The organism is Pseudomonas sp. NPDC089996 (assembly GCF_044748405.1).
Lineage (GTDB): Bacteria > Pseudomonadota > Gammaproteobacteria > Pseudomonadales > Pseudomonadaceae > Aquipseudomonas.
Genome location: NZ_JBIVGA010000015.1, coordinates 1 through 110,479, shown reverse-complemented (window position 1 = coordinate 110,479; position 110,479 = coordinate 1). Strand labels below are relative to the sequence as shown.

Sequence of the window (110,479 nt, the reverse complement as noted above, 5' to 3'; positions counted from 1 at the left end):
ACTGCCACGCTTGTCGATATCGACGAGTGCAGCGGGGCCGGCGCCTGCCGTGAGCTTCTGCGGCACGATCAGGCGCAGGCCATCATCACGCTGCTCTTCGACCAGAGGGTCACGGGTATCGGCCAGATGCGCCTTGATGCAATCGGCATACTCACGGGGCGTCTTGCCAGACATCACATCCAGGGTTTCATGGGATTGCTCAAGTTCCGACACGCTGACACAGCCGCCCAGCGTCAGGGTCAACGCCGCCACCATCCACTTCATTTGCCGCACCTCGAATGACAAGAGAGCGTAGGACAACAGCCAGGCGTTTTTGCTCCGTGCTTTGGCAGTTTTATCTGCCTGGTGCCATCAGGCGCGGCAGCATCAGCCGACATCGTGGTATCGTTCGCCTTTGCAGAACCATTCCTTGCGGAGCACCCCATGAAATTCGTACACCAGCGCGAGCACCTCAACGAGGACGATATCGTCGTCATCGAGTGCTCCCAGCGCTGCAACATCCGCCTGATGAACGACGCCAACTTCCGCAGCTTCAAGAACGGCGGCCGGCACACCTACCACGGTGGGCAGTTCGTAGACTTCCCGGCCAAGATCACAGTGCCGAGCACCGGGTTCTGGAACATCACCATCGACACCGTGACCACCCGGCCGATCTCGGTTACACGCAAGCCAACCTTGAGCCACAAGATCAAGATCATCCGCCGTTCATCTTCGAAACTCCGGTAAGACCGTCATGACCCAGAACATCAAATACGTCATCAAGTACAAGCTCGACGGCCAGCGCCGCTGGGACTTCGCAGTGATGGCCGACGCCTCTCACGAACAGGCCATGGAAGCACTGCGCAAGATCCACGGCGAAGACGCCGAAAAAGTCAGCGACATCCAGGTGAGCAAAGCGCTGTAAGGGAACAGCAACAAGGAGAAGCGCATGAGCAACTGGCCCGACCGTCGTATCCTCGATCTGCTGGGCATCGAGTTGCCCATACTCCAGGCGCCCATGGCCGGCGCCAGCGGTTCGGCCATGGCCATTGCCGTGGCCAGGGCTGGCGGCCTGGGCGCCCTGCCCTGCGCCATGCTCACGGGCGACCTGCTGCGCGGCGAGATCGAAGCCTTCCGCACCGCCTGCCCCGACCACCCTCTGAACCTCAACTTCTTCTGCCACCAGCCGCCAGCGCCTGACCCTGAGCGCGATACCCACTGGAAGCAAGCGCTGAAACCGTACTACGCCGAGGTCGGCGCCGACTTCGATGCGCCCACGCCTGTTTCCAACCGTGCACCGTTCGACGAACAGAGCTGCGTGCTGGTAGAGCAGTTGCGCCCGCAGGTAGTGAGTTTCCACTTTGGCCTGCCGGAAGCAGCGCTGCTGCGGCGGGTCAAGGCCACCGGCGCCAAAGTGCTGTCCAGCGCGACGACCGTTGAGGAAGCGCTGTGGCTCGAAGCCCACGGCTGCGATGCGATCATCGCCATGGGCTATGAAGCCGGCGGCCATCGCGGCATGTTCCTCAGCGACGACATCACCAGCCAGATCGGCACGCTCGCCCTGGTGCCGCAGGTCGCCGACGCGGTGCGCTTGCCGGTGATCGCCGCCGGCGGTATCGGCGACCACCGCGGCCTGCTGGCGGCCCTGGCCCTGGGCGCCAGCGCCGTGCAGATCGGCACGGCCTACCTGTTCTGCCCGGAAGCCAAGGTCTCCCCTGCCCACCGCCATGCCCTGGACAGCGCAGCGGCCAGCGACACGGCCTTGACCAACCTGTTCACCGGGCGCCCGGCACGAGGCATCAACAACCGCATCATGCGCGAGCTGGGGCCGATGAGCGACCTGGCCCCGCGCTTTCCGCTGGCCGGTGGCGCGCTGATGCCACTGCGGGCGATTGCCGATGCACGGGGCAGCAGCGATTTCAGCAACCTGTGGTCGGGGCAGGCGTTGCGGTTGGGTCGGGCTATGCCGGCTGAGCAGCTGACCCGGGAGATGGCCTCAAAGGCATTGGCGCAGATGGCTCGGTAAGGCTTTAAACTGTTTCTGCTACTTCGCGGGCTCGCCCGCTCCCACAGGGATCGCACAGCTTCTCAAACCTGAGCAGTATCTGTGGGAGCGGGCGTGCCCGCGAAGAGGCCATCGCTGCCACCCATTACTTTCAAGCTATAACCCTCCCTCCTGCCCCTTCCCGACAAATGGCCTGTCGCTATATAGTTCGCACTATAACGATAACCACCTCAAGGAGCTGTCTTCATGCGTATCCGCCCGTACCACTTATGCGCCACTGCCCTGGCCAGCCTGATCACCCTCAACAGCGCCTGGGCCGACGAAGTACAGGTTGCAGTCGCCGCGAACTTCACCGCGCCGATCCAGGCCATCGCCAAAGACTTCGAGAAGGACACCGGCCACAAACTGGTCGCCGCCTATGGCGCCACCGGGCAGTTCTACGCGCAGATCAAGAACGGCGCGCCGTTCGAAGTGTTCCTCGCCGCCGACGACACCACCCCGAAGAAGCTGGAAGAGGAGAAGGAAATCGTCCCCGGCTCACGCTTCACCTACGCCACCGGCACCCTGGCCCTGTGGTCGGCCAAGCCTGGCTACGTGGACGACAAGGGTGAAGTACTGAAGCAGAACCAGTTCCAGCACCTGTCCATCGCCAACCCGAAAGCCGCGCCTTACGGCCTGGCCGCCACCCAGGTGCTGGACAAGCTGAAGCTGACCGACGCCACCAAGGCCAAGATCGTCGAGGGCCAGAACATCACCCAGGCTTACCAGTTCGTCTCCACCGGCAACGCCGAGCTGGGCTTCGTCGCCCTGTCGCAGATCTACAAGGACGGCAAGGTCGAAAGCGGTTCGGCGTGGATCGTCCCCGCCAACCTGCACGAGCCGATCCTGCAGGATGCGGTCATCCTCAACAAGGGCAAGGACAACGCGGCCGCCAAGGCCCTGGTCGATTACCTGAAAGGCCCGAAAGCCGCTGCGGTGATCAAGTCCTACGGTTATCAGATCTGATGCCACTGGACGCCAGTGACCTCGGCGCGGTCTGGCTGACCATCAAACTGGCCAGCCTGACCACGTTGATCCTGCTGATCGTCGGGACGCCCATCGCCTGGTGGCTGGCGCGCACGCGCTCGTGGCTTCGCGGGCCGGTGGGCGCCGTGGTGGCGCTGCCACTGGTGCTGCCGCCAACGGTGATCGGCTTCTACCTGCTGATCGCCCTCGGCCCGCACGGCTGGCTCGGCCAGGCTACCCAGGCGCTGGGCCTGGGTACCGTGGTGTTCAGCTTCACCGGCCTGGTGATTGGCTCGACGGTGTACTCCATGCCGTTCGTGGTGCAGCCGCTGCAAAACGCGTTCGGCGCCATCGGCCAGCGCCCGCTGGAAGTGGCCGCCACCCTGCGCGCCAGCCCCTGGGACACGTTCGTTCACGTGGTACTGCCACTGGCTCGCCCCGGCTTCGTCACCGCCAGCATCCTTGGTTTTGCCCACACCGTGGGCGAATTCGGCGTGGTGCTGATGATCGGTGGCAACATCCCGGACAAGACCCGCGTGGTCTCGGTGCAGATCTTCGATCACGTCGAGGCCATGGAATATTCACAAGCACACTGGCTGGCCGGTTCCATGCTGGTGTTCTCGTTCCTGGTACTGCTCCTGCTTTACGCTGGGCGCCGTAGCAAAGCTGGCTGGAGCTGAAATGAGCGCAGCGATAGTGGCGCGCCTGAAACTGGCGCGCGACGACTTCACCCTGGATGTCGACCTGCAACTGCCCGGGCGTGGCATCAGCGCGCTGTTCGGTCACTCGGGCTCGGGCAAGACTTCGTGCCTGCGTTGCCTGGCCGGCCTGGAACGGGCGGCCAGCGCCTACATCGAAGTCAATGGCGAAGTCTGGGAAGACAGCTCATGTGGCTTTTTCCAGCCGCCGCACCTGCGCCCGGTGGGCTACGTGTTCCAGGAGGCCAGCCTGTTCCCGCATCTGTCGGTGCGCGGCAACCTGGAGTTCGGCTGGAAACGCATCGCAGCAGACGCGCGCAAGGTCAGCCTCGACCAGGCCAGCGAGCTGCTGGGCATCGGCCACCTGCTCGCGCGCAAGCCGGCAACCTTGTCCGGCGGCGAGGCGCAGCGGGTCGGCATTGCCCGCGCCCTGCTCAGCAGCCCGCGCCTGCTATTGATGGACGAGCCCCTGGCCGCCCTCGACGGCCCTCGCAAACGCGAGATCCTGCCGTACCTGGAGCGCCTGCACGACGAACTGGATATCCCGCTGGTCTATGTCAGCCATGCCCAGGACGAAGTGGCGCGGCTGGCCGATCACCTGGTGCTGCTGGAACAGGGCCGGGCAATGGCCAGCGGGCCGATCGGCGAGACCCTGGCCCGCCTCGACCTGTCGCTGGCCCAAGGCGACGACGCCGGGGTGGTCTTCGAGGGCATGGTCGTCGGCCACGATCCGCACTACGACCTGCTCGACCTGCGCCTGCCTGGCAGTGACGCTCCGTTGCTGCGCATCGCCCATCCGGCGCACAGCATGGGCAGCACCTTGCGGGTCAAGGTTCAGGCTCGGGATGTGAGCCTGGCACTGCGCGCCGACAGCACCTCGAGCATTCTCAACCGCCTGCCGGTGCGGGTGTGCGAAATACGCCCGGCGGACAACCCGGCGCATGTGCTGGTGAGCCTGGATGCCGGCGGCAACGCCTTGCTGGCGCGCATCACCCGCTTTTCGGCGGACCAGCTCGGCCTGCACCCGGGCCAGTCGCTGTTCGCGCAGATCAAATCGGTGGCGCTGTTGGGCTGAGCATCATCGAAGCGCCCGTTGTCCATTGATCAGTGACCTGATCGAGGCCTGCGCCGATGCCCGAATGCCCTCTGCCCCCCAGCCTGCACTATGTCGACGACAGCCAGCCGGGCCTGACCCGGCGCCGCTGGCGCGACCGCTTCATCTACCTCGACGCCCAGGGGCAGCGCGTGCGCGACAAAGCGACCCTGGCACGCATCGCTGGGTTGGTGATTCCGCCTGCCTACACCGATGTGTGGATCTGCAGCGACCCGCAGGGCCATCTGCAAGCCACCGGCCGCGATGCCCGCGGCCGCAAGCAGTATCGCTACCATACCCAGTGGCGCGAACTGCGCGACCAGCACAAATACGGGCGCATGCTGGCCTTTGCCCAGGCCCTGCCAAAATTGCGTGCGCAACTGGAAACACACCTGGCCCGCCCAGGGCTGGACCGGGAAAAGGTCATGGCGCTGGTGGTGAGCCTGCTCGACCACACGCTGATCCGCATCGGCAACCAACGCTACCTGCGCGATAACCAGTCCTATGGACTGACCACCCTGCGCAATCGCCACGTTCAGGTGCAGGGCAGCACCGTGCGCTTCCAGTTCCGAGGCAAGCGTGGCGTGCAGCACAATGTGACCCTGCGTGACCGGCGCCTGGCCAGCCTGCTCAAGCGCTGCATGGAGCTGCCAGGGCAGGCGCTGTTCCAGTACCTGGACGAAGATGGCCAGCGCCACAGCATTGGCTCCAGCGAGGTCAACGCATTTCTGCAACAGCTGACCGGCGCCGATTTCACTGCCAAGGACTACCGAACCTGGGCCGGCAGCAGCTTGGCCCTGAGCCTGCTCAGGCCACTGGCCTGGGAGCCGGAGAGCGAAGCCAAGCGCCAGGTCGCGACCATCGTCAAGCAGGTTGCCGCCCGCCTGGGCAACACCCCGGCGGTGTGCAGGCGCTGCTACATCCACCCGGCCGTGCTCGAGCATTATGCCCTCGGGCGCCTGGGCGACTTGCCCGGGCGCCGGGTACGCAAAGGTCTGGATGCCGAGGAGGTGGCCTTGCTGCTGTTTCTTCAGGCCCTGGAAACAACAGACGATGATTGAGCCGAACTATTCAGGCCATGATGCAGAGAAATTTCCCATAAAGGGCGAAGCCCCCTATTCTTGCCAGCGAGCACCTTCGCCGACACGCTTGACAGCATTTACCTCGGCACCTGCGACTAAAGACACGCAACAGATTTTGTCTTTCGGGGAATTACTATCCGCCGAAAGCGTCTTTAATGAGAAGGAAGAGGGACACGCTCCCACCGTTGCGGCCCAATGGCCCGGCGGAATTCGACATCACCAAGGAGAATTACATGCTGATACTCACCCGTAAGGTTGGCGAAAGTATCGTCATCAACGATGACATCAAAGTCACCATTCTGGGCGTAAAAGGGATGCAGGTGAGGATTGGCATCGATGCACCAAAGGATGTTCAGGTGCACCGTGAAGAAATCTTCAAGCGCATCCAGGCCGGCAGCCCGGCTCCGGAAAAGCACGACGACCAACACTGACCTGAGCGACTCGCTTCAAGCCGCACGGACGCGCTTGATCGATGGCCGCCGCAAGCCGCAACCCGAACTTCAGGGGCCGAGCAGCTCGCGCACCTTGGCGATCACGCTGTCCATGTCGAATGGCTTGTCGAAGACCGCGGCAAACAGCTCCGGGCGCCCTTGGCTGGCCTGGGCACCGCTCATGAGGATCACTGGCAGGTCAGGCAGTTCCAGCTCTTCTCGAATCGCCCGCACCAGTTCCTCCCCATTGAGCACCGGCATCATGTAGTCGGTGATTACCAGCTCCACACGCTTTTCCTTCAGTGCCTCCAACGCCTTGCGCCCGTTACTCGCCTTCTCCACCAGGTAGCCTTCGTCCTCCAGGGCAAAAGCGAGGATATCGGCTATCAGGTATTCGTCATCGACGACCAGGATGGTATTCATCGGCAGGCCCGTCAGCCCCCTCCTTGCGGCACCGGCGTCCCGGAAAGCACGCCGCAGGCACCCTCGAACGCCCGACGCAGGCTGATGCCCTGAGGCCCGATCAGCAGTTCGTGCAGCGCAGGGTCGTGGTGGCTGTCGCGCACCTTCAAAATCGACAGCATGCGCCGTAGCTGCGAATCTATCTCCACGAAGCGCATCAGCATGAGGTTGTCGACGATGCTCGACAGGTCCGGCGCCGGGGCGGTGATCTCCGAACCGAAGATATCGCGCATCTCCCAGGTGAGCATCACGCTGACATCCCGCGCCCGCAGCTCACCAGCCAAAGCCCGGAAGAACGCATTGAGCCGCGCCGGGTCGATTGCCAGGCGGCTGAACGCGCCCAGGCTGTCGATCAGTACGCGCTTGCTGCCCTGCTGCTCGACACGCTCGAGCAGACGTGCGCCCACCTGATCCAGCAAGCCCTCGGTGGTAGGTTGCCAACACAACTGCAGCGTGCCCTCGCGCTCCTGAGCAGCGAAATCGAAACCTAGCGATGCGGCCTTCAGGCGCAATCTGCCGGGTGTTTCGTAAAAGCCGAAATGCAGCGCCGGTTGCTCGGCGCTGGCGGCAGCGAGAAAAGCCAGGCCCAGGGAGGTCTTGCCGATACCCGAAGGCCCCATCAACAGGCTGACCGAACCGGTGGCCAGGCCGCCGTCGAACATCGCGTCCAGCGTCGCGACACCGGTGCTGACCCGGGACAGCGTCGCCGTGCCGAACTCGCTGGGGTGGCTGTAGAGCGACTCCAGGCGCGGGTAGACGTGCATGCCCGACGCATCGATCAGGCACTCGTGGCGCCCGGACAATGCCGCACTGCCCCGCGTCTTGCGCAGCTGTACGTGGCGCACTGCGCGGCTGCCTACCAGCTGCTCGCCCAGCTCGATCACGCCATCGACCATGGTATGTTCCGGGCTGCCTTCATCGAGCCGAGCACTGGTCAGCAGCAGCACGGTACAGCCGGCGAAGGCCGCGTGGCCCTGCAGTTCCGAGACGAACTTCTTGGTGTCCAGCGTCGTTTCGGCTCGCACCCTGGCATTGAGCAGGCCGTCGACGATCAGCAGGCTGGCCTGCTGCCTGCCGATTTCCTGGCGCAGCAACCTGACCACCGCATCGAGGCCTTCCTGCTCGAGGGCATCGAAGGCACTGACGAACTGGATCTGGTCGCCAACCAACGCCGGGTCGAAGAATTCCAGCGTCGCCAGGTACTGAAACAACCGCTCATGGGACTCGCTGAGCAAGGTCGCAACCAGCACCTTGCCACCATCACGCACGTGGCCACAGGCCAGTTGGTTGGCCAGGATGGTCTTGCCCGCCCCGGGTGGCCCCTGAATGATGTAGGAAGCGCCCGCGACCAGCCCGCCCTTGAGCAGCGCATCGAGCCCCTCGATCCCCGTTACCAGCCGCTTGAGTGCCTGAACCATGGTGGCTACCTGTGGATGTGCGCCCCTTCCTCGGGCTGATAAGCCGGCGAATCCCCTGCCGCAAGCTGATAAGCCGGCAGATAAAGCCGCATGCATGTGCCTAGGCCGGGCGTGCTGTCGACACTGACGGTGCCATTACTCTGCTTGGCGAAACCGTAGACCTGACTGAGGCCAAGCCCGGTACCTTTGCCAAAGGGCTTGGTGGTGAAGAACGGCTCGAAGATGCGCGGCAATACCAGTGGGTCGATACCTTCGCCGCTGTCGTGCACCTCGAAGCACACGAACGGGCCACGCAGCCCCTCCAGCTCGCCCGCCAGATCGACCGCCTTGACCACCATGCGGATGGTGCCTTTCTCGCCAATCGCATCCCGCGCATTGAACAACAAGTTGAGCAGCACCATCTGCAACTGCCCGGTGTCTACTTCGATCAGCGGCAGATCGGGCTGAAGTTCCTCTCGCAGGACGATTTCCCGCGGCAGCGCATGCTCGAGTAGGCCACGGGTCGATTCCAGCAGCGTGGCCGGGGCGATGAGCGCGACATCGAGCTTGCGGTGACGGGCAAAGCTGAGCAATTGCTGGGTCAGCTCGGTGCCACGCTGGCCGGCATCGAGGATGTGCTCGAGCATGCGCTGTACCCGCACCGGGTCCTGGCTGGCCTGCGCCAGACGCGCCGAATTGATGATGATGGTGAGCAGGTTGTTGAAATCGTGCGCCAGGCCGCCGGTGAGCTGGCCCAGCGCTTCGAGCTTCTGCGCCTGGAACAGCTGGGCACGCACGGCGTCGAGCTGCAGCGCCGATTCGCGCCGGTCGGTGATGTCACGGGTGACCTTGGCCAAGCCGACGATCTGCCCTTGTTCGTCGCGGATCACATCCAGCGCCGCCAGGGCCCAGAACTGCGTGCCGTCCTTGCGCACGCGCCAGCCCTCGTCCTGCGCCACGCCCTGCTCCAGGGCTTGCTTGAGCAGGCGCTCCGGGCGCCCTTCGGTGCAGTCCTGGGGGGTAAAGAACAACGAGAAATGCCGGCCGATGACTTCTTCGGCGCGGTAGCCCTTGATCCGCTGGGCGCCCGCGTTCCACGACACTACGTGGCCAGTAGGGTCGAGCATGTAGATGGCATAATCCACCACCGATTGCACCAGCTGCTCGTAGCGGCTGGCGGGCATGACAGGGTGATCGATGCATTCGGCTGAAACCATGCTAACTCCACAGGCACTGCGGGAGGGACCTGATCTATTCAGCAAGCATACCCATCTGCAACAGCTCGCGCTGCAACAGATTATCTGCTCTCGGGTTCGACCATGACCGGACTGATGCGCCGCGGCATTGCCACTTTCAGCAGCCACAGGCTCACCAACAGGATCAGCCCTCCCCCTGCCAGCGCCATCAGGCGCTGTGGTTGCGGGTGTTCGCCATCGAAACCGAGCATCAACAGGTAGCCAGCCAGGGTAATCAGGCTGAGGTACAGAAATGCGCACAGCAGCAAGACCTGCGCGAACAACAGGCGCCAGAACAGCCGAGGCCGAACGGTGCGCCCGGTAACAGCGGAGGGAGTGGCCTGGGGCATGGCGTCACGCTCATTGGATCCAATGGAGAGGGCAACAGTGGCCTAATGACAGCAGGGTGTCAATTACCCATTCCCTTGACACCTTCATCCTTTGATCATAGGCGCTGCGATTGACTCAACTATAACAATGGGTTATAAAGCGCACTTGATTGTCAGGCCCTTCTATCTGGAAGCGCGCCGGTCTACACGACCCTTTCAAGCGTGCGAGTGTGGTGGAATTGGTATACACAGCAGACTTAAAATCTGTCGGCGTGAGCCTTGCGGGTTCGAGTCCCGCCACTCGCACCAAACTTCGTTGAAAAGGCGCCCTTGCGGCGCCTTTTTGCTGCCCGGCAGCAATCCCCGGCGCAACTGCTAGAGTGGAGCTTGTCTCCAGCTACCGGTATGCCGCCATGCGCTACTCCCTGTTCGACGGTCAACGCGACATCATCCTGCTGATCGCCCGCGTGCTGCTCATGATCCTGTTCGTGGTTTCCGGCTGGGCCAAGCTCACCGGTTTCGAAGGCACGGTCGGCTACATGACCTCACTGGGCGCCCCTGCCCCAATGCTGGCAGCAGCGGTTGCGGTGATCATGGAGTTCATCGTCGGCATCCTGCTGATCCTCGGCTTCTACACTCGCCCGCTGGCCTTCCTGTTCGCCTTGTTCGTACTCGGGACCGCGCTGCTTGGCCACCCATTCTGGAACATGGTCGACCCTGAGCGCGCCGCCAACATGACCCAGTTCCTGAAAAACCTTAGCATCTGCGGCGGCCTGCTGGCGCTGGCGGTCAGCGGCCCAGGGCGCTTCTCGGTCGATGGGCGCTGATTCAGTCGTCCAGGTCGTCGTGCCAGGCTGGGTGATCTCGCTCTTCGTCATCGAGGTCATCCAGCAACTCTTCATCTTCTTCGACTTCGTCCTCGGCGCCCTGGGCATCGGCCTCGGGTTCGAAGTCGTCATGGAGGAATTCGTGATCGAGCAGGTGATCGTGCTCAGGCTCGTGCAGGTCGTCTTCGTCGCGCATGGTGGCTCCTGTAAATCTGGCAGGCCTGTATAGGCGCATCGTCGGTCGTGGTCAATGGATTACGGTTAATGCTGACTTAACCGGCCGGCCTCAGGCTGAAACCTCTCCCTTCAAGACGTTCATTGCCCGCCTGCCTGGCGGGCTTTTTTTACGCTTAACGGGTGTCGACACGTCGCCAACGTGGACTTCACGAAATTATGACATGCGCGGTGGCACTCTGAAGCTGCTCCATACGTTCTTTAGACCCGCCACTGGTTTGGCGGGTTTTTCTTTTTCCGGGCATTGGAAATGTGTACCGAAGGTTGTCGCATCAGCCGCCTGAGTGCAGGCGAACGCGACCCTGATTGCCCGCGAACCCTGAATAAAGCCCGGCCCTGAGCCTAATGCTGTTCACTTAAGTCGATGTCACGCTGCTTGGGGCTGCTTCGCAGCCCATCGCAGGCAAGCCAGCTCCTACAGGACCGCGCACATCTTGAAATCTGCGCTGTACCTGTAGGAGCTGGCTTGCCTGCGATGGGCCGCAGAGCGGCCCCAATTGCTTAAGTGAACAGCATTACGGCCCTGAGTCGGGCTTTTCTTTGGCTGCAATCTCAGACCTGGGCCACATTCTTACCTGTCATCACGCTTTACGTATGGGCAGGCGTTGAAAAACGACCATCAAGGTGTACTGTATATTCATACAGCATCCATTTACTCTCGTTACGCGCCCCAAATCATCCGCCTGTGCATTCAAGAGTGCTCAGCCGGATGCGGAGGAACGCATCACGGTTGGTAAGGCAATCGTGCCAGGCCAATGATTTTATCGTCAGGAGTATTTATGACTGTAAACATCAGCAATCTAACGATCGCTACCCCGGTGGCAGTCTCTTCAACGAACCCCGTCGCCCTTGAGCTCAACGGCGCCAAGGCACTGGCTGAATTCCCGAGCGTAGTGAAAGCGCTCAGCGACGGCTCTGTGCAGTTCTCGGCCCCGACCAAAGGGGCTTCGAGCAAGAGCACCCGCAGAACCCGTTGCGAATGGTCGGAAAGCGATGACTGGATGCTGGACAGCGCGGCAAACCACTGGAATCGCCAGACCATGGCACTGATCAAGGTCAACTCCGCGCAGAAGGTGGTGGTCAGCCAGATGCATGTCAGGGGGGATGATAGCCCGCCGGTGAAAGTGTTCTGGAACAAGGGCAACATCACCATGGGCTTCCGGCAGTCCTACAACCAGACCGACCCGGTGAACAGCACCCTTCTGCCGGGTGTGCCGCTCGGCACGCAGTTCGAGGTGATCATCCACGTCACCTCTGCGGGTGTGGTCAAAGTGACCGCCAGATGCAATGGTGCCTCCAAGTCATCGAGTGAACTGCAGCTCGATGATACCTGGGACACTCGCCTGTTCGAGTTCCATGGCGGTATTTACAACCAGGTCGACTATACCGACGCGACACCGGCCACTGATGGCTCGGTGTGCATCATCAGCGAACTGTCGCTCAGTCATGGCTGAGAGCCCGGCAGAATGAAAAAGCCCCGCAGATTTTCATCTGCGGGGCTTTCGGAATGGTGGCTTGATGCCCTTTGGCAGGCCACGCCATTCACGCGGCGGCGGACGAGTAGCGCAGTGATGAGTTGCCGGGCAATCACCGCTCAGCGAGTCGCTGGTCTTGCCGATAAACAACGAAACCCATGATCGTCAGCTAAAGTTTTGATGAGGCATTGAATCGTGAGATAGCGATCATGATAAAACAAGAAGCAGATGAGGTGGTTGAGCGGATCAGGGACGATCTCAAGCGACATGGCGTACTGATCGGCTACGACCCAGAATTTACTACTCCTGAATTCGGGTGCGACCTTGATTATCAGGTTGCTCAGGTCCGAGAGGATCCACAAAACCGAGTTGTGGGTATCGTCATACATGACGAAGGCTTGTGGGCTCAGCTTACGCAAGGGGCCGTGTACCGCTGCATCATCAGTGAATGTGGCGGTAAGCTATTCGGGTTGCCGATCACCATAGAACCTAGAGATGATGAGTCCTACACCATCCAGTACAAACCCTAGGCATCAGCAGGGTAACGGCTAAATACGCGGGGAACTGCATGCCAAACGTTTCGGAACTCATGGCATTTTTCGACCCATAAAGAAAAACCCCGCAGACGTTAATCTGCGGGGCTTTCGAATGGTGGAGGCCGAGGTCGGAATCGAACCGGCGTAGACGGATTTGCAATCCGGAGCATAACCACTTTGCTACTCGGCCTCAAAGTTCGGATCTAGCAGCTTAACGCTTCGCTATCTCCTTGAAACACCGCACCTTTTTCAAAGTTTGCTGCGTTTCGATGGGCGCCATTATGTCTGCATTCCTTCAACCTTGCAACCCCCTGAACAGAAAAAAATTTCAGCGGGTTCAAGGTGTTAGCGCAAGCGGCCGAGTTTACTCCACAACCCCACCACCGCGTTCTCCACCGTGCCGCTGGCGGCCATGCCGATCCGCTCCTGCAGGCTCTTGCGCTCGGCGTAGTGCAGGTGGAACAGGTTGGCGGTGCGGGCGCGGTCACTGAGGTACTCGTCACTGGTCTGCAGTTCATCGACAAGCTTGCGGTTCAGTGCGGCAACGCCGAGCCAGACTTCACCAGTGGCCACCTCATCGATGTGCAGCTGCGGGCGGTAGCGCGACACGAAATCCTTGAACAGCTGGTGGGTGATGTCCAGGTCTTCCTGAAACTTCTCACGACCCTTCTCGGTATTCTCGCCAAATACCGTCAGGGTACGCTTGTACTCGCCAGCTGTGAGCACTTCGAAATCGATGTCGTGCTTCTTAAGCAGGCGGTTGACGTTGGGCAGCTGCGCCACCACGCCGATCGAACCCAATACGGCGAACGGCGCACTGACAATCTTCTCGCCGATGCAGGCCATCATGTAGCCGCCGCTGGCCGCGACCTTGTCGATGCAAACGGTGAGGGGGATGCCCGCCTGGCGGATGCGCGCCAGTTGCGAGGCCGCCAGGCCGTAGCTGTGCACCAGGCCGCCGCCGCTTTCCAGGCGCAGCACCACTTCGTCGCGCGGGGTGGCGAGGGTCAGCAGTGCGGTGATCTCGTTACGCAGGCTTTCGGTAGCGGAGGCCTTGATGTCACCATCGAAGTCGAGCACGAACACTCTGCCCTTCTCGTCTTCCTTGGACTTCTTCTGCTTTTTGTCCGCCTTGGCCTGCTGCTTGCGCAGGGACTTGAGCTGGGCCTTGTCGAGCAGGCCGCTTTCAAGGCGCTCGCGCAGCTCTTTATAGAATTCGTTGAGGCGGGTGACCTGCAACTGCCCTCCGGCCTTGCGCCGCCCCTTGCCACGCAAACCAGCGATGGCAGACAACACCACCAGGATGGCAATTACCAGGGTGGCGGTTTTGGCGAGAAAGCTTGCGTACTCGGCAAGAAACTCCACGTTGACTCCTTATGAACCTGCGCCAGAGCGGCGCGAAACTGATGCAAGCATACCGTTGCGACCGTGCCCTCGCCAGCCGAGGTAAACGCTGGCAACACAGTTCAAACAACCTTTTCAAACGCTTGTATGTTTTTTCGTTGACAGCCTGTGTGGCGCATCCTAACCTCGCAGCAACCTTCAACGCCGGATACCGCAGTGGGCAATCTCTACCTGATCCGACATGGCCAGGCTTCCTTCGGTGCGGACGACTATGACGTCCTCTCGCCCGTCGGTGTGCGCCAGAGCCAGGCGCTCGGTGAACACTTCGCCCAGCTCGGCCTGCGCCTGGACCGCTGCATAGCCGGTGATCTGCGGCGCCAGCAGGACACTGCCCGGCACGCGTTGCAGGCATTGAGCGCTGTTGGTTGCGCGGTGCCGGCCATTGAGACCGACCTGGCATTCAATGAGTTCGATGCCGATGGTGTGATTCGCGCCTTGCTCCCCGGCCTGCTGGCCGATGAGCCGCACGCCCGGGATGTCCTGCGCAATGGCGCACAAAACCGCAGCGAGTTCCAGCGCCTGTTCGCCCTGATGGTGCAACGCTGGCACGCAGGCGAACATGCCGATGACGGCCTGGAAACCTGGCAGGCGTTCACCGCTCGGGTCGAATCCGGCCTGCAACGCCTGCTCGATACAGCCGGCAGTGGCGACAACATCGCCGTGTTCACCTCCGGTGGCACCATTGCCGCCCTGCTCCATCTGGTTACCCGAATCACGCCCGACCAGGCCTTCGCCCTGAACTGGCAGATCATCAACACGTCGCTCAGCCAGCTGAAGTTTCGCGGCCGCGACGTGGCACTGGCCTCCTTCAACAGCCAAACGCATGTACAGCTGTTGAGGGCGCCGGAGCTCATCACCTACCGTTGAGCCCGGCCCTTTGTGTCCTTGCGGACGCGACTATCACTTAACAAGGAAAACACCATGAGCGATGTAGCTAAAGCCGTCGAGGCGATGCAAGCAAAATTCAACCCAGCGGCTGCTGCTGGCCTGGACCTGGTGTTCGGCTTCAACATCACCGACGAAGACAAGCAGTACGCGCTGATCGTCAAGGATGGCACCTGCGACATCCAGGAAGGTGAAAACCCGGATGCCAACTGCACGCTGGTCATGGACAGCGAAACCCTGAAGGGTATCGTCAGCGGTGAAACCGACGGCATGCAGGCCTTCATGGGCGGCAAGCTGCGCGTCGAAGGCGACATGATGCTGTCGATGAAACTCAGCGAGCTGTTCCCTTCCTGAGTGACGGGCACAACCTGCGATGAGAAAACCGAAGCCTGACCGGCTTCGGTTTTTTTTTGCCCTGCATTCGGTGCAGTGATCCATCAGCAACACCCACGCCTATATGGCCCCTGGCACGCTTGTTCCACAGCCACCAGGCCATTAGATTAGCCAATAGTCCTTGCGCCAGATAATAAGGAAAACGCATGACGCTCACCGACCAGTCCACCCAGGTACGCCCCGGCGAAGAACTCGACGCGGCCGTCATCGATCCTTACCTGAAGGGCCATATCGCTGGCCTCGACGGCACGCCGAGCATCAGCCAATTCCCGGGCGGCGCGTCCAACCTCACTTACCTGGTCAGCTACCCGGGCCGTGAATTCGTACTGCGCCGCCCGCCATTCGGTCAGAAGGCCAAATCGGCCCACGACATGGGCCGCGAATACCGCATCCTCAACCAGCTCAACCGAGGCTTCCCGTACTGCCCCAAGGCATACGCCCACTGCACCGACGAGTCGCTGATCGGCGGCGAATTCTATGTGATGGAGCGGGTCAAGGGCGTGATTCTGCGTTCGGACATCCCGCACGAACTGGGTCTGGATGCCGGCCGCACCGAGGCACTGTGCAAAAGCTTCATCGACCGCCTGGTCGAACTGCATCAGGTGGATTACAGCGCCTGCGGCCTGGCGGACCTGGGCAAGCCAGAAGGTTACGTGCAGCGTCAGATCGAGGGCTGGACCAGCCGCTACGAAAAAGCCCTGACACCAGATGCGCCACGCTGGGAGCCCGTGATCACCTGGCTGCGCGAGAAGATGCCCGCCGACCACCCGCGCCCAGGCATCGTGCACAACGACTACCGCTTCGACAATGTGATCCTCGACGCCGACAACCCTATGCGCATCATCGGCGTGCTCGACTGGGAGATGGCCACCCTCGGCGACCCGCTGATGGACCTGGGCAACAGCCTGGCCTACTGGATCGAGGCCAGCGACCCGGCGCCGGTGCAACTGATGCGCCGCCAGCCAAGCAATGCTCCGGGCATGCTCACCCGTCGCCAGTTCGTCGACTACTACGCCGAGCGCGCCGGCATCCGCCTGGACAACTTCGATTACTACTATTGCTACGGCCTGTTCCGCCTGGCCGGCATCGTCCAGCAGATCTACTACCGCTACTACCACGGCCAGACCCAGGACAAACGCTTCGCCCAGTTCATTCAGATGAACCGGCTGCTGGAGCAGATGAGCCTGCAGGTCATCGGCAAGTCCACGCTCTGACGCCAGACAATAAGGAAATCAGCATGTCCAAGACCCCACTGTTCGACCTCGACGGCAAGATCGCTTTCGTCTCCGGCGCCAGCCGTGGCATCGGCGAGGCCATTGCCCATCTGCTGGCCCAGCAGGGTGCCCACGTGATCGTCTCCAGCCGCAAGCTGGAGGGCTGCCAGCAAGTGGCCGACGCTATCATCGCGGCGGGCGGCAAGGCCACGCCGGTCGCCTGCCATATCGGTGAGCTGGAGCAGATCCAGCAGGTGTTCGCCGGCATCCGTGAACAATTCGGGCGCCTGGATATCCTGGTCAACAACGCGGCGACCAACCCGCAGTTCTGCAACGTGCTCGACACCGACCCGAATGCCTTCCAGAAGACCGTCGACGTGAACATCCGCGGCTACTTCTTCATGTCGGTGGAAGCCGGCAAGCTGATGCGTGAAAACGGTGGCGGCAGCATCATCAACGTGGCCTCGATCAACGGCGTTTCACCGGGCCTGTTCCAGGGCATCTATTCGGTGACCAAGGCGGCGGTGATCAACATGACCAAGGTGTTCGCCAAGGAATGCGCGCAGTTCGGCATTCGTTGCAACGCCCTGCTGCCAGGCCTGACCGACACCAAGTTCGCTTCGGCGCTGGTGAAGAACGAGGCCATTCTCAATACCGCGCTGCAGCAGATCCCGCTCAAACGCGTGGCCGACCCCAAGGAGATGGCCGGTGCGGTGCTGTACCTGGCCAGCGATGCTTCCAGCTACACCACTGGCACCGCGCTGAATGTCGACGGGGGCTACCTCTCCTGACACACATGCTTTGTGGGGCGGTGCGGCGATCCGACTTGCCCCGCGAACACCGGCAAAGCCGGTGCCATCCACCGCGTCGCCTGCTTCGCGGCTAAAGCCGCTCCCACAGGGTATGGCGGCGCCCTTGTAGACTGTTCCCACAAGAGGTACTACAGGCAGGTCGCCGCCGCCGCCCGGCGCTGCAGGGCCATGCTGTCATTCTTCTGCGCGTAGTAGTCCACCCGCGTCCCGCCCGCCTGCGGATACACATCCACGAACGACTCCGCCTCGCGTGTATAGACCGTCAACCCGCCTTGCTTGCGTGGCTCCAGGTAGCCACCGGCATCGTCGCCGAACACATCCTCTTTCTGCCAGCTGAACTGGATGCACTGGGCCACCAGCTCGGGCGCCTTGCTCGAGTCGAGCTGGGCCGTGGGCTTGCCAGCGCGCGCCGCATCCATGGTCGCGCTCGCGCAACCGACCAACACCAGCGCCGCAGCCATCGGCAGAATTGCTCGCATGTTCCATCCTCGGGGCAAAAAAGAAAGCGACTCTAGCACTGCAAATGAATTGTCCCAAGCAGGCTGCTGTCGCAATAAAGGTATGCCAACCAAGGAGATCGTGATGAAAACCCGACGTCTGTTACCTGCGCTGTTGTTTGCCGCACTGCCAATGGTGGTCCTGGCTGCCCCGTCAGCCGAAGAGAGCATTACCGCGCCGGAAACACACAACCGTGAACTCAAGGTCGGCGACAAGGCCCCGGACCAATACAAACGTGACGATCAGACCATTGCAGACTGGAAAGCCAAAGGCCTGCCCGCTCCGGAAAAAGAGAGCCACTGGGTACGCATGGGCGAGCATTACGTCCTGATTCAAATCACCAACGGTGTGGTACTGGCCATCCACCCGGCATCCTGAGGCGGCCATCGCAACACCCTGACCTCGCTTGACTGCAGCCGTGCCAGCTTGCCACTCATCGCTCGCACGGCATTTTTTTGCGCGCCACGGAAACCAAATGGATCGATCCCAGTCTCAGTAAGTGCCCCGTAAACCTATGCGGATCAAGGACCTATAACGTAATGACCCGCCTTGCAAGCTTTTCGCTGATCGCTGCCTTCCTGCTCTTGTCGGGCTGCTATCACCACCACCACCGTGATGACGGCGGCTGGCGCGATGACGATCGCGGCCACCACCATCGGCACGACCGCGACCATGACGACGACCGCCAATGGCGCGGTGACCGCTACAACCGCTGAAGCGTCTCCCCTACCCTGACCCGCCGCCCAACCGTGCGGCGCCTTAACCTGATGATTCCTCTGAGGTTCCAATCATGCGTCTGACTCTGCCTTCCATTGCCCTGGGCCTGCTGCTGTGCCAGGGCGCTTTCGCCGGTGACGGTACCGCCGCCATTGGCGGTGGCCTGGGCGGTGTGCTGGGCAACGTTGTCGGCCAGCAACTGGGCGGGCGCACCGGCGCTGCCCTCGGCGCCGGTGTCGGCGGCGCGGCCGGCAGTGCGGTAGCGGCGAAGAAAGGCAACCGCACCGAAGCCGCCATTGGCGGTGGCCTGGGCTCGGCCGGCGGCTCGCTGCTGGGCGGCGCGGTAGGCGGCAAGACCGGTTCCACCGTGGGCGCCGGCCTGGGCGGCGCGGCCGGTGGTGCCCTGGGCAACCACCTGGGCGACAACAACGGCAGCAAGAAGCACCGCCGTCACCGTCATCACTGAGTGATGACCACGAAAAGGGCCGCATTCTGCGGCCCTTTTCATTTGCGGCACATCAACACCACCTTCAGCGCAAGCTGCCACACTGACTGCTACCGTCTTTCGTGCCCCCTTGAGTGAAGGAACACCCCCGCCCCATGAACCAGGAACTGCTCTGGGTCCTCGGCCTGTTGGCTGTCGTCGTCATCCTCTTCGTCATCAATCGCCCGCGCATGGACGTGGTCGCCCTGCTGGTGATACTTGCCCTGCCGCTGTCAGGCATCCTTACCGTGGAACAGGCCCTGGCCGGTTTCAGCGACCCCAACGTGGTACTGATCGCCGCCTTGTTCGTGATCGGCGAGGGACTGGTGCGCACCGGCATTGCCTACCGCATCGGTGAATGGATGAGCGAACGGGCCGGGAACAGCGAGGCCCGCCTGCTGGTTTTGCTGATGGTGTCGGTGGCCGGACTGGGCTCGGTGATGAGCTCGACCGGTGTGGTGGCGATCTTCATCCCGGTGGTGCTGAGCATCGCCGCGCGCCTGAAACTGTCGCCTAGCCGGTTGCTGATGCCGCTGAGCTTCGCCGGCCTGATCAGCGGCATGCTCAGCCTGGTGGCCACCCCGCCCAACGTGGTGGTGCACAGTGAGTTGGTGCGCCATGGCCTGCCCGGCTTCAGCTTTTTCAGTTTCACCCCGTTCGGCCTGGTGGTGCTGGTACTGGGCGTCGGCTACATGTTGCTGACCCGCCACTGGCTCAACGGCGAGGTGCGCAAGGACGGCCGCGCGGAAAGCCGCCGCACGCTGCTTGATCTGGTGCTCGACTACAAGCTCAACGGCCGCGAACGGCGCCTGCGCATCCGCCCACGCTCGCCACTGATCGGCCATACCCTGGGCGAACTGGAGTTGCGCACAAAGCACGGTGCCAACGTGATCGGCATCGAGCGCCAGCACAAGTTCACCACTCGGGTGATCACCGCCGACTCGAACACTGTGCTGCACCAGGGCGATGTACTGCTGCTCGACCTGTTCGCCAACCGCGACGACCTGCGCACCTTGTGCCAGACCATGCAGCTGGAGCCGCTGCACTTCAAGGCGGCCTACTTCATCGACCAGTCCCAGGAACTGGGCATGGCAGAAGTGTCGCTACCGCCTGGCTCGCAGCTGATCGGCAAGAGCATTCTTGAACTGGCCTTCCGCACCCGCTACGACCTCAACGTGGTGGGCTTGCGCCGCGATCAGGCGGCCATCCAGGAGCAACTGGTGGAAGAGAAATTGCGCCTGGGCGATACGCTACTGGTGGTCGGCCCCTGGAAGGCCGTACGCCAGCTGCAGGGCCAGCCAAAGGACTTTCTGGTGTTGAGCCTGCCGGCCGAGATCGACCAGGTCGCGCCAGCCCGCGCCCGCGCACCGCACGCCCTGATCAGCCTGACGGTGATGGTCGGGCTGATGGTCAGCGGCGCGGTGCCCAATGTCATCGCCGCGCTGATCGGCTGCCTGCTGATGGGCGCCGGGCGCTGCATCGACATGAACAGCGCCTACCGGGCCATTCACTGGCAAAGCCTGGTACTGATCGTCGGCATGCTGCCGTTCGCCCAGGCGCTACAGAAAACCGGCGGCATCGACCTGGCCGTGGGCGGGCTGGTGAGCCTGCTTGGCGGTGCCGGGCCGCAGGTCATGCTGGCCTGCCTGTTCATGGTCACGGCAGTTATCGGTCTGTTCATTTCCAACACCGCCACCGCCGTGCTGATGGCGCCGGTGGCGATCAGCACGGCAACGCAACTGGGCATGTCGCCCTATCCGTTCGCCATGACCGTGGCCCTTGCGGCATCGGCGGCATTCATGACGCCTGTGTCTTCACCCGTCAACACCCTGGTGCTCGGGCCGGGCCAGTACCGCTTCGGCGACTTCGTCAAGATTGGCGTGCCCTTCACCTTGCTGGTGATGCTGGTGACCGTGCTGATGGTGCCCTGGTTCTTCGGTCTGTAGGCAACTTGGCGGGGATTGGAGGCCATCAAACATTATCCTGCACGAATACGGCAGATTGACATCAAGCACCTGGTGCCAACACACTGACGCGTCAATACCCCAGGTGCTTGAAGCCGTTGTCCTGGATTTCGTTCCCGCTTGTCGGTCGAGCCTATGGTTTTTCCAGCACAATCGCGCGTGTTGCCCTATATCGCCCTTTGCGGCCTTACCTTCGCCCTGACCCTCGGCGGGATCCTGGCCAGGCCGATCGAATCGCTGTCGCTGTTCTGGCCGGTCAATGCAGTGCTGGCGGGGGTGCTGTTGCGTTACCCACGCCAGGCCAACGTCGTGGGCTTTGCAGTGGTGTGGCTGGCGATGGTCGCGGCCGACCTGGCCTGCGGTAGCGCCTGGGCGCCAGCCCTGTGGTTCAACCTGTGCAACCTTGGCGTGGTGGTGACGGTGTGGTGGCTGCTGTCGCGCCTGCCCCGCCTGCACCGACGCATGCGCACTCCACATGGCGTGCTGAGCATGTTCGGCGCCTGCGCGGCAGGTGCCGTGGTTGCCGCCAGCATGGCCTGCGTGATGGCTGCACCGTGGTTCCAGGAGTCGCTGCAGGCCACCTGGCTGGCCTGGTTCAGCGAACAGTTCTCGACCAGCGTGCTGGTGCTGCCGATCCTGCTCACCGCGCCTTCGGCCCGCGCCCTGGTGCGCAGCAGTGCCCAGCCCATCCGCCTGTCTCCCTTGTTGGTGCTGCTGGCCTCACTGGCCTTCAGCATTGCCTTCGGCGGGCCAGGGGCCATCGCCTTTCCGATTGCCGCACTGTTGTGGTGTGCCTGGACGTACTCGCCGTTCCTGGTGTCGTTGCTGACACTTACCGCCGGCAGCACGCTGATCGTGGCGGTGGCGCAGAACCTCATGCATTTCAGCGTGCCGCAGAGCGAACCCGGGGTCACCACGCTGATGTCGGCACGGCTGGGTATCGCCATGCTGGTGCTCGGGCCGCTGGTGGTGGCTTGTGTCAGCCAGGCCAATCGCAGCCTGCTGGTGCGCCTGGCGCACCAGGCCACCGTCGACCACCTCACCGGCCTGCTCAGCCGCAGCGCCTTCAACCGCCGCGCCAATGCCCTGCTCGACAGCCGCCAGCAGCATGCCAAGGGGCTGCCGCTGACCCTGATGATGCTCGACATCGACCATTTCAAGTCGATCAACGATTGCCATGGCCACGCCGTGGGTGACCAGGTACTGCGCCATTTCGCCCGCACCCTGCAGGATCAGCTGCACGACGAAGAACTGCTGGCTCGCCTGGGTGGCGAGGAGTTCGTCGTGGTGCTCCCAGGGCTGGCGCCGGAGCGGGCCAAGTTCACCGCCGAACGCCTGCGCCGCGCCGTGCAGGACCTGCATTTGGCCCAGGGCGATGCACGCCTGCAGATCACTGTGAGCATCGGCCTGGCTGGCTGCGCCGCGGACGAAACCGCCCCCAGCCTGGACGAACTGCTGGCACGCGCCGATAAGGCGCTGTACCGGGCCAAGGCGTATGGTCGCAATCGCGTGGAGCAGGCCGAGCCGCAGCGCCAAGTGATCTGAATCAGGCCAGCAGGTCCCAGGACAGCTTGGCGATCAGCACGCACAACAGCATCAGGAACAGCCCACGCACGAACCCCGCGCCCTTGCGCACCGCCAGCCAGGTCCCGGTCAGGGCGCCCAGGATGTTGCACGCGGCCATTGGCAAGGCGATGGCGTACAGCACATTGCCCGATGGCACGAAGAACACCAGGGCCGCCAGGTTGGTGGCAATGTTCACCACCTTCGCCGACGCCGAGGCATGCAGAAAATCGAGGGCGAAGAAGCGGATGAACAGGAAGATCAGGAAGCTGCCGGTGCCCGGGCCGAACAAGCCGTCGTAGAAGCCGATGGCGCCCCCGATCAGCACCGCCAGGCACTGCTCCCGGCGGCCGATCCTGGCCGGTTTGTGCAAGGTGCCGAAGTCTTTCTTGCAGAACGTGTAGATCGCCATCAGCACGATCAGCACCAGCACCGCCGGGCGCATGACGCTGGGCGGCACCAGCGAAACCGTGGCCGCCCCCGCGAACGACATGACGAAGGCGCTGAGCGCGGCCGGCACGATCAGCCCCCAGTCCAGGGTCACCCGGCGAATGAACGAGCGGGCGGCAAAGGCCGTGCCGCACACCGAAGCCAGCTTGTTGCTGCCCAGCAGCGCCGCTGGCTGCGCAGTGGGCAGCACGTTGAAGAGCGCCGGGATCTGAATCAGCCCGCCACCACCGACGGCGGCATCGATCAGGCCGGCAGCGAAGGCGAACAGGGAAAGTACGGCGATATCCATCATGACGCGGTTCCAGGCAGTGAAAACAGACTGCAAGGCTAATCAAAGCGGTGCGCTTGTGTTGAAATGCCATATTGCGAAAACTGCAATGAGGAATATTCATGGCATTGGACATGCTGCGCGAAATCCAGGCCTTCGTCAGTGTTGCGCACAAGCGCAGCTTTGTCGCCGCCGCACGCGCCCTGGGCCGCTCACCCAGCGCGGTGACACGTGCGGTGCAGACCCTGGAAGACAACAGCGGGTGCAAGCTGCTCAACCGCAATGCCAACGCCGTGACCCTCACCGAAGCCGGTGAGCGCCTGCTCCCCCACGCCGAACGCTTGCTGGATGTGCAACGCGACGCCGCCGATGAACTGGCCGCGCTCACCGGCAGCGCGCAAGGCTGGGTGCGCTTTGCCGCGCCGCAGCTGCTGGGCGAGCATGTCTTGCCGGGCGTGCTGGCCAGCTTCAGTCAGCGCCACCCGCAAGTGACCCTCGACGTGCAGTACAGCGACGCCGCCCTCGACCCGTTGCACGGCAAGTTCGATTTCGTGGTGCGGGGCGCCTTTCCACAGTCGAGCGAACTGATTGGTTATCCGCTGTGGCGCTACCACCGCCACCTCTATGCCAGCCCGACCTACATCGCCCGCGCAGGCCTGCCCGAGCGGCCCGAGCAGCTCGACAGGCACGCGCTGATCCTGCACACCGCCCCACGCATCCTCAAGGCCTGGCACTTCTGCCGTGACGGCCAGATCACCAGCCTGCGGCCGCACCCGCGCTTGCGCCTGGGCTCTGGCGATGCGGTGTACCACAGCACCCTGGCCGGTGCCGGTATCGCACGCCTGGCCGACTGGGTGGCAGAAGCACAGGTCAAGGCTGGGCGCCTGGTACGGGTGTGCGCGGATTACCGGCTGACTTCAAGCACCGGCCAGGACCCGCAGATGCATGCGGTGTACCCCTCCGGCGAGCTGCCTGCCCGGGTACGCGAGTTGCTGCTGGCCTTGCGCCAGGCTGGCAAAGCCGCCTCTGAACAGGCGGGTTAAGCCCTGTTCAAATTCTGCTCAATCTAACAGAGACCGCAAATTGCCTGGCTTGCAGAACTTTATCCACAGACCTACCCACGTTTTTTGTGGACAGATTTCCCCGAGCAATGAACGACTTATCGTACGTTCAGCAGCGCGATATTCGCCGCCTTGACCAGCTCGATCCACTCCTGCGCGCTGATCACACCGGACTGTTCAAGGGACTCGGCGCAGCGCAGCGCTTGATCGTATTCAGCCTCTTCGAGGGTGCCTTCGGTGAGAAAACGGCTACGCCACTCCAGCATGGCTGAAGTGCCCTTCTTGCATTCCATCTATGTACTGACTCCCAAGGCAAAGTCCGGGCTCGCTGTATACGACCCATTATGACGCAGCGGGAGACTACACGAGGCTTTTGAACTTGAGAACGACTTGCACCTACCGCTAGTCCAGCGGTAGCGCTGAGGAACACTGCCAAGGCCTGGCAGGCATCTGGCCCATCCAGTGAGGTAGACGGGCCGAAAGGCGCAAGGTGGATCAGCTTGGCGGAATGGTGCCGAGCAGGCCGATCAGAATGGTCAACAGCAAAAAGCCACCCAGAAACAGTGCGAGCTTGCCCATCGGAACCTCTTCAGTGTGATAGCAGGGACGAAGAGTATTGTCGGCTTCCGGCTGATACGGTTTACAGATGCAGGTTCGTGAAAAAAAAGCGGATCAGATACAGCGCTTCGCGGACAGAAAACGCACGTAGCAGACAGAACGCGCAGGCATTCGCGCTGCGCTGCAAACTGTAACATTCAGTTTCATGTTGCCCACAGACAGTAGCCAGCTCAACGCATCCGATCGAGGCTATTTCCGTGTTGCAACGTCTGTTCTGTTCCGTGTCCCTGCTCACCCTCGCCATTTCCGCCGCCCATGCCGCCGACGCGCTCGACACGCCGCGCCTGGCCGGCATGGACAACTTCCGCGACATCGCCGGCACCACCAGCGCTTATACCACCGCCCATGATGGCGTGATGCGCGCCGGGGTGTTCTACCGCTCCAATGCCCTGACCCCGACGGCGGCCGACCTCGCCATCCTCAACGGCCTGGGCATCAGCGATGTCTACGACCTGCGCACACCCAGCGAAATCGCCAGCACGCCCGACACCCTGCCGGCTGGCGCCAACTACACCAACATCGACATCATCGGCAGCACCACCTCTGGCTCGAACGTCACCAACATCTCGTTCAGCAGCGCCGCCCAGGCGCGGGCGATGATGCAGGAAACCAACCGCGCCTTCGTCAGCGATGCCGGCATGCGCGGGCAGTTCAGCGTGTTGTTCAACGAACTGGCCAGCGCCGAGGGGGCCGCGCTGTTCCACTGCACCGCCGGCAAGGACCGCACCGGCTGGACCGCGGCCGTACTGCTGAGCATCGCCGGGGTCGACGACGCCACCATCATGAGCAACTACCTGGCCACCAACGACTACACCGCCGCCCGCGTGGCCGCGACGCTGGCCGCCATGCCAGCGAGCATGGCAGCGGTCTACGCGCCGCTGCTCGGTGTCGAGGCCAGCTACCTGCAAGCAGGCCTGGATGAAGTCAGCGCTGCATACGGCAGCATGGACAATTACCTGAAACAGGGCCTGGGGCTGTCGCAGGAAACGATCTACGTGCTGCGCGGCAAGATGGTGCGCTACGGCACGCTGCCCGGCGAAGCCGGCCTGCTGGGCAACGCCGCCGGCGGGGCACAACTGCTGCGCCAGCTGCAGGACACCTCGCTGTCGGGCAGCTATACCGCTTACAACTACTACCTGCAGTCGGCCATCGACGCTGGCGCGCTGGGTGGCGTCGAGTCGACCGTTGGCGGCCAGGTGCATGCCGACGCCGCCAGCTTCCTGCTGCGCCAGGGCGAGATGATCGACCGTGCGGCTGCGCCCTTTGCCGATGGCAGCGACCTCAAGGTCGGCCAGTCACGCCTGTGGAGCACCGCGCTGGCGGGCTACCTGGGCACCGATGGTTCTGCCCACGCCGCCAGCAGCAACGAGCACAGCCAGGGCCTGATGGTCGGCATGACCCAACGCTTCTCCGAACTGCTCAGCGCCCATGCCGGTTTTGGCTACAGCAATGGCAACGTGGGGGGTGCCGGCGGCGAGGCGGACACCGACCTGGCCTTCCTCAGCCTGGGCGCGCGTTTTGCGCCCAACGGCCTCGAACAAGGCCTGTTCATCGATGCCGATGTCAGCGCCGGCTGGCTCGACTACTCGAGCAAGCGCGAACTGGGGGGCGGCCTGGGCACGGCCAAGGGCGACAGCCACGGCACACTGGCCGGCGGCAGCCTGGCGCTGGGCTATCGCTTGCCGACCGCTGCCATGGTGCTGGAGCCGAGCCTGGGGCTGCGGATCAGCCGCGTGGACCTCGACGGCTTCACCGAAAAAGGCAGCGAGCTGGCCTTGCAGGTAGATGACCTGAAAGAAACCCGACGCGCCGCCGTGGCCAACCTGAAGGCATCGTTCGCACCGGTCGCCATGGGCAGCTGGCAGCTGGTGCCTGGGGTCGAAGTGGGCTACGAGCATGCGCTGGGCGATCACCAGGTCGACAGCGAAGGCCACTTGCTGGGGCTGGATGTCGAGCAGCGTGCAGCATTCGACAACCGCGACCAGTTCGTCGGGGGGGTGAACCTGATGGCCAACCTCGGGGCGCTGAGCGTGGGGGCCGAGGTGGCCGCCATGGGCGGTGGGGACAGCCACGGTGTCAGTGGCAGCCTCAAGGCCAGCTACGCGTTCTAATGCCTGAAGGGGGCCACTGCGTGGCCCCCAGCTACCGGCGCCGAATCAAAGCCGGGCTGACACCAAAGGCCTGCTGGAAGTACTGCGCAAACCGCCCCGCATTGCTGAAGCCATGGCGCAAGGCAACCTCTGCCACCGACCCGCCCTCCCCGCGCGCCAGCACTTCACGCGCCTGCTCCAGCCGCACCTGGCGCTGATAGCCGACGATCGAAGTGCCGGCAAAGCGCCGGAAGCCATCCTGCAACGCCCGCAGGCTGACATTGGCCAACCCCGCCAGATCGCTGCCACTGACCTGCCTGGCCGGATGCTCGCGCAGATAAGCCATGGCCAGTTTCACATGCCGTGGCGCAATCGCTGGCACCGGGCTGCGCAATGCCTCGCTGTAATTATGCGGCCAGGTCTCGAGCAGCGCGTCGACCAGCATCTCCTGCAAGCGCACGGGCATCAGCAGGCCGGTGTTGATCAGCTGGTCGAACTCGGTACCGGTGGCCAGTTCGAGCAACGCGCGGATCCCCTGGAACGACGAATTGCTCAGGTCCACCCGCGACGCAAAGCGAATCGGTGCGGGCAATGGCTGTTCAAGCAAGGTCGAAAGGCGCTCGGTAAAAGCCCCACGGCGGATCGACATGCCGCACTGGGCATGGCCCTCGGTAATGCGCACCGAGCGGATGTCGAGCTTGTCCACCGCCAGACCGACCTGGGCGCCGCCGATCGACTCGCCGCAGTGGTCGAAGATGATCTTGCCGGCGGTGGGCAGCACAAAGGTGATTTCGTCCTGCGGCGCTGGCAGGACGATGGTGAAGTCGCCCTGGTACTGCATGCGCCGCACACTCATGCCGTCGAAGCGGCCGTAGACGCCACCGATGGCGATGCCATCGCCCAGTGGCGGCATGTCGGCATACAGGTTGCCGTACAACTGCGTGAACAATGCCGCGAACTCGTCGCTGCGCATATCGCTGGAACGCAGCATGAACTGCTTGCGGGTCGTGCCGGGGTTCACCGTGTCGCACACCTTGTGCCACCAAAGGGACCGGCACACTATCAGCACTGCATGACAGCCTTGTTACGCCATGTTTCAGGCGATCGTCAGCCTACCGACTTCAGCTGCGGACGGCCCTCTAGCCGCTCCAGCATAGTGTCGCAGTACCAGTCATCGAACTGGCAAACACCATTCTCGGCATTTTCCGAGAACGGGCCGGGCTCGTAACTCGGCGAGGAAACGCCCGCGTGGGTGCCTTCGACCAGACGCCGATCCTGATCATTGGTGGCCAGCCAGACCTTGGTCAGGCGGTCGAGATCGTAATCGACCCCTTCCACTGCCGATTCAGGCACCAGCCATTTGGTGGTCACCAGCGTCTCGCCTGGCCCGATGGGCAGCACGCGGAAGCTCAATGCGTGGTCGCCCAGAAAGTGGTTCCAGGTCGAGGGGTAGTTGAAGTACAGCAGCGCGCCGATGTCCGCCTCGCCACTCTTGTCCAGCCGGCCTGCAACGGCCGGTTTGCCATCCATGGTGTAGCTGACCGCACCAGCAGACAGCGGAATACGGGTCATGCGGAACCGCCCCAGCGGGTCCATGTTCAGCCGGCTTGGCATGCCTGCGGCTTCGCAGCGGTCCCAGTGCGCCACCAGCTCCGGATCGTCATCCCCACCCACGCCGGCAACTGACAGGTTCTCGACAAAGGAGTTGAGCAACTCCGGGTGGGTACCGTCGCAGTGGTAGCATTCGCGATTGTTTTCGAAGACCAGCTTCCAGTTGCCCTTTTCGATCAGGTTCGATTCGAAGGCAACTTTGCAGTTCTCCAGGAAGTGCGGCGCGATGAAGGGGCTGACGGCGGCGCGGAAGCCGGAGAAATCCGGGGCCTTTTGCGCGACGCAGACATAGATGTAGGTATGCACCACTTCGACATGCACCGGCTTCAGCCCGTAGTTGGACTTATCGAACTCGGCACCCATGTTGCCGGCATAGATCAGGTTGCCATCGAGCTCGAACGTCCACTTGTGGTACGGGCACACCAGCTTGGCGACCTTGCCGCTGGCGTGTTCGCACACTTTGGCGCCGCGATGCCGACAGGCGTTGTGAAAGGCGCGGACCTCACCGTCCTTGCCGCGCACGACGGCCACCGGGTAATCGCCGATCTGCAGGGTGAAATACTGCCCAGCTTTGGGAATCTCGAAGGTGTGCCCGGCAAACACCCAATCCTTGTGCCAGATGTGCTCCAGATCCTGCCGATAGACCTCAGGATCGAGATAGAGCTCACGCGGCAGCACATGGCGAGGTTTGCGCTGCTTGATCAGGCCAATCACGGATTCGTTGCTGTTCATTATTATCCTCCGGACACCAAAGCCCGTTGTCGACGACGGCAAATAACCGAAACTTCAATCACTGCCTCGTATATTACGCCGCACTAAAAAACTTGCACCGGCACAAAAATTACCTGACGCATAACTTTAATTCATGCGAGAAAACATCGGCTTTCAGGCTGGACAAGCGGCCACCCACGACCTTATGTTACGCAGCCATAACAAGAGGTTATCGAGACAAGCCTGGAAAAGTCGTTAGACCAGCGCGCCACGCTGCCCCACTATTCATGTGAACACTGATAGCAACTTTGCTCATCAATAAAATAACGACATTCAATGCGCTGCTCATGTATCGATACTGGGCTACCGGGTGCCGCCATGAAAACAATTACAAGAACTTTCAGCCGAACCTTCGCCGACCGCAATCTGGGTTTCATCTCCCATGAGCGGGTCGAGCGAAAAACCTCCCGGGTAGGTTTTCTGCTGCTCGAAAACTTCTCGTTACCGTGCTTCACCCAGGCACTGGATGTGCTGGTCACTGCGAACCTGCTGGCGCCGGGCGCGGTGCGCGTGCACACGTTCAGCCATGACCACCGCGAGGTCATGAGCGACCTGGGCATCCCGATCAGGCCCGACACACCGTTGACCGACATCCGCCTGGCCGACCTCGATCTCATGGTCATCTGTGGCGGCCTGCGTGCCGCCAGGACGGCACCTGCCTGGTTGTCGAGCTTGCTGAAGAAGATCGCCAGGCTGCCGATTGCGCTGGGCGGGCTGTGGAACGGCGCATGGTACCTGGGCACCGCCGGCCTGCTGGATGGCTACCGCTGCGCGATCCACGCCGAGCAGCGCACGGCCCTGGCCGAACGGGCTCCGCATGCCAACGTGACCCATGAACCCCTGGTGTTCGACCGCAACCGGATGACGTGCGCCACACCCAACGGCGCCTTCGAGATGATGATTCGCTGGCTCGCCTACGGCGCCGGTGCCCAGCTTGCCGATGCGGTGCTGGATACCCTGGATGCCGACCAGAGCAAGCACCGCAGTGTGCAGAAGCCGCAACACCCCAAGGTGAGCAAGGCCCTGCGGGAAGTCATCGGGTTGATGGAGGCGAATATCGAAGAGCCGCTGAGCCCGGATCAGCTTGCCCAGGTCGTCGGCCTGTCGATACGGCAGATCCAGCGGCTGTTCAAAGACCAGTTGAACACCACACCGCAAAAATACTACTTCCAACTCAGAATCACCGAAGCACGCCGCTTGATACAAAACTCCCACGCCTCGATCTTCGATGTTTCGCTGGCGTGCGGCTTCGTCTCCTGCACGCATTTCAGCCGGTCCTACAGCGCTTTTTTCGGGCACCCGCCTTCAAAAGAAATCCGATATGAAACCTGACCTAAACAAACAAGAACAATAACGCCCCTCGCTCACTGATCTTTATGAGCCCGTTCCCATTCGAAATTCATTTTTCGCGGAGTCGCGCTGCCAAATTTCAAAGCCTTGTATCAGGAGACAACAATGACACGCCCCACGCTTTCAATAGAAGATGTACCGCTCAACAACTTCCATCGCCTACTCACGCTGCGCTCGGGGGGTGGTTCGTTTGTCGATGGCTACGTGCTCAGCATCATCGGCGTGGCCCTGGCACATATCAGCACCTCGCTTTCCCTGAGCACCTTCTGGGAGGGCCTGATTGCGGCATCGGCCTTGATCGGGATTTTCTTCGGCGGCTTCCTCGGCGGCTGGCTGACCGACCGCCTGGGGCGCAAGCGCTTGTTCTTCGTTGGCCCGACCCTCTTCATTCTCGCCTCGCTCGCTCAGTTCTGGGCAGAGTCAGCTGAAGCGATCTTTGTACTGCGCCTGATCATCGGCATTGCCGTCGGTATCGAGTACCCGGTCGCCACGTCGCTGCTGGTGGAGTTCATGCCCAGGAAGTACCGCGGCCCGCGCCTGGCGATGTTGACGATCCTCTGGTTCGCCGGCGCAGCGGCGGCCTACATCGTCGGCGAACTGCTGCTGCGAAGCGGCGGCGACGACGCCTGGCGTTGGGTACTGGCCAGCTCGGCCACCATTGGCGCGGCCTTGTTCCTGGTGCGTATCGGCACCCCGGAATCGCCACGCTGGCTGCTGAGCAAAGGCCGTGATGCCGAGGCAGAACAGATTATCAAGCAGGTTTACGGCAAGGATTTCTCCCTGAACAACCTGCCGGAAGAGAGCCCGAACTATAAGGTCAACGTGTGGAGCCTGATCTACTCGGGCTACGCCAAGCGCATGCTGTTCATCATCGTGTTCTGGACCTGCTGCATCATCCCGCTGTTTGCCGTCTATGCCTTCGCGCCAAAAGTCCTGGCGGCGATGAACGTAAAAGGCGACAGCGCCTCCATCGGCTCGGTGCTGATCACCTTGTTCTTCGTGCTGGGCTGCATCATCGCCACCCGCCTTATAAACACCCTGGGTCGTCGCAACCTGCTGCTGTACAGTTTCAGCGTGTCGGGCCTGGCGTTGCTGTGCCTCGGGGCATTCAACAATGGCGCAGGCATCTGGGTGTTGCTGTTCTTCGCCATCTACGCGCTGTTCATCGGCGGTGCGCAGGTGCTGACACTGGTCTACCCGAACGAAATCTTCCCGACCGAGATCCGCGCATTCGCGGTGGGTGTGGGCACTTCGATCTCGCGGATTGGCGCAGCGGTGGGCACCTACCTGGTACCGATCGCGCTGGACACCCTCGGCATCGCCCAGACGATGTATGTGGCCGCAGGCATCACTTTCTTCGGCTTGGTGCTGTCGTGGCTACTGGCGCCGGAGACCCGTTCACTGAACCTGCAACAGGCTGCGGCGCTGAGCTGAGTGCGCTTACCGGGTTCTTCTGAGCTTTTCTGCCTTCAAGCGCCGATACAGGGCCATCACGGGCCGCAACAGGGCAAGCCGGTCGAAAATGGAAAGGGCATGCAGGTCGGTGCGCGAAGGCCTTTGGTAACCCAGGTTCCAGGTGAAATAGTAGGCCTGGATGCTCTTGTCACTGCGGATCAATGTATTGAGGGCCGCATCATAGTGCATCGGCCCGCCGTCCGGGTGCCCGGGCGGGCGTTGCAGAATCTGCGCCAGGAAATCGCGCAGCTTGCCCACGCTCTTGCCATTGACTGCGTAGAAGTGCGACAGGTGGATGGGGCGCTCGACCAACGCCCAGCCAGGCGAATCCGAATTGCCTTCGAAGCAATGCCCCAGGTAGACGATGTCCCAGTCCATACCTTTAAGGGACTCGATGGCCTGTTTGCCGAACGGGCCAATGCGCCGGGAAAACTGTATGTCGTCTTCCATGATGAGGATGTTGTCCACCTTCTGGCGCACGGCCTCTTCCAGTATCTGCATGTGGCTCATGAAGCAGCCCCGGGCACCGATACTGGGGAAGCCTTCCTGGTCGGTGGGCGTCACCGCAGGGAAGAAACCGATTTTTTCGTCATCGATGCGGAAACCGTTGCGGGCGAACTCGGCCACGGTTTCCTCGCGGCGGTCCGTTCTGGACGGGATATTGATGATTCGGGTCCGATCAAAAAAGTCGATCACATTCATGCGTCAGGTCCTTGGTACTGCTGATCAGAACGACCGGGTCTGCACGCGCACAGCGTGCTCAGGCGAACAGATGGCTGATGAACTGGCCGCACAGGGCGCCGAACACCATGACAGGCAGCACCACCAGCTCGCGCTTGATACTCAGCATATCCAGCTGGTGGCTCACCTTGAAGATCAGGAACAGCGTGAAGAAGGTGTGCAGGGCCACCCCCCAGAGCGCATAGGTCACCCCGCCGATGGCCAGCAGCAACGGCATCAGGGTGAACAGCGCCACCACCCGGATGATGTTGTCCATGGCCATGTACTTGGTCAGCCCCAGGGCCATCCATATCTGATGCGTCAGGCCGTAGCGCAAGGTGAACAGCGACAACGACAGGATCGCCATCATCTGCCCGGCGTCCTGATAGCGGGCGTCATACAGCCAATGGATGATCAGCGGGCTGGCGGTGAACAGGAAGCCGCAGGTGAACAGGGTCAGCACATCGAAAATCAACCGGAAGCGGTAATACAGCTGGCGCAGTCGCGCCATGTCACCGCTCCTGGCCGCCTCGCTGAAGGCCGGCAAGGCCACGGCCCCGGCCAGCCGCTGCAGGCTGAGCTGGAAGGCCGCCAGAATACCAATGGCGATCGAATACACCCCCAGCTGCGCCACCGTCATGCTGCCGCCGAACCAGATCCTGTCACCCTGCATGGCCAGTACCCCGACCGCGGACGACAGGAATACCCAACGGCCGTAGTTGACGATTTCCTTCAGCGCTGCCGGGTCCCATTGCGGGCGGTCTTTGTGCCCGGGGAAGATCATGTGGCTGAGCACAGTGGTGACCAGGGTGGAGACCAGCCCTGCGGCCACCAGTGCCCAGATGGAACGGGTGAGGTAGCCGATCACCAGCATCACTACCAGGCCGGCGATTTGTGACACCAGTTCGACCAGGACCACTTTCTTCTGCTGGAAGGTGCGGATGGCCACATCGATCTTGGTCGACTGGAAGGCGAAGATGATCGCGAAAAAGCCAGTGACCGCCAGTATCCCGGGCAGCTGAGGGTCCGCGTAGGTGGAGTGCGCCGGCCACATGTCGAAGTGCTGGGAAACCCATGAGGCCAGCGCCACCAGCTGCATCACAACGAACAGCCCAAGGCCGCGAATGATCTGCAAGGACCAGACGGTATTGAGGAACAGTGGCTCGTCGCCGCGTGGGCTTTGAATGATGTTCTGCCGAAGGCCCACATCGGACAGCAGCAGCAGCAGCACCGACACCGTGGTGGCGATGGCCATGAGGCCGAACATCTCAGGCAGCAGCAAGCGGGTGATGATCAGGTTGCCGCCCAATCGAATGACCTGGGAGGCCACGATAGAGCCGATATTCAACGCCCCGGCCAACAACACGCGCTTGCGAAGACTTTGCGAGGACGACAGATCGATCGTAGACATGGCACCCACAGTCCCTGTTTTTAAGACGTTACTATAGTCTCAATCTGCCATGTTGCTATCGCATCGGTGCGCATGCCCACACGGCTGCGCAGTCAGCCTCGCCATCGCGGCAATCATCAGAATCGGCGCCGGGACCAGAACGCTCAATCGTTGCCCTGCCTCACAGCCCCCGTGGAATCCAGGTCTTCTGCCCAGCGCACTGAACGCCGATTTGCAGATTCTTTTCGTCCAGATAGGGCTGGCCTTGACTGTCGATCAAGTAGAACACTTCATGCAGATACTGCTCGCCAGCTGCATCCTTGTAGCAGCGAAATGCGGTGTTGGCGGGGAAGACCTTGCGAATTTCCGTGAAATCAGTCGCATGACCAATCATCCGCTCGAAGGCGGCCCGATCCTCGATGACCACTACTTTTCTGAATTTTACGAAGTCTTCGAAATAGACCTGCATCGTCTTGCCAGAGCACGTCCCATGCTTCTTCCACTCGTGTGCGAACAGTCCACGTGGATCATGGGTTACCCACTTCCGCAGTTCTTCGTTGGTAAGTATGTCGTCGATATCGCCTTCTTTGATCTCGCAAGCCTTTCCCTCGCAGTAGCGCGAAGTGGTACAAAATTGAGGGTGGCGATTGGTGCGGTTACCAATACTTTCGCTGTACGGCCAGATACCGTGAGTGAGAAAACGCTGAGGGGGCTTTTCACATCCTGCGGTAGCGGGCCTCATCTTGCAAAAAGTGGGCTGCCAGGTGACGGCGTAAACCTGGAAAAGCGCTGGCGGAGCATCGGCATAGGCTTCCTCGTTTGCATCCAATGCAGCAGCGTGGTCAGTCCATGCCATCGTCAATAGAAGCGAGATAGTCATCAGCAGGCGCATAAAATCAATCCTTTGAAAAACAGTACCGCTTTAGCGGCGGGATGTGCAGTCAAGCAGCTACCTGAGCATTGCGTCCACTGGCAAAAATGACTGGCGTCAAGTTGCCAGCAATGGTTCTGCGCAGGGCAGTTCAGACGACCGTCGGTAGCCGCTGCACTACCATGTCGGCCCCTTCGATGGCATCGGCGTTGTCGGCGAACGTACCAAGGCAATTCGACTATTACTCTTGGGGCATCCCGTCACCGCACCTGGCCGAAAACGGTCTCGATACGCACCAGGCCCCAGGCCAGCTCGTCGTGGGTGATGCAAAGCGGCGTTGCCCGCCTTGGTGCATGTCAGAAGGCAGGTGGGGCGGCCCTTGACGCTTGATGGCAAGCTTCAACGCCTGAGACATGTCCAACCGGGCGACGGAACGAATCGGCCCAATACGGGTTTCGCGATCAGCCCCAGCAACCATGGGCAGCGCGCTCTGGCGCAACAAGCTTTTGATCTGCTTCGGTGTGAGACCTGGGTTTATGGAAACCATCGCTGCCACCACGCTGGTCACAAGCGCCGCAGCATACGAGGTGCCACAGCCACCACCACGGCCGGTCCGCGGCAGGGTAGATCGAGGCGGACTGGGGCACGCGGCCGCGCTGATGTCGATGCGCTCGCCCACGTTCGAACTGCGCCGTGGCATTGCAAAGCGTGGATCAGCCACGTCCGTATGGTTTCGGCTACGTTGATGTGCACCCACTACAAAAAGTTGATCAAACACCAACGATGCCGGCAGGTGGTCGTCGGTAGTCGAAGTGTTGTTTCCGGCCGAATTAACGACGACGACATTCGGATGCCTGCGTTCCAGCCAATGAAAAAAACGTTCCAGCAATAGCCCGTAGCCGTCCATGGCCACGGCCGAGCGCACATTCACATCAACAGGTTCGCCTTTTAGATTCAGCGCACCCATCCGGTGTACGCCCCAGCTCCAATTGAGCACGCGTACCCCGTCTTCCACCAGGTTCACCGAGGCGGCAATACGAGCCGTTACACCTGCAGCGGCACCGCGATCGACAATGATGTCGAAGCGCCCGCCTGCCGCGCCCAAACGGCTGAGCAGTGCCAGATTGCCGTTCCGATAAATGCGCGCAGCGAGGATCCCCGACACGACTGAACCATGCGCATTAGGGGCACAGTTGTGGCGAGCGTAGAGGCAGGCCCCGACACCGTCACAGGGTCGGGCGAACATCGAAAAGTCGATCGAGTCGAAATTCACGCCCTTCTCGATCACCCCGACTTTGACAGTGCCTGGGGTATGACTGCGGCCGCGCCCTTGAAGGTACTGCTCATAAACGTCCACCGCCGGATGAACGTTGTTGGCGACCCACCCTTCATGGTCAGCTGGTTCGATCTCTCGATCAGGATCTTCCAACGCCTCCAGGTTATCGTCCTCCACCACGACACCCATGACGGTGCTGTCAGTCTGCAGCCTGCTCACGATTGCATTGCGCTGCGCCAATGACCTTGCTTGCAGGCGAAACTGGAAGACGTTCAAGGCAGGGATTGCACCGACGATTTCAAGGTCGTGATGGCGAGCGATACGCCGCGCCTGCTCAAGCCCGTCACTGTCTTCAGGCAGGATCAGGCTGACCAGGTCAACGGCAGTCACGACACGATCCGCAACTTTCACCCAATGCTCTTTGGCCGATGCACGTACCGAACTGCCCTGCGTGGTAAACCAGACCGAATTGCTGGTCCGGCCCGCCTCCCGTAGCCAGACCGGACCACTGGGGCTGCCCTTGCTCAAGCTGAAGCACAGGCTGCGAGCGTTTCGTTCGACGCGATGGGCAGGAAGGTCACGCCCGTTGACGACCACGGTCGGCGGCAACTGACCCATGCCCTGCACCTGCATGCATTGTTGATGCACATCCTGTTGATACCCGTGCCCCTTCGGCGCCAGGCTATCAATCCGTAGCGCCCCGCGTACCTCGGCGCTGCTCAACACTGTCGCCGCCAGGACCAGCACGCGCAAACCCCATCGGCTCATGCCCGCCACTTCCATGCTCACTGGCATCAGGCCCAAGGCGTTTCTGTCGACCCGTACTTGCTTCCCCCACTTACTTTGCGCCGAAGGTGACGACGCTATAGGCAAATTCGTGCGTTTGACGCTGACTGTTCGTCTTCGGATCTTTCACCTGGAGCCGGTCGTCGTCATGCACAATCAACACATGACTCTCGTCGAGCACCTCTACCCCCTCTGGTTTGTGGATGAAGGCGAGCGTGGAGCCGTCTTTGAGTCTGATTGCCCGAGGCTTGCCGGGCTTATCACCCTCAAACGGCAAGACCCACAAGAATCCGCCAAGCCTATCGCCACGCTCGTAACTCGTGACGGCATAAAGGCGGTCGTTGTTGTAGCGATCGAACTCGAGCCCGGAAAGCCCCAACGCCGGATAAGCCCCTGCCTCCATCCCCAACGCTTCGACCAACTGGTCAGGCGTCAGGCTCAAGAGGGTCTCGAATTGATCCCCAAGCTCAGCACCCTGCTCACTGATGGAAAGGGAAATCGAGAGCAACAGGAACGAAAAACCCGCTGATTTGCTATCTGATCCATGCTTACGAATACCTACCAGCAAACGGTCGCCGGGCGCCGTAGAAACGGCCTCGATCTGGTAGTACGGCGACCCCACGGCATCGCTGATCTTTGCCCGCAATTCTCGCGAGCTTGTGACCTGTCCACGCGTTGATGCCGAGATGATCCTGGCTTTTTCTGGTTCACCCTCTGGCCAGTAGAGCAGCGTGTTGAGGGCATCTGCCGAAGGGTTCTGCGCCGTGCCTGCCTTGTTGAACGCAGTGATGGCGATGACATACTTCCCGTCCAGTGTGCGGGTAAGCCCTTCAAACTTGTCTGCCGAACGCAGCACCTCGCCTTCCAGATAGGTGGGCGTACCGACGATGCGGTGCTCATTGAGCGCCACTGTAAAAATCGCCGGATCCCCAGGTTCAGGCATCTGCTTGTCATTCGCCAGTATCAGACTTGCGCCGGTAAGCGCCACCCCCGACACTTCGCAGTTGACCCCCTTGCCGGCGTCGTAACAGGGGGCCAGATACGTCTGCATAGTGTCAGCAGGTACATCAATGGTTGCTGCGCCAAGGGCCTGCAGATAAAACATCAGGCCCGTGAATGCGAGCGAATGGGTAAGTGTGCTCACAGGTGCCACTCCTTGTGTACGGCGTTCCGTCTGTAGGAACAACGTACATAGAACTGGCACCATGGAATACTGGCAATTCTGATAGGTATTGAGCTTCGAATTGGAGATCACATCGCCCGCCATGCAGGCGATCGGGTCAGTCAGCGCGGCGCGCTGACATCGGTCTGCCCGGTCGCCAGCAACGCACCTCGGACAAGACCACTGCTCAGGCTGCGTTCGGCGAAATCACGCACGTATGCTGCCAGGACACGGAAACGAAAAAAGGCCCCTAAGGGCCTTTTTTCTTGCCCTACCGAAATATTTCGATAAGGCCAATTTGGAGCGGGAAACGAGACTCGAACTCGCGACCCCGACCTTGGCAAGGTCGTGCTCTACCAACTGAGCTATTCCCGCGTCGTGATGGGTGCCATTCTAGCGATATCTGAAACGGCGTCAACCCCTTGATTCAAAAAAGTTTATTTTTGTTCCGAGCCTTCGCGCAGATGCGGCCAGGCGGCCAGCAGGTAGTGCACCATCGACCACAGGGTCAGGGCTGCCGCCACCAGCAGCAGGCCGTAGCCCAGCACCACCCAGAACGTCACCAACGGTGGGTTGGCCAGCAGGATCACCAGCGCCAGCATCTGCGCCGCCGTCTTCCACTTGCCCAGGTTGGACACCGCCACGTGCGCCCTCGCCCCCAATTCGGCCATCCACTCGCGCAGCGCCGACACGACGATTTCGCGGCCGATGATCACCGCAGCCGGCAGGGTCAGCCAGAAGTTGGCGTGTACCTGCACCAGCAACACCAGGGCCACGGCCACCATCAGCTTGTCGGCCACAGGGTCGAGGAAAGCGCCAAACGGGGTGCTCTGCTGCAGCCGACGCGCCAGGTAACCGTCCAGCCAGTCGGTGGCGGCGGCAACCGCGAACACACTGCTGGCAGCCATATAGCTCCAGTGATAGGGCATATAGAACAGCAGGATGAAGATCGGGATGAGCAGGACGCGTAGAACGGTGAGCAGGTTTGGAATATTCATCGGTACGACTGGCTGCGGGTTGAGCCCGGCATTCTACTCGCTATGCAGGCTGGCATAAATCGACTCGGCAAGCTTTTTACTGATACCGGGGGCTTTGGCGATCTCGTCGATGCTGGCGCGGTTGAGCTCCTGCAGGCCGCCGAAGTGTTTCAGCAGGTCACGGCGGCGCTTGGGCCCTACCCCGGCGACGTCTTCCAGGCTCGATGTACGGCGGGCCTTGCCGCGTCGGGCACGATGACCGGTGATGGCAAAGCGGTGGGCCTCGTCGCGAATTTGCTGAATCAGGTGCAGCGCCGGGTTGTCGCCCTTGAGGGTGAACTCGTGGGCCACGTCGTTGAGGTACAGGGTCTCGAAGCCGGCCTTGCGGGTCACGCCCTTGGCCACGCCGAGCAGGGTGAGGTCGGTAAAGGCCAGTTCCTGCATCACTTCGCGGGCCATGTTCAGCTGGCCCTTGCCGCCGTCCACCAGCAGTACGTCGGGCAACTTGCCCTCGCCGTCCTTGATCCGCCCGTAACGGCGGGTCAGTGCCTGGTGCATGGCGGCGTAGTCATCGCCGGCGGTCACGCCTTCGATGTTGAAGCGGCGATAATCCGACTTGATCGGGCCTTCCGGGCCGAACACCACGCAGCTGGCCACCGTGGCTTCGCCGCTGGAATGGCTGATGTCATAGCATTCCAGACGCTGCGGCACTTCATCCAGGCCGAGCACTTCGGCCAGTGCTTCGAAGCGCGCGGCCATGTGCTGGCGGTTGGCCAGGCGGGCATTGAGTGCCTGTTCGGCGTTGGTTACCGCCAGCTGCTGCCAGCGTGCGCGGGTGCCGCGCACGCGGTGGCTGATGGTCAGCTCGCGGCCGCGCAGGCTCTGCACGGCTTCGGTGATGGCCTCGAAATCTTCGTGTACCACGTTGACGATCAGCTCGCCGGGCAATTCGCGTTCGGCATTGCCCAGGTAGTACTGCGACAGGAACGCGGCCATGACTTCGGCCACCTCTTCCTCGATGCCCACCTGCGGGAAGAAGTTCTTGCTGCCCAGCACCCGGCCGCCGCGCACGCTGATCAGGTGCACGCAAGCGCCGCCCGGGTTGACGAAGGCGGCCACCACATCGACGTCACCAGAGCCGCCTTCGATGTACTGCTGGTCCTGGACCCGACGCAGCAGGGCAATCTGGTCGCGCAGCTCGGCGGCCTTCTCGAAGTTCAGGGCCATGGCGGCCTTTTCCATTTCCTCGTTGAGCTCGTTGCCCAGTTGCTGGCTGCGGCCCTCGAGGAACATCACCGAATGGCGCACGTCCTCGGCATATTCTTCAGCCGTGACCAGATCAGTGCAGGGGCCTTTGCAGCGCTTGATCTGGTACTGCAGGCACGGACGGGTGCGGTTGGCGAAGTAGCTGTCTTCGCACTGGCGCACGGAAAAGGCCTTTTGCAGCAGGCTGAGGCTCTCGCGAATGGCGCCGGCACTGGGGTATGGCCCGAAATAGCGGCCCTTGGCTTTCTTCGCCCCACGGTGAATGCCCAAGCGGGGGAATTCGCCGTCCGACAGGAATACGTACGGGTACGACTTATCGTCGCGCAGCAGAATGTTGTAGGGCGGACGCCACTGCTTGATCAGGTTCTGCTCGAGCAGCAGCGCCTCGGTCTCGTTGGCCGTGATGGTGGTTTCGACCTGGGCGATGCGCCCCACCAGCGCAGCGGTTTTCGGCGCCAGGCCGGTCTTGCGGAAATAACTGGCCAGGCGCTTCTTGAGGTTCTTGGCCTTGCCCACATAGAGCAGCCGCGCCTCGGCGTCGAACATCCGGTATACGCCCGGGCGACCACTGCAGGTCGCCAGGAATGCGCTGGCATCAAAGACTTGTGACATGAGGGTTTACAGGCTTGCGTCAACCATACCGTGGCGAACGGCCAGCAAGGTCAGTTCGACATCGCTGGTGACCGAGAGTTTTTCGAAGATCCGATAGCGGTAAGTATTGACGGTCTTGGGCGACAGGCACAACTTATCGGAGATGATCTGCACCTTCTGGCAGCCAACGATCATCAGGGCAATCTGGATTTCCCGCTCCGACAGCGCATCGAACGGCGAGCCCTGGGGCTGGAACGACTTCAGTGCCAACTGTTGCGCGATCTGCGGGCTGATGTAGCGCTGGCCGGCAAAGGCCAGGCGAATGGCCTGGACCATTTCGTCCAGCCCTGCACCCTTGGTCAGGTAACCGGCGGCGCCGGCTTGCATCAGGCGGGTGGGGAACGGGTCTTCTTCACACACGGTTACAGCCACCACCTTGATGTCGGGGTGGCTGCGCAGCAGCTTGCGGGTGGCTTCCAGTCCGCCGATACCCGGCATTTTCACATCCATCAGTACGACGTCCGGCTTCAGCTCCCGCGCCAGCTTCAGCGCCGACTCGCCCGAATCCGCCTCACCCACCACCTGCAGGCCGTCGATATCGGCCAGCATGCGAGTAATACCGGTTCGAACCAGATCGTGATCGTCGACCACTAGGACCCTAATCAAGCACACACCTCGTCAACAGGGCGATTGGATCCCGCCACCTTAACAAAATTTTTCATGGCGGACCTAGCGTAAAACTTCCGTCAGAAACGCCTGACGCTCATGACGCGGCTGACGCGACAACTCACCACCGCTCCCCTCACCCGCCAAACGCCCCAGCAGATGCCGCAATGCCGCCTTGTCGGTCGATGGTAATCGCCGAAACACGCCCAACAGAGCGGTTTCTTCCGCCGTCAGGCTTTCCAGCGGTGCCGGTGTGCGGTCACCGCTGAGCACATACAGCGCATCCACTCCGCGGGTCGCCAGCGCCGCCAGGTAGTCTGCCCGTGGCGTGCGCTCACCACTTTCGTACTTGCCCTGGGCGTTAGGTTCGACGCCACCGATGTCACCGAATACCCGCTGGGTCATGCCCAGACGTTCACGTTCTTCCCGCAGGCGTGGACCGAGTCCGTTCATAGGCTGTTTCTCCTTGTTGCTTAGTGCCGCTCACGGTCCTGTAAGCGGTTGCAGACTGTGCGGTCACTATGCCCATCGCTGGCTTGGGTCGCAAGCCAGTATTGCGCCACTACCCTAGGGGTTTGGCTTGGGATTTGTGGCGCCGGTGAGATCGAGCGCTGCGCGGGCGGCGCTCGATCTCACCGGCGCTGAAGATGCCAAGACAGACCAATGGCAGCCTTTTGACGTCATTTAACTGCCAAACAAACCATAATCATTTTTTTGACGCCCAACTAACAACAACTTTAACTCATTGATTTTTAACAGTTTTTAAACTTTCACAGTAGCAATGTAAGTTATTTTCCAACAAGCGAATAACAACCCTTGCAATAAAAATAAAAACGCCTTTAGGCTGTAATAAGACCACTAAGAAACAGCCTGCAACGCCACTTCCGAGCGCGGCTTACTTCTGCGCGTCTGCCATTTCGACAACTTAATGAACGATGTATCTCGGCCGGCTTTGCCGTGCCCCAGGGAGAGGGACGTATGAACATCAGTATCTTTGGACTTGGCTATGTTGGCGCGGTCTGCGCGGGCTGCCTGTCGGCCCGCGGCCACCATGTGCTGGGGGTGGACATTTCCCCGGCGAAAATCGAACTGATCAACCAGGGCAAGTCGCCGATCGTCGAACCGGGCCTGGAACAGCTGCTGCAAGAAGGCGTCAGCAAGGGCCGGCTGCGCGGCACCACCGACGTACAGGCCGCGATCCTCGCCAGCGACCTGTCACTGCTGTGCGTCGGCACCCCCAGCAAGAAGAACGGCGACCTGGACCTTGTGTACATGGAAGCGGTCTGCCAGCAAATCGGCACCGCCCTGCGCGACAAGGGCAGCCGCCACACCGTGGTGGTGCGCAGCACGGTGCTGCCAGGCACGGTGAAGAACGTGGTGGTGCCGATCCTTGAGCAGTACTCGGGCAAACAGGCCGGCGTCGACTTCGGCGTGGCGGTCAACCCGGAATTCCTGCGCGAAAGCACGGCGATTCAGGACTACGATTTCCCGGCAATGACCGTGATCGGCGAACTGGACAGCCAGTCGGGCGACCTGCTCGCGTCGCTGTACAGCGAGCTCGACGCGCCGGTGATCCGCAAGACCATCGAAGTCGCCGAGATGATCAAGTACACCTGCAACGTCTGGCACGCGACCAAGGTCACCTTCGCCAACGAGATCGGCAACATCGCCAAGGCCGCCGGCGTCGATGGCCGCGAGGTGATGGATGTGGTCTGCCAGGACCACAAGCTCAACCTGTCGCGCTACTACCTGCGCCCGGGCTTCGCCTTCGGCGGCTCGTGCCTGCCCAAGGACGTTCGCGCCCTCACCTACCGCGCCTCCAGCCTGGACGTGAACGCGCCGCTGCTCGACTCGCTGATGGCCAGCAACGCCTCGCAGGTGCAAAACGCCTTCGACCTCATCGAGCGCGAGGGCAAGCGCAAGATCGCCCTGCTGGGCCTGGCCTTCAAGGCCGGCACCGACGACCTGCGTGAAAGCCCGCTGGTGGAACTGGCCGAGCGCCTGATCGGCAAGGGCTATCAGCTGCACATCTTCGACGAGAACGTCGAGTACGCCCGGGTACATGGGGCCAACAAGGAATACATCGAAGCGAAGATCCCGCATGTTTCGTCGCTGCTGCACAGCGACCTGCAGCAGGTGATCGATGACGCCGAGGTGATCATCCTGGGCAACAACGACCCGCGCTTTGCCAGCGCCCTGCAAACCGGCCATGACAAACAGGTGATCGACCTGGTCGGCTTCATGCCCGGCCTTAGCGACAACCGCAGCCAAGGCATCTGCTGGTAAGCGACCCGGCACCCACCGCGCTCCACCCGCACCACCCAGTCGCCACGACCCGCGCTGGGTGGCGTGGCGCGCGTGCACCGCTAAAACAGGAGTCAAGGCGACATGGATCGACAGCAACCGCCCTTCGTGGCACCCGGCTACCTGCGCGCAGCCGCCAGCTTCTTCGGCTGGGCATGCCTCGCCGGGCTGATCGCGCTGGCGTCGGAGATGGTCGCACCGCAGTACCTGGACCCGAACCATCACCTGTTCATCTTCATCATCGGCACCCTGGGCATGTGGCGCTATGGCAACGCCTGCGTGCATTACCTGCGCGGCATGTACTTCCTGCACTGGAAGTTCCCGCGCCTGCGCCGGCAGGTCGAACGCCTGGGCGATGCCGCGCTGCCGTCGCACATGTTCATGGTGGTGACCAGCTTCCGAATCCCCACCATGACCACCTTCAAGGTCTACCAGTCGGTGTTCCAGGAAGTGCAACGGCTGAAGGTGCCGTGCACGGTGATCGCCTCGATCGTCGAGAAAGGCGACGAGACCTTCATCAAGGACATCATGCGCAACGAGGTCAGGGACCGCGACGACATCAAGCTGGTGATCGTCCGTGCCCGCGGCACTGGCAAGCGCGACGGCCTGGCCCATGCCTTCCGCGCGCTGTCACGGCAGATGCCGCTCAGCGATGCCGTGGTCGGCGTGGTCGACGGCGACACCATGATGCTGCCCGGCTGTGTCGAGCGTGCGGTCAAGCTGTTCGCCGTGCTGCCGGACGTGGGCGGCCTGACCACCAACGAGTTCTGCGAAGTCGAAGGCAGCCGCTGGATGCGCCAGTGGCACTCGATGCGCTTCGTCCAGCGCCATATCAACATGTGCTCGATGGCCCTGTCGCATCGTGTGCTGACCCTGACCGGACGGCTGTCGTTCTTCCGCGCCGAGGTGATGATCGACCCGGACTTCATCCGCGACGTCGAAGCCGATTTCCTCGAACACTGGCGCCTGGGCCGCTTCCAGTTCCTCACCGGTGACGACAAGTCGAGCTGGCTGAGCCTGATGCGCGCCGGCTGGAACACCTACTACGTGCCCGACAGCCACACCTTGACCGTGGAGCACCCACCCAGCGACAGCTTCTGGATCGCTACCCGCCAGCTGATGTTCCGCTGGTATGGCAACTCGCTGCGGCAGAACTTCCGCGCCACCGCCCTGCTCGGTCGCGCCCGCCTGGGGCTGTTCACCCTGTACGTACTGCTCGACCAGCGCGTGTCGATGTGGACCTGCCTGATGGGCCTGACCGCCTCGGTGGTGGCCGGCCTGGTGTTCGGCATCCAGTACCTGCTGGTGTACCTGTTCTGGGTGCTGATCTCGCGCAGCCTGGTGACCGTGCTGTTCGTTTTCGCCGGCCACCCGGTCAGCCCGATGTACCCCTTCGTTCTTTATTACAACCAGATCGTCGGTTCGCTGATGAAGGTCTACGCGATGTTCCACATGGACCAGCAAAGCTGGACGCGGCAGAAGACCACCCTGGCCACTGGCAGCGTCGACTTCGACGCCAGCCTCAACCGCTGGTCCTCGAAGGCGATGCTGTGCTCGTCGATCGCCATCTTCTTTGGGGTCATCACCGTTCTTTTAGAACTCACGCAACGTTAAGGAAAGGCGCCTGCACATGAGTACCACGAACATTCCCGCGGCCCCGGGCAAGACAGCGGCCAACATCGTCCACGAAGCGGTCGACGAGCGCCAGTACGTGCGCACACGGATGAACGCGCGGGTGCGCCTCTCCACTGCCGGCCAGGCGCCATTCGAAGTGGCCTTGCAGGATATTTCCCTGGGTGGCCTGGGCCTGGCACATGACGCGCCGCTCAAAGTCGGAACGCTCTACGACGCCTCGATTCGCCTGCGCCTGAACCAGGTCGACCTGAACATCGACAGCAAGATCCGCATCGTCTCCCAGCGCGGCAGCGAAGTGGGCGCGCAGTTCATCGAGCTGGATGCGCAGAAGCGCGACATCCTGCGCTACCTGATCAGTGCCTACATGTCTGGCGAAATTGCCGACATCAACGGCCTGTTCAATGTCATGCAGCGCGAGAACTACATCAAAGAGCGCAAGCACAAGTACGCCAGCCCGCGCGGCGCAGGCGCACGGCTGAAGGCACTGACCGGCACCTTGCTGTACACCGCCGCCGGCGTCGCCGCGCTGGCCTTCGTCGGCTACAAGGGCTACCTGCTGTTCTTCCGCATCCCGGCGCTGCAGGCTCAGGTGGCGACCAACGCCCAGGTCATCAGCATGCCCGACAACGGCTATGTGAAATACCTGCTGCCCGCCGGCGCCACCGAAGTGCAGGCCGGCCAGCCGCTGGCCAGCATCTCGACGCAGCTGGCCACCAGCTTCACCAGCCCGGCCGACATGAAGGCGGTCGCCGACCTGTCGCCTGGCGACCTGCAGACCCTGCTTGGCCGCGCCACCATCGAGACGGTGATCAACAGCCCGTGCGACTGCCAGGTCTTCTACCCAAGCCAGCGCCTGGATGGCTACGGCTATAAAGAAGCCCCGCTGATGCATCTGCTGCCCAAAGACCAGGGCCTGTTTGTGCGCGCCAACGTGCCGTTCGACAAGCTCGCCGATGTCGACCGGGTGAAGTCGGTGGACATGCAGGTGTTCGGCCTCGACCAGCACTACAGCGGCAAGGTGGTCGATGCACGTGTCGACGAGGTCAACCGCAACCTGGCGCTGACCATCCAGCCAGACAGCCCGCTGCCGGCCGATGCCTACCAGAAAGCGGTGGCGGTCGACCTGTTCCTGGGCCTGCCGTTCGGCGCAGCGCGCTAAGCGGCCAAGGACGATGACGCCATGACCGTGAACATGCCCCCCCGCCTGCTGCTGGCTGGCCTGGCGCTGGCCTGTGCCAGCACAGCCAGTGCCGGGCAGAGCCTGGAGCAGATCCGCTACGCGCTGTACAAGGACCCGTCGGCCGAGGTTACCACCGACCTGCGCGCGCTGGCCGAGCGTGGCGACCTGGCCAGTACGCTGCTGCTCGGCGATGTGCTGGCCGGGCGCGAAGACGCCGGCCGCGCGGAGGTGGTGGCGCTGTACCAGCAGGCCTTTGCCGACGGCCATGGCATGGTCCCGGCACTGGCTTCGCTGGCACGCCTGATCGACCGCACACCTAGCCTGCGCGAGGCGCAGCGCCCCTGGATGGCGCAGGCACTGACGCGTTACCCGGCCAACCTCGACCCACGCAACACCAGCACCACGCTGGAGGTGTTCCTGACCTACCCGGAGCTGGTCGACACCGCTCAGGCCGCCCAGCTGCTGGCCCTGTACGAGCAAGCCTGCCTGCTTAACTGTCGCCCCGAGCTGTACCACGCCGTGCTCGCCGAGCGCCAGGGCGACCGCGCCAGCGCCGAGCGCTGGTACCGCCAGGCGGTGCGCGTGGACGTTCGTGCCCTCGACCGCTACTACGCCTTCCTCGGCGAGCAGCAGGACCGCCTGTTCCCGCCCTTCGCCGACCAGCTCGAGCCTGAACGCGAGCAGTTGCCAGTGGAGATCATCCACCGCATCGCCGCGCTGCTCGACAGCATCACCAGCGTGCAGCGCGCCGACCAGGAAGCCGACCGCTACGAGAACCAGGCCAGCACACCCGGTGCTGAAAAGCTGCCACCGACCCCGGAACAACTGGCCCGCGAGAAGGCCCAGAGCGACGCCCTGAACCTGGCCACGGCACGGGTCCAACGCTGGCGCGATGTGGCCGTGGCGCGAGGCTTCGTGCCGGCCATGGTGTCCAAGGCCAACTACATGATCTCCAACCCGACCGAGCACAACGCCGAGGAAACCCAGGCGCTGATCGACCAGGTGCGCGAGCGCGAACCGACCCGGGCCAAGGCCCTGCAGGCGCAGTTCTACATGGTCAACAACTGGCTGACACTCGACCCGGACAAGGCCCGCGCGCTGATCGAGGAACTGCGCGCCAGCGGCTACCCCGGTGCCGGCCTGCTGCTGGGCGAGTACTACAGCAAAGGTGTCGAAGACCAGCCTGACCAGGAAAAGGCCCTGGCACTGTTCAAGGCCGAAGCCGACAAGGGCAACACCGCCGCCTGGTACCGCATGGCCACCCTGCACGCCTATGGCCGCGCCCTGTGCCACGACCGGGTCAAGGCCTACACCTACGCCCGCGTCGCCCTCGACCTGGGTGAACGCAGCGCGCGCAGCCTGGTCAGGCGCCTGGAAAAGACCCTGCCAAAGGATGACATCGAGCGCGCCCTGGCCGCTCGCAACGGGCTGTTCAAGGAGGCCACCCTGTGAAAGCGCATCACCCCCTGTTCGGCGCCCTGCTGGCCCTGGCACCGTTGCCAGCGGCCTTCGCCGCAGAAGAAATCACCGGCCCCGAAGCCGACAGCAACGAACCGGTGCGCGTCGCCGCCCTGGATGGCAGCGAACCGGTAATCACCTCGGAAGTGTTCAACAAGCTCACCGTGCAGACCGGCTACGGCCCCGAGGATTCCCAGGTCGGCAGCGACCGCGAGATGTTCTACAGCCTGCGCTACGAGCCCTCGTTCGCCTGGTACTCGCCGGAAAAACGCTGGGCCAGATGGATGGTCTACGGCCGCCTGTGGCTGAACTACGACTCCAGCCAGTCGAGCAACCTGACCAACGAAGCCAGCAACAGCAACGAACGCGAGCAACCCGAAGGCTGGTACGCCGAACTGCGCGAGCTGTACGTCAAGCGCAACCTGATCGGAGATGACCCGCGCTTCTCCGCCTCGTTCGGCCGCCAGCGTTTCTATGACGACTACGGCATCTGGTGGGACGACAGCCTCGAGTCGCTGCGTTTCAACTACCAGGACACCTTCAGCGAGGCGTTCTTCGCCGTCGGCCAGAAGTTCCACAACTACAACACCGACGTCAACCGCCTGGCCGACAGCGAAGAGCGCACCACCTACCTGATGGGCCAGTACGCCTACCGCTGGAGCCAGAACAACCAGGTCGGTGTGCGCCTGATGCACGAGAACGACCACAGCGGCCACGATGCCGACGACCGCTACGACTTCAAGGGCATGCGCTACGGGCTGTTCTTCAAGGGCGACAACCTCGCCTACCCGGTGCTCAGCGACTACCACCTGGAACTGGCGGCGCTGGACGGCAAGATGGACAACACCGACGGCAACGGCGTCACCACCACCGGCCACAACAGCAAAGGCTGGGCGGTGCTGGGCGAAGTCGGCAAGCGCTTCGACAGCCTGGCATGGACCCCTCGGGTGGCGCTGCGTGGCGGCCTGACCGACAAGCCCGGTGATGAGAACGATGGCTTCCGCCTGAACGCCATCCAGTCCGACCGCATCACCCGCACCGGCTCGTACAGCACCCGCCTGACCAGCTCGTTCGTCGCCCTCGACCTGCGCAACCTGAGCTACTACGGCTTTGCCGTGGAGACCCGCCCCACCCCGCGCAGCGCGCTGGACCTGCGAGTGACCCAGCTCGAGCTGCGCGACGCCGACGGCACCCTGCCGATCCGCATGAACGGCGACCAGCGTGCCGAGCGCAACCGCGCCATTACCCAAGGCAGCAACGGCAACGGGCGCAATGTCGGGCAGATGATCGACCTTAACTACTACTGGAAGATGTTTCCGGTGGCTATCGATGGCAAGCACCTGGACGTCAACGCGCTGGTCAGCGCCAGTTACCTCAATGCCGGCAGTGCATTGGAAACCGGCGATGACTACCAGCTGAGCGTCGGCGTGGTGATCAGTTACTAAGGAAGGGCCGTGCCATGATCTTCGCCTCCAATGTGTTCCTGTTCCTCTACCTGCCGCTGTTCCTGGCAGTGTATTTCCTGGCCAAGGCGCAGTGGCGCTCCACGGTGATCGTGGCCGCCAGCTACATCTTCTACGCGTGGTGGCGGCCGGACTTCCTGCTGCTGTTCGTCGGCATCACCTACTGGAACTACTGGTTCGGCCTGCGCATCAAGGCACGCCTGGATGCCGGCGACAAGCGCCGGGCCCTGCGCCTGCTGTGGATCGGCGTGGCCGGCAACCTGTCGACCCTGGGCTACTTCAAATACGCCAACTTCGGCGCCGAGGTGCTGGCCATGCTGCTGGCGCCGCTGGGCATCAACACCTGGACGCTGGAGAACATCTTCCTGCCGCTGGGCATTTCGTTCTACGTGTTCCACGCCCTGAGCTACATCGTCGACATCTACCGCAAGGACGCCACGCCAACGCGCAACTTCATCGACTTCGCCGCCTTCGTCGCGCTGTTCCCGCACCTGGTCGCCGGTCCGATCCTGCGCTACAGCCAACTGGCGCCGCAGCTGCGCGAACGCACTCACTCGCTGGAGCTGTTCTCGCTGGGTGTGTGCCGCTTCATGCTCGGTTTCATCATGAAGGTGCTGATCGCCGACCGCCTGGCGCCGATCAACGTGCTGTTCGTCAGCGAAGGCACGCTGCAGTTCAGCGATGCCTGGTTCGGCCTGGTGATCTCGACCCTGCAGCTGTACTTCGACTTTGCCGGCTACAGCCACATGGCCCTGGGCCTGGCGCTGATGATGGGCTTCCGCTTTCCGGAGAACTTCAACCAGCCCTATGTGGCGCAGAGCATCACCGAGTTCTGGGCGCGCTGGCACATGACCCTGGCGCATTTCCTGCGCGACTACGTTTACATGCCCCTGGTGCGCAAGCGCGTGGCCGGGGCCATGCCGGCACTGATCTGGACCATGCTGCTGTCAGGCCTGTGGCACGGCGCAAGCTTCGCCTTCATCTGCTGGGGCCTGTTCTTCGGCGTGGGCATGGTGCTGGAACGCAAGTTCAACCTGGCGACCAAGGTCGGTGCGCCCTACAAGCTGGGCCGGCACGTTCGCACCTTCCTGCTGATCGTGCTGAGCATGCCGCTGTTCTTCACCATGGACCTGCGCCACAGCATCGATATCTACAAGGCGCTGTTCGGCTTCAACGGCTTCGGCTCGCTGGAGCTGTACGTGCTCGGCGCCTCGAAGATGGCCATGGCCTTCGCCCTGGTGGCGCTGGCCTGGCTGTTGCTGGCCGGGGTCAACAACCTGCGCTTCTACGCCGGCAACAAGGACGGCTATTTCATGCGCCATGTCGGTGCGCTGCACAGCGTGCTGCTGTGGGGCGGCTTCCTGCTGGCGCTGAGCAGCCTGGCAGCCAATTCGTTCTCACCCTTCCTGTATTTCCAGTTCTAGGAGCGTGCCATGTACCCGGTGATGAATTCGGCCAGCAAGGTCAATGGCATTCTGTTCGTGGTGGTGCTGGCAGCGATGTTCGTCTATTCGCTGCCACCGGTGTTCAGTTTTGCCCGCACCTCCACCGACACCTGGAACCTGTTCGTCGACGGCAAGCTGCTGCGCAAGTTCGAGCAGGCTTACGACAAGCGCTTCTTCCTGCGTGACCCGTCGGTGCAGCTGTGGGCCGATGCCCAGTTCCACCTGTTCGACGAAGGCACCAAGGGTGTGGTGCTGGGCAAGGATGGCTGGCTCTACACCAACCAGGAATACCGCGTGCCCAACGACCTCGAGGCCAACGTGGCGAGCCAGCTGGCGCAGATCGCCAAGGTCCGCGCGCAACTGGCCGAGCATGGCAAGCAGCTGGTGATCCTGCCGCTGCCGATGAAGCTCGATGTGTATGCAGCGCATGCCCAACATGCGTTCGACCCACGGGTGACCAGCCTCTACGACCACTTCGTGGGCGAGCTGCAAAACCGCCAGCTGGACGTTGTGCCGCTGCGTGGCGCGTTCCTCGCCAACCTCAACGGCCCGCAGCTGTTCCTCAAGTCCGACACCCACTGGAGCCCGGAAGGTGCAAGGCTGTCGGCCTACGAGCTGGCACGCCAGCGCCCGCAACTGCTGGGTGACCAGGTGTACGTGTCGCACAAGGCCGGAGAGAAAAGCGTCAAGGGCGACCTGATGAACTACATCCAGTTCGACCATGCGCGCCTGGCGCCGCAGTTCGGCCCCAACCCGATTTCCCTGTACGAGACCCTGAAGGCCGAGCAAGGCGCCGACGACCTGTTCGCCGAGGAAAACCAAAGCCTGCTGCTGGTCGGCACCAGCTACAGCAAGATCGACGACTGGAACTTCGTCGGGTTCCTCAAGGAGGCGCTCAACCGCGACCTGCTGAGCATCGCCGTGGAGGCGCGTGGCCCGTTCGAGGCGATGAACCAGTTCCTCGCCAGCGACCAGCTGGCCAACACGCAGATCGACACCGTGGTCTGGGAATTCCCCCTGCGCACCCTGCTCGCGCACCGCCCCGGCTCGCTCAGCCGCAGCGCTGCGCCCCAGCATTTCTGACGATTCAAGGAGAGCCTGATGAAGCTTACCCAACTGTTCACCGCCATCACCCTGACCGCTGCAAGCCATGCCGCCCTGGCCGCCGAAGGCAACGCCGACCTCTACGATGCCGTGGCCCCGGCCGATTCGGCCTTCGTCCGGGTACTGAACCTGTCCAACGGCAACATCGACGTGACCCTCAGCGGCAAGGTCAACCCGCAGCGGGTCGCCGCCGGCCAGCTCAGCGGCTACCGCTTCACCCCTGCCGGCGCGCACAAGATCGCCGTCGGCGGCCAGTCGATCGAGCCGCAGCTCAAGGCCAATGCCGCCAGCACCGTGGTCTACGACGGCAAGCAGTTGAAGCTGATCAGCGACAAGTACGTCAACGAGCCGAAGAAGGCGCAGATCGCCTTCTACAACCTGACCGCCAACCAGGCCACGCTGAAGACCTCCGATGGCAAGCATGACGTTGTCGAGGCCATTGGCAACGGCGAGACCGGCACGCGCATGGTCAACGAAATCAAGATCGACTTCGCCGCCTACCAGCAGGACACCAAGGTCGCCAGCTTCGACGAGCAGTTCCTCAAGAAGGGCCGCTCGTACAGCTACGTGCTGCTGCCGGGCAACCGCAGCATGACCCTGGCCAACAGCATCGACCCGACCGAGTGATCATTGCCCTGCAAGGATGATTGGCACATGAAGACCCTTGTACCTTTTGGCCTGAGCGCTGCCCTGGCCTTGCTCAGCCTGCCCGGCCAAGCTGCCCAGGCGACCAGCCCGGGCTGCGAAAACCTGCAGTGCATGGTTTGCCCGGCCTTGAGCGACCCGCAACGCTATGCCGAAGGGCGCATGAAACTGATGCGCGAGATCGTGCCTGGCAAGGACCGCTGGCTGTTCCGCTCGGCCGTCGACCTGACCAACGACTTCGGCATCCCCGCGCCGATGCGCCCGGAGTTCGCCCGCCTGATGCAGGCCTTCGAACGCCAGGGCATTCATGTGGCCATGGCGATTCAGCCGACCCGTGGGCTGATGCACCGCGACAAGCTGTTCGCCGACCAGCTGCATGGTTTCGACTATGCCCGAGCCAGCAACAGCCTCGCGGCCTACCTCGGCCAGCTGCGCCAGGGCGGCGCGGTGGTGGCGCCGATGATGCAGCTGGTGCAGCAGCCGCCCAAGGGTGAGTTCTTCTTCCGCCGCGATCACCACTGGACACCGACCGGCGCCGAGGCCACGGCAAAACTGATGGCCGAAGAAATCCGCCGCCAGCCGTTCTATGCCGGGCTGACCAAGAAACAATACCGTACCGAGCCGGGCGTGATGGTGCCCAAAGACGGCACCATGAACCTGGCGATGAGCAGCATCTGCGGCAACAACTACGGTTTCCAGTACGTGCGCGGCTACCAGACCATCCCGGTGGCCGCGGGGGCCGACGCGCTGTTCGACGAGGCACCGGACCCGGAGGTGATCCTGGTCGGCGACAGTAACGCCGCAGCCCGTGAGGATGAGAGCAAGCAGTTCAACTTCGATGGCTACCTGAAGCAGTACCTGAACACCGACATTCTCAACTACGCCCTGCCCGGGGTGGGTGAAGACGGCTCGTTGCTGGAGTACCTGCTGTCGAGCGACTACAAGCCCAAGGCGCCACCCAAGCTGATCGTCTGGGAGCTGCCGGCCAACTACCGGCTCGACTCGCCATTGATGTATCGCCAGCTGGTGCCGGCGGTTCAAGGTGGCTGTGCGGCGAACCACGAACTGCTCGGCGCCAAACTGCAGCGCCCGGCCTTGAAGGTGGGTGAGCGCATCGAGCTGCTGAGCAATGCCGGCAGTGGCCGTCAGGCGCTGTCGAAGGGGTTCCTCGACATTCGCCTGAGCGACAAGAACGTCAAGGACTTCTACATCATCGTCTATTACGACAACGGTGCGCGGGACAAGGTGTGGTTCCGCCGCGAGGCGGCGGTGACCGGTGGCCAGTATTACCTGGAGCTGAGCAAGGCGCCGGAGTTTGCCGGGGCCAACCTGCTGTCGGTGTTCATGGAGCCGACCAAGGCCGGGACCGCAGCGACCGATGTGGAGACCCGGTTATGTCTTTGAAGAATGCATTGCCAAGCCTGGGGCTGCTTTGCAGCCCTTTCGCGACACAAGGCCGCTCCTACAAAGGATCGCGATCGTCTGTAGGAGCGGCCTTGCGTCGCGAAAGGGGCGCAACGCGCCCCCAGAATGCTGCACTGCTGCTCGCCATTGCGCTGTTGATCCCCCAGGCCCAGGCAGCGCAATCCATCTGGCCCGCCCACGGCACCCCGCAGTCGGCCATGATCGCCGACTACCGCACCCTGGCCTGCACCAAGCAACCACCCGCGCCCTACACCGGCAGCCTGCGCCTGCAAAGCAAATACGATCAGCGCGATGCCAGCAAGTCGACCCTGCGCAGCAGCCCCGATGCCGACAGCGAACGCATCGGCAAGCAGGTCAAGCAGTTCGTCGGTGGCCTGATCTACGCCAGCAAACGCTTCCAGGGCGCCAAAAAGCCCCAGGACGCCAATATGGCCCTGGCCTGCCAGGATCAGTGGTTGCAACACTGGGCCGAAGCCGGCGCCCTGCTCAACCCGGATGCCAGCGGCACCGGCATGGCCGCGCGCAAATGGGCATTGGCCGCCATGGCCGGTGCCGTGCTGCTGACCCAGTCGGCCAGCGACGGCAAGCTGCAACTGAATGAAACGCAGCGCAGCTGGTTCACCCGCCTCGGCGAACAGGTGATCCGTGAATACGACCCACGGCGCAGTGCCAGCGGCGTGTACTTCAACAACCACGATTACTGGGCGGCCTGGGCCGTGGCCGCCACCGGCATGCTGGTCGAGCGCGACGACTTCATCCGCTGGGCCGACGGCAACCTGCGCCGCGGCCTCGCCCAGGCCGTGCGCGCCAACAACGGCAACTATGCGTACCTGCCGCTGGAAGTGGCGCGCAGCAAGCTGGCGGCCAACTACAGCCAGTACGCCCTGGTGCCGCTGGTGCTGCTGGCCGAGTCGGCGCGTGCCAATGGCCTGCCGTGGAGCAGCGATGACCAGCAGACCCTCGACCTGCTGGCCAACTTCGCCGCCCGCACGGTGCTCGACCCGGGCGACCTGCCCGAACTGAAGGGCCAGTCCCAGGCGGACGTGGCGCCGTACAAGATGGCCTGGCTGATCCCGTTCCTGCAGCGCAACCCCGGCCATGCGCTGGCGCGCCAGTTGTACGACAGCGAAGACGGCGAGGTGGACAACTACAGCCAGCTCGGCGGCCCAATCAAAGCCTTCTACCCCCCACTGCCCGGATCAAGGAGCTGACCCATGGCCGCCCTCGCCCGCTTTTCCCTCTCGTGCCTGGCCGCCTTGTGCCTGGCAGGCGCTGCCCAGGCCGCCAGCCAGTCGTTGCCGCTCAACCAGACCGTGGACACCCTGCCTCGCGAGCAACGCCAGCTCAAGGTCGAGCAATTGCGCCAGCAAGTGCGCCAGGCCGTAGCCTTTCAGCAGGCCGAACGGCAACGCCCGGCCGGCCGCGCCAGCGTCAGCCTGCAGCCGATGTTCTCCGCCCAAGCCGGCAGCTGGCCGTTCGAGCCGTTCGTCAACAACGGCCTGTTCCGCGCCATCGCCGGCTACCAGGCGCACCACCCGCAGGTGGTGTTGCTGCGCGGCGGCAGCATCACCCTGGCGCAGTTGCACGACGCCCTGAACGACCCGCGCATCCTCAAACGCTACAAGGATGGCTACCTGCTCAGCTACCCGCTGATGATCGGCAGCGACGCCGGGCTGGCACTCGAAGGTACCAGCCTGTACCTGTCGAGCTTCTCCGGTACGGCGCTGATCAACCAGGGCTGGCTCGGGCTGAACCAGTCCAGCCTGGAGAGCATGGCCGGGGACAAACCCGGCAGCACCGACCGCGCCTGGCGGCCATTCGTGGTGGCCTGGGCGGGCAGCCATACTCAGGTAATCGGTTCGACGCTCAAGCGGCTTGGCTACAACGCCAACCTCTCCCGTGGCCTGACCACCGCCTTGAGCACCCAGCAGGCGGCCAACACGCGCCCAGCCACGGTGATCATCCGCGACAGCCAGTTCAGCGAGATGTCCAGCGCGGTGGAGCTGCAGCACAGCCAGGCGACCATTACCGGCAGCCAGTTCGAGCAGTCGCAGCAGTACGCCATCGATGTGCAGAACAGCCAGGTCATGCTGCTGGGCAACCAGCTGCGCGGCATCGACAACAACAGCGGCGTGCGCCTGCGTGGTCAGACCCGCGCCTTGGTCGAAGGCAACCTGATCCTCGGCGCGGCCAAGGCCGCCATCGAAGTCAGCGAGCAACAGGGTGCGGTACTGATGGCCGGCAACCGCATCGGCGACAACCGTGGCAATGGCATCCAGCTGCGTAACCTGGCACCCACTGCAGCGGCGCCGCTGGTGATCGACGACAACCTGCTGGCCAGCAGCCAGGGCAGCGCGGTAGATGCCAGCGAGGTGGGCGCCGTGGCGCTGCTAGACAACCGCATCGGCAATACCGCGGAATATGCCATCAGCCTGCGCAATGCCACGCCCCTTGCCGGGCCACTGGTGCTCAGCGGCAATCGCCTGGGCCAGGTCGGCAAGGCACTGGTGCGGGTGGAGGGCGTGCGGGATGTGGTGCTGGGGGGCAACAGCTTCGATGGCAAGCCGTTGTTGCAGAATCTGTTGATCGGGGATTTGTTGCCCTTGCAAGGGCAGCTGCTCGACGCCACGGTTCGCCAGGGTGAGACGGTGCGGGTGACGCAGCAGTGAACCCGCATCTGCTGTGACTGTGCTGGCCTCTTCGCGGGCATGCCCGCTCCCACAGGATCACCTCAGGTCTGAATGTTGTGAGATACCTGTGGGAGCGGGCATGCCCGCGAAGAGGCCAGCACAGGTCATCCGATAACCCGCTGCATCCTCACGAAGCAATCATCCTCGCCCATTTCGACAAACCCATGGCGCAGGTACAACTGCCGCGCCGGGTTGCTCTTGAACACCATCAGTCTCAACAACGGCAAACGCCGCTGCGCCGCCCATTCGGCGAGGGTCTCCAGCACCTGCCCGCCCACCCCGCGCCCCCGCTGTTCCGGCACCAGGTGCAATTCGCGAATGAACAGTGCCTGCCGGTCCTGGCTGAGGCTGCAGAAACCCAGCACGGTCTCACCTTCCATCACCAGCCACTGCTCGCGCCAGCCCCAGGCTTCGTCGAACGCTTCCTCGATCCACAACAGGTCGAACTCGCGGTAATAGGGCAGCATCGCCCGCCGCGTCAGGTCGCGGGCAAAGGTGCAGTCGGCATCGCTCGCGGCGATCAGCTCAACGGGCATAGCACACCGGCGAGCTGCCCGGGCCGCGCCGCTCCAGTTCGTCTTCCAGCCACGCCGCCAGTACCTGGGCATTGTTGTGCTCGGTGTCCTTGCCGGCGTACAGCAGGGTCAAGTTGCCTTTGGCGGCAAGATCAAGCAGCGAGTACCAGTGTTCAGGGTGCGCCGCCAGTTCCTCGTGATAACGCCGGGTGAACTCGGCGAAATCCACCTCGCCCTGGTGAAACGCTTTGCGCAAATCATTGGAGGGCGCCACCTCGCGCAGCCATTGTCCGTGCAATTGGTCCTTGCGTTTGTTGCGCGGCCACAGGCGGTCGACCAGCACCCGCTGGCCATCGTCCTTCTCGTGCGCGTCGTAGACACGCTTGCAGCGAATCATGGGGTTCTCCTGCCTTTACCGTCTGTCTTGAGACTAGGTAATTCATTGACCGAGGTCACGTCCACACAAGGAATAGTTTCTATGCTCAGTGCCACTCTCGCCGCCCCCAATCGGAGCCCCCATGGCAACCCCGTCCCTGGCCAGCCAGCCAGCACTGGCCCATAGCGACGCCCGCCCGCAGCTTTCGCACAGACCCGGGCGCGCCACTTTGGTGTTGTTCTTCAGCCTGCTGCTGGCCGGCATTGCCTACACCGCCTGGAGCCTCAAGCAGGACATGGCTGCCAGCGGCACGGTGATCACCACCGTCACGCCGTTTCTGCTGCTGGGCCTGGCCCTGCTGATTGCCTTGGGCTTCGAATTCGTCAACGGCTTCCATGACACCGCCAACGCAGTGGCCACGGTGATCTACACCCACTCGCTGCCTGCACCGGTGGCAGTGGTGTGGTCCGGGCTGTGCAATTTCCTGGGCGTACTGCTGTCCAGCGGCGCGGTGGCGTTCGGCATCATCGCCCTGCTGCCAGCGGAGCTGATTCTGCAGGTCGGTTCCTCGGCTGGATTCGCCATGGTCTTCGCCCTGCTGCTGGCGGCCATCATCTGGAACCTCGGCACCTGGTGGCTGGGGTTGCCGGCGTCTTCTTCACACACGCTGATCGGCTCGATCATCGGCGTCGGCGTGGCCAACGCGCTGATGCACGGGCGCGAGGGTACCAGCGGGGTCGATTGGGCTCAGGCCAGCAAGGTTGGCTATGCCCTGCTGTTCTCGCCGTTGATCGGCTTTGCCTGCGCAGCCCTGCTACTGCTGGCGCTGCGCGCGCTGGTCAAGCGCAAGGCGCTGTACCAGGCGCCGGAAGGCCGCACGCCGCCGCCGTGGTGGATCCGCGGGGTGCTGATCCTGACGTGCACCGGCGTGTCATTCGCCCACGGTTCCAACGACGGGCAGAAAGGCATGGGGCTGATCATGCTGATCCTGGTGGGTACTTTGCCGATGGCCTATGCCTTGAACAAGACCATGCCCAGCGCGCAGGCGCTGCAGTTCTCCGCCGTTGCCGAAGTGACCCGCCAGGCGTTGCTGCGCACCGATCCCGGGCCGGCCCCGGCCGATCCACGCCAGGCGTTGACCGCATTCATCGCCGAACCCAAGGCCAGCGCGCAACTGGTGCCGGCACTGGCCGCGCTCACCGGCATGATCGGTGACCAGGTCAAAGGCTACGGTTCGCTGAAGCGCGTACCAGCCGAAGCCATGGCCAACGTGCGCAACGACATGTACCTGACCAGCGAAACTGTCCGCCTGATCGAGAAGAAGCAGCTGGTGGCGTTCGATGCCGATACCCATCGCCATGTGCAGCTGTTCAAGACCCAGCTGGACGACGCCACCCGCTACATCCCGCTGTGGGTCAAGGTGGCCGTGGCCATCGCCTTGGGCCTGGGCACCATGGTTGGCTGGAGGCGTATCGTGGTGACGGTGGGCGAGAAGATCGGCAAGACCCACCTGAGCTATGCCCAGGGGGCTTCGGCCGAAGTCGTTGCCATGTGCACCATCGGTGCGGCGGACATGTTCGGGCTGCCGGTGTCGACCACCCACGTGCTGAGCTCGGGGGTGGCCGGTACCATGGTCGCCAACGGCTCGGGGATTCAGAAACGCACGCTGATCAACCTGCTGATGGCCTGGGTGCTGACCCTGCCGGCGGCGATGCTGTTGGCCGGGAGCTTGTACTGGCTGCTGAACCAGATTTTCTGAACTGGATTGAACGCTTTTTTGTGGGAGCGGCCTTGCGTCGCGAAAGGGCTGCGAAGCAGCCCCCAGCGATATGTAATGCGGCATAAATCCTGGGGCCGCTTCGCGCCCCTTTCGCGACGCAAGGCCGCTCCCACAAAGCCCGCTCCTACAGGCGCCGGTGCAAGCTGATCAGGCAGGGATCTTCAGACCACGCTGCACCGCTGGCCGCTCAAGGAACTTGGCCAGCACCCGCTGCACTTCCTTGAACTCATCGAAGCCCACCAGCTCGCGGGCGTTGTAGCGCTCCACCAGGTTGCGCACCCACGGGAAGATGGCGATGTCGGCGATGCTGTATTCATCGGCCATCCACTCACGCCCTTTCAGGTGCCGGTCCAGCACACCCAGCAGACGCTTCGACTCGTTGACGTAACGGTCACGCGGGCGCTTGTCTTCATATTCCTTGCCAGCAAAGAAATGGAAGAAACCAACCTGGCCGAACATCGGCCCGATGCCGCCCATCTGGAACATCAGCCACTGCAGGGTCTGGTAACGCTGGGCCGGGTCGTGGCTCAGCAACTGCCCGCTCTTTTCCGCCAGGTACTGCAGGATCGCACCCGACTCGAACAGCGCCAGCGGCTGGCCGCCCGGGCCGTTGGGGTCGAGGATCGCCGGAATCTTGTTGTTGGCGCTGAGCGAGATGAACTCGGGGCTCAGCTGGTCATCGTTGTCGAAGCTGACCTTGTGCGGCTCGTAGGCCAGGCCAATCTCCTCCAGCATGATCGATACCTTGACGCCATTGGGCGTGGGCAGCGAGTAAAGCTGCAGGCGCTCGGGATGCTTCGCGGGCCATTTACGGGTGATGGGGAAAGCGCTCAGATCGGTCATGGTCAACCTTGGCCTTGGGAATGGACTTGTCACTCTAGAGACATCCCGTGCGGCTGACCATCACCTGCCGCTGATCAGCTGGCCTGACCGTGCGCCTTGAGCTTGAGCTTCTCGGTGTCCACCCGCACGAACACCGAGTCGGCACTGACCGTCAACACATCGCCAGCCCAGACTTCGCAGATGACCCGGGTCTTGCGCCCGATCTCACCTTCCACGCGCGCCTTGAGCAGCAGCTCAACGCCCATTGGCGTAGGTTTGAGGTAGTTCAGACCGAGGCTGCCGGTGACACAATCAATGCGCGGGAGGCTACCCGCTTCGCGGCCTTCGGCGCGGTAGTGGTAAGCCATGGCGGCCCAGTTGGAGTGACAGTCGACCAGCATGGCCAGCAGGCCGCCATAGACCAGGCCGGGCCAGCCGATGAAGGTTGCATCTGGCGTATGCCGGCACACCACGTGGATGCCGTCGGCATCCCAGTGACTCTGCAGGTGCAGGCCGGAAGGGTGGGCGCTACCGCAGCCGTAGCAGGTGCCTTCAGGGGCGGCGAGGGCTTGCAGGGAAGGTGTCGGGTCGTTCATACGCTACCTGCGCTTGTTGGAATGGGGGCGCGAAACGCCCCTCATTAAAGCAGAAACCTCAAGCCGGCTGGGCAACTACCTTGCCGCGCTTCTGGGCCAGCGCCACCAGCAGGATGAAAAAGGTCACGCCGGCAGTCATCAGCGTCTCGTAGCGGTAGGCATCGCTGAACAGCATGTAGCCCAGGACCATGACGATCGTGCCGATCACCAGCCAGGTCAGCCACGGAAACAGCCACATCTTCAGTTCCAGCGGGCGCCCTTCCCGTTCGGCACGGGCGCGCATGCGCAGTTGCGACACGGCGATCACCAGGTACACCAGCAAGGCAATGGCGCCGGTGGTAGACAGCAGGAAGCCGAAGACCTTGCCCGGCAGCACATAGTTGACGAAGCAACCGACGAAACCGGCCAGGGTCGAGAGGATCACCGCCACGGTCGGCACGCCGGCACCGGAAATGCGCCTGGTCATGCTCAGCGCCTGGCCACGGGCGCCCAGTGAATAGAGCATCCGCGATGCCGTGTAGAGGCCGGAGTTCATGCAGCTGGTCACGGCCACAAGCACCACCAGGTCGACCAGCAACTTGGCCCCCGGCACGTTCAGCACTTCCAGCACGCGCTGGAACGAGCCCACCGCTTTGAGGCTCGGGTCGTTCCAGGCCACCAGCGACACCACCAGGAAGATCGACGCCAGGTAGAAGATCGCGATGCGGTACACCACCAGGTTGGTGGCGCGGCGGATCTTGTCTTTCGGGTTGGCGGTTTCGTCGGCGGCAATGGTGACGATCTCGGCGCCGAAGAACGAGAAGATGGTGATCAGCACGCCACCGAGCACGGTGCCGAAACCGTTGGGCATGAACCCGCCGTTGTCCCACAGGCGGCTGATGCCGGATACCTCGGCCAGCGGCCAGAAGCCGAACACGGCCAGGCTGCAGACCCCGATGAAGGCGATGATCGCGACCACCTTGACCAGCGCGAACCAGTACTCGAACGCACCGAAGTTCTTCACGCTGACCAGGTTGCTGCCCGACAGCACAACCATGATCAGGAAGGCGAACAGCCAGGACGGCACCGCCGGGAACCAGGCATGCAGGATGTCTGCACCGGCGATGGCCTCGACCGGGATGATCAGCACCCAGAACCACCAGTACAGCCAGCCGATGGTGAAGCCCGCCCACGGGCCGATGGCCTCGGAGGCGTAGGTGGAGAACGAACCGCTGTTGGGGTTGGCGATAGCCATTTCGCCAAGCATGCGCATCACCAGCAATACCAAAAGGCCGGTCATGGCGTAGGAGATGAGAATCGCCGGGCCTGCAGTGGCAATGGCATTGGAAGACCCGATGAACAGGCCGGCACCGATGATGCCGGCAATGGAAATCATCGACACCTGACGCGAGGTCAGGCCGTGCTGCAAGGAACGCTGTTTGTTGTTGTGTAGCGAAGCCATGGAGAACCCTCGAATGGGTCGGCCGGCGTACGGCTCTGTATCCGTCGACGGCTGAAGAATTGGAGCAGAATTCTTGTAGGTCGTAGTGCTCGTTGTTGTTGTTTTATGTCGCCGGTCGCGCACTTTCCTCCACTTCGCCGTACCGGTCGTCATCGTTGTTCGAGGTCAGTATTCATCTACAGGGCGAGGTCAACAAACGACCTTTTAGAAGCACATGATTCCAGTACGGAATGAACTCGAGCCTTATTTCTCGATATTCGTACTGAGGCGGGATTGAATATTGTCTTGAACCGCCCTATCACCAGCCATAAGACCGATTATGAACAGCATAAAATCCGCTAGGTCATGAATCCAGGGAATGACTGCAATCAAATAATTCGTTTGCGAAATAATACGACGGCGCGCTTGGATATTAAGAAACTTGAACAAGGTCGACGCGTCCATGAAGCTGGAAAGTATCAGTCAATCCATTGCCATCGTTCATCCGATCACACTTTCCCATGGCCGCAATGCCGAAGTCTGGGATACCGACGGCAAACGCTACATCGACTTTGTCGGCGGTATCGGGGTGCTCAACCTGGGCCACTGCAACCCGGCCGTGGTCGAGGCGATCCAGGCCCAGGCCAGCCGCCTGACCCACTACGCGTTCAACGCCGCCCCTCATGGCCCGTATCTGGAGCTGATGGAGCGCCTGCGCCAGTTCGTCCCGGTCAGCTACCCGCTGGCCGGCATGCTCACCAACAGTGGCGCGGAGGCAGCGGAAAACGCCCTGAAAGTCGCCCGCGGCGCCACCGGCAAACGCGCCATCATCGCCTTCGATGGTGGCTTCCACGGCCGCACTCTGGCCACCCTGAACCTCAACGGCAAGGTCGCGCCCTACAAGCAGCGGGTCGGCGAACTGCCGGGGCCGGTGTACCACCTGCCCTACCCCAGCGCCGACACTGGCGTTACCTGCGAGCAGGCGCTCAAGGCCATGGACCGCCTGTTCAGCGTCGAACTGGCAGTGGAGGACGTGGCGGCATTCATCTTCGAACCCGTACAAGGCGAAGGCGGCTTCCTCGCACTGGACCCTGCGTTCGCCCAGGCGCTGCGGCGCTTCTGCGACGTACGCGCAATCCTGATCATCATCGACGAGATCCAGTCCGGCTTTGGCCGCACCGGCCAACGCTTCGCCTTCCCGCGCTTGGGGATAGAACCGGACTTGCTGTTGCTGGCAAAAAGCATCGCCGGCGGCATGCCGCTGGGTGCATTGGTCGGGCGTCAAGACTTGATGGCAGCGCTGCCCAAGGGCGGCCTGGGCGGCACCTACTCGGGCAACCCGATCGCCTGTGCGGCGGCACTGGCGAGCCTGGCACAGATGACCGACGAGAACGTCGCCACCTGGGGTGAGCGCCAGGAACAAGCGATCGTTGGCCGCCACGCCCGCTGGAAGGCTGCCGGCCTGAGCCCGTACATCGGCCGCCTGACCGGCACCGGTGCCATGCGCGGCATCGAATTCATCAATGCCGATGGCAGCCCGGCGCCCGCCCAGCTGGCCAAGGTGATGGACGCAGCGCGCGCCAGGGGGTTGCTGCTGATGCCCAGCGGCAAGGCGCGGCACATCATTCGTCTGCTGGCACCGCTGACCATCGAGGCCAAGGTACTCGAGGAAGGGCTGGATATCCTCGAGCAGTGCCTGGCCGAGCTGAGCTGAGCCTTACAGGCCCAGTTCTTCAGGGGTGAGCATGTCGGACTCGAAGGCGATCCAGCCGCCTTCGAGCTCGGCGTGGCCGTTGACGATCGGGCCGTAGTAGGTCAGGCCGTTCTCGAGGGTCACGCAGATGTGCGTGGCGGTTTTTTCGGGGGCCGCGAGCGTACCGACGAAATGCACCTTCTTCAGGGTTTCGGTCACCGCTTCCAGACCGACGCGCATGCCCGGGTTTTCCGAGGCTTCGGTGTCACCGCCACGGTCTTCGGCGCTGATGGTCACGGTGGCGGTGTAAGGGTACTGGGTGCTCAAGCGGGGTTACCTCAAAGGGTGTCAGGGTGTATGGGCGCGTAGAGTACGGCAGGCGGTCTCTGTTGTCTCTAGTGGCCTCTTCGCGGGACAAGCCCGCCCCTGCAACAGCGCAGAGGCCGGGCCTGCAAAAGATGCCCCGATCTGTTAGGGTGCCCGCCGATGCACGCCACACCACACGAGGACACCTGAGTGAGCGCCGAAGAACCCCTGATCGCCGACCTGTTCGAGGTCGACAAACGCCTGACCCTCAAGCCCGTCGTGGACTTCAACAGCTACCTGCGCAATGCCTTTGGCGAAGGCTCGTGCCGCTGCTACCGTTGCGCCGAAGGCAGCGACGAAGGCGCCTACAGCCACGCCCACAACTTCAGCTTCGAAGGCCGCCCGTGGCACCGCCGCTTTGCCAGCACCGCCGGCAGCGACGTCGCTCAGGTGCTGAAAAAGGCCTGGCTGTCATACACCAAGGCCGACCTGAGCCTGATCGGCGCGCTGGACCTGGCCACCCTCAAGACCTTCACCGAAGCCGCCCTGCACGAGCGCCTGCTGGCCCTGCTGCCAGCCTGCGGCCTGGCCCGTGAAGTCGACGGCCAGTGGATGCTGCAAGCCCAGGCTGACTGACGGCCCGGCGGCACGGCAGGATTCTGTCCGTCTGCTAACGTGGGGGAATCCGCCCATCCGCAGGTAGTCCGCCATGGCCCGTACAACGCCCATCGAGCTGTACCGCAATATCGGTATCGTCGCCCACGTGGACGCCGGCAAGACCACGACCACCGAACGCATCCTGTTCTACACCGGGGTCAACCACAAGATGGGCGAGGTGCACGATGGCGCCGCGACCATGGACTGGATGGCCCAGGAGCAGGAGCGCGGCATCACCATCACCTCGGCGGCGACCACGGCCTTCTGGCAGGGCTCGACCAAGCAGTTCGCCGACAAGTACCGCTTCAACATCATCGACACCCCCGGCCACGTCGACTTCACCATCGAGGTGGAGCGCTCGCTGCGCGTGCTCGATGGCGCGGTGGTGGTGTTCAGCGGCGCCGACGGCGTCGAGCCGCAATCGGAGACGGTCTGGCGCCAGGCCAACAAGTACCACGTGCCGCGCCTGGCCTACATCAACAAGATGGACCGCCAGGGTGCCGACTTTCTGCGAGTGGTGAAACAGATCGACCAGCGCCTGGGCCACCACCCGGTGCCGATCCAGCTGGCCATCGGCAGCGAGGAGAACTTCATCGGCCAGATCGACCTGGTGAAGATGAAGGCCATTTACTGGAACGACGCCGACAACGGCACCAGCTATCGCGAAGAAGACATCCCTGCCGAACTGCAGGCACTGGCCGACGAATGGCGCGCGCACATGATCGAGGCCGCCGCCGAAGCCAATGATGAGCTGACCATGAAGTTTCTCGACGGCGAGGAGCTGAGCGTCGATGAAATCAAGGCTGCCTTGCGCCAGCGCACCATCGCCAATGAAATCGTCCCGACCATTCTCGGCTCGTCGTTCAAGAACAAGGGCGTACCGCTGATGCTCGACGCGGTGATCGACTACTTGCCCGCGCCCTCGGAAATCCCGGCGATCAAGGGCACCGACCCGGATGACGAAGAAAAGCACCTGGAGCGTCACGCCGACGACAAGGAGCCGTTCTCTGCCCTGGCCTTCAAGATCGCCACCGACCCCTTCGTCGGCACCCTGACCTTCGCCCGGGTGTATTCCGGCGTGCTCAGCTCAGGCAACGCCGTGCTCAATTCGGTGAAGGGCAAGAAGGAACGCATCGGCCGCATGGTGCAGATGCATGCCAACCAGCGCGCCGAGATCAAGGATGTGTGCGCCGGTGACATCGCTGCGCTGATCGGCATGAAGGACGTCACCACTGGCGACACCCTGTGCGACATGGACAAGCCGATCATTCTGGAACGCATGGACTTCCCCGACCCGGTGATCTCGGTGGCGGTGGAGCCCAAGACCAAGGGCGACCAGGAGAAGATGGGCATCGCCCTGGGCAAGCTGGCCCAGGAAGACCCGTCGTTCCGCGTGCGCACCGATGAAGAAACCGGCCAGACGATCATCTCCGGCATGGGTGAGTTGCACCTGGACATTCTCGTCGACCGCATGAAACGCGAGTTCAACGTCGAGGCCAACATCGGCAAGCCGCAAGTGGCCTACCGTGAGAAGATCCGCAACACCTGCGAGATCGAGGGCCGCTTCGTTCGCCAGTCCGGCGGGCGCGGCCAATACGGCCACTGCTGGATCCGCTTCGCCCCTGGCGATGAAGGCAAGGAAGGCCTGGAATTCATCAACGAGATCGTCGGCGGCGTGGTGCCGCGCGAATACATCCCGGCGATCCAGAAGGGTATCGAGGAGCAGATGAAGAACGGCGTGCTGGCCGGCTACCCGCTGATCAACCTGAAGGCGGCAGTGTTCGACGGCTCCTACCATGACGTCGACTCCAACGAGATGGCCTACAAGATCGCGGCGTCCATGGCCACCAAGCAGCTGTCGCAGAAAGGCGGCGCGGTGTTGCTGGAGCCGGTGATGAAGGTCGAGGTGGTGACACCCGAGGAGTATCAGGGCGATATCCTCGGCGACTTGAGCCGACGTCGCGGGATGATCCAGGATGGCGACGAGACACCCGCTGGCAAGGTGATCCGCGCCGAAGTACCGCTAGGTGAGATGTTCGGCTATGCCACTTCGATGCGCTCGATGACCCAGGGGCGGGCCAGCTTCTCGATGGAGTTCACCCGCTATGCCGAGGCACCGGCGAGCATTGCCGATGCCATCGTCAAGAAGAACCGCGGAGAAGCCTGAGTTCGGTGCGCCCCCTGTGGGAGCGGCCTTGCGTCGCGAAAGGGCCGCAAAGCGGCCCCGGCAATTCATGCATCAACGCCTGAATCCTGGGGCTGCGCTGCAGCCCTTTCGCGACGCAAGGCCGCTCCCACAAAGACCGTACCTGCGGCCGAGGCTTCAGTGCTGCTCGCCAGCCCGCTTCAGCAGCTTCTTGCAGCGCTCCGACAAGTGCACCACGCGCAGATGCTTGCCCGCCTTGGCATAACGCTCGCGCAGGGTCTTCAATGCCGCAATCGCCGAATAATCGACAAAGCTCAAGTGCTGGCAATCCAGCGTGACCTTGGCGGGATCATTAGCCGGGTCGAACTGGTTCAGGAACGGCGTGGTCGAGGCGAAGAAGAGCGTGCCATGCACCTGGTAATGCTTACCCCCTTCCCCGTCTTCGTGGCTGTCTGCATAAAGCTCACGGGCATGCTGCCAGGCAAAATTCACCGCCGCGATGACGATCCCGAACAACACCGCCGTGGCCAGGTCGGTGAACACTGTCACCACCGTCACTGCGATGATCGCCAGCACATCGCTCACCGGCACCTTGTGCAGCACCCGCAGCGATGCCCAGGCAAAGGTCTGCTGGGCCACCACGAACATCACCCCGACCAGCGCCGCCAGCGGGATGCGCTCGATCAGCGGCGACAGGAACAGTACGAACAGCAGGATCATCACCCCGGCTACCACGCCCGACAACCGGCCACGGCCGTTGGAACTGAGGTTGATCACGGTCTGGCCGATCATCGCGCAGCCACCCATGCCACCGCACAGGCCGGAGATCATGTTGGCTGCGCCCAGGGCCACGCATTCGCGGTCCGGGTAGCCGCGGCTCTCGGTAATTTCATCGGTAAGGTTTAGCGTCAGCAGGGTTTCCAACAGGCCGACCATGGCCATCAGTACCGCATAGGGGGCGATGATCTTCAGGGTTTCCAGGCTCCACGGCACCTGCGGCAGGGCCAGCTGCGGCAAGCCACCGGCAATGTGCGCCATGTCGCCAAGGGTGCGGGTCGGCAGGTCGAGCAGGTACACCAGCACGCCAACTCCGAGGATTGCCACCAGCGCCGGCGGTACCGCGCGGGTTAATTTCGGCAGCGCGTAGACCACCAGCATGGTCAACGCCACAAGGCCGATCATCAGGTAAAGCGGTGCACCGCTGAGCCAGTGCTCCCCGTCCTTGAAATGCTCGAGCTGAGCCATGGCGATGACGATCGCCAGGCCGTTGACGAAACCGAGCATCACCGGGTACGGCACCAGCCGCACCAGCTTGCCCAGGCGTAGCAGGCCGAACAGGATCATCACCACCCCGCCCAGCAGCACCGTGGCCAGCAGGTATTGCACACCGTGCTGCACCACAAGGGCGACGATCACCACCGCCATCGAGCCTGCGGCACCGGAGATCATCCCCGGGCGGCCGCCGAACAGCGCTGTCAGGGTGCAGATGATGAAGGCGCCATACAGGCCCATCAATGGGTTGAGGTGAGCCACCAGGGCGAAGGCAATGCATTCGGGCACCAAGGCGAACGAGGTAGTCAGGCCGGCGAGCAGGTCGGCGCGTAGTCGGGCGGGTTTCATGGGCATCCTGTGGTGCGGTCCAGGCGGACGGTACGGAAAAACAAGGGCGCGATGTTACGGAATTTGTCTGACAGCGGCCACCGCAAGGCGTGTCATCGGCCTGTGCGGGTCAGCCACTGCGCCATGGATGCGTCCTCCAGGGCGTATTCGCCCCGGTTGGCCTTCCACACCAGCTCCTTGTCGCGCAGGGCATCCAGGGCCTTCTGCACGTTGGGCGTGCTGGCATTGGCTTCAGCCCGGGCCTGCTCCAGCTTGCGTGCGACATCGATCAAGGTCTGCTCGGTGAACGGCGAGAACGGCTGCCGGCCCTGTGCGCGTTCGGCCATGACTTCAAGCACCGCCTGTTGCAAGGGTGAAAGCTCATTCCAGGCACTTTCGTAGTCACTCCACACCCCTGCCTGGTGATTGAGCGCTCCGGTGCGCAACAACTCACCCAGGTTGGCCGCCTCGCCCAATCCCACACTGACCTCGGCCAACAATTTGTTGAGCATTTCCGGCCGCCGCCCCACCAACTCGAAAGCGTATTCCAAGTCCTCGGCCTTGAACTGGTTGCTGTCCGCCAGGCGGCGGTTCCACAGTTCGGTAATGAAGCCGACATACTCGCGCCCCAGCAACGGGAACGGGGTAATGCTGGCACCGAAGAATGGCTGCTTGCTCTTGAGCACCAGGTTGGCGAGCTTGTCGCGGCTGGACCCGGTGAACACCAGGCGCAGACCGTCCGGGCGGTCTCCACGATTGAGATGGTCGCGTGCCGCCTTGAGGGCGAACATGGCATTGAGGCCATCTTCACTGTTGAGCGCGTGCTGCGCTTCATCGATGATCAACACCACCATCTGCCCTGACACCTGGTGCAGCACCGCAAGCGCCTGGGCCAAGGTGGTACCGGCTGGCAGTTGTGGGCGGGTGAAGTCCCAGCTGAGGGTACGCAGCAGGTTGATCTTGTCGATGCCCGCTTTCTTCGCGGCCTTGGCCAGCGCACTTTCGAAACCGCCCAGCGCGGTGCCGATCGCACCGCTGATCAGGTCGGCCGGGGCAGCATCGCGGTCCGACCACAGGTCGACATACACCGGCAGCCAGCCACGCTGCACGCACTCAGGGATGAAGTCGTTGTTGAGGAAGGTACTTTTGCCGGTACGCCGAGGTGCAGCCAGGAACATACCCGAGCTGTAATCGACCAGCGACTCACCGGCCAAGTCCTTGGCCAGGGTTTTGGCCAACTGATCGCGACGCAGCAGCGGACGAGAGGGTGACATGCCATTATCCTCAATTATCTTTCCAACTATAATTTATAGCCTACAAGATAAAAGAAGATAAAACACCCTCCTCCCGTCCCTGGCAGACCTGCAGGCGGCCAGCTGTGATCCAGGCCCGGCAAACTCCTGACAAATTTGCCATCATGTTGATTCCACCTGCGGAGATCATGGACATGCCGCTACGCCCCCTCCTCACTGCCCTGCTGCTGGCAGCTAGCCTCACGGCCCAGGCCGCCACCGAGGTGGTGCCCCTGCAGCATCGCAGCAGCGCCGAACTGCTGCCCGCCGCCCAGGCCTTCATCGGCCGCGACGGCACGGTCAGCGCCTTCGAGAACAAACTGATCGTCAACGCCAGCCCCGAACGCGTCGACGACCTGCGCGCCCTGCTGCAACAGCTGGACACCGCGCCCAAACGCCTGCTGATCAGCGTCGACAACAACGACAGTAATTACCAGGACAACCGTGGCAACGGCCAGGTCATCCGCTACGGCACCAGCAACCGCGACGGCGGCATGCAGCAAATCCAGGCCAGTGAAGGCCAGCCCGCGTTGATCCAGATCGGCCAGAGCATCCCGATCACCAGCACCAGCACCGACGGCTACGGGCGCATCCAGAGCAACACCGAATACCGAAATGTAACCCAGGGCTTCTACGTCACACCGAGCCTGAGTGGCGACACGGTTCGTCTGCAAATAAGCACCAATAATGACCGAATGAGCCATGAACGTGCCGATGTAGTGAAAGTGCAAAGTACCGACACGACAATCAGCGGAAGGCTCGGCGAGTGGATCACCCTGGCCGGTTACAACCAGCAGAGCCAAGCCGAGCGCAACCCGTCAAGCCGTACCTACAGCACGCAACGGGGTGAAAACATGACTTTGCGCGTAAAAGTCGACGTTCTGGACTGATCCCAGACAATTCAAGGCCTCGACCAAAGGCCTTGAAACTGACCACCAAGTCGCACTAGACCAAAGATGTAGTAAGACGAAAAAAGCACTACAAAACCGTTGACAGGGTCTTTTTCCCAAGGGCATGATGGCCTCGCTCCCGCTAATCAGGGGCCCTGGCAAGGGCCTTCGAGGCGTACTCCTCCCACCCCTGGAGGCACCTCGTGTCTATACGGCCCACAAGGCGGTTCGACGGGATTGCGACTGCAACGAAGAAGTTGTCCCGAGGGACGGAAGCGCATCACCGCAGTACTGGCAATCGCGTCGCACCGCAGCAAGGCAACCACGAGCCGACCTGCCGGAGCACACCTGCGCCTGGCCTGCACCTCCTTCCCCTTCGAGCCTTCGCGTTCGCCGCCGCACTCCCCCGGACAGGACAGCCGCCAGGTCCCTGATCTGCCCCGAGCATCAGCACAATCAACCCAAGATCGATGCGACGAGGTTTATTTCCATGGCACTGACACGCGAACAGCAAATTGCAGCCCTCGAGAAAGACTGGGCCGAGAACCCGCGCTGGAAAGGCGTGAGCCGTACCTACACCGCCGCCGATGTCGTTCGCCTGCGTGGCTCCGTGCAACCTGAGCACACCTTTGCCCGCCAGGGTGCGGAAAAACTGTGGAAGCTGGTCACCGAAGGTGCCCACCCGTCCTTCCGCCCAGATAAAGATTTCGTCAACTGCATGGGCGCCCTGACCGGTGGCCAGGCAGTGCAGCAGGTCAAGGCCGGCATCCAGGCCATCTACCTGTCTGGCTGGCAGGTTGCCGCCGACAACAACTCGGCCGAGTCCATGTACCCTGACCAGTCGCTGTACCCGGTCGACTCGGTACCGACCGTGGTCAAGCGCATCAACAACGCCTTCCGCCGCGCCGACCAGATCCAGTGGAAAGCCGGCAAGAACCCAGGTGATGACGGCTACATCGACTACTTCGCGCCAATCGTGGCCGACGCCGAAGCCGGTTTCGGCGGCGTACTGAACGCCTACGAGCTGATGAAGAACATGATCGAAGCGGGCGCCGCCGGCGTGCACTTCGAAGACCAGCTGGCCTCGGTGAAAAAATGCGGCCACATGGGTGGCAAGGTACTGGTACCGACCCAGGAAGCCGTGCAGAAGCTGGTGGCCGCGCGCCTGGCTGCCGACGTATCGGGTGTGCCGACCATCATCCTGGCCCGTACCGACGCCAACGCTGCCGACCTGCTGACCAGCGACTGCGACCCGTACGACCAGCCGTTCGTGATCGGCGAGCGTACCCGTGAAGGCTTCTACAAGGTGCGTGCCGGCCTCGACCAGGCCATCGCCCGCGGCCTGGCCTACGCCCCGTACGCCGACCTGATCTGGTGCGAGACCGCCAAGCCGGACCTGGACGAAGCCCGCCGCTTCGCCGAAGCCATCAAGAAGGAGTACCCGGACCAGCTGCTGTCGTACAACTGCTCGCCTTCCTTCAACTGGAAGAAGAACCTGGACGACGCGACCATCGCCAAGTTCCAGCGCGAGCTGTCGGCCATGGGCTACAAGCACCAGTTCATCACCTTGGCCGGCATCCACAACATGTGGCACGGCATGTTCAACCTGGCGCACGACTACGCCCGCAACGACATGACCGCCTACGTGAAGCTGCAGGAGCAGGAATTCGCCGACGCCAGCAAGGGTTACACCTTCGTGGCGCACCAGCAGGAAGTCGGTACCGGCTACTTCGACGACATGACCACCGTTATTCAGGGTGGGGCTTCGTCGGTGACTGCGCTGACCGGTTCGACCGAGGAAGAGCAGTTCCACTGATAGTGGGTTGCTGACCGAGGCCCGGGGCTTGCAAAAGCCTCGGGCCTTTCTTTTTGGGCTACAGAGGACTTGTAGGAGCGGCCTTGTGTCGCGAAAGGGCTGCACGGCAGCCCCAGGATCTTGAGCAATGGCATCAATTGCTGGGGCTGCTATGCAGCCCTTTCGCGACACAAGGCCGCTCCTACAAGGATTGCAACGGACCTGAGAACGCAAACCCCAGGATCAGGGCTATGCTTGTGGCAGCCCAGCAGCAAGGACCGCCCATGCCCCGTCCAAGCCACCTGATGATGCTCGCCCTGGCCGCCGGCGCCCTCTATCTATATACACTGGCCAGCGACAACGCCCTGCTCGGCTTGCTGGCCAAGCCCATTCCAGTGTTGGCATTGATTGCCTGGCTATACACCGCGCCCGTCACACCCTATCGTCGCTGGATCACCATCGGCCTGGCGTTCTCGGTACTGGGCGACATCCTCCTGGCCATCCCCGTCGACCTGTTCGTGTTCGGCCTGGCCGCCTTCCTCTGCGCCCACCTGGCCTACCTGCGCGCCTATTGCGGCAAGACCCTGCGCCCCGCCCTGCCCGCGCTGCTGTTGAGCGCCATCACCGGCATCACCCTGTTCAGCGTGCTGGCCAGCCACGGCCTTGGCCCGCTGCTGGCCCCGGTCGCGGTCTACGCGCTGGCCATCAGCGCCATGCTCTGGCGCTCGCTGGCCTGCGGCGGTGTTGCCGCATTGGGCGCCTGTCTGTTCGTATTCTCCGACAGCCTGATCGGCATCGACCGCTTCGCCAGGCCGTTCGCTGCCGCGCCATACCTGATCATCCTCGCCTACTGGCTTGGCCAGTGGGCAATCGCTTCGTCGGCTCGTCATGGCTCAACCGATAAAGTATTGACCCAGAGCGGTACTCGCGGTGTCGGAACCTGCTAGAACACGAGTCTTTCGCATTTGCAAGCAGGGGAGATTTGCAGATGAACTTATCAAGGTGCAGAACAGCCAAATTAGAACGCACCAGGCCAAATGATATTAATTATCATTACGATAGTTGTAATTCGTTACCAGTCGCAAGAAACATAATTAACAAAACCGCACGCAATCCCCTAATTCCAAGGGTTTCAGCCAGTTAGACGCGGATTTTGTTCTAAATGCTACGAATAAATTTGCAATGGAAATTGTACTTGCGCCGGGTTTACCCATAAAATCAGCGCGATTGATTCAGCTGCGACATTTGGTCACTGCACCTGCGACACCACGTCGCCGCTCTACTTATTTCAGACTGCAGAGCTGGGTCTCTGTATAAGGATTTCTAGCATGTCCGATTCGGCAGGACTCATCGCCCACAACTGGGGCTTTGCCATCTTCCTTCTGGGTGTCGTCGGCCTGTGTGCCTTCATGCTCGGCCTCTCCAGCCTGCTCGGTAGCAAGGCTTGGGGCCGCGCCAAGAACGAACCCTTCGAATCCGGCATGCTGCCCGTCGGCAGCGCCCGCCTGCGCCTGTCCGCCAAATTCTATCTGGTCGCGATGCTGTTCGTGATCTTCGATATCGAAGCCCTCTTCCTGTATGCATGGTCTGTGTCTGTCCGCGAAAGCGGCTGGACCGGATTCGTCGAAGCACTCGTTTTCATAGCAATTCTGTTGGCAGGTCTTGTCTACCTATGGCGCGTCGGAGCTCTTGACTGGGCACCCGAAGGTCGCCGCAAGCGGCAAGCGAAGCTGAAACAATGAGGCTTTGGCAATGCAATACAATCTCACCAGAATCGATCCGGATGCGCCCAACGAGCAATACCCGGTAGGTGATCGGGAAACCGTCACCGACCAACTGCTCGAAGACCAGGTCCACAAGAACATCTACATGGGGAAACTCGAAGATGTGCTGCGTGGCGCGGTCAACTGGGGTCGCAAGAACTCCCTCTGGCCGTACAACTTCGGCCTGTCCTGCTGCTACGTGGAAATGACCACGGCCTTCACGGCACCCCACGACATCGCCCGCTTCGGCGCCGAAGTCATCCGGGCCTCGCCGCGTCAGGCCGACTTCATGGTCATCGCCGGTACCTGCTTCGTCAAGATGGCGCCGATCATCCAGCGCCTGTACGAGCAGATGCTCGAGCCGAAGTGGGTCATCTCCATGGGTTCGTGCGCCAACTCCGGTGGCATGTACGACATCTACTCGGTCGTTCAGGGGGTCGACAAGTTCCTCCCCGTGGACGTCTACGTGCCTGGCTGCCCGCCGCGCCCCGAGGCATTCCTGCAAGGCTTGATGCTGCTGCAGGAGTCGATCGGCCAAGAACGACGCCCGCTTTCCTGGGTGGTTGGTGATCAAGGCATCTACCGTGCCGAGATGCCAGCCCAGAAAGACCTGCGTCGTGAACAGCGCATTGCGGTAACCAACCTGCGCAGCCCCGACGAAGTCTGATCCAGCGACCTGCCGCCCGCTCCCCAAGGAGCCGGCGGCCTGGCTTCATTCTTAACGCTGACCCAAAGCGACCGAGACCATGACAGCGGACAACGCTATTTTCATTCCGCCCTACAAGGCAGACGACCAGGATGTGGTCGTCGAACTGCACAACCGTTTTGGCGCCGACGCATTCGTCGCCCAGGAAACCCGCACCGGCATGCCCGTGCTGTGGGTCAAGCGCGCCCAGCTCAAGGAAGTGCTCAGCTTCCTGCGCGGCGTGGCCAAGCCGTACAGCATGTTGTACGACCTGCACGGCGTCGACGAGCGCCTGCGCACCCAGCGCCGTGGCCTGCCAGCCGCCGACTTCAGTGTGTTCTACCACCTGCTGTCGGTCGAGCGTAACAGCGATGTGATGATCAAGGTGTCGCTCAGCGAAGGCGACCTGAACCTGCCGACCGTGACCGGTATCTGGCCGAACGCCAACTGGTACGAGCGCGAAGTCTGGGACATGTTCGGCATCGACTTTGCCGGCCACCCGCACCTGAGCCGCATCATGATGCCGCCGACCTGGGAAGGTCACCCACTGCGCAAGGACTACCCGGCCCGTGCCACCGAGTTCGACCCCTACAGCCTGACCCTGGCCAAGCAGCAGCTTGAAGAGGAGTCGGCGCGCTTCAACCCGGAAGCCTGGGGCATGAAGCGCCAGGGCGCCAACGAGGACTACATGTTCCTCAACCTCGGCCCGAACCACCCTTCGGCCCACGGTGCCTTCCGTATCGTGTTGCAGCTGGACGGTGAAGAGATCGTCGACTGCGTACCGGACATCGGCTACCACCACCGTGGCGCCGAAAAAATGGCCGAGCGCCAGTCCTGGCACAGTTTCATCCCCTACACCGACCGTATCGACTACCTCGGCGGGGTGATGAACAACCTGCCGTACGTGCTCGCGGTCGAGAAGCTGGCCGGCATCCAGGTGCCGCAGAAGGTCGACGTGATTCGCATCATGCTGGCCGAGTTCTTCCGCATCACCAGCCACCTGCTGTTCCTGGGCACCTACATCCAGGACGTCGGCGCCATGACCCCGGTGTTCTTCACCTTCACCGACCGCCAGCGCGCCTACACCGTGATCGAAGCGATCACCGGTTTCCGCCTGCACCCGGCCTGGTACCGTATCGGTGGCGTCGCCCACGATCTGCCGCGCGGCTGGGACAAGCTGGTCAAGGACTTCGTCGAATGGCTGCCCAAGCGCCTCGACGAGTACACCAAGGCTGCCCTGCAGAACAGCATCCTCAAGGGCCGTACCATTGGCGTTGCCGCGTACAACACCAAGGAAGCGCTGGAATGGGGTACCACCGGTGCCGGCCTGCGTTCCACCGGTTGCGACTTCGACCTGCGTAAAGCGCGCCCATACTCCGGCTACGAGAACTTCGAGTTCGAAGTACCGCTGGCCCACAACGGCGATGCCTATGATCGCTGCATGGTCCGTGTCGAGGAGATGCGCCAGAGTATCCGCATCATCGACCAGTGCCTGCGCAACATGCCGGAAGGCCCGTACAAGGCGGACCACCCGCTGACCACGCCGCCGCCCAAAGAGCGCACCCTGCAGCACATCGAGACCCTGATCACGCACTTCCTGCAAGTCTCGTGGGGCCCGGTCATGCCGGCCAACGAGTCGTTCCAGATGATCGAGGCGACCAAGGGCATCAACAGTTACTACCTGACGAGCGATGGCGGCACCATGAGCTACCGCACTCGGATCCGTACCCCGAGCTACCCGCACCTGCAGCAGATCCCTTCGGTGATCAAAGGCAGCATGGTCGCCGACCTCATTGCGTACCTGGGCAGTATCGACTTCGTTATGGCTGACGTGGACCGCTAAGCATGAACAGCACGCTTATCCAGACAGACCGTTTCGCCCTGAGCGAAACCGAGCGCTCGGCCATCGAGCACGAAATGCACCACTACGAGGACCCGCGCGCGGCGTCCATCGAAGCCCTGAAGATCGTCCAGAAGGAACGTGGCTGGGTGCCGGACGGCGCCATCCATGCGATCGGCGACGTGCTGGGCATCCCGGCCAGCGACGTCGAAGGTGTCGCCACCTTCTACAGCCAGATCTTCCGTCAGCCGGTTGGCCGCCACATCATCCGCGTGTGCGACAGCATGGTCTGCTACATCGGCGGCCACGAGTCCGTGGTCAGCCAGATCCAGACCGAGCTGGGCATTGGCCTGGGCCAGACCACCGCCGACGGGCGCTTCACCCTGCTGCCGGTGTGCTGCCTGGGCAACTGCGACAAGGCCCCGGCGCTGATGATCGACGACGACACCTTCGGTGACGTGCAGCCGGCTGGCGTTTCCAAACTGCTGGAGGGTTACGTATGACCATTACTTCCTTCGGCCCGGCCAACCGCATCGCGCGCTCGGCCGAAACCCACCCGCTGACCTGGCGCCTGCGTGATGACGGCGAGCCGGTCTGGCTGGCCGAGTACGAGTCGAAGAACGGCTATGCCGCCGCGCGCAAGGCGCTGGCCGACATGTCCGCCGACGACATCGTGCAGAGCGTCAAGGATTCCGGCCTCAAGGGCCGTGGTGGCGCAGGTTTCCCCACTGGCGTGAAGTGGGGCCTGATGCCCAAAGACGAATCCATGAACATCCGCTACCTGCTGTGCAACGCGGACGAAATGGAGCCGAACACCTGGAAGGACCGCATGCTGATGGAGCAACAGCCCCATCTGCTGGTCGAGGGCATGCTGATCAGCGCCCGCGCCCTGAAGGCCTACCGTGGTTACATCTTCCTGCGTGGCGAATACACCACTGCAGCGAAGAACCTCAACCGCGCCATCGATGAAGCCAAGGCCGCAGGCCTGCTGGGCAAGAACATCCTGGGCAGCGGTTTCGACTTCGAGCTGTTCGTGCACACCGGTGCCGGGCGCTACATCTGCGGTGAAGAAACCGCGTTGATCAACTCGCTGGAAGGCCGCCGCGCCAACCCGCGCTCCAAGCCGCCCTTCCCTGCCGCCGTTGGCGTGTGGGGCAAGCCGACATGCGTGAACAACGTCGAAACCCTGTGCAACGTCCCGGCCATCGTCGCCAACGGCAACGACTGGTACAAGTCGCTGGCCCGTGAAGGCAGCGAAGACCACGGCACCAAGCTGATGGGCTTCTCCGGCAAGGTGAAGAACCCGGGCCTGTGGGAGCTGCCGTTCGGCGTTACCGCCCGCGAGCTGTTCGAAGACTACGCCGGTGGCATGCGCGACGGCTTCAAGCTCAAGTGCTGGCAGCCAGGCGGCGCCGGTACCGGCTTTTTGCTGCCCGAGCACCTCGACGCGCAGATGTACGCCGGTGGCATCGCCAAGGTCGGCACCCGTATGGGTACGGGCCTTGCCATGGCGGTCGACGACAGCGTCAACATGGTCTCGCTGCTGCGCAACATGGAAGAATTCTTTGCCCGCGAGTCGTGCGGCTGGTGCACCCCATGCCGTGACGGCCTGCCGTGGAGCGTGAAGATGCTGCGCGCGCTGGAGAACGGCCAGGGCCGCGCCGAAGACATCGAGACGCTGCTGGGGCTGGTCAACTTCCTCGGCCCAGGCCGTACCTTCTGTGCTCACGCACCGGGTGCCGTCGAGCCGCTGGGCAGTGCCATCAAATACTTCCGGTCCGAGTTCGAGGCCGGGGTTGCGCCAGCATCCGCTGGTGACGCCCTGCGCCCAAACCTGGCCAAACCGATCGTGGTCGGCGCATAACAAGATGATTAGGCGGGTGGTCCGTGCCACTCGCCAGTTTGCCGGCAGGCCCGAGTGATCGTGGCGTGTCGCAAGCTCACCGATTTCCATTAGCCACGCCCGCTCACGCGGGCCAACGAAGAACTTTGAACAATGGCCACTATCCACGTAGACGGCAAAGCGCTCGAAGTCAACGGTGCAGACAACCTGTTACAGGCGTGTCTGTCGCTCGGCCTCGACATCCCTTATTTCTGCTGGCACCCGGCGCTTGGTAGCGTCGGCGCCTGCCGGCAGTGTGCGGTCAAGCAGTACACCGACGAGAACGACACCCGCGGTCGTATCGTCATGTCCTGCATGACCCCTGCCTCCGACGGCACCTGGATCTCCATCGAGGATGAAGAGTCCAAGGCGTTTCGCGCCAGCGTCGTCGAATGGCTGATGACCAACCACCCGCACGACTGCCCGGTGTGCGAGGAAGGCGGTCACTGCCACCTGCAGGACATGACGGTAATGACCGGCCACAACGAGCGCCGTTACCGTTTCACCAAGCGTACCCACCAGAACCAGGACCTCGGCCCGTTCATCGCCCATGAGATGAACCGCTGCATCGCCTGCTACCGCTGCGTGCGCTACTACAAGGACTACGCCGGTGGTACCGACCTGGGCGTGTATGGCGCCCACGACAACGTGTACTTCGGCCGCGTCGAAGACGGCGTGCTGGAGAGCGAGTTCTCCGGCAACCTGACCGAGGTCTGCCCGACCGGCGTGTTCACCGACAAGACCCACTCCGAGCGCTACAACCGCAAGTGGGACATGCAGTTCGCCCCGAGCATCTGCCACGGCTGCTCCAGCGGCTGCAACATCAGCCCGGGCGAGCGCTACGGCGAACTGCGCCGGGTCGAGAACCGCTTCAACGGCTCGGTAAACCAGTACTTCCTGTGCGACCGCGGCCGCTTCGGCTACGGCTACGTCAACCGCAAGGACCGCCCACGCCAGCCACACCTGGCCGACGGCACCAAGCTGAGCCTGGACGCCGCACTGGACAAGGCCGCCGACCTGCTGCGCGGCCGCACCATCGTCGGCATCGGCTCGCCATGTGCCAGCCTCGAGAGCAACTACGGCCTGCGTGAGCTGGTCGGCGCCGACTACTTCTACTCCGGTATGGAAGCGGGCGAACTGGCCCGCGTGCGCCTGGCCCTCGACGTGCTGAACAACAGCCCGCTGCCGGTGCCGACCCTGCGCGACATCGAAGACCACGACGCCGTGTTCGTGCTCGGTGAAGACCTGACCCAGACCGCAGCCCGCGTTGCCCTGGCCGTGCGCCAGTCCACCAAGGGCAAGGCCGAGGCAATGGCCGAAGCCATGAAGGTTCAACCGTGGCTCGACGCTGCGGTGAAGAACATCGGCCAGCATGCGCTGTACCCGCTGTTCATCGCCTCGCTGGCTGAAACCAAGCTGGACGACGTTGCCGAAGAATGTGTGCACGCCGCCCCCGCTGACCTCGCCCGCATCGGTTTCGCCGTGGCCCACGCCATCGACCCGAGCGCACCGGCAGTCGCCGGCCTGGACGACGAAGCCAAGGCCCTGGCCCAGCGTATCGCCGACGCCCTTGTCGCGGCCAAGCGCCCGCTGGTGGTTGCTGGTACTTCGCTGGCAGACCCGGCACTGATCGAAGCCGCCGCCAACATCGCCAAGGCCCTGAAGCTGCGCGAGAAGAACGGCTCGCTGAGCCTGGTGGTGCCTGAGGCCAACAGCCTCGGCATGGCCATGATGGGTGGCGAATCCGTGGATGCCGCGCTGGACGCGGTCATCAGCGGCAAGGCCGACGCCATCGTCGTGCTGGAAAACGACCTTTACGCCCGTGTATCGGCCGCCAAGGTCGATGCTGCCCTGGCAGCTGCCAAGGTGGTGATCGTCGCCGACCACTCGAAAACCCCGACCGTCGACCGTGCCCACCTGGTGCTGCCGGCAGCCTCGTTCGCCGAAGGTGACGGTACCCTGGTCAGCCAGGAAGGCCGTGCCCAGCGCTTCTTCCAGGTGTTCGACCCGCAGTACCTGGACAGCAGCATCCTGGTTCACGAAGGTTGGCGCTGGATGCACGCCCTGCGTGCCACCCTGCTCAACAAACCGGTCGACTGGACCCAGCTGGACCACGTCACCAGCGCCTGCGCCGAAGCCGCCCCACAACTGGCCGGCATCGTCAACGCTGCGCCAAGCGCCGCGTTCCGCATCAAGGGCATGAAGCTGGCCCGTGAGCCGCTGCGCTACTCCGGCCGTACCGCCATGCGCGCCAACATCAGTGTGCACGAGCCGCGTACCCCGCAGGACAAGGACACCGCGTTCGCCTTCTCCATGGAAGGCTACTCGGGCTCGGCCGAACCGCGCCAGCAAGTGCCGTTCGCCTGGTCGCCGGGCTGGAACTCGCCGCAAGCCTGGAACAAGTTCCAGGACGAGGTCGGTGGCCACCTGCGTGCCGGTGACCCTGGCGTGCGCCTGATCGAATCGCAAGGCGATCGCCTGAACTGGTTCAACGCCATCCCGGGCGCGTTCAACCCGGCCCGTGGCACCTGGACGGCGGTGCCGTTCTTCCACCTGTTCGGCAGCGAAGAAAGCTCCTCGCGCGCCGCCCCGGTGCAGGAGCGCATCCCGGCCGCCTACGTCGGCCTGGCCAAGTCCGAAGCCGACCGCCTGGGTGTCAACGACGGCGCCCTGCTGAGCCTGAACGTGGCCGGTGTGGCCCTGCGCCTGCCGCTGCGCATCAATGAAGAGCTGGGCGCCGGCCTGGTTGCGTTGCCCAAAGGCCTGGCCGGCATCCCGCCTGCCATCTTCGGTGCACCCGTCGAAGGTCTGCAGGAGGCAGCACAATGAGCTGGTTCACCCCCGAAGTGATCGATGTGATCATCCAGGTCGTCAAGGCGATCGTGGTGCTGCTGGCCGTGGTGGTCTGCGGCGCCCTGCTCAGCTTCGTCGAGCGGCGCCTGCTGGGCTGGTGGCAGGACCGTTACGGCCCAAACCGCGTCGGCCCGTTCGGCATGTTCCAGATCGCTGCCGACATGCTGAAGATGTTCTTCAAGGAAGACTGGAACCCGCCCTTCGTCGATCGCATGATCTTCACCCTGGCGCCAGTCGTGGCCATGAGCGCCCTGCTGATCGGCTTCTCGATCATCCCGATCTCACCGGGCTGGGGCGTCGCCGACCTGAACATCGGCCTGCTGTTCTTCTTCGCCATGGCCGGGCTGTCGGTCTACGCGGTGCTGTTCGCCGGCTGGTCGTCGAACAACAAGTACGCCCTGCTGGGCAGCTTGCGTGCCTCGGCACAGACCGTGTCGTACGAGGTGTTCCTGGGCCTGGCGCTGATGGGCGTGGTGGTGCAGGTGGGTTCGTTCAACATGCGTGACATCGTTGAATACCAGGCGCAGAACCTGTGGTTCATCATTCCGCAGTTCTTCGGCTTCTGCACCTTCTTCATCGCTGGCGTCGCCGTGACCCACCGTCACCCGTTCGACCAGCCGGAAGCGGAACAGGAACTGGCCGACGGCTACCACATCGAGTATGCCGGCATGAAATGGGGCATGTTCTTCGTCGGTGAGTACATCGGCATCATCCTCATCTCGGCGCTGCTGGTAACCCTGTTCTTCGGCGGCTGGCACGGCCCGTTCGGCATCCTGCCGCAACTGCCGTTCCTGTGGTTCGCCCTGAAGACCGCGTTCTTCATCATGCTGTTCATCCTGCTGCGCGCCTCGATCCCGCGCCCACGCTATGACCAGGTGATGGACTTCAGCTGGAAGTTCTGCCTGCCGCTGACCCTGATCAATTTGCTGGTGACCGCTGCGATCGTGCTCTACAACACGCCAGCCGTCGCGGCCCAGTGAGGATTTGACCCATGTTCAAGTATATCGGCGACATCGTTAAGGGCACCGGCACCCAGCTGCGCAGCCTGGCAATGGTGTTCTCCCACGGGTTCCGCAAGCGCGACACCCTGCAGTACCCCGAAGAACCCGTGTACCTGCCGCCGCGCTATCGCGGCCGCATCGTCCTCACCCGCGACCCCGATGGCGAGGAGCGCTGCGTAGCGTGCAACCTCTGCGCGGTGGCCTGCCCGGTCGGCTGCATCTCGCTGCAGAAGGCCGAGACCGAGGACGGCCGCTGGTACCCGGAGTTCTTCCGCATCAACTTCTCGCGCTGCATCTTCTGCGGCCTGTGCGAGGAAGCGTGCCCGACCACCGCGATCCAGCTGACTCCGGATTTCGAAATGGCCGAGTTCAAGCGTCAGGACCTGGTGTACGAGAAGGAAGATCTGCTGATCTCCGGCCCCGGCAAGAACCCTGACTACAACTTCTACCGTGTTGCGGGTATGGCGATCGCTGGCAAGCCTAAGGGCTCTGCACAGAACGAAGCCGAGCCGATCAACGTGAAGAGCTTGCTCCCATAAGGACAGAAAGATGGAATTCGCTTTCTACTTCGCATCCGGGATCGCCGTGGTCTCCACCCTTCGGGTGGTGACCGGCACCAACCCCGTGCACGCCTTGCTTTACCTGATCATCTCGCTGATTTCCGTCGCGATGATCTTCTTCGCCCTGGGTGCGCCGTTCGCCGGCGCCCTGGAAGTGATCGCCTACGCCGGCGCCATCATGGTGCTGTTCGTGTTCGTGGTGATGATGCTCAACCTCGGGCCGGCTTCGGTCGCCCAGGAACGAGGCTGGCTCAAGCCCGGCATCTGGGCCGGGCCGGTGATCCTGGCTGCCCTGCTGCTGCTGGAACTGCTGTATGTGCTGTTCGTCGCCCCGAGCGGCGCGGCCATCAGCGGTACCACTGTCAGCGCGAAAGAAGTGGGTATCAGCCTGTTCGGCCCGTACCTGCTGGTGGTCGAACTGGCGTCGATGCTGCTGCTGGCTGCAGCCGTCACCGCCTTCCACCTGGGCCGCAACGAGGCGAAGGAGTAAATCATGGGTGCTATCCCTCTCGAGCACGGTCTGGCAGTCGCCGGCATCCTGTTCTGCTTAGGTCTGGTTGGCCTGATGGTCCGCCGCAACATCCTCTTCGTGCTCATGAGCCTGGAAGTCATGATGAACGCCTCTGCCCTGGCGTTCATCGTCGCCGGTGCCCGTTGGGTCCAGCCCGACGGCCAGGTGATGTTCATTCTGGTGATCAGCCTGGCAGCCGCCGAGGCCAGCATTGGCCTGGCGATCCTGCTGCAGCTGTATCGCCGCTTCCACACTCTCGACATCGATGCTGCCAGTGAGATGCGCGGATGAACCTTATCTTCCTGACTTTCGTCTTCCCCCTCATCGGCTTCCTGCTGCTGTCGTTCTCGCGCGGGCGGTTCTCGGAGAACCTGTCCGCGCTGATCGGCGTCGGTTCGGTCGGCCTTTCGGCCGCCGTGGCCGCCTACGTCATCTGGCAATTCAACGTCGCCCCGCCCGAGGGCGGCGCGTACAGCCAGCTGCTGTGGCAGTGGATGTCGGTGGATGGCTTTGCACCCAACTTCACCCTGTATGTCGACGGCTTGTCCGTCACCATGCTCGGCGTGGTCACCGGTGTCGGCTTCCTGATCCACCTGTTTGCGTCCTGGTACATGCGTGGCGAAGCCGGTTACTCGCGCTTCTTCTCGTACACCAACCTGTTCATCGCCAGCATGCTGTTCCTGATCCTTGGCGATAACCTGCTGTTCATCTACTTCGGCTGGGAAGGCGTGGGCCTGTGCTCGTACCTGCTGATCGGTTTCTACTACAGCAACCGCAACAACGGTAACGCGGCACTCAAGGCATTCATCGTCACCCGCATCGGCGACGTGTTCATGGCCATCGGCCTGTTCATCCTGTTCGCCCAGCTGGGTACCCTGAACGTGCAGGAGCTGCTGGTGCTGGCGCCGCAGAAGTTCCAGGCGGGCGACACCTGGATGGTGCTGGCTACCCTGATGCTGCTGGGCGGTGCTGTCGGTAAATCGGCCCAGCTGCCACTGCAGACCTGGCTGGCCGACGCGATGGCGGGCCCGACCCCGGTTTCGGCACTGATCCACGCCGCAACCATGGTGACCGCGGGCGTGTACCTGATCGCCCGTACCAACGGCCTGTTCCTGCTGGCGCCGGACATCCTGCACCTGGTGGGCGTCGTCGGTGGCGTGACCCTGGTACTGGCCGGCTTCGCCGCGCTGGTGCAGACCGACATCAAGCGTATCCTCGCCTACTCGACCATGAGCCAGATCGGCTACATGTTCTTGGCCCTGGGCGTCGGTGCCTGGGATGCGGCGATCTTCCACCTGATGACCCACGCCTTCTTCAAGGCGCTGCTGTTCCTTGCCTCCGGTGCGGTAATCGTTGCCTGCCACCACGAGCAGAACATCTTCAAGATGGGCGGCCTGTGGAAGAAACTGCCGCTGGCCTACGCCAGCTTCGTGGTCGGTGGTGCTGCCCTGGCGGCCCTGCCGATCGTGACCGTGGGCTTCTACTCCAAGGACGAGATCCTCTGGGAAGCCTTCGCCAGCGGCAACACCGGCCTGCTGTACGCAGGTCTCGTCGGTGCGTTCATGACCTCGCTGTACACCTTCCGTCTGATCTTCATCGCCTTCCACGGCGAAGCCAAGACCGAAGCCCACGCGGGCCACGGCATCAGCCACTGGTTGCCGCTGGGCGTGCTTATCGTGCTGTCGACCTTCGTCGGCGCCTGGATCACCCCGCCACTGGCCGGTGTGCTGCCAGAAAGCGCCGGCCATGCCGGTGGCGAAGCCAAGCACGCGCTGGAGATCACCTCCGGTGCCATCGCCATCGCCGGTATCCTGCTGTCGGCCCTGCTGTTCCTGGGCAAGCGCAGCTTCGTCAGCGCGGTCGCCAACAGCGGTATCGGTCGCGTCCTGTCAGCCTGGTGGTTCGCCGCCTGGGGCTTCGACTGGATCTACGACAAGCTGTTCGTCAAACCTTACCTGCTGATCTGCCACATCCTGCGCAAGGACCCGGTGGACCGCAGCATCGGCCTGATTCCTCGCATGGCTCGCGGCGGCAACGTCGCCATGAGCAAGACCGAGACCGGCCAGCTGCGCTGGTACACCGCCTCGATCGCCGTCGGCGCCGTGCTGGTGCTGGGCGCCGTGGTAGTGGCTGCGGTATGACTATGAAGAACCTTGCGACTTTGCCAAAGGAAACCAACCCGTCATGATTTTGCCTTGGCTGATCCTGATTCCTTTCATCGGCGGCCTTCTGTGCTGGCTGGGTGAGCGCTTCGGCGCGACCCTGCCGCGCTGGATCGCATTGCTGACTATGTCTCTTCTGCTGGGCATCGGCCTGTGGCTGTGGGCCCACGGCGACTACACCCTGGCCCCCGCTCCGGGCGGCGAGCCTGCCTGGGCCCTGGAATACAAAGTCCAGTGGATCCAGCGCTTCGGCATCAGCATCCACCTGGCCCTCGATGGCCTGTCGCTGCTGATGATCCTGCTCACCGGCCTGCTCGGTGTGCTGTCGGTACTGTGCTCCTGGAAAGAGATCCAGCGCCACGTCGGCTTCTTCCACCTCAACCTGATGTGGATCCTTGGCGGCGTGGTCGGTGTGTTCCTGGCCCTGGACCTGTTCCTGTTCTTCTTCTTCTGGGAAATGATGCTGGTGCCGATGTACTTCCTCATCGCGCTCTGGGGTCACAGCTCGGCAGACGGCAAGAAGACCCGGATCTACGCAGCGACCAAGTTCTTCATCTTCACCCAGGCCAGCGGCCTGATCATGCTGGTGGCGATCCTTGGCCTGGTGCTGGTCAATTACACCAATACCGGCGTGATCACCTTCAACTACAGCGACCTGCTCAAGGCCGAACTGCCGGCCGGTACCGAGTACCTGCTGATGCTGGGCTTCTTCATCGCCTTTGCGGTGAAGCTGCCGGTGGTGCCGTTCCACTCCTGGCTGCCTGACGCTCACGCCCAGGCGCCGACCGCAGGTTCCGTGGACCTGGCCGGTATCTTGCTGAAGACCGCTGCCTACGGCCTGCTGCGCTTCGCCCTGCCGCTGTTCCCGAACGCCTCGGCCGAGTTTGCGCCGATCGCCATGACCCTGGGCCTGATCGGTATCTTCTACGGTGCCTTCCTGGCCTTCGCGCAAACCGACATCAAGCGCCTGATCGCCTTCTCCAGCGTGTCGCACATGGGCTTCGTGCTGATCGGTATCTACTCCGGCAGCCAGCAGGCCCTGCAAGGCGCGGTGATCCAGATGCTGGCCCACGGCCTGTCGGCTGCCGCGCTGTTCATCCTGTCCGGCCAGCTGTACGAGCGCCTGCACACCCGTGACATGCGTCAAATGGGTGGCCTGTGGCACCGCATCGCCTACCTGCCAGCCATCAGTCTGTTCTTCGCCGCCGCCTCGCTGGGCCTGCCAGGTACCGGCAACTTCGTCGGCGAGTTCCTGATCCTGATCGGCAGCTTCGTGCATGTACCGTGGATCACCGTGATCGCCACCACCGGCCTGGTGTTCGGTTCGGTGTACTCGCTGATCATGATCCACCGCGCCTACTTCGGCCCGGCCAAGGCCGACACCGTGCTGGCCGGCATGGACGGTCGCGAGCTGATCATGGTCCTCGGCCTTGCCGGGCTGCTGATCCTGCTGGGCGTGTATCCACAGCCGTTCCTCGACACCTCTGCCGCCACCATGAGTGGTGTGCAGCAGTGGCTCGGTTCCGCTTTCACTCAACTCGCTTCGGCCCGGTAAGAGCGCTATGGAATTCACCACTCAACACTTCATCGCATTGGCGCCGATGCTGATCACCACCATCACCACGGTGGTGGTGATGCTGGCGATCGCCTGGAAGCGCAACCACTCGCAGACCTTCCTGCTATCCACCGTGGGCCTGAACCTGGCCTTGCTGTCGATCTTGCCGGCATTGAAGGTAGCGCCACTGGCGGTCACCTCGCTGGTCACCATCGACAAGTTCGCCTGCCTGTACATGGCGATCATCCTGGTCGCCACGCTGGCCTGCGTCACCCTCGCCCACGCCTACCTCGGTGAAGGCTCCAAGGGCTTCCCGGGCAACCGTGAAGAACTGTACCTGCTGCTGCTGATGTCTGCCCTCGGTGGCCTGGTGCTGGTCAGCGCCAACCACCTGGCTGGCCTTTTCATCGGCCTGGAGCTGCTGTCGGTGCCGGTCTACGGCCTGGTGGCGTATGCCTTCTTCAACAAGCGCTCGCTGGAAGCCGGCATCAAGTACATGGTGCTGTCGGCTGCAGGCTCGGCCTTCCTGCTGTTCGGCATGGCCCTGCTCTACGCCGACGCCGGCAGCCTGACCTTCGACCAGCTGGGCAAGGCCCTGGCCGCCACCAGCATGCCTAGCCTGCTGGCCCAGCTGGGCCTGGGCATGATGCTGGTCGGCCTGGCCTTCAAGCTGTCGCTGGTACCGTTCCACCTGTGGACCCCGGACGTGTATGAAGGTGCTCCGGCGCCGGTCGCCGCGTTCCTGGCCACCGCCAGCAAGGTTGCGGTGTTCGCCGTGGTCGTGCGCCTGTTCATGCTCTCCCCTGCCGCCAGCAGTGGCGTGCTGAGCACTGTCCTGGCAGTGATCGCTGTGGCGTCGATTCTGATCGGCAACCTGCTGGCGCTGACCCAGAGCAATCTCAAGCGCCTGCTCGGTTACTCGTCCATCGCCCACTTTGGCTATCTGCTCATTGCCCTGATCGCCAGCAAGGGCCTGGCCCTGGAAGCCATGGGCGTGTACCTGGTCACCTATGTGATCACCAGCCTCGGTGCCTTTGGCGTCATCACCCTGATGTCCTCGCCTTATGGTGGCCGTGACGCCGACGCGCTGTACGAGTACCGTGGCCTGTTCTGGCGCCGTCCGTACCTGACCGCGGTACTGACCGTGATGATGCTGTCGCTGGCGGGCATTCCGCTGACCGCCGGCTTCATCGGCAAGTTCTACATCATTGCCACCGGCGTCGAGTCGCAGCTGTGGTGGCTGGTCGGTGCACTTGTGATCGGTAGCGCCATCGGCGTGTACTACTACCTGCGCGTCATGGTTACCCTGTATCTGGTCGAGCCAAACCTGCGTCGCCACGACGCCCCGCTGAAGTGGGAACAGCGCACCGGTGGCGTAATGCTGCTGGCCATCGCGATCCTGGCCTTCGTCCTGGGTGTGTACCCGCAGCCGCTGCTGGACATGGTCCAGCACGCTGGCCTGCAACTGCTTGGCTGACCGCAGCTGAAAACAAACACCCCGCCGATGCGGGGTGTTTTTTTATCTGCGCCTGGTGGCCGTTTCAGCTGCCTTTTCCAACTTTGGGCCACCGGGTGAGCGTTCATCACGTGCCAAGGTGGCAGACTTGCGCAGCTCCTTGCTGGCCGATGGCAAGTGCACGTGCGGGTTAGGCATGCCACTGGGTGAAAGCTCGTGAGTCATTTCGAACTCTGCCCTCACCGACCAGCCGCAGGCCTCGTTGACGCATTGCAAATAGGCAACGCGCAGAAAAATATGCCGACCTTCACTGGTACGAATTCGCATACGGCTGTTGCAGTGTGGGCAGACCAGCTTGTAAGTACTCACACAACACACCCGCAAGTACTGCCTGAACAAACAAGCTGTAAGGAAAATCCACCACTCACTCGAGTTTTGGCTACGGTCAAAGAAAGGTTTTTCATCAAATTACTTCTCATGCCAAGATATCTCCTCAAATCGAAAAGCAAATACTCATAACGAGTATTTTAAGCCCAGGGAATGTTGCTAAACCAGCCATGGATATTGATATGAGTAGCCACTCGTTTGCATCGGTGCTAGCCCGCCTAAAGCTTCTGACCCTCTCAAAATCAGATGTCCAGCTGGCCAAGGCGCTAGACGTCAGCCCGCAAACCTTGAGCAGCTGGAAAGCACGGGACAGTATTCCATACTCATTATGCGTTGATATTGCTCAGCGACACGGCTGCTTGCTGGATTGGCTCCTTCTGGGCGAGCGCGATGACTGCAAGGCTGTAGCAATTCAGAACAGCTGGGAGAGCGACATGCTCATACGGCTGCGCGGGCTTTCCCACGCAGACCGCCAGTCAGTGCTCTTGCACATCGAGGACAAACAACGTATCCGTGAGCTGGAGCATCAGCTACAGGAACTGGCCAAGCGCATGCCTTGCGCTTGATCGGCCTAGCCTCGGCGGCGCCAGCGCTGGAGCAGCTCGCGCACGTCGACAGAATCCAGCCAGACCAGTACTTTCAAGGTGATTGGAATGACCACCACCGCAGCGGCAAAAGCAGCCATCCCCCGGGACAACATGGGCGCCAGCGAGTGCAACAGCGGCTCGAACAGGTAGCCGACGCCCAAGGTCAGGAAGACCAGCAACACCTGTTTGCGAACTGACAGGCGCTTGCGCGAAACGATGATGAAACGGTCGCGGGCGGCGCTCACCAGCAATGCGCCCAGTAGCGCACCGAACAGGGCCCTGCCCTCGGTATCCAGCAATTCGTAGAAAGCCGCGATAGCCGCTTCCATCAGATAGGGCTCATCCATGTGCGGCCTCCCCCCGCGCAGCAGGCACGGTCAGCAGGTTGCGCCTTACTGCAGCAGCGATGAAGTACCGATAGCAGACCGATAGTGCCTTCCCACTGGCATGCCCGGCCACATCTTCAAGGCGCCGGTATCCGCGGCTACGCAGCGCGCTGCGCCAGCCAGCGAATTCCCTGGCAGCATCGATTGCAGCGCAGCGCACGGCCAATGCCAGGCGAGCCTCGCTTACCTGCTCGTCCAACTGCAAGTGTTCGCGCAATTGGCACAACTCGATGCGCGGCCAGAATGGATCATGACAATCGGGAAACCGTGACGTCTTCAACAACGTCTCGCTCCATGGCTGCGGGTTCAGGTGTTCTGCTCGCATATCATCCCTCACTGCTCGGCCAGCATGCCGTAGCGGATGGCCTTGATGACAGCCGCCACACGCGTGGCAACATCGAACTTGCGCAGCAGATTGGCCACGTGAAAATTCACCGTCGACTCTTTGCACTGCAGAATCTGGCCGATCTCCCATGAGGTCTTGCCGTAGGCGCACCACAGCAGCACTTGCTGCTCACGCGGCGTCAGGTGAATCGGCGCATCCGCATGGTTTTCAGGTGTCTGTCGCAGGTTGGTTTCCATTACTGAGTTCCCCAAGTAGTCGCCAGATACGGCGGCGCAGAGTGCTGCCGCCTATGGGTCCACCTTACGGACGCCGACCCAGCCCGTTCCAGCGATGCAACTTGTAAAGAACCGTCTTACACATCCGTCCAACACCTACCACAGAGGAAAATCCCTTGTCGCCGTGCTTCGTCCGGCTTTTCGCGCGTCACAACGCCGTTGTCCTTCCGCCTATCGCCTGGAGTTGTACGATGCGTCCCGTTCTACCCTTCTCGTCTTACCTTGGCCTGCTGGCCATCTTCGCCGTCAGCCAGCAGACCACGGCTGCACCTGCCGTCGAACTGGGCCAGGTGCTGATCAGCGACGAGGAGCAAAGCGAACTGGACGAGGCCCGCGAACGCCTGCGGACGGTGCCGGGTGCCACCAACCTGGTGGACATGCAACGGGCCGGGCAAGGCCGTGTTGCCAGCAACCAGGATGTGCTGGCCTACCAGCCCGGCGTGTTCGCCCAGTCGGCAGGCAACGATGGCATCAAATTGTCGATCCGAGGCTCTGGCATCAACCGGGCGCCCGGAGCACATGGCTCAGGTGTGTACACGATGTTCGACGGGCTGCCGCTGACCGGCCCGGGTGGTACGCCATACGAACTGTTCGAACCGCTGTGGCTGAACCGTGCCGAAGTGCTGCGCGGTGCCAATGGTTTCGACCAGGGCTCGCTGGCTCTGGGGGGGGCTATCAACTATGTGACTTACACCGGCTACGACGCCGCGCCGCTGCAGGTGCGCTATGAAGTCGGCAGCCGCGGCTACCAGCACCGGCACATCAGCTCGGGGCAGGTGCTGGGCAACTTCGACTACTACGTGGCCTTGACCGATTCGGAATACGACGGCTACCAGGAGCACAGCAGCGGCAGCGCGAAAGGCATTGCAGCCAACGTCGGCTACCGCTTCAACCCGAACCTGGAAACGCGCTTCTACCTGCGCTACCGGGAAACCGAAAACGAACTGGCCGGGCGCCTGACCAAGGACCAGATCAAGCACGACCCACGTGCCGCCAACCCTGGCTACCTGTCGCGCAACGACAGCCGCCCGCAACCGGGCAGCACCTGGGTCGGCAACAAGACCACGTTCTACCTCGACGACGATTCGCGCCTGGAGGCCGGGCTGGTCTATCACGACTACCCGATGGACCTGCGCGAGGGTGCCATGCGCCTGAAGGTGGCCTACAGCGATGTCAGCGGCACGCTGAACTACTTCCGCCGCGACACCGTGTTCGGCCTCGAGAGCAAGACCACCGTCGGCTGGCGCACCACCAAGCACCTGCCCAACAGTGGCGCTTCGCAGTTCTCGCGGGTCAACGACGTGGTCGGCGCCAAGACACGCGACTTCACCTACCAGGGTTCGGACACCGTGCTGCATGTGGGCAACGACCTGGAACTGGTCCCTGACCTGTGGTTGACCACGGGCCTGGCGATGATCTATACCCGCCGGGAAAGCGATGTCACTTACCCGGCCAGTGGCGGCAAAGTCAGCCAGCATGACTGGGACTATGCGCCACGCGTTGGCCTGCGCTACGACATCCGCCCTGACCTGCAGGTCTACGGCAACCTCAGCCGCTCGGTGGAGCCACCGCATCCGTGGTCGCTGGTCTGGAGTGCGCCGGTGAACAACCAGCCCATGAAGATGCAGAACCAGACCGCTACCACGCTGGAGCTGGGCGCCCGTGGCGATTCGGCGCTAGGGCACTGGGACCTGGCCTGGTACTACTCGCAGGTGCGTCACGAGCTGCTGAATGTGGAAGTGGTACAAGGCCTGCCGTTCAAGGAGTTCAATGCCAGCCCCACCGTGCACCAGGGCGTCGAGGCCGGGCTGGACAGCATCCTCTGGGAGCAACCCGGCACAGGCAAGCTGAGCCTGCGTCAGGCGTACACCTTCAGCGACTTCCACTACCGCGACGATGACACGTTCGGCGACAACCGCCTGCCCGGCATCCCCATGCACTACTACCAGGGCGAACTGCGCTACGACTGGCCGAGCGGGTTCTACGCCGGGCTCAACACGCAGATGGCCTCGAAGGTGCAGGTCGACTACGCCAATAGTTATCACGCCGATGCCTATGCCCTGCTGGGTGCGCGCCTGGGCTGGAACTCACCGAAGCAGGACTGGCAGACCTGGCTGGACCTGCGCAATCTGACCAACAAGCGCTACGCGGCGACCGTAACCCCGGGCTATGACGATGCCGGCCAAGACGTTGCCCGCTCGACACCGGGCGAAAGCTTTGGCGTATACGCCGGGGTTTCGTACAGCTTCCGCTGACCCGACGCCTCAGGACGGTAACTGCACCTGGGGTTTGGTCGCGGCGAAAATCGCCCAGCTGGACAGGAACAACGCTGCGATCAACGGCCCGATGACAAAGCCATTGAGCCCGAATACCGCCAGCCCGCCCAGGGTGGACACCAGGATCAGGTAATCGGGCATCCGCGTGTCCTTGCCCACCAGGATCGGCCGCAGCACATTATCCACCAGGCCGATCACCAGTACCCCGAACGCCGTCAGGATCACCCCCGGCAGAATCGCCCCGGTGAGCAGGAAGTACGCCGCCACCGGCGCCCAGACGATTCCCGCCCCCACGGCCGGCAACAACGACAGAAATGCCATCAGCACGCCCCACACCAGTGCGCTGGGGATATCCAGCACCCAGAAGATGAAACCACCGAGCGCGCCCTGGGTAATGGCCACCAGTACATTGCCCTTGACCGTGGCCCGCACCACCCGGTTGAACTTCAATTGCAGGCGGCGCTTCTGGTGCTCCGGCAGCGGCACCGCAAGGCGTACCCGACGCGCCACGTCGGCGCCTTCGCGCAGGAAGAAGAACAGCAGGTACATCATGATGCCGAAGCTCACCAGGAACTCGAAGGTGCCCTGGCCGAAGCTGAACGCTTGGCTCGCCAGCACCTGGCTGCCTTGAGTAGCCCATTTGCTGATCTTGTCGCGCAGCCCGTCAAGGTTGCCAATGCCCATGCTGTCCAGCCCATGCTGGGCAAAGGCCGGGAGCATGTCCTTGCCACGTTCCACGTAGCCTGCGATGTCCAGCTGCCCGCTCTCGATACGCTGGTACAAAGTGGCTCCTTCCTGCACCAACAGGGCACTGATGATGATCACCGGCAGCACTGCCACCAGCAGGCACACCAGCAAGGTGGTGACTGCCGCCAGGTTGCGGCGGCGGCCGAAGCGGATCAGCAGGTGACGCTGCAACGGCGCGAACAGGATGCCGAGAATCACCGCCCAGAAGATGGCACCGTAATACGGCAGCAAGATCCACACGAAGGCGATGGTCACCAGCGCCAGGAGTACTGCCAGGGCTTTGTTCTGTAGGGCGTCTTGGTTCATGGCAGCTCCTCGGTTGTCATGGATATTAGTGCACACCACCTGCGCAAAAGTGCCACCCTGGCCTTGATTCAAATCAATACCACCGCCCCGGTCAGCCGTTAGCATCCGCGCCTTTGCCCCGGTGCACCCATGAACCTACCGACCAAGCCCGAACTGCTTGCCCCCGCCGGCAGCCTGAAGACCCTGCGCTATGCCTTCGCCTACGGTGCCGATGCGGTGTACGCCGGCCAGCCGCGCTACAGCCTGCGGGTGCGCAACAACGAATTCGACCACGCCAACCTCGCGCTGGGTATCAGCGAGGCGCATGCCCTGGGCAAACGCTTGTACGTGGTGGTCAACATCGCGCCGCACAACGCCAAGTTGAAGACCTTCCTCAAGGACCTGGCGCCGGTGATCGACATGGCGCCCGATGCGCTGATCATGTCCGACCCCGGCCTGATCATGCTGGTGCGCCAGCATTTTCCGCAGATGCCGGTGCACTTGTCGGTGCAGGCCAATACGGTGAACTGGGCCAGCGTGCAGTTCTGGCAACAGCTGGGCCTGAGCCGGGTGATCCTGTCGCGTGAGCTGTCGCTGGAGGAGATCGAGGACATCCGCCGGCACGTGCCGGACATGGAACTGGAAGTATTCGTACACGGCGCACTGTGCATGGCCTACTCCGGCCGCTGCTTGCTGTCCGGTTACCTGAACCGGCGCGATGCCAACCAGGGCAGTTGCACCAATGCCTGCCGCTGGAAATACGAAGCTACCCCCGCCACGCAGGACAGCACCGGCGACATCGTGCGCGAGGTCGAGCCGACCCTGGGCCTGGGCGCACCCACCGAGCAGGTATTCCTGTTGCAGGAGAGCAATCGCCCGGGCAGCGAGATGCCGGCCTTCGAAGACGAGCATGGCACCTACATCATGAACGCCAAGGACCTGCGTGCCATCCAGCATGTCGAGCGCCTGGCGGCCATGGGCGTGCACTCGCTGAAGATCGAGGGCCGCACCAAGAGTCACTTCTATTGCGCCCGGGCCGTGCAGTCCTACCGCAAGGCCATCGACGACGCCGCAGCCGGGCGGCCGTTCGACATGAGCCTGATGGACAACCTCGAATCGCTGGCGCAACGCGGCTACACCGAAGGCTTCCTGCGCCGTCACGTGCACGACGAATACCAGAACTACCTGCGTGGCAACTCGCAGTCCGAGCGCCAGCAGTTCGTCGGTGAACTGACCGGCGCGCGCGTCGATGGCCTGGCCGAGGTCAAGGTGAAGAACCGCTTCGCGTTGGGTGACCATCTGGAACTGATGACCCCGCGTGGCAACTACCACTTCGACCTGCACCGCCTGTTCGACCGCCAACAGCACGCCATCGAGGTGGCGCCCGGCGACGGCCATGTGGTGTACCTGCCAATTCCCGAGCAGGTTGCCCTCGAGTACGGCCTGTTGATGCGCGACCTGGGCAACGATGAACAGGCGCCTGACAAGGCTGTAATCTGCGCCTCAGCCAGCTGACAGGCGCAACCGGCGAGGATCATGGTTCCCCCGCATGAGGCCACGCCATGTTGCGCACCCCTACCCGCCGCACCTTCGTCAAAGGCCTGAGCGCCGCCACCACCCTGGCCGGCTTGGGCTTGTGGCGCCCGCTGGCCCAGGCCAGCGAAGGCCGCGAGCTGGCCGGCCAGCACTTCGAGCTGTTCATCGGCCAGACCCCGATCAACATCACCGGCCGGACACGCACCGCGCTGACCATCAACGACAGCCTGCCCGGCCCGCTGCTGCGCTGGCGCGAAGGCGACACCGTGACCCTGCGCGTGCGCAACCGCCTCGATCAGAGCACCTCGATTCATTGGCACGGCATCCTCCTGCCAGCCAACATGGACGGCGTACCGGGCCTGAGCTTCGCCGGCATCGCGCCGGGTGGGGATTACCTGTACCGGTTCACCCTGCGCCAGAGTGGCACCTACTGGTACCACAGCCATTCCGGCCTGCAGGAGCAGGCCGGGGTGTATGGCGCAATCGTCGTCGAACCGCGCGAGCCCGAACCGCATGACTACCAGCGCGACCATGTGCTGCTGTTCAGCGACTGGTCCGACCAGGCACCCGAGACGTTGCTGGCAACCCTGAAGAAGCAGTCCGACGCCTTCAACTACCACAAGCGCACGCTCGGCGACTTCGTCACCGATGTCGCCGACAAGGGCTGGGGCAACACCGTCGACGAGCGTCTGGCCTGGGCGCGCATGCGCATGAGCCCGACCGACCTTGCCGACATCAGCGCCGCCAGTTACACCTACCTGCTCAACGGCCAGCCCCCTGACGGCAACTTCACCTGCCTGTTCCAGCCTGGCGAAACCGTACGCCTGCGCCTGATCAATGCCTCGGCCATGACTTACTTCGACTTCCGCATTCCGGGCCTCAAAATGACCGTCATCGCCGCCGACGGCCTGCCGGTGGCGCCGGTAACCGTGGACGAGCTGCGCATCGCGGTGGCTGAAACCTACGACGTGCTGGTGACCGTCGGCGACCTGCCCGCCTACACCCTGTTCGCCCAGAGCATGGACCGCAGCGGCTACGCCCGCGGCACCCTGGCCCGTGCCAAGGGCCTGCAGGCCGCGGTGCCGGAGCCTGACCCGCGACCGGTGCTGAGCATGGACGACATGGGCCACGGCAACATGGCTGCAATGGGCCACAGCAACATGACCAGCATGGGCCACGCCAGCATGGGCAGCGTGCAAGGCCACCCTGCCAGCGAAGCCGGTAACCCGCTGGTGGACATGCAGACCATGGCCCCCCGCGCCAACCTCGCCGACCCTGGCATCGGCCTGCGTGACAACGGCCGCCGCGTGCTGACCTATGCCGATCTGCGCAGCCCCTACCCCGACCCGGACGGTCGCGAGCCTTCACGGGATATCGAGCTGCACCTGACCGGGCACATGGAGCGGTTCGCCTGGTCGTTCGACGGGGTCAAGTTCAGCGATGCCGCGCCACTGCGCCTGACTTACGGCGAGCGGGTACGCATCACCCTGGTCAACGACACCATGATGACCCACCCCATCCACCTGCATGGCATGTGGAGCGACCTGGAGGACGAACACGGGCGCTTCCAGGTGCGCAAGCACACGGTCGACATCCCCCCCGGCAGCCGCCGCAGCTACCGGGTCAGCGCCGATGCCCTGGGCAGATGGGCTTACCACTGCCACCTGCTCTACCACATGGAGACCGGCATGTTCCGCGAGGTACGGGTCGATGAATGAGATCAACAGCCGCCGCCTGGTCATGGGCGTCGCCCTGGTCGCGCTGCTGGCCAGCGAACGGGCGATGGCCACCTTCGCGCCCCTGCCTGGCCATCAGGTGCATGATCGCGCAGTCAATTGGGCGGTAATCGTCGATCAACTGGAACACCAGACATTCGAAAGCAGCAGCGCCCTCAAGTGGAACACCACGGCCTGGGTCGGTGGCGACATCGATCGCCTGTGGCTGCGCACCGAGGGGGAACGGGAACAAGGCAAGACCCACAAGGCAGAGCTGCAGGCACTGTGGGGCCATGCAATCAGCCCGTGGTGGGAGCTGGTCGGCGGCCTGCGCCAGGACTTCAAGCCGGCCAGCGGGCAGACCTGGGCCGCCTTCGGCCTCCAGGGTACCCCGCTTTATGGTCTGGAGCTGGAAGCCACTGCCTATGCCGGCGAGCGACAACAGAGCGCGCTGCGCCTGGAGGCCGCTTACGCTATCCTGCTGACCAACCGCTGGATCCTCGAGCCGAACCTGGAAGCCAACTTCTATGGCCGCAACGATGCCGGCCACGAACAGGGCGCGGGGCTTGCCGACAGCGAAGTCGGCCTGCGCCTGCGCTACGAAATCAGCCGAGGCTTCGCGCCCTATGTGGGGGTAAGCTTCGAGCGCCTGCATGGCAGCCGCGCCAGCCAGGCTCGTGAGGACGGCGAAGACCTCGGCCAGACCCGTCTGGTGGCAGGCATCCGCCTGCGTTTCTAAGGAGTGGTTCGACCATGCTGCGTAAACACCTGATCACCTTCGGCCTGCTGGCCATCACCGGCCTGGCCCAGGCTGGCGAAACCATCGATGTCTACCGCGACCCCAACTGTGGCTGCTGCAAGGCCTGGATCAGCCACTTGCGCGACAACGGCTTCACCGTCAACGACCATGTCGAGCCGAACATGAGCGCCGTCAAGCAGCGCCTGGGCGTGGCGCCGCGCCTGGCGTCTTGCCACACCGGGGTGATCGACGGCAAGTTCGTCGAAGGCCACGTGCCCGCCGAGCAGGTGCGCCTGCTGGCCAAACGCGAGGATCTCAAGGGCCTGGCCGTACCGGGCATGCCGATGGGCTCGCCCGGCATGGAAATGGGTGACCACAAGGATGCCTACCAGGTCATCGGCGTGACCCAGGATGGCCAGGATACCGTGGTTGCCCGCTACTGATGCTCAGCGTCTGGGCGCTGTTCTTCAGCGCCTTCGGTGCCGCCACCTTGCTGCCACTGCAATCGGAGGCGGTGCTGGTCGGCCTGCTGTTGCGCCAGCCCGATGCCTGGTTGACCCTGCTGCTGGTCGCCACCCTGGGCAATGTGCTCGGTTCGGTGGTCAACTGGCTGCTCGGCCGGGCCATCGAGCACCTGCGCGACAAGCGCTGGTTCCCGTTCAGCGCCAGCCAGCTGGAGCGTGCACAGCAGCGTTACCAGCGTTGGGGGCAGTGGTCGCTGCTGCTGAGCTGGATGCCGGTGATCGGCGATCCGCTGACCCTGATTGCCGGCATCATGCGTGAGCCGTTCTGGAGGTTTTTGCTGCTGGTGACACTGGCAAAGGGCGGCCGTTATGTCGTGGTGGCAATGATCACTTTGGGCGGGTTTCATGCCTGGTAACACCTTTAACGTTTAAGGTGGTCCACTGACTGCTACAGTCGCCAATTCCTACATGGTCCTACACGGAGTGCCCCCATGCTGCGCGCAACTGCCCTGGCCCTGGCCTGCCTCGTCGGCGTCCCGGCCATCGCCGCCGAATCGCCTACCTACGGCAAACAGCTCGAAGGCTTCAGCTACCCACACCCACTCAAGCATTTCGACTTCCAGTCACAGGGCCAGCACCTGCAGATGGGCTACATGGATGTGCCGGCCCAAGGCCAGGCCAATGGCCGCAGCGTGGTGTTGATGCATGGCAAGAACTTCTGTGCTGCCACGTTGGAGACCACCATCGACGCCTTGAGCCAGGCGGGCTACCGGGTGATTGCCCCCGACCAGATCGGCTTCTGCACCTCGAGCAAGCCGGCCCAGTACCAGTACAGTTTCCAGCAACTGGCGGTGAACACCCATGCCCTGCTCGAACAGCTGGGCGTCAAACAAGCCATCGTACTCGGCCACTCCACCGGGGGCATGCTCGCCACCCGCTATGCGCTGATGTACCCGCTGCAGGTCGAACGCCTGGCGATGGTCAACCCCATCGGCCTGGAGGACTGGAAAGCCCTCGGCGTGCCCTACCGCACGGTTGACCAGTGGTACGCCCGCGAGCTCAAGCTCGATGCCGAGGTCGTGCGCGAGTACGAGCGCAAGACCTATTACGCCGGGCGCTGGAAACCCGAGTACGAGCGCTGGGTGCAGATGCTGGTGGGGCTGAACAAGGGGCCGGGACATGAAGCGGTGGCGTGGAACTCGGCGCTGATCTACGACATGATCTTCACCCAGCCGGTGTATCACGAGTTCAAGGACCTGAAGATGCCGACCCTGCTGCTGATTGGCGACCAGGACACCACGGCGATCGGCAGCGACATCGCCCCGCCTGAAGTGAAGGCGAAGCTGGGCAAGTACCAGGAACTGGGGCCGCAGGTCGCCAAGCTGATACCTCAGAGCGAGCTGGTGACCTTCGAAGGCATGGGGCATGCCCCGCAGATAGAGGAGCCACGGCGCTTTAACCGGGAACTGGTGGAGTGGCTCGGCCGCTAACCCTTCCAGACCTGCGGTTCGCTCCAGCCGAGTTCGGCGAAGTCCAGCGCCCGCAGGTCGGCTTCCTCCTCACAGAAAAACTCATCCAGCTGCGGCGGCCGCACCGTTGTGTCACTGAGCATCGCATGCACCTGCCCACGGTGATGGATCTGGTGCTCGAACAGATGCGCCAGCAGGCGCAGCCGCTGTTCGCGCTGGATTCGTTGCGGCCGCACGATGCTCACGTACCGCGCCAGTTGAGCGTCCTGCAGCAGGCTGCAATAGGCGATCAACCGGTGGTCGGCCTGGGCCTGCTCGGCATGCAGGTCGGTACAGGTGGCAAACGGTTGCTCCGGTTCGAAGAAGCGCTCGCCATCCGGGTCAGGCGCTTCACCGCGCTGGTCGCACTCGAGCATGTCGAGGTAGAACCAGTCCACGGTCAAGAGGTGGTTGAGCGTGGCCTTGATCGACGGGAAGAAGTTGCAACGGGGGGCGACGAACTCGTCGTGGCTCAGTTGCAGGCAGGCCTTGTACAGACGGTGGTTGGCCCAGCCATTGTTGTAGGCCTGGGTCAGCAGATGATGCGACAGCGGCTCCATGGTTCGGCTCCTTCAGGCGAAGCGTTGCAGCTGCATCTCCCGTAGCCGGCTCAGGGTCCGTTGGTACGGGAACGCCAGATACCCTTGAGTGTAGAGGGCGTCGAGCGGAACCTCTGCCTCCAGGTAGAGTGCCACCCGGCGGTCGTAGCATTCGTCGACCAGGGCGATGAAACGGCGCACGGCGTCGTCCTTGGGGGACAGCATCGGTAGCTCGCGATCACCTGCCGCGACACGCGCCGCGCCATCCTCGGTGCCACGGGCAATGCGCCCGGCCTGCTGCTCACCGCCCAGCGCCGGGATGCCCTCGACCAGAATGGCCGGAAAGCGATCGCACAAGGCCATGAACTCCATGGCGGCCAGGGGCCGTTCGCACAGTTCGGTGAAGTGGCACCAGACGGCCTGGGAGCTGCTGCGGATCACCCTGATTTGCCGCGAGCCGATCTGCAGGGGTGCGTTGCTGCCGGGGTCATCCGGGCTGAGTTGCTGGAAAACCGCTTCAAGCGCGCCGCCTCTGCTCCCCGCTTCGGCCACCCAGTATCGCTGGCGCTGTACACCCGGATGCAGGCGATGGTCCTGCTCGCCTGCTACCGAAAGCACCTGCATATGCCGCTCGATGGCGCTGATGGCCGGCAGGAAGCGCTCGCGATTGAACCCATCGCGGTACAGCTGCTGCGGCGGCTGGTTGGAGGTGGCGACCACCACCACGCCGTGATCGAACAGCACCTGGAACAGGCGACCGAGGATGATCGCATCGCCGATGTCGCTGACGAAGAGTTCGTCGAAGCACAATACCCAGATCTGCCCGGCGAGCTCGCGGGCCAGTGCCTTCAAGGGGTCGGCAGTGCCGTTGAGCTGGAACAGCCGCTGGTGGACCCAGGCCATGAAATGGTGGAAGTGCTGGCGCCGGGACGGGACGCTGAGGCAGCACTGGAACAGGTCCATTAGCCAGGTCTTGCCGCGGCCGACAGGGCCCCAGAGGTACAAGCCCTGGGGGGTCTGGCCATTCTGCAAGGCTTCGAAACAGGTTTGCAGGGCCGTGACAGCCCTGGCTTGAGCCGGGTCTTCGGCAAAGCCATGCTCTGAAAGTGCCGTGCGATAGCGATTTTGCGGATCGAGTTGCATGACTGCCGGCTTGGCTGTGAGAACTGTATTGTAGGAGCTGGCCCTTTCGCGGGTAAACCCGCTCCCACAGGTATTACACCAGGTTTGAGAATAGTGCTGTCCCTGTGGGAGCGGGTTTACCCGCGAAAGGGCCAGCACAGTAAACAACTTGTTTCAGCCCTCGCTCAGGCCAACTTTCAGCAGCGCCCCATCCTTGGCATCGGTCAGCACATACAGGTAGCCATCCGGCCCCACCCGCACGTCACGGATGCGTGCCTTCAGGTCACCCAGCAGGCGCTCTTCATGGACGATCTTGTCGCCATCGAGCTCCAGGCGAATCAGCTCCTGTGCCACCAGCGCGCCGATGAAAAGGTTGTGGTCCCAGGCCTTGAAGGTCGGGCTGTCATAGAAGGCCATGCCGCTGATACCGGGCGACTTCTCCCAGACATGGTGCGGGTCGACCATACCGTCGACATGCTTGCCCTTGGCCTCGGGGATCGGCAGCAGCGAGTAATTGATACCGTGCGTGGCGATCGGCCAGCCATAATTCTTGCCCGGCTGCGGGATGTTGATCTCGTCACCACCCCGCGGGCCGTGCTCATGAGTCCAAAGCTTGCCGGTCCAGGGGTTGAGCGCCGCGCCCTGCTGGTTACGGTGGCCGAACGACCATATTTCCGGGCGCACGCCCTGCTTGCCGACGAAAGGGTTGTCCTTCGGAACTTCACCATCGGGGAGGATCCGCACGACCTTGCCCTGCAGTTTATCGAGGTCTTGGGCGGTTGGGCGCTGGTTGTTCTCGCCCAGGGCGATGAACAGAAAACCTTCCCGGTCGAACACCAGCCGCGAACCAAAGTGATTACCCACGGAGAGCTTGGGCTGCTGACGGAAGATCACGTTGAAGTTTTCCAGCCGGGCGCGGTCTTCGGACAGCTGCCCACGGCCCACCGCCGTGCCAGCCTTGCCATCACTGCCCTCTTCGGCATACGACAGGTACACCGTGCGGTCCTTGCTGAACGCCGGCGACAGCACCACGTCGAGCAGGCCACCCTGGCCTTCGGCCCAGACCTTGGGCACACCGCTGATCGGCGGACCGACCTTACCCTCGGCGCTGATCACGCGCAAATTACCGGCGCGCTCGGTGACCAGCATGTCCTTGCCACCCGGCAGGAATGCCAGTGCCCAAGGGTTGCGCAGGCCGTCGGTCACGGTGCTGACGGTGATCTCCCCTTCCTCGCTGGGAAACTGCTGTTCGGGGGCAGCGTGAGCCAGCACAGGCAACAACGCGGCGGCGGTCAAGGTCATCAGCCAGTTCGCTCGGGTCATGCAAGATTCCTTTCGTAGGGGTTCAGGGCGCACGCTGGCTGTCACGCGGTGACCGCGTCGGTTCCAGATTCGGGGTCTGTTGTTGACGACGCAGGTTGTCACCATTGCCGATGCCGCGGTTGTCCAGGCTTGGTGTGCGGTAGATGGGCTGGGTGGACGGGCCGCGAACGGGCGGTGTGGCCGGCATGCTGCCTTGGCGGCTGTTGGGGTTGGCGCGCTGGATCGGGCTGTTGTAGGGGTTGTTGTTGCTGGCGGCGAGCTGCAGTGGCTGCATGGGCCCTGCCTGCACCGGCAGGCATAGCAGCAGGCCGATGGCCAGGCTCGGCAATGTAAGATTCATGCTTCACCTCCTGAACGAAAAAGCGCGCCTTGAGCGTTTTGATAGCCTAAGGCGCGAAGGGTTCGCGGCAAAAGTGTGAATGCGATTCCTTATGTTTCAGTATGCGGCCTGTGGCATTGCCCATCAGGCCCGCCGATCATCGGGCACTAGCGTCCTTTGGCGTCGACCTTGTGCCGCGCTGCATACAGGCACAGCATCTCCATGGCCAGGGTGGCCCCGGCCAGTGCTGTGATATCGGCGTGGTCGTAGGCTGGCGCCACCTCGACCAGGTCCATGCCCACCAGGTTGATGCCGCGCAGGCCGCCGAGGATCTCCAGCGCCTGCACCGTGCTCAGGCCGCCACAAACCGGGGTACCGGTGCCAGGTGCGTAGGCCGGGTCAAGGCAGTCGATGTCGAACGTCAGGTACACAGGCCGGTCACCGACCCGCTGACGGATCGCTGCGATGATCGCCTCGGTGCCCTGGCGATGCACCTGCCGGGCATCGAGAATGGCGAAGCCCTGGCTGTCGTCATTGGTAGTGCGCAGGCCGACCTGCACCGAGCAGGACGGATCGACCAGCCCTTCACGTGCGGCATGCCAGAACATCGTGCCATGGTCGATGCGCCCCTCCTCGTCCGGCCAGGTGTCGCTGTGCGCATCGAAATGGATCAGCGCCAGCGGGCCATGGCGCCGGGCATGAGCCTTGAGCAGCGGGTAGCTGATGAAATGGTCGCCGCCCAGGGTGAGCATGGCGCAACCGGCTTCAAGAATGTGCTCGGCGTGGGCCTCGATGCTATCCGGTACCGACTGGGGCGTGCCGCTGTCGAAGGCGCAGTCGCCATAATCGATCACGGCCAGGTGGTCGAACGGGTCGAACGCCCAGGGCCAGTGCCGTGCCCAGGCCTGCTGTACCGAGGCGGCGCGAATCGCCCGCGGCCCGAAGCGTGCGCCAGGGCGGTTGCTGGTGGCGGTGTCGAACGGCACACCGCTGACCACCACATCCACCCCTCGCAGGTCGCGGCTGTAACGCCGACGAGAGAAGCTTGTGATCCCGGCATAAGTACTTTCCGCTGCGGTACCGTACAGACTATCGCGGGTCATGGCCTGGTCGTTGTTCTGGGCTTGTTCCACGGTTGGGCTCCTTCAGGGTTATCGGTCACTGGCGGCTGCGGAAGGCCGCCCACAGTCGGTTGCGCTGGCGCAGGTCGGACAGCGCCATGCTGCGGTCGGCATACAAACGCTCACGCACGTCGGCAGGTGGGTAGATATCCGGGTCGTTGCGCACAGCGTCATCCACCAGCGGCGTCGCTGCCTGGTTGGCATTGGCGAAGAACAGCGTATTGGTCAGCGCAGCCACCGACTCTGGCTTGAGCATGAAGGCGATGAAGGCGCGGGCGGCTTCCGGGTGTGGGGCGTCCTTGGGGATGACCAGGTTGTCCTGCCACACCAGCGTGCCTTCACGGGGGATGCGGTAGATCAGTTCGAACGGCTTGCCGGCGCGGCGCGCCTGGTCGGCAGCCATGGCAGCATCGCCGTTGTACGTCAGCGCCAGGCACACGCTGCCATTGGCCAGGTCGTTGATCTGCCTGCCATTGGCGACGTAGCTGATCGACGGTTGTAGCTGGTTCAGCAGGTTCTGCGCCGCCGCCAGGTCGGCCTTGTCCTGGCTGTAGGGGTCCTTGCCGAGGTAGTTTAGGGCGACGCCGATCACTTCCTGAGGCGAGTCCGGCATGGCGATGCCGCACTCCTTGAGGCGGCTGGCGTACTCCGGTTTGAACAGCAGGTCGAGGCTGTCCAGCGGCACATCGCCCAGGCGCTGACGCACCGCCTCGACATTCACCCCAAGGCCCAGGGTTCCCCAGGTGTAGGGGACCGCGTAACGGTTGCCTGGGTCGGCCTCGGCCAGCTTGGCCAGCAAGTCCCTGTCGAGGTTGGCGTAGCCGGGCATGCCTTGCGCATCGAGCGGCTGCAAGGCATTGGCCTTCAGCGCCCGGGCCAGTACGGTGCTGGACGGCACGACCACGTCGTAGCCGCTGCGGCCGGTGAGCAGCTTGGTTTCGAGGACTTCGGTGGTGTCGAAGGTGTCGTAGCGCACCTTGTAGCCGGTTTCCTTTTCGAAGCGCTGGAGGGTTTCCGGGGCGACATAGTCGGCCCAGCTGTAGAGATTGACGACCCTTTCTTCGGCCTGCAGCGGCAGGGCCAGGATCAGGGACAACAGGCACAGCGATCGACGCATGACGGGCACCTCGGCAAATGGGTGGATGCCGCCAGCATGCCAGCCGGGTAACATTGCAAGAATGGCAAGTTTGAAAAGCTGACATTCATCTGGAGCAATGTGATGTTCGGACAACTGCACGACCCCGACCTGCACCTGCTGCGGCTGTTCGTGACTGTAGTCGAGGCCGGCGGCTTCAGTGCCGCGCAAGGCATACTGGGGTTGAGCCAGCCCACCATCAGCCAGCGCATGGCGCAGCTGGAAACGCGCCTGGGCTACCGCCTGTGCAGCCGCGGTAAAGGTGGTTTTCGCCTGACCGACAAGGGCGAGCTGATGCTGGAGGCGGCGCGCGGGCTGTTTCTGAACATCGAGCAGTTCCGCCAGCAGGCCAACGGCGTGGCCGGCCGCCTGCTGGGGACGGTGCGGGTGGGCATGGCGGAAAACCAGGACGCGGCCGTGAGCCTGCGCCTGGCGATGGCCATTTCACGTTTTCGCGAACGCGAGGAATCGGTGCAGCTGGAGTTGATCAGCGCTCCTCCGGCGGAACTGGAGCGGCTGTTGCTGGAGCAACGGCTGGATGTTGCCATCAGCTATTTTTCCGGCAACCAGGCGGCATTCGACTATCGGCCGTTGTTCGAGGAGCGGCAGCGTTTGTACTGCGGCAAGGGGCATGCGCTGTTCGATGCGGCCGAGATGACGCATGAGCAGTTGCTGGAGGCGGACCAGGTACGCCACCCCTACCGCTTTCTCAAAGGCGGCGAGCCATTCCAGAGCCGACGCAGCATGGCAGTGGCGGAGCAGATCGAGAGCGTGCTGACGTTCATTCTGTCAGGGCGGCATATTGGTTATCTGCCCTGTCACTGTGCGGCGAGTTGGGAGGATCAGGGGATGTTGCGGGCGCTGGATCTGGGTTTGGATTTCGTAGTGCCTTTCACCCTGGCCCGGCATCGGGCACAGGTGCCAGGGGAAGCGCAGGCGGCATTTGTCGAGGATTTGCTGGCTGCGTTCTCCTGACATGGGGAGGAGTTAGCGGACGGTAATGAGAAACAGTATCTTTCATCAGGCCCGACACTTTCACCGCTGCCGTGCATTTGCCACACTGCAGGCTCCTCTTCCCCGGCAAGGACCTTTCCCATGGTTGCCCGCATGCGCCACTCCCTTCGCCTGCTGCTGGTGCTGATATTGGCCGGCGGGCTCAACGCCTGTGCGCTGTTCCAGGCCCGCGACCCGCTCAACATCAGTGTGATCGGCATCGAGCCGCTGCAGGGGCAGGAGCTGGAAATGCGCATGGCGGTGAAAATGAGAGTGCAGAACCCCAACGAATCGGCCATCGACTACAACGGCGTCGCGTTGAACCTGGAGGTCAACGGCCAGCCGCTGGCGGCTGGCGTGAGTGACCAGCAAGGGCACATCGGCCGCTACGACGAAGCCGTGATCGTGGTACCGGTGAGCATCACGGCGTTCGCCTTCCTGCGTCAGGCTTATGGGCTGGGCCAGTTCGATTCGCTGCAAGGAATGCCTTACAAACTGCGTGGCAAGCTGGCCGGAGGGCTGCTGGGCACGGTGCGCTTCACCGACGAGGGCAAGCTGGACCTGCCCAAAGGTGGCAATGTGAACTGGTGAAGCATGACGGGTTCGAGAGTCAGCGATTGGCGCTGGCTGCCGCCATCATCTTGTTGACTTCGCTGCGCACCATATTGCCGTACTCGGGCGGCGACAGGCCCTCCAGCTCGGCGCGCACCCACTCCGCCCATTTGCCTTTGCGCCGTGATTTTTCAGAGATCAGCCGCGCAGCTTCGCCCTTGGCCTTGCCCAGGTTGTTCTGCCACATCTCGAACAGTCGGGCCTTTTCTGCCTCGATCTGCGCCCGTTCCTCGAAGCTCATGTTGGCCAGATTGAAACTCATGAGGGTACCTGCCTGTTGAAAATGGCCGCTATCTTACACCTTGGCGTCGCATCATCGGCAAAGCGGTCGCAACTTTCCCGGCGCGCTGGCATCCATTATTCAAACCACCCCATCGACGAGGACGTGTTCATGGCCCGAAAAACCGCTGCACTGGCCGACAGTGATCAGATCAAAGACCAGGTGTTCAGTGAACTGCAGTCATTGATCGAAGAATCGGAAAAGCTGCTCAACGAGAGCGCCGCACTGGTTGGCGAAGAAGCCGAGACGTTGCGTGCACAGGTCAGCCTGAAACTGCGTCAGGCACGCGAGGCCGCCGGCCAGGTGCGCGCCAAGGCGCAACCCGTGGTCGAAGCTACCCAGGACTATATCGGTGGGCATCCATGGCAAACAGTGGCAGTGTCTGCAGGCTTTGGCCTGGTGATCGGCCTGCTGTTGGGCCGCCGCTACTGAACTTCAGACAGCCTGAGCCATCGGGATGCCGCTGTGGAAACGCAGTTCCTGATCAGGTGACTGGATAAGCTCGGCTTCAGCTTCACGCACCAAGGTGACGCGGCTGGCGATGTCCGCCTCGTCACCATACTGGTGAGCCAGTTTCAGGTAGCCCTGATAGTGGCGTGCTTCGCTTTTCAGCAAACCATGGTAGAAGGTGCCGAGCTCTTCATCGAGGTGTGGCACCAAGGCAGCAAATCGCTCGCAACTACGGGCTTCGATAAATGCCCCAACCACCAGCGTGTCCACCAGCTTCACCGGTTCATGGGCCCGCACCATACGCCGCAGACCTGACGCATAACGCCCCGCCGACACTGGCCGCAGCGGGACGCCGCGGCGCTTCATCAGCCGTAGTACCTGCTCGTGGTGAACCAGTTCCTCACGGGCCAGGCGCGACATCATGTTGATCAGGTCCAGGTGGGTGTTGTACTTGGCGATCAGGCTCAGGGCGGTGCTGGCTGCCTTGAACTCGCAGTTCTTGTGGTCGATCAGCAGGGTTTCCTGGTCGGCGAGTGCCGCTTCGATCCAGGCATCTGGGGTCGGGCAGCCGAGAAAGGCATCGATTTCGGGGATCAGCGACATAAACGAACAACCACACAGGACAGGCAAGACGGGCGATTATACCGACGGCGACGGGCAGCACCAGTGACTATGCTTGATGTACGTCAAACGGTAATGCGAGAGGCGCCGACTATAGTCAGGCATTACTCGCCACCTTTGAAGGGAGTTCATGCCATGCAAGCTGTCCGCAGCATCCTCGTCGTCCTTGACCCCGAACACGCCCATAGCCGTGCACTGACCCGAGCCAAGCTGATTGCCGGTGTCACCGGTGCCCGCCTGCATCTGCTGATGTGTGACAAGAAGCATGACCACAGCGCGCTGCTGAGCCTGCTCGGCAGCCAGCTGCATGATGATGGCTATGACAATGTCACCCATGAACAGAGCTGGCATGAGAGCTTGCATGATTCGATCATCGCCGTGCAGCAGGCCGAAGGTTGCGAGCTGGTCATCAAGGAGCATCGGCCAGACAACCCAATGAAGAAGGCGTTGCTGACCCCAACCGACTGGAAGCTCCTGCGCCAGTGCCCCTGCGCGGTGTTGATGGTCAAGAGTGAGCGACCATGGGCAGAAGGGGTGATCCTGGCCGCCGTCGATGTCGGCAACCAGGATGAGGACCATCGCCGGCTGCATGCCAGCATCATCGACCATGGCTATGCCATTGCCGAGCTGGCCAAAGGCGATCTGCACGTGGTCAGTGCGCACCCCTCCCCCATGCTGTCGGCGTCCGACCCGGTATACCAGTTAAGTGAGACCATAGAAAAGCGGTACCGCGAAGCCTGCAGCGCGTTCCAGGCCGAATTTGATATCAGCGAAGATCGGCTGCATGTGGCAGAAGGACCGGCGGATGTGCTGATTCCTCATTTCGAAAAGCAGCTTCATGCCGTTGTCACGGTCATTGGCACGGTCGCTCGCACCGGAATTTCCGGGGCCTTGATCGGCAATACCTCGGAGGTCGTGCTCGATTCGCTGGAAAGTGATGTGCTGGTGCTCAAAAACGAAGAGGCGACGGCACACTTGGCGGAACTTGCCCGGGGCTGAAACTTGTCTGTACCGAAAAGACAAAACCCCTACCTGCATGCGCAGATAGGGGTTTTGCGAAATGAATCTTGACGATGACCTACTCTCACATGGGGAAACCCCACACTAC

General features: G+C 62.8%; 109 protein-coding genes and 3 tRNA genes (1 of these 112 cut by a window edge). 68 read left to right on the top strand and 44 right to left on the bottom strand.

Annotated features, from left to right (window positions below):
- Window positions 1-264 carry the 5' portion of a hypothetical protein gene (locus ACIPW4_RS22915; RefSeq protein ID WP_400661769.1) on the bottom strand. The gene continues 96 nt to the left of window position 1, outside the view, so only the first 264 of its 360 coding nucleotides appear in the window; its start codon is at window positions 262-264; its stop codon lies off the left edge, out of view.
- Between the two features lie 159 nt (window positions 265-423).
- On the opposite strand from ACIPW4_RS22915, the gene ACIPW4_RS22910 reads away from it, so the two are divergent.
- The 8 genes from ACIPW4_RS22910 to csrA all read left to right on the top strand — a co-directional run bounded on the left by ACIPW4_RS22910 (window position 424) and on the right by csrA (window position 6,293).
- Entirely contained in the window at window positions 424-726 is a 303-nt protein-coding gene (locus ACIPW4_RS22910) for a DUF1883 domain-containing protein (protein ID WP_016487931.1), read from the top strand.
- A 7-nt stretch (window positions 727-733) separates the two neighbouring features.
- Window positions 734-904 (top strand): hypothetical protein, encoded by a 171-nt coding sequence (locus ACIPW4_RS22905; protein ID WP_400661766.1) that lies wholly within the window; start codon window positions 734-736, stop codon window positions 902-904.
- Window positions 905-928: 24 nt separating this feature from the next.
- Entirely contained in the window at window positions 929-2,005 is a 1,077-nt protein-coding gene (locus ACIPW4_RS22900) for an NAD(P)H-dependent flavin oxidoreductase (RefSeq protein WP_400661763.1), read from the top strand.
- A 225-nt stretch (window positions 2,006-2,230) separates the two neighbouring features.
- Window positions 2,231-2,989 (top strand): molybdate ABC transporter substrate-binding protein, encoded by a 759-nt coding sequence (gene modA, locus ACIPW4_RS22895; RefSeq protein WP_400661761.1) that lies wholly within the window; start codon window positions 2,231-2,233, stop codon window positions 2,987-2,989.
- Entirely contained in the window at window positions 2,989-3,669 is a 681-nt protein-coding gene (modB, locus tag ACIPW4_RS22890; protein ID WP_400661759.1) for a molybdate ABC transporter permease subunit, read from the top strand. The genes modA and modB overlap by 1 nt, the downstream gene beginning before the upstream one ends.
- A gap of 1 nt (window position 3,670) precedes the next feature.
- Complete coding sequence (modC, locus tag ACIPW4_RS22885) at window positions 3,671-4,762, top strand: molybdenum ABC transporter ATP-binding protein (protein WP_400661757.1); 1,092 nt, start codon at window positions 3,671-3,673, stop codon at window positions 4,760-4,762.
- A 56-nt stretch (window positions 4,763-4,818) separates the two neighbouring features.
- Entirely contained in the window at window positions 4,819-5,841 is a 1,023-nt protein-coding gene (locus ACIPW4_RS22880; protein ID WP_400661756.1) for a DNA topoisomerase IB, read from the top strand.
- 254 nt (window positions 5,842-6,095) lie between these two features.
- On the top strand, window positions 6,096-6,293 hold the full coding sequence (gene csrA / locus ACIPW4_RS22875) for a carbon storage regulator CsrA (protein WP_012315047.1): 198 nt from the start codon (window positions 6,096-6,098) through the stop codon (window positions 6,291-6,293).
- Between the two features lie 69 nt (window positions 6,294-6,362).
- On the opposite strand, the gene ACIPW4_RS22870 is transcribed toward csrA, so the two are convergent.
- The 4 genes from ACIPW4_RS22870 to ACIPW4_RS22855 form a co-directional block, all read right to left on the bottom strand.
- On the bottom strand, window positions 6,363-6,716 hold the full coding sequence (locus ACIPW4_RS22870) for a response regulator (protein WP_400661754.1): 354 nt from the start codon (window positions 6,714-6,716) through the stop codon (window positions 6,363-6,365).
- Window positions 6,717-6,727: 11 nt separating this feature from the next.
- Window positions 6,728-8,173, bottom strand: a complete 1,446-nt coding sequence (locus ACIPW4_RS22865; protein WP_400661752.1) for an ATPase domain-containing protein — start codon at window positions 8,171-8,173, stop codon at window positions 6,728-6,730.
- 5 nt (window positions 8,174-8,178) lie between these two features.
- Window positions 8,179-9,369: a nitrogen regulation protein NR(II) gene (locus tag ACIPW4_RS22860; RefSeq protein ID WP_400661750.1), complete on the bottom strand. Its 1,191-nt coding sequence runs from the start codon at window positions 9,367-9,369 to the stop codon at window positions 8,179-8,181.
- Window positions 9,370-9,449: 80 nt separating this feature from the next.
- A complete protein-coding gene (locus ACIPW4_RS22855; RefSeq protein ID WP_400661748.1) occupies window positions 9,450-9,737 on the bottom strand; it encodes a hypothetical protein in 288 nt (95 codons plus the stop codon).
- A gap of 203 nt (window positions 9,738-9,940) precedes the next feature.
- Between ACIPW4_RS22855 and ACIPW4_RS22850 the strand changes: the two genes are divergently transcribed.
- Together ACIPW4_RS22850 and ACIPW4_RS22845 are read left to right on the top strand one after the other, a co-directional pair.
- Window positions 9,941-10,025 (top strand) — tRNA-Leu (locus tag ACIPW4_RS22850).
- Window positions 10,026-10,129: 104 nt separating this feature from the next.
- On the top strand, window positions 10,130-10,543 hold the full coding sequence (locus tag ACIPW4_RS22845; RefSeq protein ID WP_400661747.1) for a DoxX family protein: 414 nt from the start codon (window positions 10,130-10,132) through the stop codon (window positions 10,541-10,543).
- A 1-nt stretch (window position 10,544) separates the two neighbouring features.
- Here ACIPW4_RS22845 and ACIPW4_RS22840 read toward each other — a convergent pair whose 3' ends face one another.
- The gene (locus tag ACIPW4_RS22840) at window positions 10,545-10,739 is read right to left on the bottom strand and encodes a hypothetical protein (protein ID WP_400661745.1); all 195 of its coding nucleotides are present in this window, start codon (window positions 10,737-10,739) and stop codon (window positions 10,545-10,547) included.
- An 817-nt stretch (window positions 10,740-11,556) separates the two neighbouring features.
- On the opposite strand from ACIPW4_RS22840, the gene ACIPW4_RS22835 reads away from it, so the two are divergent.
- Both ACIPW4_RS22835 and ACIPW4_RS22830 read left to right on the top strand, forming a co-directional pair.
- The gene (locus ACIPW4_RS22835; protein ID WP_400661742.1) at window positions 11,557-12,231 is read left to right on the top strand and encodes a polysaccharide lyase family 7 protein; all 675 of its coding nucleotides are present in this window, start codon (window positions 11,557-11,559) and stop codon (window positions 12,229-12,231) included.
- 230 nt (window positions 12,232-12,461) lie between these two features.
- Window positions 12,462-12,782, top strand: a complete 321-nt coding sequence (locus ACIPW4_RS22830; protein ID WP_400661739.1) for a hypothetical protein — start codon at window positions 12,462-12,464, stop codon at window positions 12,780-12,782.
- Between the two features lie 122 nt (window positions 12,783-12,904).
- Here the strand turns inward: ACIPW4_RS22830 and ACIPW4_RS22825 are convergent.
- Together ACIPW4_RS22825 and sohB are read right to left on the bottom strand one after the other, a co-directional pair.
- Window positions 12,905-12,978, bottom strand: a tRNA-Cys gene (locus ACIPW4_RS22825).
- 155 nt (window positions 12,979-13,133) lie between these two features.
- The gene (gene sohB / locus ACIPW4_RS22820; protein WP_400661737.1) at window positions 13,134-14,153 is read right to left on the bottom strand and encodes a protease SohB; all 1,020 of its coding nucleotides are present in this window, start codon (window positions 14,151-14,153) and stop codon (window positions 13,134-13,136) included.
- 195 nt (window positions 14,154-14,348) lie between these two features.
- Here sohB and ACIPW4_RS22815 point away from each other — a divergent pair, with 195 nt between their 5' ends.
- From ACIPW4_RS22815 to ACIPW4_RS22800, 4 genes are all read left to right on the top strand, one after another.
- Window positions 14,349-15,059: a histidine phosphatase family protein gene (locus tag ACIPW4_RS22815; protein WP_400661734.1), complete on the top strand. Its 711-nt coding sequence runs from the start codon at window positions 14,349-14,351 to the stop codon at window positions 15,057-15,059.
- A 54-nt stretch (window positions 15,060-15,113) separates the two neighbouring features.
- Window positions 15,114-15,431 (top strand): SCP2 sterol-binding domain-containing protein, encoded by a 318-nt coding sequence (locus tag ACIPW4_RS22810; RefSeq protein ID WP_400661731.1) that lies wholly within the window; start codon window positions 15,114-15,116, stop codon window positions 15,429-15,431.
- Between the two features lie 185 nt (window positions 15,432-15,616).
- On the top strand, window positions 15,617-16,684 hold the full coding sequence (locus ACIPW4_RS22805; RefSeq protein ID WP_400661728.1) for a phosphotransferase family protein: 1,068 nt from the start codon (window positions 15,617-15,619) through the stop codon (window positions 16,682-16,684).
- Between the two features lie 23 nt (window positions 16,685-16,707).
- Window positions 16,708-17,475, top strand: a complete 768-nt coding sequence (locus tag ACIPW4_RS22800) for an SDR family oxidoreductase (RefSeq protein WP_400661725.1) — start codon at window positions 16,708-16,710, stop codon at window positions 17,473-17,475.
- Between the two features lie 149 nt (window positions 17,476-17,624).
- Here the strand turns inward: ACIPW4_RS22800 and ACIPW4_RS22795 are convergent, their stop codons facing one another.
- Window positions 17,625-17,975: a hypothetical protein gene (locus ACIPW4_RS22795; protein ID WP_400661723.1), complete on the bottom strand. Its 351-nt coding sequence runs from the start codon at window positions 17,973-17,975 to the stop codon at window positions 17,625-17,627.
- Window positions 17,976-18,078: 103 nt separating this feature from the next.
- Between ACIPW4_RS22795 and ACIPW4_RS22790 the strand changes: the two genes are divergently transcribed.
- The 5 genes from ACIPW4_RS22790 (at window position 18,079) to ACIPW4_RS22770 (ending at window position 22,704) form a co-directional block, all read left to right on the top strand.
- Complete coding sequence (locus ACIPW4_RS22790; RefSeq protein ID WP_400661721.1) at window positions 18,079-18,372, top strand: RcnB family protein; 294 nt, start codon at window positions 18,079-18,081, stop codon at window positions 18,370-18,372.
- A gap of 161 nt (window positions 18,373-18,533) precedes the next feature.
- Window positions 18,534-18,710 (top strand): hypothetical protein, encoded by a 177-nt coding sequence (locus ACIPW4_RS22785; protein ID WP_400661718.1) that lies wholly within the window; start codon window positions 18,534-18,536, stop codon window positions 18,708-18,710.
- Window positions 18,711-18,784: 74 nt separating this feature from the next.
- On the top strand, window positions 18,785-19,177 hold the full coding sequence (locus ACIPW4_RS22780; RefSeq protein ID WP_400661716.1) for a glycine zipper domain-containing protein: 393 nt from the start codon (window positions 18,785-18,787) through the stop codon (window positions 19,175-19,177).
- 134 nt (window positions 19,178-19,311) lie between these two features.
- Entirely contained in the window at window positions 19,312-21,141 is a 1,830-nt protein-coding gene (locus tag ACIPW4_RS22775) for an SLC13 family permease (protein WP_400661714.1), read from the top strand.
- A gap of 138 nt (window positions 21,142-21,279) precedes the next feature.
- The gene (locus tag ACIPW4_RS22770; protein WP_400661712.1) at window positions 21,280-22,704 is read left to right on the top strand and encodes a diguanylate cyclase; all 1,425 of its coding nucleotides are present in this window, start codon (window positions 21,280-21,282) and stop codon (window positions 22,702-22,704) included.
- 1 nt (window position 22,705) lies between these two features.
- On the opposite strand, the gene ACIPW4_RS22765 is transcribed toward ACIPW4_RS22770, so the two are convergent.
- Window positions 22,706-23,464, bottom strand: a complete 759-nt coding sequence (locus tag ACIPW4_RS22765) for a sulfite exporter TauE/SafE family protein (RefSeq protein ID WP_400661710.1) — start codon at window positions 23,462-23,464, stop codon at window positions 22,706-22,708.
- Between the two features lie 98 nt (window positions 23,465-23,562).
- Here ACIPW4_RS22765 and ACIPW4_RS22760 point away from each other — a divergent pair, with 98 nt between their 5' ends.
- Window positions 23,563-24,483, top strand: a complete 921-nt coding sequence (locus ACIPW4_RS22760) for a LysR substrate-binding domain-containing protein (RefSeq protein ID WP_400661707.1) — start codon at window positions 23,563-23,565, stop codon at window positions 24,481-24,483.
- A gap of 116 nt (window positions 24,484-24,599) precedes the next feature.
- Here the strand turns inward: ACIPW4_RS22760 and ACIPW4_RS22755 are convergent, their stop codons facing one another.
- Window positions 24,600-24,794, bottom strand: coding sequence for a hypothetical protein (locus tag ACIPW4_RS22755; protein WP_400661704.1), 195 nt, complete (start codon window positions 24,792-24,794; stop codon window positions 24,600-24,602).
- A gap of 522 nt (window positions 24,795-25,316) precedes the next feature.
- On the opposite strand from ACIPW4_RS22755, the gene ACIPW4_RS22750 reads away from it, so the two are divergent.
- Window positions 25,317-27,230 (top strand): tyrosine-protein phosphatase, encoded by a 1,914-nt coding sequence (locus ACIPW4_RS22750; protein WP_400661702.1) that lies wholly within the window; start codon window positions 25,317-25,319, stop codon window positions 27,228-27,230.
- 31 nt (window positions 27,231-27,261) lie between these two features.
- Here ACIPW4_RS22750 and ACIPW4_RS22745 read toward each other — a convergent pair whose 3' ends face one another.
- On the bottom strand, window positions 27,262-28,200 hold the full coding sequence (locus ACIPW4_RS22745) for an AraC family transcriptional regulator (protein WP_400661809.1): 939 nt from the start codon (window positions 28,198-28,200) through the stop codon (window positions 27,262-27,264).
- 116 nt (window positions 28,201-28,316) lie between these two features.
- Complete coding sequence (locus tag ACIPW4_RS22740; protein ID WP_400661699.1) at window positions 28,317-29,552, bottom strand: SRPBCC family protein; 1,236 nt, start codon at window positions 29,550-29,552, stop codon at window positions 28,317-28,319.
- A 357-nt stretch (window positions 29,553-29,909) separates the two neighbouring features.
- Between ACIPW4_RS22740 and ACIPW4_RS22735 the strand changes: the two genes are divergently transcribed.
- Together ACIPW4_RS22735 and ACIPW4_RS22730 are read left to right on the top strand one after the other, a co-directional pair.
- The gene (locus ACIPW4_RS22735) at window positions 29,910-30,923 is read left to right on the top strand and encodes a GlxA family transcriptional regulator (protein ID WP_400661697.1); all 1,014 of its coding nucleotides are present in this window, start codon (window positions 29,910-29,912) and stop codon (window positions 30,921-30,923) included.
- 123 nt (window positions 30,924-31,046) lie between these two features.
- Complete coding sequence (locus tag ACIPW4_RS22730; protein ID WP_400661694.1) at window positions 31,047-32,375, top strand: MFS transporter; 1,329 nt, start codon at window positions 31,047-31,049, stop codon at window positions 32,373-32,375.
- A gap of 6 nt (window positions 32,376-32,381) precedes the next feature.
- Here the strand turns inward: ACIPW4_RS22730 and ACIPW4_RS22725 are convergent, their stop codons facing one another.
- From ACIPW4_RS22725 to ACIPW4_RS22680, 10 genes are all read right to left on the bottom strand, one after another.
- The gene (locus ACIPW4_RS22725) at window positions 32,382-33,098 is read right to left on the bottom strand and encodes a glycosyltransferase family 25 protein (protein ID WP_400661692.1); all 717 of its coding nucleotides are present in this window, start codon (window positions 33,096-33,098) and stop codon (window positions 32,382-32,384) included.
- Window positions 33,099-33,156: 58 nt separating this feature from the next.
- The gene (locus tag ACIPW4_RS22720; protein ID WP_400661690.1) at window positions 33,157-34,527 is read right to left on the bottom strand and encodes an oligosaccharide flippase family protein; all 1,371 of its coding nucleotides are present in this window, start codon (window positions 34,525-34,527) and stop codon (window positions 33,157-33,159) included.
- A gap of 160 nt (window positions 34,528-34,687) precedes the next feature.
- The gene (locus ACIPW4_RS22715) at window positions 34,688-35,398 is read right to left on the bottom strand and encodes a hypothetical protein (protein ID WP_400661687.1); all 711 of its coding nucleotides are present in this window, start codon (window positions 35,396-35,398) and stop codon (window positions 34,688-34,690) included.
- A 220-nt stretch (window positions 35,399-35,618) separates the two neighbouring features.
- The gene (locus tag ACIPW4_RS22710; protein WP_400661685.1) at window positions 35,619-37,421 is read right to left on the bottom strand and encodes a S8 family serine peptidase; all 1,803 of its coding nucleotides are present in this window, start codon (window positions 37,419-37,421) and stop codon (window positions 35,619-35,621) included.
- A 70-nt stretch (window positions 37,422-37,491) separates the two neighbouring features.
- Window positions 37,492-38,583 carry a hypothetical protein gene (locus ACIPW4_RS22705; RefSeq protein ID WP_400661682.1) on the bottom strand — a complete coding sequence of 364 codons (1,092 nt, stop codon included), beginning with the start codon at window positions 38,581-38,583 and terminating at the stop codon, window positions 37,492-37,494.
- Window positions 38,584-38,900: 317 nt separating this feature from the next.
- Window positions 38,901-38,976, bottom strand: a tRNA-Gly gene (locus tag ACIPW4_RS22700).
- 62 nt (window positions 38,977-39,038) lie between these two features.
- Window positions 39,039-39,599 (bottom strand): CDP-diacylglycerol--glycerol-3-phosphate 3-phosphatidyltransferase, encoded by a 561-nt coding sequence (gene pgsA, locus ACIPW4_RS22695; protein WP_400661679.1) that lies wholly within the window; start codon window positions 39,597-39,599, stop codon window positions 39,039-39,041.
- 33 nt (window positions 39,600-39,632) lie between these two features.
- On the bottom strand, window positions 39,633-41,456 hold the full coding sequence (uvrC, locus tag ACIPW4_RS22690) for an excinuclease ABC subunit UvrC (protein WP_400661676.1): 1,824 nt from the start codon (window positions 41,454-41,456) through the stop codon (window positions 39,633-39,635).
- 6 nt (window positions 41,457-41,462) lie between these two features.
- Window positions 41,463-42,101 (bottom strand): UvrY/SirA/GacA family response regulator transcription factor, encoded by a 639-nt coding sequence (uvrY, locus tag ACIPW4_RS22685; protein WP_027920570.1) that lies wholly within the window; start codon window positions 42,099-42,101, stop codon window positions 41,463-41,465.
- A gap of 63 nt (window positions 42,102-42,164) precedes the next feature.
- Window positions 42,165-42,554, bottom strand: a complete 390-nt coding sequence (locus ACIPW4_RS22680) for a helix-turn-helix domain-containing protein (RefSeq protein WP_400661673.1) — start codon at window positions 42,552-42,554, stop codon at window positions 42,165-42,167.
- Between the two features lie 525 nt (window positions 42,555-43,079).
- Between ACIPW4_RS22680 and ACIPW4_RS22675 the strand changes: the two genes are divergently transcribed.
- From ACIPW4_RS22675 to ACIPW4_RS22625, 11 genes are all read left to right on the top strand, one after another.
- Entirely contained in the window at window positions 43,080-44,387 is a 1,308-nt protein-coding gene (locus ACIPW4_RS22675) for a nucleotide sugar dehydrogenase (RefSeq protein WP_400661671.1), read from the top strand.
- A gap of 102 nt (window positions 44,388-44,489) precedes the next feature.
- Window positions 44,490-46,019, top strand: coding sequence for a glycosyltransferase (locus tag ACIPW4_RS22670; protein ID WP_400661669.1), 1,530 nt, complete (start codon window positions 44,490-44,492; stop codon window positions 46,017-46,019).
- A 16-nt stretch (window positions 46,020-46,035) separates the two neighbouring features.
- On the top strand, window positions 46,036-47,199 hold the full coding sequence (locus ACIPW4_RS22665; protein WP_400661666.1) for a PilZ domain-containing protein: 1,164 nt from the start codon (window positions 46,036-46,038) through the stop codon (window positions 47,197-47,199).
- A 21-nt stretch (window positions 47,200-47,220) separates the two neighbouring features.
- On the top strand, window positions 47,221-48,672 hold the full coding sequence (locus tag ACIPW4_RS22660; protein ID WP_400661663.1) for a tetratricopeptide repeat protein: 1,452 nt from the start codon (window positions 47,221-47,223) through the stop codon (window positions 48,670-48,672).
- Window positions 48,669-50,123, top strand: coding sequence for an alginate export family protein (locus ACIPW4_RS22655; protein WP_400661660.1), 1,455 nt, complete (start codon window positions 48,669-48,671; stop codon window positions 50,121-50,123). Before ACIPW4_RS22660 ends, ACIPW4_RS22655 begins: the two co-directional genes overlap by 4 nt.
- 14 nt (window positions 50,124-50,137) lie before the next feature.
- A complete protein-coding gene (locus tag ACIPW4_RS22650; RefSeq protein ID WP_400661657.1) occupies window positions 50,138-51,565 on the top strand; it encodes an MBOAT family O-acyltransferase in 1,428 nt (475 codons plus the stop codon).
- A 9-nt stretch (window positions 51,566-51,574) separates the two neighbouring features.
- The gene (locus ACIPW4_RS22645; protein ID WP_400661654.1) at window positions 51,575-52,669 is read left to right on the top strand and encodes an alginate O-acetyltransferase; all 1,095 of its coding nucleotides are present in this window, start codon (window positions 51,575-51,577) and stop codon (window positions 52,667-52,669) included.
- A gap of 18 nt (window positions 52,670-52,687) precedes the next feature.
- On the top strand, window positions 52,688-53,317 hold the full coding sequence (locus tag ACIPW4_RS22640) for an alginate O-acetyltransferase AlgF (RefSeq protein ID WP_400661651.1): 630 nt from the start codon (window positions 52,688-52,690) through the stop codon (window positions 53,315-53,317).
- A gap of 27 nt (window positions 53,318-53,344) precedes the next feature.
- On the top strand, window positions 53,345-54,739 hold the full coding sequence (locus tag ACIPW4_RS22635) for an alginate biosynthesis protein AlgX (protein ID WP_400661648.1): 1,395 nt from the start codon (window positions 53,345-53,347) through the stop codon (window positions 54,737-54,739).
- A 92-nt stretch (window positions 54,740-54,831) separates the two neighbouring features.
- Window positions 54,832-55,971 (top strand): polysaccharide lyase, encoded by a 1,140-nt coding sequence (locus ACIPW4_RS22630; RefSeq protein WP_400661645.1) that lies wholly within the window; start codon window positions 54,832-54,834, stop codon window positions 55,969-55,971.
- 3 nt (window positions 55,972-55,974) lie between these two features.
- Window positions 55,975-57,429 (top strand): right-handed parallel beta-helix repeat-containing protein, encoded by a 1,455-nt coding sequence (locus ACIPW4_RS22625; protein ID WP_400661642.1) that lies wholly within the window; start codon window positions 55,975-55,977, stop codon window positions 57,427-57,429.
- A 125-nt stretch (window positions 57,430-57,554) separates the two neighbouring features.
- Here ACIPW4_RS22625 and ACIPW4_RS22620 read toward each other — a convergent pair whose 3' ends face one another.
- On the bottom strand, window positions 57,555-57,986 hold the full coding sequence (locus ACIPW4_RS22620; RefSeq protein WP_400661639.1) for a GNAT family N-acetyltransferase: 432 nt from the start codon (window positions 57,984-57,986) through the stop codon (window positions 57,555-57,557).
- A complete protein-coding gene (locus ACIPW4_RS22615) occupies window positions 57,976-58,362 on the bottom strand; it encodes a DUF488 domain-containing protein (protein ID WP_400661636.1) in 387 nt (128 codons plus the stop codon). Before ACIPW4_RS22615 ends, ACIPW4_RS22620 begins: the two co-directional genes overlap by 11 nt.
- A 121-nt stretch (window positions 58,363-58,483) precedes the next feature.
- On the opposite strand from ACIPW4_RS22615, the gene ACIPW4_RS22610 reads away from it, so the two are divergent.
- Window positions 58,484-60,100 (top strand): inorganic phosphate transporter, encoded by a 1,617-nt coding sequence (locus tag ACIPW4_RS22610; RefSeq protein WP_400661633.1) that lies wholly within the window; start codon window positions 58,484-58,486, stop codon window positions 60,098-60,100.
- A gap of 168 nt (window positions 60,101-60,268) precedes the next feature.
- Here ACIPW4_RS22610 and ACIPW4_RS22605 read toward each other — a convergent pair whose 3' ends face one another.
- The 3 genes from ACIPW4_RS22605 to ACIPW4_RS22595 all read right to left on the bottom strand — a co-directional run bounded on the left by ACIPW4_RS22605 (window position 60,269) and on the right by ACIPW4_RS22595 (window position 62,980).
- Window positions 60,269-60,964 carry a glutathione S-transferase N-terminal domain-containing protein gene (locus tag ACIPW4_RS22605; protein ID WP_400661630.1) on the bottom strand — a complete coding sequence of 232 codons (696 nt, stop codon included), beginning with the start codon at window positions 60,962-60,964 and terminating at the stop codon, window positions 60,269-60,271.
- A gap of 74 nt (window positions 60,965-61,038) precedes the next feature.
- Window positions 61,039-61,539, bottom strand: coding sequence for a PaaI family thioesterase (locus tag ACIPW4_RS22600; protein WP_400661627.1), 501 nt, complete (start codon window positions 61,537-61,539; stop codon window positions 61,039-61,041).
- A 58-nt stretch (window positions 61,540-61,597) separates the two neighbouring features.
- Window positions 61,598-62,980, bottom strand: a complete 1,383-nt coding sequence (locus tag ACIPW4_RS22595; protein ID WP_400661624.1) for an amino acid permease — start codon at window positions 62,978-62,980, stop codon at window positions 61,598-61,600.
- A gap of 442 nt (window positions 62,981-63,422) precedes the next feature.
- On the opposite strand from ACIPW4_RS22595, the gene ACIPW4_RS22590 reads away from it, so the two are divergent.
- Window positions 63,423-64,673: an aspartate aminotransferase family protein gene (locus ACIPW4_RS22590; RefSeq protein WP_400661622.1), complete on the top strand. Its 1,251-nt coding sequence runs from the start codon at window positions 63,423-63,425 to the stop codon at window positions 64,671-64,673.
- A 3-nt stretch (window positions 64,674-64,676) separates the two neighbouring features.
- Here ACIPW4_RS22590 and ACIPW4_RS22585 read toward each other — a convergent pair whose 3' ends face one another.
- Entirely contained in the window at window positions 64,677-64,979 is a 303-nt protein-coding gene (locus ACIPW4_RS22585) for a hypothetical protein (protein ID WP_400661620.1), read from the bottom strand.
- A 189-nt stretch (window positions 64,980-65,168) separates the two neighbouring features.
- Here ACIPW4_RS22585 and ACIPW4_RS22580 point away from each other — a divergent pair, with 189 nt between their 5' ends.
- Both ACIPW4_RS22580 and fusA read left to right on the top strand, forming a co-directional pair.
- Window positions 65,169-65,594 carry a hypothetical protein gene (locus tag ACIPW4_RS22580; RefSeq protein WP_400661617.1) on the top strand — a complete coding sequence of 142 codons (426 nt, stop codon included), beginning with the start codon at window positions 65,169-65,171 and terminating at the stop codon, window positions 65,592-65,594.
- A gap of 73 nt (window positions 65,595-65,667) precedes the next feature.
- On the top strand, window positions 65,668-67,782 hold the full coding sequence (gene fusA, locus ACIPW4_RS22575) for an elongation factor G (protein WP_400661615.1): 2,115 nt from the start codon (window positions 65,668-65,670) through the stop codon (window positions 67,780-67,782).
- A gap of 156 nt (window positions 67,783-67,938) precedes the next feature.
- Here fusA and ACIPW4_RS22570 read toward each other — a convergent pair whose 3' ends face one another.
- Together ACIPW4_RS22570 and ACIPW4_RS22565 are read right to left on the bottom strand one after the other, a co-directional pair.
- The gene (locus ACIPW4_RS22570; protein WP_400661613.1) at window positions 67,939-69,381 is read right to left on the bottom strand and encodes a SulP family inorganic anion transporter; all 1,443 of its coding nucleotides are present in this window, start codon (window positions 69,379-69,381) and stop codon (window positions 67,939-67,941) included.
- Window positions 69,382-69,473: 92 nt separating this feature from the next.
- Window positions 69,474-70,634 (bottom strand): hypothetical protein, encoded by a 1,161-nt coding sequence (locus tag ACIPW4_RS22565; protein ID WP_400661610.1) that lies wholly within the window; start codon window positions 70,632-70,634, stop codon window positions 69,474-69,476.
- Window positions 70,635-70,777: 143 nt separating this feature from the next.
- Here ACIPW4_RS22565 and ACIPW4_RS22560 point away from each other — a divergent pair, with 143 nt between their 5' ends.
- From ACIPW4_RS22560 to nuoN, 16 genes are all read left to right on the top strand, one after another.
- Entirely contained in the window at window positions 70,778-71,542 is a 765-nt protein-coding gene (locus ACIPW4_RS22560) for a secretin N-terminal domain-containing protein (RefSeq protein ID WP_400661607.1), read from the top strand.
- A 490-nt stretch (window positions 71,543-72,032) separates the two neighbouring features.
- Window positions 72,033-73,358, top strand: coding sequence for an isocitrate lyase (gene aceA / locus ACIPW4_RS22555; protein ID WP_400661606.1), 1,326 nt, complete (start codon window positions 72,033-72,035; stop codon window positions 73,356-73,358).
- Window positions 73,359-73,621: 263 nt separating this feature from the next.
- A complete protein-coding gene (locus ACIPW4_RS22550; RefSeq protein ID WP_400661603.1) occupies window positions 73,622-74,284 on the top strand; it encodes a lysoplasmalogenase in 663 nt (220 codons plus the stop codon).
- Window positions 74,285-74,665: 381 nt separating this feature from the next.
- Window positions 74,666-75,079, top strand: a complete 414-nt coding sequence (locus ACIPW4_RS22545) for an NADH-quinone oxidoreductase subunit A (protein WP_011534614.1) — start codon at window positions 74,666-74,668, stop codon at window positions 75,077-75,079.
- A gap of 10 nt (window positions 75,080-75,089) precedes the next feature.
- The gene (locus ACIPW4_RS22540; RefSeq protein ID WP_029614113.1) at window positions 75,090-75,767 is read left to right on the top strand and encodes an NADH-quinone oxidoreductase subunit B family protein; all 678 of its coding nucleotides are present in this window, start codon (window positions 75,090-75,092) and stop codon (window positions 75,765-75,767) included.
- A gap of 79 nt (window positions 75,768-75,846) precedes the next feature.
- A complete protein-coding gene (gene nuoC / locus ACIPW4_RS22535; RefSeq protein WP_159411298.1) occupies window positions 75,847-77,628 on the top strand; it encodes an NADH-quinone oxidoreductase subunit C/D in 1,782 nt (593 codons plus the stop codon).
- 2 nt (window positions 77,629-77,630) lie between these two features.
- Complete coding sequence (nuoE, locus tag ACIPW4_RS22530) at window positions 77,631-78,128, top strand: NADH-quinone oxidoreductase subunit NuoE (protein WP_400661599.1); 498 nt, start codon at window positions 77,631-77,633, stop codon at window positions 78,126-78,128.
- The gene (nuoF, locus tag ACIPW4_RS22525) at window positions 78,125-79,489 is read left to right on the top strand and encodes an NADH-quinone oxidoreductase subunit NuoF (RefSeq protein ID WP_400661597.1); all 1,365 of its coding nucleotides are present in this window, start codon (window positions 78,125-78,127) and stop codon (window positions 79,487-79,489) included. Before nuoE ends, nuoF begins: the two co-directional genes overlap by 4 nt.
- Before the next feature lie 132 nt (window positions 79,490-79,621).
- Window positions 79,622-82,336: an NADH-quinone oxidoreductase subunit NuoG gene (gene nuoG / locus ACIPW4_RS22520; RefSeq protein ID WP_400661596.1), complete on the top strand. Its 2,715-nt coding sequence runs from the start codon at window positions 79,622-79,624 to the stop codon at window positions 82,334-82,336.
- Entirely contained in the window at window positions 82,333-83,340 is a 1,008-nt protein-coding gene (gene nuoH / locus ACIPW4_RS22515) for an NADH-quinone oxidoreductase subunit NuoH (protein ID WP_400661594.1), read from the top strand. Before nuoG ends, nuoH begins: the two co-directional genes overlap by 4 nt.
- A gap of 11 nt (window positions 83,341-83,351) precedes the next feature.
- Complete coding sequence (gene nuoI, locus ACIPW4_RS22510; RefSeq protein WP_003251442.1) at window positions 83,352-83,900, top strand: NADH-quinone oxidoreductase subunit NuoI; 549 nt, start codon at window positions 83,352-83,354, stop codon at window positions 83,898-83,900.
- Between the two features lie 10 nt (window positions 83,901-83,910).
- Window positions 83,911-84,411 (top strand): NADH-quinone oxidoreductase subunit J, encoded by a 501-nt coding sequence (nuoJ, locus tag ACIPW4_RS22505; RefSeq protein WP_400661592.1) that lies wholly within the window; start codon window positions 83,911-83,913, stop codon window positions 84,409-84,411.
- Between the two features lie 3 nt (window positions 84,412-84,414).
- A complete protein-coding gene (nuoK, locus tag ACIPW4_RS22500) occupies window positions 84,415-84,723 on the top strand; it encodes an NADH-quinone oxidoreductase subunit NuoK (protein WP_008096201.1) in 309 nt (102 codons plus the stop codon).
- Entirely contained in the window at window positions 84,720-86,573 is a 1,854-nt protein-coding gene (gene nuoL / locus ACIPW4_RS22495) for an NADH-quinone oxidoreductase subunit L (RefSeq protein WP_400661590.1), read from the top strand. Before nuoK ends, nuoL begins: the two co-directional genes overlap by 4 nt.
- Before the next feature lie 43 nt (window positions 86,574-86,616).
- Complete coding sequence (gene nuoM / locus ACIPW4_RS22490; RefSeq protein WP_400661589.1) at window positions 86,617-88,149, top strand: NADH-quinone oxidoreductase subunit M; 1,533 nt, start codon at window positions 86,617-86,619, stop codon at window positions 88,147-88,149.
- 7 nt (window positions 88,150-88,156) lie between these two features.
- Window positions 88,157-89,626: an NADH-quinone oxidoreductase subunit NuoN gene (nuoN, locus tag ACIPW4_RS22485; RefSeq protein ID WP_400661587.1), complete on the top strand. Its 1,470-nt coding sequence runs from the start codon at window positions 88,157-88,159 to the stop codon at window positions 89,624-89,626.
- A 42-nt stretch (window positions 89,627-89,668) separates the two neighbouring features.
- Here the strand turns inward: nuoN and ACIPW4_RS22480 are convergent, their stop codons facing one another.
- Complete coding sequence (locus ACIPW4_RS22480; protein WP_400661586.1) at window positions 89,669-89,974, bottom strand: ogr/Delta-like zinc finger family protein; 306 nt, start codon at window positions 89,972-89,974, stop codon at window positions 89,669-89,671.
- A 200-nt stretch (window positions 89,975-90,174) separates the two neighbouring features.
- On the opposite strand from ACIPW4_RS22480, the gene ACIPW4_RS22475 reads away from it, so the two are divergent.
- Window positions 90,175-90,558: a helix-turn-helix domain-containing protein gene (locus ACIPW4_RS22475; protein WP_400661585.1), complete on the top strand. Its 384-nt coding sequence runs from the start codon at window positions 90,175-90,177 to the stop codon at window positions 90,556-90,558.
- A gap of 5 nt (window positions 90,559-90,563) precedes the next feature.
- Here the strand turns inward: ACIPW4_RS22475 and ACIPW4_RS22470 are convergent, their stop codons facing one another.
- From ACIPW4_RS22470 to ACIPW4_RS22460, 3 genes are read right to left on the bottom strand one after another with little or no spacing between them, the layout of a single operon-like run.
- Window positions 90,564-90,926: a hypothetical protein gene (locus ACIPW4_RS22470; RefSeq protein ID WP_400661583.1), complete on the bottom strand. Its 363-nt coding sequence runs from the start codon at window positions 90,924-90,926 to the stop codon at window positions 90,564-90,566.
- Window positions 90,919-91,290, bottom strand: coding sequence for a head completion/stabilization protein (locus ACIPW4_RS22465; protein ID WP_400661581.1), 372 nt, complete (start codon window positions 91,288-91,290; stop codon window positions 90,919-90,921). The genes ACIPW4_RS22470 and ACIPW4_RS22465 overlap by 8 nt, the downstream gene beginning before the upstream one ends.
- A gap of 8 nt (window positions 91,291-91,298) precedes the next feature.
- Window positions 91,299-91,547, bottom strand: a complete 249-nt coding sequence (locus ACIPW4_RS22460) for a response regulator transcription factor (RefSeq protein WP_400661580.1) — start codon at window positions 91,545-91,547, stop codon at window positions 91,299-91,301.
- A gap of 230 nt (window positions 91,548-91,777) precedes the next feature.
- On the opposite strand from ACIPW4_RS22460, the gene ACIPW4_RS22455 reads away from it, so the two are divergent.
- Window positions 91,778-93,841: a TonB-dependent receptor family protein gene (locus ACIPW4_RS22455; protein ID WP_400661579.1), complete on the top strand. Its 2,064-nt coding sequence runs from the start codon at window positions 91,778-91,780 to the stop codon at window positions 93,839-93,841.
- Between the two features lie 9 nt (window positions 93,842-93,850).
- On the opposite strand, the gene ACIPW4_RS22450 is transcribed toward ACIPW4_RS22455, so the two are convergent.
- Window positions 93,851-94,915 carry an AI-2E family transporter gene (locus ACIPW4_RS22450; RefSeq protein ID WP_400661577.1) on the bottom strand — a complete coding sequence of 355 codons (1,065 nt, stop codon included), beginning with the start codon at window positions 94,913-94,915 and terminating at the stop codon, window positions 93,851-93,853.
- A gap of 129 nt (window positions 94,916-95,044) precedes the next feature.
- Between ACIPW4_RS22450 and yegQ the strand changes: the two genes are divergently transcribed.
- The 6 genes from yegQ to ACIPW4_RS22420 all read left to right on the top strand — a co-directional run bounded on the left by yegQ (window position 95,045) and on the right by ACIPW4_RS22420 (window position 100,838).
- On the top strand, window positions 95,045-96,409 hold the full coding sequence (yegQ, locus tag ACIPW4_RS22445) for a tRNA 5-hydroxyuridine modification protein YegQ (RefSeq protein WP_400661576.1): 1,365 nt from the start codon (window positions 95,045-95,047) through the stop codon (window positions 96,407-96,409).
- 47 nt (window positions 96,410-96,456) lie between these two features.
- Complete coding sequence (locus ACIPW4_RS22440; RefSeq protein ID WP_400661575.1) at window positions 96,457-98,148, top strand: copper resistance system multicopper oxidase; 1,692 nt, start codon at window positions 96,457-96,459, stop codon at window positions 98,146-98,148.
- Complete coding sequence (locus ACIPW4_RS22435; RefSeq protein WP_400661574.1) at window positions 98,141-98,884, top strand: copper resistance protein B; 744 nt, start codon at window positions 98,141-98,143, stop codon at window positions 98,882-98,884. The genes ACIPW4_RS22440 and ACIPW4_RS22435 overlap by 8 nt, the downstream gene beginning before the upstream one ends.
- Before the next feature lie 14 nt (window positions 98,885-98,898).
- Window positions 98,899-99,327, top strand: coding sequence for a DUF411 domain-containing protein (locus tag ACIPW4_RS22430; protein WP_400661572.1), 429 nt, complete (start codon window positions 98,899-98,901; stop codon window positions 99,325-99,327).
- A complete protein-coding gene (locus ACIPW4_RS22425; protein WP_400661570.1) occupies window positions 99,327-99,764 on the top strand; it encodes a YqaA family protein in 438 nt (145 codons plus the stop codon). The genes ACIPW4_RS22430 and ACIPW4_RS22425 overlap by 1 nt, the downstream gene beginning before the upstream one ends.
- Window positions 99,765-99,839: 75 nt before the next feature.
- Window positions 99,840-100,838, top strand: coding sequence for an alpha/beta fold hydrolase (locus ACIPW4_RS22420; RefSeq protein ID WP_400661569.1), 999 nt, complete (start codon window positions 99,840-99,842; stop codon window positions 100,836-100,838).
- Here ACIPW4_RS22420 and ACIPW4_RS22415 read toward each other — a convergent pair.
- The 6 genes from ACIPW4_RS22415 to ACIPW4_RS22390 form a co-directional block, all read right to left on the bottom strand.
- Entirely contained in the window at window positions 100,835-101,416 is a 582-nt protein-coding gene (locus tag ACIPW4_RS22415; RefSeq protein WP_400661568.1) for a DinB family protein, read from the bottom strand. The genes ACIPW4_RS22420 and ACIPW4_RS22415 overlap by 4 nt on opposite strands.
- A 12-nt stretch (window positions 101,417-101,428) precedes the next feature.
- Complete coding sequence (gene zapE, locus ACIPW4_RS22410; protein ID WP_400661566.1) at window positions 101,429-102,538, bottom strand: cell division protein ZapE; 1,110 nt, start codon at window positions 102,536-102,538, stop codon at window positions 101,429-101,431.
- A 153-nt stretch (window positions 102,539-102,691) separates the two neighbouring features.
- Window positions 102,692-103,840, bottom strand: coding sequence for a PQQ-dependent sugar dehydrogenase (locus ACIPW4_RS22405; protein ID WP_400661564.1), 1,149 nt, complete (start codon window positions 103,838-103,840; stop codon window positions 102,692-102,694).
- A 22-nt stretch (window positions 103,841-103,862) separates the two neighbouring features.
- Window positions 103,863-104,180 carry a hypothetical protein gene (locus ACIPW4_RS22400; RefSeq protein ID WP_400661563.1) on the bottom strand — a complete coding sequence of 106 codons (318 nt, stop codon included), beginning with the start codon at window positions 104,178-104,180 and terminating at the stop codon, window positions 103,863-103,865.
- 146 nt (window positions 104,181-104,326) lie between these two features.
- Window positions 104,327-105,292: an agmatinase gene (speB, locus tag ACIPW4_RS22395; protein ID WP_400661562.1), complete on the bottom strand. Its 966-nt coding sequence runs from the start codon at window positions 105,290-105,292 to the stop codon at window positions 104,327-104,329.
- A gap of 25 nt (window positions 105,293-105,317) precedes the next feature.
- The gene (locus ACIPW4_RS22390) at window positions 105,318-106,397 is read right to left on the bottom strand and encodes an extracellular solute-binding protein (RefSeq protein ID WP_400661560.1); all 1,080 of its coding nucleotides are present in this window, start codon (window positions 106,395-106,397) and stop codon (window positions 105,318-105,320) included.
- Window positions 106,398-106,499: 102 nt separating this feature from the next.
- On the opposite strand from ACIPW4_RS22390, the gene ACIPW4_RS22385 reads away from it, so the two are divergent.
- Both ACIPW4_RS22385 and ACIPW4_RS22380 read left to right on the top strand, forming a co-directional pair.
- Complete coding sequence (locus ACIPW4_RS22385) at window positions 106,500-107,390, top strand: LysR family transcriptional regulator (RefSeq protein ID WP_400661559.1); 891 nt, start codon at window positions 106,500-106,502, stop codon at window positions 107,388-107,390.
- A 120-nt stretch (window positions 107,391-107,510) separates the two neighbouring features.
- Window positions 107,511-107,999 carry an LEA type 2 family protein gene (locus ACIPW4_RS22380; RefSeq protein WP_400661558.1) on the top strand — a complete coding sequence of 163 codons (489 nt, stop codon included), beginning with the start codon at window positions 107,511-107,513 and terminating at the stop codon, window positions 107,997-107,999.
- 19 nt (window positions 108,000-108,018) lie between these two features.
- Here ACIPW4_RS22380 and ACIPW4_RS22375 read toward each other — a convergent pair whose 3' ends face one another.
- A complete protein-coding gene (locus tag ACIPW4_RS22375; RefSeq protein ID WP_400661557.1) occupies window positions 108,019-108,282 on the bottom strand; it encodes a hypothetical protein in 264 nt (87 codons plus the stop codon).
- A gap of 129 nt (window positions 108,283-108,411) precedes the next feature.
- Here ACIPW4_RS22375 and ACIPW4_RS22370 point away from each other — a divergent pair, with 129 nt between their 5' ends.
- The gene (locus ACIPW4_RS22370) at window positions 108,412-108,732 is read left to right on the top strand and encodes a YqjD family protein (RefSeq protein ID WP_400661555.1); all 321 of its coding nucleotides are present in this window, start codon (window positions 108,412-108,414) and stop codon (window positions 108,730-108,732) included.
- 3 nt (window positions 108,733-108,735) lie between these two features.
- On the opposite strand, the gene ACIPW4_RS22365 is transcribed toward ACIPW4_RS22370, so the two are convergent.
- Complete coding sequence (locus ACIPW4_RS22365) at window positions 108,736-109,353, bottom strand: tRNA-(ms[2]io[6]A)-hydroxylase (protein ID WP_400661553.1); 618 nt, start codon at window positions 109,351-109,353, stop codon at window positions 108,736-108,738.
- A gap of 153 nt (window positions 109,354-109,506) precedes the next feature.
- On the opposite strand from ACIPW4_RS22365, the gene ACIPW4_RS22360 reads away from it, so the two are divergent.
- Complete coding sequence (locus tag ACIPW4_RS22360) at window positions 109,507-110,370, top strand: universal stress protein (RefSeq protein WP_400661551.1); 864 nt, start codon at window positions 109,507-109,509, stop codon at window positions 110,368-110,370.
- Window positions 110,371-110,479: the final 109 nt, after the last annotated feature.

What these genes read in the sequence shown, in the direction of transcription:
- ACIPW4_RS22625 (WP_400661642.1), top strand. Translation starts at nt 55,975, where the DNA reads ATGGCCGCCCTCGCCCGCTTTTCCCTCTCGTGCCTGGCCGCCTTGTGC.
- ACIPW4_RS22385 (WP_400661559.1), top strand. Translation starts at nt 106,500, where the DNA reads ATGTTCGGACAACTGCACGACCCCGACCTGCACCTGCTGCGGCTGTTC.
- ACIPW4_RS22835 (WP_400661742.1), top strand. Translation starts at nt 11,557, where the DNA reads ATGACTGTAAACATCAGCAATCTAACGATCGCTACCCCGGTGGCAGTC.
- ACIPW4_RS22650 (WP_400661657.1), top strand. Translation starts at nt 50,138, where the DNA reads ATGATCTTCGCCTCCAATGTGTTCCTGTTCCTCTACCTGCCGCTGTTC.
- ACIPW4_RS22870 (WP_400661754.1), bottom strand. Translation starts at nt 6,716, where the DNA reads ATGAATACCATCCTGGTCGTCGATGACGAATACCTGATAGCCGATATC.
- ACIPW4_RS22610 (WP_400661633.1), top strand. Translation starts at nt 58,484, where the DNA reads ATGGCAACCCCGTCCCTGGCCAGCCAGCCAGCACTGGCCCATAGCGAC.
- csrA (WP_012315047.1), top strand. Translation starts at nt 6,096, where the DNA reads ATGCTGATACTCACCCGTAAGGTTGGCGAAAGTATCGTCATCAACGAT.
- ACIPW4_RS22440 (WP_400661575.1), top strand. Translation starts at nt 96,457, where the DNA reads ATGTTGCGCACCCCTACCCGCCGCACCTTCGTCAAAGGCCTGAGCGCC.
- ACIPW4_RS22365 (WP_400661553.1), bottom strand. Translation starts at nt 109,353, where the DNA reads ATGTCGCTGATCCCCGAAATCGATGCCTTTCTCGGCTGCCCGACCCCA.
- ACIPW4_RS22415 (WP_400661568.1), bottom strand. Translation starts at nt 101,416, where the DNA reads ATGGAGCCGCTGTCGCATCATCTGCTGACCCAGGCCTACAACAATGGC.
- ACIPW4_RS22540 (WP_029614113.1), top strand. Translation starts at nt 75,090, where the DNA reads ATGCAATACAATCTCACCAGAATCGATCCGGATGCGCCCAACGAGCAA.
- ACIPW4_RS22880 (WP_400661756.1), top strand. Translation starts at nt 4,819, where the DNA reads ATGCCCGAATGCCCTCTGCCCCCCAGCCTGCACTATGTCGACGACAGC.
- aceA (WP_400661606.1), top strand. Translation starts at nt 72,033, where the DNA reads ATGGCACTGACACGCGAACAGCAAATTGCAGCCCTCGAGAAAGACTGG.
- ACIPW4_RS22560 (WP_400661607.1), top strand. Translation starts at nt 70,778, where the DNA reads ATGTTGATTCCACCTGCGGAGATCATGGACATGCCGCTACGCCCCCTC.
- nuoE (WP_400661599.1), top strand. Translation starts at nt 77,631, where the DNA reads ATGAACAGCACGCTTATCCAGACAGACCGTTTCGCCCTGAGCGAAACC.
- ACIPW4_RS22840 (WP_400661745.1), bottom strand. Translation starts at nt 10,739, where the DNA reads ATGCGCGACGAAGACGACCTGCACGAGCCTGAGCACGATCACCTGCTC.
- ACIPW4_RS22830 (WP_400661739.1), top strand. Translation starts at nt 12,462, where the DNA reads ATGATAAAACAAGAAGCAGATGAGGTGGTTGAGCGGATCAGGGACGAT.
- nuoM (WP_400661589.1), top strand. Translation starts at nt 86,617, where the DNA reads ATGATTTTGCCTTGGCTGATCCTGATTCCTTTCATCGGCGGCCTTCTG.
- ACIPW4_RS22790 (WP_400661721.1), top strand. Translation starts at nt 18,079, where the DNA reads ATGAAAACCCGACGTCTGTTACCTGCGCTGTTGTTTGCCGCACTGCCA.
- ACIPW4_RS22380 (WP_400661558.1), top strand. Translation starts at nt 107,511, where the DNA reads ATGGTTGCCCGCATGCGCCACTCCCTTCGCCTGCTGCTGGTGCTGATA.
- ACIPW4_RS22755 (WP_400661704.1), bottom strand. Translation starts at nt 24,794, where the DNA reads ATGGAATGCAAGAAGGGCACTTCAGCCATGCTGGAGTGGCGTAGCCGT.
- ACIPW4_RS22465 (WP_400661581.1), bottom strand. Translation starts at nt 91,290, where the DNA reads ATGCGAGCAGAACACCTGAACCCGCAGCCATGGAGCGAGACGTTGTTG.
- modB (WP_400661759.1), top strand. Translation starts at nt 2,989, where the DNA reads ATGCCACTGGACGCCAGTGACCTCGGCGCGGTCTGGCTGACCATCAAA.
- ACIPW4_RS22795 (WP_400661723.1), bottom strand. Translation starts at nt 17,975, where the DNA reads ATGCGAGCAATTCTGCCGATGGCTGCGGCGCTGGTGTTGGTCGGTTGC.
- ACIPW4_RS22430 (WP_400661572.1), top strand. Translation starts at nt 98,899, where the DNA reads ATGCTGCGTAAACACCTGATCACCTTCGGCCTGCTGGCCATCACCGGC.
- ACIPW4_RS22675 (WP_400661671.1), top strand. Translation starts at nt 43,080, where the DNA reads ATGAACATCAGTATCTTTGGACTTGGCTATGTTGGCGCGGTCTGCGCG.
- ACIPW4_RS22470 (WP_400661583.1), bottom strand. Translation starts at nt 90,926, where the DNA reads ATGGATGAGCCCTATCTGATGGAAGCGGCTATCGCGGCTTTCTACGAA.
- nuoI (WP_003251442.1), top strand. Translation starts at nt 83,352, where the DNA reads ATGTTCAAGTATATCGGCGACATCGTTAAGGGCACCGGCACCCAGCTG.
- ACIPW4_RS22390 (WP_400661560.1), bottom strand. Translation starts at nt 106,397, where the DNA reads ATGCGTCGATCGCTGTGCCTGTTGTCCCTGATCCTGGCCCTGCCGCTG.
- ACIPW4_RS22635 (WP_400661648.1), top strand. Translation starts at nt 53,345, where the DNA reads ATGAAGACCCTTGTACCTTTTGGCCTGAGCGCTGCCCTGGCCTTGCTC.
- zapE (WP_400661566.1), bottom strand. Translation starts at nt 102,538, where the DNA reads ATGCAACTCGATCCGCAAAATCGCTATCGCACGGCACTTTCAGAGCAT.
- ACIPW4_RS22570 (WP_400661613.1), bottom strand. Translation starts at nt 69,381, where the DNA reads ATGAAACCCGCCCGACTACGCGCCGACCTGCTCGCCGGCCTGACTACC.
- ACIPW4_RS22660 (WP_400661663.1), top strand. Translation starts at nt 47,221, where the DNA reads ATGACCGTGAACATGCCCCCCCGCCTGCTGCTGGCTGGCCTGGCGCTG.
- ACIPW4_RS22740 (WP_400661699.1), bottom strand. Translation starts at nt 29,552, where the DNA reads ATGAACAGCAACGAATCCGTGATTGGCCTGATCAAGCAGCGCAAACCT.
- ACIPW4_RS22370 (WP_400661555.1), top strand. Translation starts at nt 108,412, where the DNA reads ATGGCCCGAAAAACCGCTGCACTGGCCGACAGTGATCAGATCAAAGAC.
- ACIPW4_RS22665 (WP_400661666.1), top strand. Translation starts at nt 46,036, where the DNA reads ATGAGTACCACGAACATTCCCGCGGCCCCGGGCAAGACAGCGGCCAAC.
- ACIPW4_RS22720 (WP_400661690.1), bottom strand. Translation starts at nt 34,527, where the DNA reads ATGTCTACGATCGATCTGTCGTCCTCGCAAAGTCTTCGCAAGCGCGTG.
- ACIPW4_RS22745 (WP_400661809.1), bottom strand. Translation starts at nt 28,200, where the DNA reads ATGCTGCGTTCCAGCGATATGCGCAGCGACGAGTTCGCGGCATTGTTC.
- ACIPW4_RS22545 (WP_011534614.1), top strand. Translation starts at nt 74,666, where the DNA reads ATGTCCGATTCGGCAGGACTCATCGCCCACAACTGGGGCTTTGCCATC.
- ACIPW4_RS22600 (WP_400661627.1), bottom strand. Translation starts at nt 61,539, where the DNA reads ATGAACGACCCGACACCTTCCCTGCAAGCCCTCGCCGCCCCTGAAGGC.
- ACIPW4_RS22710 (WP_400661685.1), bottom strand. Translation starts at nt 37,421, where the DNA reads ATGAGCCGATGGGGTTTGCGCGTGCTGGTCCTGGCGGCGACAGTGTTG.
- ACIPW4_RS22670 (WP_400661669.1), top strand. Translation starts at nt 44,490, where the DNA reads ATGGATCGACAGCAACCGCCCTTCGTGGCACCCGGCTACCTGCGCGCA.
- fusA (WP_400661615.1), top strand. Translation starts at nt 65,668, where the DNA reads ATGGCCCGTACAACGCCCATCGAGCTGTACCGCAATATCGGTATCGTC.
- ACIPW4_RS22450 (WP_400661577.1), bottom strand. Translation starts at nt 94,915, where the DNA reads ATGAACCAAGACGCCCTACAGAACAAAGCCCTGGCAGTACTCCTGGCG.
- nuoC (WP_159411298.1), top strand. Translation starts at nt 75,847, where the DNA reads ATGACAGCGGACAACGCTATTTTCATTCCGCCCTACAAGGCAGACGAC.
- ACIPW4_RS22865 (WP_400661752.1), bottom strand. Translation starts at nt 8,173, where the DNA reads ATGGTTCAGGCACTCAAGCGGCTGGTAACGGGGATCGAGGGGCTCGAT.
- modC (WP_400661757.1), top strand. Translation starts at nt 3,671, where the DNA reads ATGAGCGCAGCGATAGTGGCGCGCCTGAAACTGGCGCGCGACGACTTC.
- ACIPW4_RS22855 (WP_400661748.1), bottom strand. Translation starts at nt 9,737, where the DNA reads ATGCCCCAGGCCACTCCCTCCGCTGTTACCGGGCGCACCGTTCGGCCT.
- ACIPW4_RS22590 (WP_400661622.1), top strand. Translation starts at nt 63,423, where the DNA reads ATGAAGCTGGAAAGTATCAGTCAATCCATTGCCATCGTTCATCCGATC.
- ACIPW4_RS22435 (WP_400661574.1), top strand. Translation starts at nt 98,141, where the DNA reads ATGAATGAGATCAACAGCCGCCGCCTGGTCATGGGCGTCGCCCTGGTC.
- ACIPW4_RS22680 (WP_400661673.1), bottom strand. Translation starts at nt 42,554, where the DNA reads ATGAACGGACTCGGTCCACGCCTGCGGGAAGAACGTGAACGTCTGGGC.
- ACIPW4_RS22905 (WP_400661766.1), top strand. Translation starts at nt 734, where the DNA reads ATGACCCAGAACATCAAATACGTCATCAAGTACAAGCTCGACGGCCAG.
- nuoF (WP_400661597.1), top strand. Translation starts at nt 78,125, where the DNA reads ATGACCATTACTTCCTTCGGCCCGGCCAACCGCATCGCGCGCTCGGCC.
- ACIPW4_RS22455 (WP_400661579.1), top strand. Translation starts at nt 91,778, where the DNA reads ATGCGTCCCGTTCTACCCTTCTCGTCTTACCTTGGCCTGCTGGCCATC.
- ACIPW4_RS22730 (WP_400661694.1), top strand. Translation starts at nt 31,047, where the DNA reads ATGACACGCCCCACGCTTTCAATAGAAGATGTACCGCTCAACAACTTC.
- ACIPW4_RS22605 (WP_400661630.1), bottom strand. Translation starts at nt 60,964, where the DNA reads ATGACCGATCTGAGCGCTTTCCCCATCACCCGTAAATGGCCCGCGAAG.
- ACIPW4_RS22800 (WP_400661725.1), top strand. Translation starts at nt 16,708, where the DNA reads ATGTCCAAGACCCCACTGTTCGACCTCGACGGCAAGATCGCTTTCGTC.
- ACIPW4_RS22475 (WP_400661585.1), top strand. Translation starts at nt 90,175, where the DNA reads ATGAGTAGCCACTCGTTTGCATCGGTGCTAGCCCGCCTAAAGCTTCTG.
- ACIPW4_RS22715 (WP_400661687.1), bottom strand. Translation starts at nt 35,398, where the DNA reads ATGCGCCTGCTGATGACTATCTCGCTTCTATTGACGATGGCATGGACT.
- uvrC (WP_400661676.1), bottom strand. Translation starts at nt 41,456, where the DNA reads ATGTCACAAGTCTTTGATGCCAGCGCATTCCTGGCGACCTGCAGTGGT.
- ACIPW4_RS22565 (WP_400661610.1), bottom strand. Translation starts at nt 70,634, where the DNA reads ATGTCACCCTCTCGTCCGCTGCTGCGTCGCGATCAGTTGGCCAAAACC.
- ACIPW4_RS22620 (WP_400661639.1), bottom strand. Translation starts at nt 57,986, where the DNA reads ATGCCCGTTGAGCTGATCGCCGCGAGCGATGCCGACTGCACCTTTGCC.
- ACIPW4_RS22775 (WP_400661714.1), top strand. Translation starts at nt 19,312, where the DNA reads ATGAACCAGGAACTGCTCTGGGTCCTCGGCCTGTTGGCTGTCGTCGTC.
- ACIPW4_RS22640 (WP_400661651.1), top strand. Translation starts at nt 52,688, where the DNA reads ATGAAGCTTACCCAACTGTTCACCGCCATCACCCTGACCGCTGCAAGC.
- ACIPW4_RS22375 (WP_400661557.1), bottom strand. Translation starts at nt 108,282, where the DNA reads ATGAGTTTCAATCTGGCCAACATGAGCTTCGAGGAACGGGCGCAGATC.
- ACIPW4_RS22420 (WP_400661569.1), top strand. Translation starts at nt 99,840, where the DNA reads ATGCTGCGCGCAACTGCCCTGGCCCTGGCCTGCCTCGTCGGCGTCCCG.
- ACIPW4_RS22645 (WP_400661654.1), top strand. Translation starts at nt 51,575, where the DNA reads ATGTACCCGGTGATGAATTCGGCCAGCAAGGTCAATGGCATTCTGTTC.
- ACIPW4_RS22805 (WP_400661728.1), top strand. Translation starts at nt 15,617, where the DNA reads ATGACGCTCACCGACCAGTCCACCCAGGTACGCCCCGGCGAAGAACTC.
- ACIPW4_RS22760 (WP_400661707.1), top strand. Translation starts at nt 23,563, where the DNA reads ATGGCATTGGACATGCTGCGCGAAATCCAGGCCTTCGTCAGTGTTGCG.
- ACIPW4_RS22910 (WP_016487931.1), top strand. Translation starts at nt 424, where the DNA reads ATGAAATTCGTACACCAGCGCGAGCACCTCAACGAGGACGATATCGTC.
- nuoK (WP_008096201.1), top strand. Translation starts at nt 84,415, where the DNA reads ATGGGTGCTATCCCTCTCGAGCACGGTCTGGCAGTCGCCGGCATCCTG.
- modA (WP_400661761.1), top strand. Translation starts at nt 2,231, where the DNA reads ATGCGTATCCGCCCGTACCACTTATGCGCCACTGCCCTGGCCAGCCTG.
- ACIPW4_RS22900 (WP_400661763.1), top strand. Translation starts at nt 929, where the DNA reads ATGAGCAACTGGCCCGACCGTCGTATCCTCGATCTGCTGGGCATCGAG.
- ACIPW4_RS22425 (WP_400661570.1), top strand. Translation starts at nt 99,327, where the DNA reads ATGCTCAGCGTCTGGGCGCTGTTCTTCAGCGCCTTCGGTGCCGCCACC.
- ACIPW4_RS22400 (WP_400661563.1), bottom strand. Translation starts at nt 104,180, where the DNA reads ATGAATCTTACATTGCCGAGCCTGGCCATCGGCCTGCTGCTATGCCTG.
- ACIPW4_RS22780 (WP_400661716.1), top strand. Translation starts at nt 18,785, where the DNA reads ATGCGTCTGACTCTGCCTTCCATTGCCCTGGGCCTGCTGCTGTGCCAG.
- ACIPW4_RS22860 (WP_400661750.1), bottom strand. Translation starts at nt 9,369, where the DNA reads ATGGTTTCAGCCGAATGCATCGATCACCCTGTCATGCCCGCCAGCCGC.
- ACIPW4_RS22765 (WP_400661710.1), bottom strand. Translation starts at nt 23,464, where the DNA reads ATGATGGATATCGCCGTACTTTCCCTGTTCGCCTTCGCTGCCGGCCTG.
- ACIPW4_RS22595 (WP_400661624.1), bottom strand. Translation starts at nt 62,980, where the DNA reads ATGGCTTCGCTACACAACAACAAACAGCGTTCCTTGCAGCACGGCCTG.
- ACIPW4_RS22360 (WP_400661551.1), top strand. Translation starts at nt 109,507, where the DNA reads ATGCAAGCTGTCCGCAGCATCCTCGTCGTCCTTGACCCCGAACACGCC.
- nuoJ (WP_400661592.1), top strand. Translation starts at nt 83,911, where the DNA reads ATGGAATTCGCTTTCTACTTCGCATCCGGGATCGCCGTGGTCTCCACC.
- nuoG (WP_400661596.1), top strand. Translation starts at nt 79,622, where the DNA reads ATGGCCACTATCCACGTAGACGGCAAAGCGCTCGAAGTCAACGGTGCA.
- ACIPW4_RS22405 (WP_400661564.1), bottom strand. Translation starts at nt 103,840, where the DNA reads ATGACCCGAGCGAACTGGCTGATGACCTTGACCGCCGCCGCGTTGTTG.
- yegQ (WP_400661576.1), top strand. Translation starts at nt 95,045, where the DNA reads ATGAACCTACCGACCAAGCCCGAACTGCTTGCCCCCGCCGGCAGCCTG.
- nuoH (WP_400661594.1), top strand. Translation starts at nt 82,333, where the DNA reads ATGAGCTGGTTCACCCCCGAAGTGATCGATGTGATCATCCAGGTCGTC.
- ACIPW4_RS22460 (WP_400661580.1), bottom strand. Translation starts at nt 91,547, where the DNA reads ATGGAAACCAACCTGCGACAGACACCTGAAAACCATGCGGATGCGCCG.
- ACIPW4_RS22615 (WP_400661636.1), bottom strand. Translation starts at nt 58,362, where the DNA reads ATGATTCGCTGCAAGCGTGTCTACGACGCGCACGAGAAGGACGATGGC.
- ACIPW4_RS22785 (WP_400661718.1), top strand. Translation starts at nt 18,534, where the DNA reads ATGACCCGCCTTGCAAGCTTTTCGCTGATCGCTGCCTTCCTGCTCTTG.
- nuoN (WP_400661587.1), top strand. Translation starts at nt 88,157, where the DNA reads ATGGAATTCACCACTCAACACTTCATCGCATTGGCGCCGATGCTGATC.
- ACIPW4_RS22725 (WP_400661692.1), bottom strand. Translation starts at nt 33,098, where the DNA reads ATGAATGTGATCGACTTTTTTGATCGGACCCGAATCATCAATATCCCG.
- ACIPW4_RS22550 (WP_400661603.1), top strand. Translation starts at nt 73,622, where the DNA reads ATGCCCCGTCCAAGCCACCTGATGATGCTCGCCCTGGCCGCCGGCGCC.
- ACIPW4_RS22810 (WP_400661731.1), top strand. Translation starts at nt 15,114, where the DNA reads ATGAGCGATGTAGCTAAAGCCGTCGAGGCGATGCAAGCAAAATTCAAC.
- ACIPW4_RS22735 (WP_400661697.1), top strand. Translation starts at nt 29,910, where the DNA reads ATGAAAACAATTACAAGAACTTTCAGCCGAACCTTCGCCGACCGCAAT.
- nuoL (WP_400661590.1), top strand. Translation starts at nt 84,720, where the DNA reads ATGAACCTTATCTTCCTGACTTTCGTCTTCCCCCTCATCGGCTTCCTG.
- pgsA (WP_400661679.1), bottom strand. Translation starts at nt 39,599, where the DNA reads ATGAATATTCCAAACCTGCTCACCGTTCTACGCGTCCTGCTCATCCCG.
- ACIPW4_RS22845 (WP_400661747.1), top strand. Translation starts at nt 10,130, where the DNA reads ATGCGCTACTCCCTGTTCGACGGTCAACGCGACATCATCCTGCTGATC.